The organism is Amycolatopsis sp. MtRt-6, from assembly GCF_017308975.1.
Classification (GTDB): domain Bacteria; phylum Actinomycetota; class Actinomycetes; order Mycobacteriales; family Pseudonocardiaceae; genus Amycolatopsis.
Genome location: NZ_JADWPD010000006.1, coordinates 112007 through 224401 on the forward strand (window position 1 = coordinate 112007; position 112395 = coordinate 224401).

Annotated in this window: 106 protein-coding genes and 1 pseudogene (1 of these 107 running past the window's edge); 65 read left to right on the top strand and 42 right to left on the bottom strand. The window is 71.6% G+C overall.

Translation table 11 applies throughout. The features are described 5' to 3' along the window. Positions 1–348 precede the first annotated feature (348 nt). Positions 349–642, top strand: a complete 294-nt coding sequence (gene groES / locus I4Q55_RS12990) for a co-chaperone GroES (RefSeq protein ID WP_004559922.1) — start codon at positions 349–351, stop codon at positions 640–642. Between the two features lie 89 nt (positions 643–731). Beyond that, positions 732–2345, top strand: a complete 1614-nt coding sequence (gene groL / locus I4Q55_RS12995; protein ID WP_206787760.1) for a chaperonin GroEL — start codon at positions 732–734, stop codon at positions 2343–2345. A 312-nt stretch (positions 2346–2657) separates the two neighbouring features. On the opposite strand, the gene I4Q55_RS13000 is transcribed toward groL, so the two are convergent. Then, positions 2658–2978 carry a WhiB family transcriptional regulator gene (locus tag I4Q55_RS13000; protein ID WP_277991888.1) on the bottom strand — a complete coding sequence of 107 codons (321 nt, stop codon included), beginning with the start codon at positions 2976–2978 and terminating at the stop codon, positions 2658–2660. A 230-nt stretch (positions 2979–3208) separates the two neighbouring features. On the opposite strand from I4Q55_RS13000, the gene I4Q55_RS13005 reads away from it, so the two are divergent. The 5 genes from I4Q55_RS13005 (at position 3209) to I4Q55_RS13025 (ending at position 7662) form a co-directional block, all read left to right on the top strand. Further along, a complete protein-coding gene (locus I4Q55_RS13005; RefSeq protein WP_206788098.1) occupies positions 3209–4114 on the top strand; it encodes a MerR family transcriptional regulator in 906 nt (301 codons plus the stop codon). A 43-nt stretch (positions 4115–4157) separates the two neighbouring features. Further along, positions 4158–5012: a hypothetical protein gene (locus I4Q55_RS49135; RefSeq protein WP_307793197.1), complete on the top strand. Its 855-nt coding sequence runs from the start codon at positions 4158–4160 to the stop codon at positions 5010–5012. A gap of 131 nt (positions 5013–5143) precedes the next feature. Then, entirely contained in the window at positions 5144–5740 is a 597-nt protein-coding gene (locus tag I4Q55_RS13015) for a response regulator transcription factor (RefSeq protein WP_003073605.1), read from the top strand. Positions 5741–6153: 413 nt separating this feature from the next. Further along, entirely contained in the window at positions 6154–6726 is a 573-nt protein-coding gene (locus I4Q55_RS13020) for a sigma-70 family RNA polymerase sigma factor (RefSeq protein WP_026468912.1), read from the top strand. Then, complete coding sequence (locus I4Q55_RS13025) at positions 6727–7662, top strand: anti-sigma-D factor RsdA (protein WP_206787762.1); 936 nt, start codon at positions 6727–6729, stop codon at positions 7660–7662. A 63-nt stretch (positions 7663–7725) separates the two neighbouring features. Here the strand turns inward: I4Q55_RS13025 and I4Q55_RS13030 are convergent, their stop codons facing one another. Further along, positions 7726–8121, bottom strand: coding sequence for a DUF5319 domain-containing protein (locus tag I4Q55_RS13030; protein ID WP_003073549.1), 396 nt, complete (start codon positions 8119–8121; stop codon positions 7726–7728). A gap of 129 nt (positions 8122–8250) precedes the next feature. Here I4Q55_RS13030 and guaB point away from each other — a divergent pair, with 129 nt between their 5' ends. The 4 genes from guaB to I4Q55_RS13050 all read left to right on the top strand — a co-directional run bounded on the left by guaB (position 8251) and on the right by I4Q55_RS13050 (position 12193). Then, positions 8251–9762 (top strand): IMP dehydrogenase, encoded by a 1512-nt coding sequence (guaB, locus tag I4Q55_RS13035; RefSeq protein WP_206787772.1) that lies wholly within the window; start codon positions 8251–8253, stop codon positions 9760–9762. A 76-nt stretch (positions 9763–9838) separates the two neighbouring features. Next, entirely contained in the window at positions 9839–10294 is a 456-nt protein-coding gene (locus tag I4Q55_RS13040; protein WP_206787774.1) for a DUF3574 domain-containing protein, read from the top strand. Positions 10295–10368: 74 nt separating this feature from the next. Further along, positions 10369–10881: a hypothetical protein gene (locus tag I4Q55_RS13045; RefSeq protein ID WP_206787776.1), complete on the top strand. Its 513-nt coding sequence runs from the start codon at positions 10369–10371 to the stop codon at positions 10879–10881. A 178-nt stretch (positions 10882–11059) separates the two neighbouring features. Further along, positions 11060–12193: a GuaB3 family IMP dehydrogenase-related protein gene (locus I4Q55_RS13050; protein WP_206787788.1), complete on the top strand. Its 1134-nt coding sequence runs from the start codon at positions 11060–11062 to the stop codon at positions 12191–12193. Here I4Q55_RS13050 and I4Q55_RS13055 read toward each other — a convergent pair. Beyond that, a complete protein-coding gene (locus tag I4Q55_RS13055) occupies positions 12177–12371 on the bottom strand; it encodes a DUF397 domain-containing protein (RefSeq protein ID WP_206787790.1) in 195 nt (64 codons plus the stop codon). The genes I4Q55_RS13050 and I4Q55_RS13055 overlap by 17 nt on opposite strands. 151 nt (positions 12372–12522) lie before the next feature. Here I4Q55_RS13055 and I4Q55_RS13060 point away from each other — a divergent pair, with 151 nt between their 5' ends. The 3 genes from I4Q55_RS13060 to I4Q55_RS13070 all read left to right on the top strand — a co-directional run bounded on the left by I4Q55_RS13060 (position 12523) and on the right by I4Q55_RS13070 (position 16528). After that, positions 12523–14232, top strand: a complete 1710-nt coding sequence (locus I4Q55_RS13060; RefSeq protein ID WP_206787792.1) for a GMC family oxidoreductase — start codon at positions 12523–12525, stop codon at positions 14230–14232. Positions 14233–14242: 10 nt separating this feature from the next. Then, positions 14243–14950, top strand: a complete 708-nt coding sequence (locus I4Q55_RS13065) for a maleylpyruvate isomerase N-terminal domain-containing protein (protein WP_206787794.1) — start codon at positions 14243–14245, stop codon at positions 14948–14950. Positions 14951–15022: 72 nt separating this feature from the next. Continuing rightward, positions 15023–16528 carry an FAD-binding oxidoreductase gene (locus tag I4Q55_RS13070; protein ID WP_206787796.1) on the top strand — a complete coding sequence of 502 codons (1506 nt, stop codon included), beginning with the start codon at positions 15023–15025 and terminating at the stop codon, positions 16526–16528. On the opposite strand, the gene I4Q55_RS13075 is transcribed toward I4Q55_RS13070, so the two are convergent. The 3 genes from I4Q55_RS13075 to I4Q55_RS13085 all read right to left on the bottom strand — a co-directional run bounded on the left by I4Q55_RS13075 (position 16525) and on the right by I4Q55_RS13085 (position 19681). Next, positions 16525–17970, bottom strand: a complete 1446-nt coding sequence (locus I4Q55_RS13075; protein WP_206787798.1) for an aldehyde dehydrogenase family protein — start codon at positions 17968–17970, stop codon at positions 16525–16527. The genes I4Q55_RS13070 and I4Q55_RS13075 overlap by 4 nt on opposite strands. Before the next feature lie 55 nt (positions 17971–18025). Next, entirely contained in the window at positions 18026–19060 is a 1035-nt protein-coding gene (locus tag I4Q55_RS13080) for a zinc-dependent alcohol dehydrogenase family protein (RefSeq protein WP_206787800.1), read from the bottom strand. A 66-nt stretch (positions 19061–19126) separates the two neighbouring features. Continuing rightward, on the bottom strand, positions 19127–19681 hold the full coding sequence (locus tag I4Q55_RS13085) for a DinB family protein (RefSeq protein WP_206787802.1): 555 nt from the start codon (positions 19679–19681) through the stop codon (positions 19127–19129). Positions 19682–19790: 109 nt separating this feature from the next. On the opposite strand from I4Q55_RS13085, the gene guaA reads away from it, so the two are divergent. After that, positions 19791–21347: a glutamine-hydrolyzing GMP synthase gene (gene guaA / locus I4Q55_RS13090; RefSeq protein ID WP_206787804.1), complete on the top strand. Its 1557-nt coding sequence runs from the start codon at positions 19791–19793 to the stop codon at positions 21345–21347. A 65-nt stretch (positions 21348–21412) separates the two neighbouring features. Here the strand turns inward: guaA and I4Q55_RS13095 are convergent, their stop codons facing one another. Together I4Q55_RS13095 and I4Q55_RS13100 are read right to left on the bottom strand one after the other, a co-directional pair. Next, positions 21413–21649 (bottom strand): hypothetical protein, encoded by a 237-nt coding sequence (locus I4Q55_RS13095; protein WP_206787806.1) that lies wholly within the window; start codon positions 21647–21649, stop codon positions 21413–21415. Further along, positions 21642–22910: a PspC domain-containing protein gene (locus I4Q55_RS13100; protein ID WP_206787808.1), complete on the bottom strand. Its 1269-nt coding sequence runs from the start codon at positions 22908–22910 to the stop codon at positions 21642–21644. Before I4Q55_RS13100 ends, I4Q55_RS13095 begins: the two co-directional genes overlap by 8 nt. A 109-nt stretch (positions 22911–23019) precedes the next feature. On the opposite strand from I4Q55_RS13100, the gene I4Q55_RS13105 reads away from it, so the two are divergent. Beyond that, positions 23020–24327 carry an ATP-binding protein gene (locus tag I4Q55_RS13105; RefSeq protein ID WP_206787810.1) on the top strand — a complete coding sequence of 436 codons (1308 nt, stop codon included), beginning with the start codon at positions 23020–23022 and terminating at the stop codon, positions 24325–24327. A gap of 7 nt (positions 24328–24334) precedes the next feature. Continuing rightward, the gene (locus I4Q55_RS13110; RefSeq protein WP_206787812.1) at positions 24335–25015 is read left to right on the top strand and encodes a response regulator transcription factor; all 681 of its coding nucleotides are present in this window, start codon (positions 24335–24337) and stop codon (positions 25013–25015) included. Between the two features lie 101 nt (positions 25016–25116). Here I4Q55_RS13110 and I4Q55_RS13115 read toward each other — a convergent pair whose 3' ends face one another. After that, complete coding sequence (locus tag I4Q55_RS13115) at positions 25117–26085, bottom strand: DMT family transporter (protein ID WP_307793198.1); 969 nt, start codon at positions 26083–26085, stop codon at positions 25117–25119. A gap of 107 nt (positions 26086–26192) precedes the next feature. On the opposite strand from I4Q55_RS13115, the gene I4Q55_RS13120 reads away from it, so the two are divergent. Beyond that, positions 26193–27095, top strand: a complete 903-nt coding sequence (locus tag I4Q55_RS13120; protein ID WP_206787814.1) for a LysR family transcriptional regulator — start codon at positions 26193–26195, stop codon at positions 27093–27095. On the opposite strand, the gene I4Q55_RS13125 is transcribed toward I4Q55_RS13120, so the two are convergent. The 7 genes from I4Q55_RS13125 to I4Q55_RS13155 all read right to left on the bottom strand — a co-directional run bounded on the left by I4Q55_RS13125 (position 27092) and on the right by I4Q55_RS13155 (position 34478). After that, positions 27092–28186 (bottom strand): serine/threonine-protein kinase, encoded by a 1095-nt coding sequence (locus tag I4Q55_RS13125; RefSeq protein ID WP_206787817.1) that lies wholly within the window; start codon positions 28184–28186, stop codon positions 27092–27094. The two genes, I4Q55_RS13120 and I4Q55_RS13125, sit on opposite strands and share 4 nt — an antisense overlap. A gap of 12 nt (positions 28187–28198) precedes the next feature. Further along, positions 28199–29833: a serine/threonine-protein kinase gene (locus I4Q55_RS13130; protein WP_206787819.1), complete on the bottom strand. Its 1635-nt coding sequence runs from the start codon at positions 29831–29833 to the stop codon at positions 28199–28201. Positions 29834–30048: 215 nt separating this feature from the next. Beyond that, entirely contained in the window at positions 30049–30906 is an 858-nt protein-coding gene (locus I4Q55_RS13135) for a hypothetical protein (protein ID WP_206787821.1), read from the bottom strand. A gap of 260 nt (positions 30907–31166) precedes the next feature. Then, the gene (locus I4Q55_RS13140; protein WP_242545880.1) at positions 31167–32855 is read right to left on the bottom strand and encodes a hypothetical protein; all 1689 of its coding nucleotides are present in this window, start codon (positions 32853–32855) and stop codon (positions 31167–31169) included. A gap of 358 nt (positions 32856–33213) precedes the next feature. Then, a complete protein-coding gene (locus I4Q55_RS13145; RefSeq protein ID WP_206787823.1) occupies positions 33214–33528 on the bottom strand; it encodes a hypothetical protein in 315 nt (104 codons plus the stop codon). Between the two features lie 65 nt (positions 33529–33593). Further along, positions 33594–33890 (bottom strand): chorismate mutase, encoded by a 297-nt coding sequence (locus tag I4Q55_RS13150; RefSeq protein ID WP_206787825.1) that lies wholly within the window; start codon positions 33888–33890, stop codon positions 33594–33596. Between the two features lie 162 nt (positions 33891–34052). Then, a complete protein-coding gene (locus I4Q55_RS13155; RefSeq protein ID WP_206787827.1) occupies positions 34053–34478 on the bottom strand; it encodes a DUF1707 domain-containing protein in 426 nt (141 codons plus the stop codon). Between the two features lie 348 nt (positions 34479–34826). On the opposite strand from I4Q55_RS13155, the gene pcrA reads away from it, so the two are divergent. Beyond that, on the top strand, positions 34827–37241 hold the full coding sequence (pcrA, locus tag I4Q55_RS13160; RefSeq protein ID WP_206787829.1) for a DNA helicase PcrA: 2415 nt from the start codon (positions 34827–34829) through the stop codon (positions 37239–37241). A 792-nt stretch (positions 37242–38033) separates the two neighbouring features. Here the strand turns inward: pcrA and I4Q55_RS13165 are convergent. Then, positions 38034–38714, bottom strand: coding sequence for a M23 family metallopeptidase (locus I4Q55_RS13165; RefSeq protein WP_206787831.1), 681 nt, complete (start codon positions 38712–38714; stop codon positions 38034–38036). A 556-nt stretch (positions 38715–39270) separates the two neighbouring features. Here I4Q55_RS13165 and I4Q55_RS13170 point away from each other — a divergent pair. From I4Q55_RS13170 to I4Q55_RS13210, 9 genes are all read left to right on the top strand, one after another. Next, complete coding sequence (locus tag I4Q55_RS13170; protein WP_242545882.1) at positions 39271–41715, top strand: hypothetical protein; 2445 nt, start codon at positions 39271–39273, stop codon at positions 41713–41715. Further along, on the top strand, positions 41705–42028 hold the full coding sequence (locus tag I4Q55_RS13175; RefSeq protein ID WP_206787833.1) for a hypothetical protein: 324 nt from the start codon (positions 41705–41707) through the stop codon (positions 42026–42028). The genes I4Q55_RS13170 and I4Q55_RS13175 overlap by 11 nt, the downstream gene beginning before the upstream one ends. A gap of 117 nt (positions 42029–42145) precedes the next feature. After that, on the top strand, positions 42146–43315 hold the full coding sequence (sucC, locus tag I4Q55_RS13180) for an ADP-forming succinate--CoA ligase subunit beta (RefSeq protein ID WP_206787835.1): 1170 nt from the start codon (positions 42146–42148) through the stop codon (positions 43313–43315). Between the two features lies 1 nt (position 43316). Beyond that, complete coding sequence (gene sucD / locus I4Q55_RS13185; RefSeq protein ID WP_206787837.1) at positions 43317–44207, top strand: succinate--CoA ligase subunit alpha; 891 nt, start codon at positions 43317–43319, stop codon at positions 44205–44207. Between the two features lie 209 nt (positions 44208–44416). After that, complete coding sequence (locus I4Q55_RS13190; RefSeq protein WP_206787839.1) at positions 44417–45235, top strand: DUF5336 domain-containing protein; 819 nt, start codon at positions 44417–44419, stop codon at positions 45233–45235. A 137-nt stretch (positions 45236–45372) separates the two neighbouring features. Continuing rightward, positions 45373–46830, top strand: coding sequence for a DUF6350 family protein (locus tag I4Q55_RS13195; protein WP_206787841.1), 1458 nt, complete (start codon positions 45373–45375; stop codon positions 46828–46830). Positions 46831–46907: 77 nt separating this feature from the next. Next, on the top strand, positions 46908–47525 hold the full coding sequence (purN, locus tag I4Q55_RS13200; RefSeq protein ID WP_206787843.1) for a phosphoribosylglycinamide formyltransferase: 618 nt from the start codon (positions 46908–46910) through the stop codon (positions 47523–47525). Continuing rightward, on the top strand, positions 47515–49083 hold the full coding sequence (purH, locus tag I4Q55_RS13205) for a bifunctional phosphoribosylaminoimidazolecarboxamide formyltransferase/IMP cyclohydrolase (RefSeq protein ID WP_206787845.1): 1569 nt from the start codon (positions 47515–47517) through the stop codon (positions 49081–49083). The genes purN and purH overlap by 11 nt, the downstream gene beginning before the upstream one ends. Positions 49084–49108: 25 nt before the next feature. Beyond that, on the top strand, positions 49109–49861 hold the full coding sequence (locus I4Q55_RS13210; protein ID WP_206787847.1) for a hypothetical protein: 753 nt from the start codon (positions 49109–49111) through the stop codon (positions 49859–49861). On the opposite strand, the gene I4Q55_RS13215 is transcribed toward I4Q55_RS13210, so the two are convergent. Next, the gene (locus tag I4Q55_RS13215; RefSeq protein ID WP_242545884.1) at positions 49858–50592 is read right to left on the bottom strand and encodes a hypothetical protein; all 735 of its coding nucleotides are present in this window, start codon (positions 50590–50592) and stop codon (positions 49858–49860) included. The genes I4Q55_RS13210 and I4Q55_RS13215 overlap by 4 nt on opposite strands. Positions 50593–50636: 44 nt before the next feature. Then, positions 50637–51125 (bottom strand): GNAT family N-acetyltransferase, encoded by a 489-nt coding sequence (locus I4Q55_RS13220; protein WP_206787849.1) that lies wholly within the window; start codon positions 51123–51125, stop codon positions 50637–50639. 60 nt (positions 51126–51185) lie between these two features. On the opposite strand from I4Q55_RS13220, the gene I4Q55_RS13225 reads away from it, so the two are divergent. From I4Q55_RS13225 to I4Q55_RS13245, 5 genes are all read left to right on the top strand, one after another. Further along, a complete protein-coding gene (locus I4Q55_RS13225; protein ID WP_242545885.1) occupies positions 51186–51404 on the top strand; it encodes a hypothetical protein in 219 nt (72 codons plus the stop codon). A gap of 153 nt (positions 51405–51557) precedes the next feature. Continuing rightward, on the top strand, positions 51558–52250 hold the full coding sequence (locus I4Q55_RS13230; RefSeq protein WP_206787851.1) for a hypothetical protein: 693 nt from the start codon (positions 51558–51560) through the stop codon (positions 52248–52250). 631 nt (positions 52251–52881) lie between these two features. After that, entirely contained in the window at positions 52882–54462 is a 1581-nt protein-coding gene (locus tag I4Q55_RS13235; RefSeq protein ID WP_206788101.1) for a DNA polymerase Y family protein, read from the top strand. 2 nt (positions 54463–54464) lie between these two features. Further along, positions 54465–54836 carry a hypothetical protein gene (locus I4Q55_RS13240; protein ID WP_206787854.1) on the top strand — a complete coding sequence of 124 codons (372 nt, stop codon included), beginning with the start codon at positions 54465–54467 and terminating at the stop codon, positions 54834–54836. Beyond that, positions 54837–58142: an error-prone DNA polymerase gene (locus I4Q55_RS13245; RefSeq protein ID WP_206787856.1), complete on the top strand. Its 3306-nt coding sequence runs from the start codon at positions 54837–54839 to the stop codon at positions 58140–58142. It begins immediately after the preceding gene. Here the strand turns inward: I4Q55_RS13245 and I4Q55_RS13250 are convergent. Continuing rightward, complete coding sequence (locus I4Q55_RS13250) at positions 58114–58863, bottom strand: class I SAM-dependent methyltransferase (RefSeq protein ID WP_206787858.1); 750 nt, start codon at positions 58861–58863, stop codon at positions 58114–58116. The two genes, I4Q55_RS13245 and I4Q55_RS13250, sit on opposite strands and share 29 nt — an antisense overlap. A gap of 82 nt (positions 58864–58945) precedes the next feature. Here I4Q55_RS13250 and I4Q55_RS13255 point away from each other — a divergent pair, with 82 nt between their 5' ends. Both I4Q55_RS13255 and I4Q55_RS13260 read left to right on the top strand, forming a co-directional pair. Beyond that, positions 58946–59428 carry a VOC family protein gene (locus tag I4Q55_RS13255; protein WP_206787860.1) on the top strand — a complete coding sequence of 161 codons (483 nt, stop codon included), beginning with the start codon at positions 58946–58948 and terminating at the stop codon, positions 59426–59428. Between the two features lie 44 nt (positions 59429–59472). Beyond that, positions 59473–60060 carry a pentapeptide repeat-containing protein gene (locus I4Q55_RS13260; RefSeq protein ID WP_206787861.1) on the top strand — a complete coding sequence of 196 codons (588 nt, stop codon included), beginning with the start codon at positions 59473–59475 and terminating at the stop codon, positions 60058–60060. 40 nt (positions 60061–60100) lie between these two features. Here the strand turns inward: I4Q55_RS13260 and I4Q55_RS13265 are convergent, their stop codons facing one another. Next, complete coding sequence (locus tag I4Q55_RS13265; RefSeq protein WP_206787863.1) at positions 60101–63178, bottom strand: glycohydrolase toxin TNT-related protein; 3078 nt, start codon at positions 63176–63178, stop codon at positions 60101–60103. A gap of 223 nt (positions 63179–63401) precedes the next feature. On the opposite strand from I4Q55_RS13265, the gene I4Q55_RS13270 reads away from it, so the two are divergent. Together I4Q55_RS13270 and I4Q55_RS13275 are read left to right on the top strand one after the other, a co-directional pair. Then, complete coding sequence (locus tag I4Q55_RS13270; RefSeq protein ID WP_206787865.1) at positions 63402–64256, top strand: bifunctional methylenetetrahydrofolate dehydrogenase/methenyltetrahydrofolate cyclohydrolase; 855 nt, start codon at positions 63402–63404, stop codon at positions 64254–64256. After that, positions 64256–64579 carry a DUF3017 domain-containing protein gene (locus I4Q55_RS13275; RefSeq protein WP_206787867.1) on the top strand — a complete coding sequence of 108 codons (324 nt, stop codon included), beginning with the start codon at positions 64256–64258 and terminating at the stop codon, positions 64577–64579. The genes I4Q55_RS13270 and I4Q55_RS13275 overlap by 1 nt, the downstream gene beginning before the upstream one ends. Positions 64580–64688: 109 nt before the next feature. Here I4Q55_RS13275 and I4Q55_RS13280 read toward each other — a convergent pair whose 3' ends face one another. Continuing rightward, positions 64689–65870 (bottom strand): MFS transporter, encoded by a 1182-nt coding sequence (locus I4Q55_RS13280; protein ID WP_206787869.1) that lies wholly within the window; start codon positions 65868–65870, stop codon positions 64689–64691. A gap of 183 nt (positions 65871–66053) precedes the next feature. After that, complete coding sequence (locus I4Q55_RS13285; RefSeq protein ID WP_206787871.1) at positions 66054–66377, bottom strand: helix-turn-helix transcriptional regulator; 324 nt, start codon at positions 66375–66377, stop codon at positions 66054–66056. A gap of 109 nt (positions 66378–66486) precedes the next feature. Here I4Q55_RS13285 and I4Q55_RS13290 point away from each other — a divergent pair, with 109 nt between their 5' ends. Then, the gene (locus I4Q55_RS13290; protein ID WP_206787873.1) at positions 66487–67665 is read left to right on the top strand and encodes an MFS transporter; all 1179 of its coding nucleotides are present in this window, start codon (positions 66487–66489) and stop codon (positions 67663–67665) included. Here I4Q55_RS13290 and I4Q55_RS13295 read toward each other — a convergent pair. Beyond that, positions 67662–67850, bottom strand: coding sequence for a DUF1918 domain-containing protein (locus I4Q55_RS13295; protein WP_206787875.1), 189 nt, complete (start codon positions 67848–67850; stop codon positions 67662–67664). The two genes, I4Q55_RS13290 and I4Q55_RS13295, sit on opposite strands and share 4 nt — an antisense overlap. Positions 67851–67932: 82 nt before the next feature. Between I4Q55_RS13295 and I4Q55_RS13300 the strand changes: the two genes are divergently transcribed. Then, positions 67933–68556, top strand: coding sequence for a hypothetical protein (locus tag I4Q55_RS13300; RefSeq protein ID WP_206787877.1), 624 nt, complete (start codon positions 67933–67935; stop codon positions 68554–68556). Then, positions 68546–69127 carry an HhH-GPD-type base excision DNA repair protein gene (locus tag I4Q55_RS13305; protein WP_206787879.1) on the top strand — a complete coding sequence of 194 codons (582 nt, stop codon included), beginning with the start codon at positions 68546–68548 and terminating at the stop codon, positions 69125–69127. The genes I4Q55_RS13300 and I4Q55_RS13305 overlap by 11 nt, the downstream gene beginning before the upstream one ends. Here the strand turns inward: I4Q55_RS13305 and I4Q55_RS13310 are convergent. Next, positions 69121–69897, bottom strand: coding sequence for an AraC family transcriptional regulator (locus I4Q55_RS13310; RefSeq protein WP_206787881.1), 777 nt, complete (start codon positions 69895–69897; stop codon positions 69121–69123). The two genes, I4Q55_RS13305 and I4Q55_RS13310, sit on opposite strands and share 7 nt — an antisense overlap. A gap of 50 nt (positions 69898–69947) precedes the next feature. Between I4Q55_RS13310 and I4Q55_RS13315 the strand changes: the two genes are divergently transcribed. Together I4Q55_RS13315 and I4Q55_RS13320 are read left to right on the top strand one after the other, a co-directional pair. Then, positions 69948–70361, top strand: coding sequence for a DUF2000 domain-containing protein (locus tag I4Q55_RS13315; protein ID WP_206787883.1), 414 nt, complete (start codon positions 69948–69950; stop codon positions 70359–70361). A 40-nt stretch (positions 70362–70401) separates the two neighbouring features. Further along, positions 70402–70935: a hypothetical protein gene (locus I4Q55_RS13320; RefSeq protein WP_242545888.1), complete on the top strand. Its 534-nt coding sequence runs from the start codon at positions 70402–70404 to the stop codon at positions 70933–70935. Between the two features lies 1 nt (position 70936). On the opposite strand, the gene I4Q55_RS13325 is transcribed toward I4Q55_RS13320, so the two are convergent. The 3 genes from I4Q55_RS13325 to I4Q55_RS13335 are packed head-to-tail and all read right to left on the bottom strand — an operon-like array spanning position 70937 to position 72485. Continuing rightward, positions 70937–71551, bottom strand: coding sequence for a class I SAM-dependent methyltransferase (locus I4Q55_RS13325; RefSeq protein ID WP_206787885.1), 615 nt, complete (start codon positions 71549–71551; stop codon positions 70937–70939). Between the two features lie 9 nt (positions 71552–71560). Then, entirely contained in the window at positions 71561–71941 is a 381-nt protein-coding gene (locus tag I4Q55_RS13330) for a DUF2203 domain-containing protein (RefSeq protein ID WP_206787887.1), read from the bottom strand. A 25-nt stretch (positions 71942–71966) separates the two neighbouring features. Beyond that, positions 71967–72485, bottom strand: coding sequence for a hypothetical protein (locus tag I4Q55_RS13335; protein ID WP_206787889.1), 519 nt, complete (start codon positions 72483–72485; stop codon positions 71967–71969). Positions 72486–72730: 245 nt separating this feature from the next. Between I4Q55_RS13335 and I4Q55_RS13340 the strand changes: the two genes are divergently transcribed. Then, positions 72731–73954 (top strand): NADP-dependent isocitrate dehydrogenase, encoded by a 1224-nt coding sequence (locus I4Q55_RS13340; protein ID WP_206787890.1) that lies wholly within the window; start codon positions 72731–72733, stop codon positions 73952–73954. A gap of 169 nt (positions 73955–74123) precedes the next feature. Continuing rightward, positions 74124–74420, top strand: coding sequence for an SH3 domain-containing protein (locus I4Q55_RS13345; protein ID WP_206787892.1), 297 nt, complete (start codon positions 74124–74126; stop codon positions 74418–74420). Positions 74421–75135: 715 nt separating this feature from the next. Here I4Q55_RS13345 and I4Q55_RS13350 read toward each other — a convergent pair. Next, positions 75136–75888 (bottom strand): MBL fold metallo-hydrolase, encoded by a 753-nt coding sequence (locus I4Q55_RS13350; protein ID WP_206787894.1) that lies wholly within the window; start codon positions 75886–75888, stop codon positions 75136–75138. A gap of 36 nt (positions 75889–75924) precedes the next feature. On the opposite strand from I4Q55_RS13350, the gene I4Q55_RS13355 reads away from it, so the two are divergent. The 5 genes and pseudogenes from I4Q55_RS13355 to yhjD all read left to right on the top strand — a co-directional run bounded on the left by I4Q55_RS13355 (position 75925) and on the right by yhjD (position 80121). Beyond that, a complete protein-coding gene (locus tag I4Q55_RS13355; RefSeq protein WP_206787895.1) occupies positions 75925–76737 on the top strand; it encodes an exodeoxyribonuclease III in 813 nt (270 codons plus the stop codon). 328 nt (positions 76738–77065) lie between these two features. Beyond that, positions 77066–77500, top strand: coding sequence for a hypothetical protein (locus tag I4Q55_RS13360; RefSeq protein ID WP_206787896.1), 435 nt, complete (start codon positions 77066–77068; stop codon positions 77498–77500). 46 nt (positions 77501–77546) lie between these two features. Next, positions 77547–78581 carry a tryptophan--tRNA ligase gene (trpS, locus tag I4Q55_RS13365; RefSeq protein WP_206787897.1) on the top strand — a complete coding sequence of 345 codons (1035 nt, stop codon included), beginning with the start codon at positions 77547–77549 and terminating at the stop codon, positions 78579–78581. Then, positions 78578–78899 (top strand): annotated as a pseudogene (locus tag I4Q55_RS13370) (AAA family ATPase); the annotation flags it as partial. The gene trpS and the pseudogene I4Q55_RS13370, both read left to right, overlap by 4 nt. A 211-nt stretch (positions 78900–79110) precedes the next feature. After that, complete coding sequence (gene yhjD / locus I4Q55_RS13375; RefSeq protein ID WP_206787898.1) at positions 79111–80121, top strand: inner membrane protein YhjD; 1011 nt, start codon at positions 79111–79113, stop codon at positions 80119–80121. Positions 80122–80188: 67 nt separating this feature from the next. Here the strand turns inward: yhjD and I4Q55_RS13380 are convergent, their stop codons facing one another. Continuing rightward, on the bottom strand, positions 80189–81433 hold the full coding sequence (locus tag I4Q55_RS13380) for a D-alanyl-D-alanine carboxypeptidase family protein (RefSeq protein WP_206787899.1): 1245 nt from the start codon (positions 81431–81433) through the stop codon (positions 80189–80191). A 41-nt stretch (positions 81434–81474) separates the two neighbouring features. Here I4Q55_RS13380 and I4Q55_RS13385 point away from each other — a divergent pair, with 41 nt between their 5' ends. Then, a complete protein-coding gene (locus I4Q55_RS13385) occupies positions 81475–81714 on the top strand; it encodes an SCO4848 family membrane protein (RefSeq protein ID WP_206787900.1) in 240 nt (79 codons plus the stop codon). A gap of 88 nt (positions 81715–81802) precedes the next feature. Beyond that, positions 81803–83182 (top strand): S8 family serine peptidase, encoded by a 1380-nt coding sequence (locus tag I4Q55_RS13390; RefSeq protein ID WP_242545889.1) that lies wholly within the window; start codon positions 81803–81805, stop codon positions 83180–83182. Positions 83183–83695: 513 nt separating this feature from the next. Here the strand turns inward: I4Q55_RS13390 and I4Q55_RS13395 are convergent. The 4 genes from I4Q55_RS13395 to sdhC are packed head-to-tail and all read right to left on the bottom strand — an operon-like array spanning position 83696 to position 87099. Next, a complete protein-coding gene (locus I4Q55_RS13395; protein ID WP_206787904.1) occupies positions 83696–84466 on the bottom strand; it encodes a succinate dehydrogenase iron-sulfur subunit in 771 nt (256 codons plus the stop codon). Next, the gene (sdhA, locus tag I4Q55_RS13400; protein WP_206787906.1) at positions 84466–86220 is read right to left on the bottom strand and encodes a succinate dehydrogenase flavoprotein subunit; all 1755 of its coding nucleotides are present in this window, start codon (positions 86218–86220) and stop codon (positions 84466–84468) included. Before sdhA ends, I4Q55_RS13395 begins: the two co-directional genes overlap by 1 nt. 20 nt (positions 86221–86240) lie before the next feature. Beyond that, complete coding sequence (locus I4Q55_RS13405) at positions 86241–86654, bottom strand: succinate dehydrogenase hydrophobic membrane anchor subunit (protein WP_206787907.1); 414 nt, start codon at positions 86652–86654, stop codon at positions 86241–86243. A 1-nt stretch (position 86655) separates the two neighbouring features. Beyond that, on the bottom strand, positions 86656–87099 hold the full coding sequence (gene sdhC / locus I4Q55_RS13410) for a succinate dehydrogenase, cytochrome b556 subunit (RefSeq protein WP_206787908.1): 444 nt from the start codon (positions 87097–87099) through the stop codon (positions 86656–86658). 646 nt (positions 87100–87745) lie between these two features. Here sdhC and I4Q55_RS13415 point away from each other — a divergent pair. From I4Q55_RS13415 to I4Q55_RS13440, 6 genes are all read left to right on the top strand, one after another. Further along, the gene (locus I4Q55_RS13415) at positions 87746–88885 is read left to right on the top strand and encodes a BMP family protein (protein WP_206787909.1); all 1140 of its coding nucleotides are present in this window, start codon (positions 87746–87748) and stop codon (positions 88883–88885) included. 80 nt (positions 88886–88965) lie between these two features. Then, a complete protein-coding gene (locus I4Q55_RS13420) occupies positions 88966–90537 on the top strand; it encodes an ABC transporter ATP-binding protein (RefSeq protein WP_206787910.1) in 1572 nt (523 codons plus the stop codon). Beyond that, a complete protein-coding gene (locus tag I4Q55_RS13425) occupies positions 90534–91625 on the top strand; it encodes an ABC transporter permease (protein ID WP_206787911.1) in 1092 nt (363 codons plus the stop codon). The genes I4Q55_RS13420 and I4Q55_RS13425 overlap by 4 nt, the downstream gene beginning before the upstream one ends. Positions 91626–91657: 32 nt before the next feature. After that, positions 91658–92887, top strand: coding sequence for an ABC transporter permease (locus tag I4Q55_RS13430; RefSeq protein ID WP_206788103.1), 1230 nt, complete (start codon positions 91658–91660; stop codon positions 92885–92887). After that, on the top strand, positions 92888–93277 hold the full coding sequence (locus I4Q55_RS13435) for a cytidine deaminase (protein WP_206787912.1): 390 nt from the start codon (positions 92888–92890) through the stop codon (positions 93275–93277). Further along, complete coding sequence (locus I4Q55_RS13440; RefSeq protein WP_206787913.1) at positions 93274–94557, top strand: thymidine phosphorylase; 1284 nt, start codon at positions 93274–93276, stop codon at positions 94555–94557. The genes I4Q55_RS13435 and I4Q55_RS13440 overlap by 4 nt, the downstream gene beginning before the upstream one ends. Positions 94558–94648: 91 nt before the next feature. Here I4Q55_RS13440 and I4Q55_RS13445 read toward each other — a convergent pair whose 3' ends face one another. Further along, complete coding sequence (locus tag I4Q55_RS13445; RefSeq protein ID WP_206787914.1) at positions 94649–95773, bottom strand: PA containing protein; 1125 nt, start codon at positions 95771–95773, stop codon at positions 94649–94651. Positions 95774–95986: 213 nt separating this feature from the next. On the opposite strand from I4Q55_RS13445, the gene I4Q55_RS13450 reads away from it, so the two are divergent. Both I4Q55_RS13450 and I4Q55_RS13455 read left to right on the top strand, forming a co-directional pair. Further along, positions 95987–97081: an adenosine deaminase gene (locus tag I4Q55_RS13450; RefSeq protein ID WP_206787915.1), complete on the top strand. Its 1095-nt coding sequence runs from the start codon at positions 95987–95989 to the stop codon at positions 97079–97081. Between the two features lie 101 nt (positions 97082–97182). Next, on the top strand, positions 97183–98376 hold the full coding sequence (locus I4Q55_RS13455; protein ID WP_206787917.1) for an MFS transporter: 1194 nt from the start codon (positions 97183–97185) through the stop codon (positions 98374–98376). Positions 98377–98731: 355 nt separating this feature from the next. On the opposite strand, the gene I4Q55_RS13460 is transcribed toward I4Q55_RS13455, so the two are convergent. Then, positions 98732–99982, bottom strand: coding sequence for a primosomal protein (locus I4Q55_RS13460; RefSeq protein ID WP_206787919.1), 1251 nt, complete (start codon positions 99980–99982; stop codon positions 98732–98734). 151 nt (positions 99983–100133) lie between these two features. Between I4Q55_RS13460 and I4Q55_RS13465 the strand changes: the two genes are divergently transcribed. Beyond that, a complete protein-coding gene (locus I4Q55_RS13465) occupies positions 100134–102638 on the top strand; it encodes an RNA helicase (protein ID WP_206787921.1) in 2505 nt (834 codons plus the stop codon). Between the two features lie 93 nt (positions 102639–102731). On the opposite strand, the gene I4Q55_RS13470 is transcribed toward I4Q55_RS13465, so the two are convergent. After that, positions 102732–103322, bottom strand: a complete 591-nt coding sequence (locus tag I4Q55_RS13470; protein WP_206787923.1) for an NADPH-dependent F420 reductase — start codon at positions 103320–103322, stop codon at positions 102732–102734. 68 nt (positions 103323–103390) lie between these two features. On the opposite strand from I4Q55_RS13470, the gene I4Q55_RS13475 reads away from it, so the two are divergent. Further along, positions 103391–103717, top strand: coding sequence for a helix-turn-helix domain-containing protein (locus tag I4Q55_RS13475; RefSeq protein WP_206787925.1), 327 nt, complete (start codon positions 103391–103393; stop codon positions 103715–103717). On the opposite strand, the gene I4Q55_RS13480 is transcribed toward I4Q55_RS13475, so the two are convergent. Continuing rightward, positions 103605–104288, bottom strand: a complete 684-nt coding sequence (locus tag I4Q55_RS13480) for a hypothetical protein (RefSeq protein WP_307793200.1) — start codon at positions 104286–104288, stop codon at positions 103605–103607. The genes I4Q55_RS13475 and I4Q55_RS13480 overlap by 113 nt on opposite strands. 217 nt (positions 104289–104505) lie before the next feature. Further along, positions 104506–105453, bottom strand: a complete 948-nt coding sequence (locus I4Q55_RS13485) for a sugar-binding transcriptional regulator (protein ID WP_206788104.1) — start codon at positions 105451–105453, stop codon at positions 104506–104508. Positions 105454–105620: 167 nt separating this feature from the next. Between I4Q55_RS13485 and I4Q55_RS13490 the strand changes: the two genes are divergently transcribed. From I4Q55_RS13490 to I4Q55_RS13505, 4 genes are read left to right on the top strand one after another with little or no spacing between them, the layout of a single operon-like run. Continuing rightward, positions 105621–106625, top strand: a complete 1005-nt coding sequence (locus I4Q55_RS13490) for a zinc-dependent alcohol dehydrogenase family protein (protein WP_206787929.1) — start codon at positions 105621–105623, stop codon at positions 106623–106625. Continuing rightward, positions 106612–107952 (top strand): sugar ABC transporter substrate-binding protein, encoded by a 1341-nt coding sequence (locus tag I4Q55_RS13495; RefSeq protein WP_206787930.1) that lies wholly within the window; start codon positions 106612–106614, stop codon positions 107950–107952. The genes I4Q55_RS13490 and I4Q55_RS13495 overlap by 14 nt, the downstream gene beginning before the upstream one ends. After that, the gene (locus I4Q55_RS13500) at positions 107952–108884 is read left to right on the top strand and encodes a carbohydrate ABC transporter permease (RefSeq protein ID WP_206787933.1); all 933 of its coding nucleotides are present in this window, start codon (positions 107952–107954) and stop codon (positions 108882–108884) included. Before I4Q55_RS13495 ends, I4Q55_RS13500 begins: the two co-directional genes overlap by 1 nt. After that, the gene (locus I4Q55_RS13505) at positions 108881–109714 is read left to right on the top strand and encodes a carbohydrate ABC transporter permease (protein ID WP_206787935.1); all 834 of its coding nucleotides are present in this window, start codon (positions 108881–108883) and stop codon (positions 109712–109714) included. The genes I4Q55_RS13500 and I4Q55_RS13505 overlap by 4 nt, the downstream gene beginning before the upstream one ends. 37 nt (positions 109715–109751) lie before the next feature. Here the strand turns inward: I4Q55_RS13505 and I4Q55_RS13510 are convergent, their stop codons facing one another. The 3 genes in view from I4Q55_RS13510 to I4Q55_RS13520 are tightly spaced (at most 36 nt apart) and all read right to left on the bottom strand, a layout consistent with a single transcriptional unit that may run on beyond the window. After that, entirely contained in the window at positions 109752–109946 is a 195-nt protein-coding gene (locus I4Q55_RS13510) for a ferredoxin (protein ID WP_206787937.1), read from the bottom strand. A 36-nt stretch (positions 109947–109982) separates the two neighbouring features. Continuing rightward, on the bottom strand, positions 109983–111173 hold the full coding sequence (locus I4Q55_RS13515; RefSeq protein WP_206787939.1) for a cytochrome P450: 1191 nt from the start codon (positions 111171–111173) through the stop codon (positions 109983–109985). A 10-nt stretch (positions 111174–111183) separates the two neighbouring features. Next, positions 111184–112395, bottom strand: the 3' portion of a protein-coding gene (locus I4Q55_RS13520) for a cytochrome P450 (RefSeq protein ID WP_206787941.1). Its footprint extends 12 nt past the window's final position; only the last 1212 of its 1224 coding nucleotides appear in the window; its start codon lies off the right edge, out of view; it ends in the stop codon at positions 111184–111186.

Consider the following 112395-nt stretch of genomic DNA (forward strand, 5'->3'; position numbering starts at 1 on the left):
GGGTCGCAGGCTGGCCGGCGTTGCAAGAGATCGTCACGTCAAGTGCCTCCCCCGGCCCTTGCGCGGCCACCAAGCCGCGGGCCTTTCGGTTCCGGGGAACCCACCAGACCTGACTACCTGTTGCTCCGCCAGTGTGGCGGAGCTGGGCGCCGCTCTCAAGGCGTTGGCGCAAAGGGGCCGGTCAGGGGCCCTGTCGCACGTCGGGTGGACCCTCCTTGCACGACTGGCACTCACCTGGCTAGAGTGCTAAATGCACGGCCCGAACAGCCCCGGCACCCGCGACGGCGGGGGTGGTAGAGCCGTAACCACATCCTGCCAACGCTTTCGACGACCGTGGAGGTCAACCCGGTGAGCGTGAACATCAAGCCGCTCGAGGACAAGATCGTTGTCCAGACGAGCGAGGCCGAGGAGACGACCGCTTCCGGCCTCGTCATCCCCGACACCGCCAAGGAGAAGCCCCAGGAGGGCAAGGTTCTGGCCGTGGGCCCGGGCCGGATCGACGACAAGGGCAACCGTGTCCCGCTCGACGTGAACGTCGGCGATGTCGTCATCTACTCGAAGTACGGTGGCACCGAGGTCAAGTACAACGGCGAGGACTACCTGATCCTGTCCGCCCGCGACGTGCTGGCCGTCATCAACTGACGTCCGCTCGCAGCGCATGACGCCCCGGGCCCCGCACGACCGGGGAGCGGGGCGTTCTTGCGTTCAACGAAAGGTAAGCGGAACACGCTATGCCCAAGCAGATCAGTTTCGACGAGGACGCTCGTCGCGCGCTGGAGCGCGGGGTGAACAAGCTCGCCGACGCGGTCAAGGTCACCCTCGGCCCGCGCGGTCGCCACGTCGTGCTCGACAAGAAGTTCGGCGGCCCGACCATCACCCTCGACGGTGTCACCGTCGCCCGTGAGGTCGAGCTCGACGACCCGTTCGAGAACCTCGGCGCGCAGCTCGCCAAGAGCGTCGCCACCAAGACCAACGACGTCGCCGGTGACGGCACCACCACCGCGACCGTGCTCGCGCAGTCGCTGGTGAAGGTCGGCCTGCGCAACGTCGCCGCCGGCGCCAACCCGACCTCGGTCGGCCGTGGCATCGAGGCCGCCGCGGAGAAGGTCATCGAGGTCCTCAAGGCCAAGGCCACCCCGGTCAAGGGCCGCGAGAACATCGCCCAGGTCGGCACCGTGACCTCCCGTGACGCCAACATCGGCGCCCTGCTCGGCGAAGCCGTCGAGAAGGTCGGCGAGGACGGCGTCATCACCATCGAGGAGTCGTCGACCCTGGCGACCGAGCTGGTGATCACCGAGGGTGTCCAGTTCGACAAGGGCTTCCTCTCGGCGCACTTCGCGACCAACCCGGAGGAGCAGAAGGCGATCCTCGAGGACGCCTACGTCCTGCTGCACCGCGAGAAGATCTCGGCGCTGGCCGACCTGCTGCCGGTGCTGGAGAAGGTCGTCGAGGCCAAGAAGCCGCTGCTGATCATCGCCGAGGACGTCGACGGTGAGGCGCTGTCCACCCTCGTGGTGAACTCGCTGCGCAAGACGATCACCGCCGTCGCGGTCAAGGCGCCGTTCTTCGGCGACCGCCGCAAGGCGTTCCTGGACGACCTCGCGGTCGTCACCGGCGGCGAGGTCATCTCCGCGGAGATCGGCCGCAAGCTGTCCGACGTCGACCTCGGCGCGCTCGGCAAGGCCCGCCGGATCGTCGTCACCAAGGACGACACCACGATCGTCGACGGCGCCGGCACCAAGGACGCCATCGCCGGGCGGGTCGCGCAGATCCGCAAGGAGATCGAGACCACCGACTCCGACTGGGACCGCGAGAAGCTGCAGGAGCGGCTCGCGAAGCTCGGCGGCGGCGTCGCGGTCATCAAGGTCGGCGCGGCCACCGAGACCGAGCTGAACGAGCGCAAGCACCGCATCGAGGACGCCGTGGCTTCGACCAAGGCGGCCGTCGAGGAGGGCATCCTGCCCGGCGGCGGTTCGGCGCTGGTCCACGCGGTCAAGGAGCTCGAGGGCGACCTCGGCCTCACCGGCGACGAGGCGACCGGTGTCCGCATCGTGCGCGACGCGCTGTCCGCCCCGCTGTTCTGGATCGCGACCAACGCGGGCCACGAGGGCGCGGTCATCGTCAACAAGGTGCAGGAGCAGGGCTGGGGCCAGGGCTTCAACGCCGCCACCGGCGAGCTGACCGACCTGCTGGCCGCCGGCATCGTCGACCCGGTCAAGGTGACCCGGTCCGCGGTGGCGAACGCCGCCTCGATCGCGCGTCTCGTGCTGACGACGGAGTCGTCGGTCGTCGAGAAGCCGGCCGAGGAAGAGCCCGCCGCGGCGGGCCACGGGCACTCGCACTGACGCAGTCCGCGAAACGGGGCGGTACTCCCTCGGGAGTGCCGCCCCGTTTTCGTCTGCCCGTCCATCTGCCACCCCGGCGGGCGAGCGTCCAGGTGCGGAAGGACACAAGCGCCCCAATGTGGCCTTGGTTGCGTTCAACGCACCGAAGGCCACATTGGGTGCGTTGGACGCACCGAAGGCCACATTGGGGCGGTTGGGGAGGGGAAGCTGCGGCGGAGCGGGCCGGCCCGCGCGCGTGCCGCCGAAACCGCCCCTGAACGGCACGGAGGGCGGCACCCCACCCGGTGCCGCCCTCCGATGTCTGTGGCCCGCTCAGCCGCCGGACATGCTGAGCGCGCGTTTGTCCGCTTTGATGATGTGCTCCCGCTCGGACTCCGAGAGCCCGCCCCAGATGCCGTACGGCTCGTGCACCGCCAGCGCGTGGCTGCGGCACATCTCCAAGACCGGGCAGCTCAGGCAGACGGCCTTCGCCCTGGCCTCCCGCCGTGCCCGCGCCGGGCCGCGCTCGCCGTCCGGGTGAAAGAAGGACGCGCTGTCCATCCCCCGGCACGACCCTTCGAGCTGCCAGTCCCACATGTCGGCGTTGGGTCCTGGGAGCCTGCGCGTGTCTGCCATCCTGACCGCCTCCGTCATTCGGTCGATGCCGCTAGCTGCTCTGCTGTGGTGCCGATACTCCATTCGGTGCAACGGCGGTAACGTTAGAAGCGCGCCAATAGTTGTTCAAGCGATTCGGTTCGATTCAGCCGTTAGGCATCCCCCGGATGTGTGAGCAGGGGTTTCGCCTCCGGTTGCCGACTGCGCTGGGTGCCTGGATATTGAGCCTCGTGGGAGCTGGGTCGGGCACCGAAGAACCCACCCTGCCGGTGGCCTCGGTCGCCCGCCGGCTCGGGGTCGCGCCGTCCACCCTCCGAACCTGGGACCGCCGCTACGGACTGGGCCCCAGCCGGCACACCGACGGCCGCCACCGCCGCTACGGCACCTCCGACATCGGCCGCCTCGAACTGATGCAGCGGGCCCTCCTCAGCGGCGCCTCGACGGCCGAGGCGGCGCGCTACGCCCTCGAACAGATGCCCCGCTCCGGGCCGCCGCAGTCCGAGGAGCCCGGCGAGCCGCCCGAGGCCGAAGCGGCCGACGACGGCCACGAGGTCCGGTCCCGGCTGGCCCGCCGCCTGAGCACGGCGGCGCTGGCCATGGACGTCGGCGCGGTCCAGCGGATGCTCGCGGACACCATCGCCGAGCTGGGCGTGCTCCCCGCGTGGACCGGCGTGATCGAGCCCGTGCTGTCGGCGCTCGGGGCACGCTGGCGCGGCGCGAGCGCGGGCGCCGAGGTCGAATACCTGCTGGCCGAGTGCGTGTTCGCGGCGCTGGTCCGGGCGACCCCGGTGCTCGACGAGCCCCGCAACACCCGCCCCGTCCTCCTCGGCTGCGTCCCCGACGAACGCGACTCGATGCCGATGTACGCCCTCGCCGCGTCACTGGCCGGCCGCCGGATCGGCGCGCAGCTGTTCGGCGTGCCGCTGCCGGCCGAGGTGCTGGCCGTCGCGGTGCGCCGCAGCGCGCCGGCCGCGGTGGTGCTGTGGGCCCACGGCCGCGGGGTGGCGGACACGCGGCTGTTCGCGCGGGTCTCGCGAGGACGTCAGCGCAGCCGGCTGTTCGCCTGCGGTCCGGGCTGGGACCCGGCGGCCCTGCCGGACAAGGTGGAGCTGCTGACCGACCTGCCGGGCGCGGCGGACCGCATCGAGCACGTCCTGGTGGGCGGGCGACGGTAGATCGATCATGTTTTTTGTCGGTCCCACCCACTAGAAAGGACGGGTGCACGAACCCGCCCTGAGAGCCGCCGCGTTCGGCGGCGGCCCGCTGCCCGATCCCGCCGTCACGCGCGGTGCCGGCAGCCCGCGGGAACGGCTGCTCGCCGCCGTCGTCCTCGGCGCACAGGGCCGGTACGCGGCCGCCGCGACCCTCCTCGACGCACTCCGGCGCGGGCGCGACCCGCTCCTGGCCTCCCTGGCCGCGAGCACCCTGGCGTCGCACCGGCGGCAGCTGGGCGGCCACCGCCGGGCCCGCCCGCTCGACGGCGAGGCCTTCGCCACCGCCGCCCGCCTCGAAACCGAGCCCGACCCCGACGGCCTCGACGCCGCCGGCGCGCGCGCCGACGCCCTGCTCGGCCTGGCCGCCGACAACCTCGCCCTGGGCAGGCTCACCGCCGCCCGCCGGCTCGCCGAGCGGGCCCGGGCCGAGCACGCCGGGTGGCGGGCCGAGGTCCGCGCGGGCTGGGTCGGCGCCGAAATCGAGCTCGCCGCAGGTCAGGGTGCCGACGCCGTGCCGCACGCCGAGCGCGCTTTCGAAACCGCGCTCGCGCGGGGTGCGCGGCGGCACGGCGTGAAATCCGGGATTGTGCTGGCCGTGGCCCTGCGGGCGGCCGGAGCGCCCGATCACCGGAAGATTTCGGACGACCTTGTCGGAAATGCAATGGCGACGGCGGATGAATGCGAACTCCTTTCACTTTCGTGGCCCGCGGCCCACGTCGCGGCCGACCTGCGCCCAGGACACGCCGAGGAGTATCGATTCAGAGTGGCGCAGGTGTTGCACGCAGTGTTACGAAGCGCAGATCCTTGCGGGAGGAGGGTTGCGGGGGAATCACCATGGGTCCCCGTCCCGGGTGGTTGAGCCGTCGGAATGGGGTGTTCCGGCATCCGGGCTAAGAAAGTTCAAAAAAAGCCACCGGATCGTGTCAAGGTTCGGGCTAAAGCGTCCGATAGGGGAAGTGGAATGTCACCCGGCTGCAGGAAGGAAACCCCGTGACGACGGTCTTGATCTGCGACGACCGACGCAGTGTCCGTGAAGGGCTCACCCGAGTGATGTCCGCGGTCCCTGGGGTCAGTCGCATCGACTGCGTAGCGCACGGTGACGAGCTGCTGGCCCGGTACTCCCGTCAGCCCGTCGACGTCGTGCTGGTCGGGACGCAGCGCGCGGTCCCGACGGGTGTCGAAGCCACCCGGCGGCTCGTCTCGGCCAACCCCCAGGCGAACGTCATCGTCTTCGGCGCCCCGGACGACGCGGGCAGCATCGCCGCCGCGATCGCCGGCGGTGCCCGCGGCTACCTCCGCTGGGACGCGTCCCGGCCGGAGCTGGTCGCCGCGCTGGCCCACACCCTCGCGAGCACGTCGGTGCCCGCGCCCCGGCAGCCGTCCGACCCGGGCGTCCAGCTGACCGAGCGCGAGCTCCAGGTGCTCCGCGGGATGAGCCAGGGCAAGAGCAACGGCCAGATCGGCCGCGAGCTCTACCTGTCCGAGGACACGGTCAAGACCCACGCCCGGCGGCTGTTCCGCAAGCTCGGCGTGCGCGACCGCGCGCAGGCCGTGGCCCACGGCTTCCGCCGCGGCCTGGTCAGCTGACCTGCCGCTCTCCCCGTTCCTGACACGGCCGGTTCCCAGGTGACGACGGGCCAGGGCGTTGCGCCCTGGCCCGCACCTGTGTGGTCCCCATCACGCTCCGGCGCTCGATGTGGCGATTCCCACCTCGCCACCCCGCCCCTCCGGCGGATCTCGTACCCGCAGCCGGGTTCGCTCGTTGAATCGGCGACCTCGACCGCTGTCTGCGGGATCACCCGCAACGTCCGGGGCTCCGCCACGGAACCCCCGGAAAACCGTATTTTCGCGGCTCCCGCCGCCGCGGCACGCCCGGGTGCACCGCGCGCGCCGGGCCGGAGTGAGCCGACGGTACGGTAGCGGTCACCGGTGCGCGGTGGAGGCGACCACGGGCCGGGTTCTTTGCACACCTACACGTAACACTGGGACTGTTGTCTGCGATGGCCAATGTGGGGGATGGACTGGATGAGCCGGTCGCCGCTGCTGTCGAGGGAGATCCCCAGGCAGTGGAGCGGCTGCTGGCTGCTATCCGTCCACTGGTAGTGCGGTATTGCCGCGCCCGGGTTGGCAGGCAGGAGCGATCGTTCGCTTCGGCGGACGACGTTGCGCAGGAGGTGTGTCTCGCGGTGCTAACGGCATTGCCCTCGTACCGCGATCAAGGCCGCCCATTTCTGGCCTTCGTCTACGGGATCGCCCAGCACAAGGTGGCCGACGCGCACCGCGCGGCGGCCCGCAACCGTGCCGAACCCGTGGCCGAGATCCCCGACGAGGTCGAGGGCGGGGTCGGCCCCGAGCAGCGGGCGCTGCAAGGTGAGCTGAACGAGCGGATGTCCCAGTTGTTGCAGGTGCTGCCGGACAAGCAGCGGGAGATCGTGGTGCTGCGCGTGGTCGTCGGCCTGTCGGCGGAGGAGACCGCGGACGCGGTCGGTTCCACCCCCGGCGCCGTCCGCGTCGCCCAGCACCGCGCCCTCGCGCGGCTGAGAAAGGTCCTGGCCGCGGAGGAGGTGATCTGAGTGACCGGTCACGAGAAGAGATTCGAGCCGGACGACGTCTTCGGCAGTGGCCTGACGGCTTCGGAGGCGGAGTTCGCCGCCGACCTGTCGGCGGTGCAGGCCGACGACGCGCTGCTCGACGCGCTCGGCGGGTCCGACCCGGCGCTGGCCGACGGTCTCGGCGACCAGGAGCTCAACGCGTTGCTGGTGGCGTGGCGAAGAGACATCGACAGCGAGCCGCTGGCCGAGCTCGTCGACGTCGACACCGCCGTGCGCACCGTCAGCACCGCCGCTCTCGCGAAGCGGCACGCTTCGAGCGGACGCCGCCGCAGGCTGCTCGTCCCGGTCGCCGTCGCCGCCGCCGTGCTGGCGATCGCGTTCACCGGCACCGGGCTGGCCGCGCGCTCCGCGCAGCCCGGCGACACCCTGTGGGGTCTCGCCAAGGTCCTCTACGCCGACCACACCCGTTCCGTCGAGGCGGCCGCGACCGCGAAGCTCGACCTCGAGAAGGCCAACCTCGCCATCGCCGGCGGCAACCTCGACGCCGCCCGCCAGGCCCTCCAGGACGCCCAGGCCGCCCTGTCGCAGGTCTCCGACGAGGAGAACCGCGACCAGCTGATGGAGCAGCACCGGCAGCTCGCCGCCCAGCTGCAGAACCCGGAAGCGCCGATCCAGGGCCCGATCCAGACCGCGCTCCCGTCGGCTTCGCCCGGCGCGCCGACGAGCCCGGCGCCGCCGGCCGGCTCGGCGTCGTCCCTGCCCGGCAGCGGCAGCGGCACCACCAGCCTGCCCGGCAGCAACACGCCGACCCCGACACCGCCGCCGCCGACCACCGAGACCCCGACCCCGACGCCCACCCCGCCGCCGACCACCACCGGCGCGACGGGGAACGAACCGGGCACGCCGCGCAGCGAGTCCGCCGGCGGTCAGTCGCAGGGCGTCGGCGAGACGCCGTAGCACGCATACGCAAAAGCCCTGGTGAGGAAACTCACCAGGGCTTTTCGCCGTCCGGGGGAGCGCTCAGTAGGCGCTTTCGTTGGCCGTCACGCCGTCGGCGAAGCCGCGGCAGTAGTCCCAGCTCACGTAGTCGCCGGGGTTCGGGTCGTAGGCCGGCTCGTGCGGGCGCATCCGGCCGTCGGCCAGCAGCTGCTCGAGGCTGGCCCGCAGCAGGTGCCAGTCGTGGTAGTGCGGTTCGTCGCACTCGCCGCAGTCGACGACGATCCCGCGGACGCCGCGGGGTTCGAGCAGAGCCTGGTAGACGGCCAGATCCGAGAGGTCGGCCAGGAGTTCGGTGCGTTCGGAGTCGCTGATCGGCTCGTCCAGCCGGTCCTCGGGGTCTCCGAAAGCGCGGGCCGGGTCGTCCGGGTCGTCCGCGAACGGGTCTGGAGGCAGGACATCATGCGCCACGGCCTGCACGGTACCGGGCGGTCCCGCCGGCCCGCCCACCGCCCGGGGCGGGCGGCGGGCGCCGGATATCATGAGGGGAAGGCTCCGAGTCGCCACAGCGACACGCTCATCCCGCGCCAGGAAGGCCCTTCACCCGCTATGACCAGCGACGGCATCACCGCCCCCGTTCCGGCCAAGTTCGCCATGCTCGGCCTGACCTTCGACGACGTGCTGCTGCTGCCGGCCGAATCGGACGTCGTTCCCAGCGCCGTCGACACGAGCTCCCGGCTGACCCGGAACATCACCCTGGGCGTCCCGCTGGTGTCCGCGGCGATGGACACCGTCACCGAGGCGCGGATGGCCATCGCCATGGCCCGCCAGGGCGGCATCGGCGTCCTCCAGCGCAACCTGCCGATCGACGAGCAGGCCGCCGCGGTCGAGGTCGTCAAGCGGTCCGAGGCCGGCATGGTCACCGACCCGGTCACCTGCTCGCCGGACGCGACGCTGGCCGAGGTCGACGCCCTGTGCGCGAAGTTCCGCATCTCCGGCGTGCCGGTGACCGACGCGGCCGGCGCGCTGGTGGGCATCATCACCAACCGCGACATGCGGTTCGAGGTCGACCACAGCCGCCCGGTGTCCGAGGTCATGACGAAGGCGCCGCTGGTCACCGCCCAGGTCGGCGTGTCGGCGGACGCCGCGCTCGGCCTCCTGCGCCGGCACAAGATCGAGAAGCTGCCGATCGTCGACGGCGCGGGCAAGCTCCGCGGCCTGATCACGGTCAAGGACTTCGTGAAGACCGAGCAGTACCCGAAGGCGACGAAGGACCCGGACGGCCGGCTCATCGTCGGTGCCGCGGTCGGCGTCGGCGTCGACGGGCACAAGCGCGCGATGACGCTCGCCGAAGCCGGCGTCGACGTGCTGATGGTCGACACCGCGCACGGGCACTCCCGCGCGGTCGTCGACACGGTCGCGCTGCTGAAGAAGGAGCTGGGCGAGTCGGTCGACATCGTCGGCGGCAACGTCGCGACGCGGGCCGGCGCGCAGGCGCTGGTCGACGCGGGCGCGGACGGCATCAAGGTCGGCGTCGGCCCGGGCTCCATCTGCACCACGCGGATCGTGGCCGGCGTCGGCGTGCCGCAGATCTCGGCGATCTACGAGGCCGACCAGGCGGCGCGCCCGGCGGGCATCCCGGTGATCGGCGACGGCGGCATCCAGTACTCGGGCGACATCGCGAAGGCCATCGCGGCCGGCGCGTCCACGGTGATGCTGGGCAGCCTGCTGGCCGGCACCGCCGAGTCTCCCGGCGACCTGATCCTGGTCAACGGCAAGCAGTTCAAGGTCTACCGCGGCATGGGCTCGCTGGGCGCGATGCAGTCCCGCGGCCAGGGCAAGTCGTACTCGAAGGACCGCTACGCCCAGGACGACGTGCTCAACGAGGACAAGCTGGTCCCCGAGGGCATCGAGGGCCGGATCCCGTTCCGCGGCCCGCTCGCCAACGTCGTGCACCAGCTGGTCGGCGGCCTGCGTGCCGGGATGGGCTACGCGGGCGCCGAGACGATCCCGCAGCTGCAGGAGGCGCAGCTGGTCCGGATCACCGCGGCCGGGCTCAAGGAGAGCCACCCGCACGACATCACCATGACGGTCGAGGCGCCGAACTACACCACCCGCTGAGTCTGCCCCTTGGGACATTCCGCCGCCCCTCCTTGATCGACAGACTGGGTTCCCAGCGATCGAGGAGGGAAGCGGAATGGCGGTTTCGCGACGGACGGCGGTGGCCGTGGCTGCGGCAGCGGTGCTCGGGCTCGGCGGCGGTGTGGTGGCTTCGTCCGCTTCGGCGGCTCCGGGCACGGTGACCACGGCGGCCCAGCCGTCGCCCGGCGAGATCTGGAAGCGCACCGAGTTGTTCTTCGGCACCGGCAAGCCGGACGGCACCGAGGTGACCGACCAGGAGTTCGCGGAGTTCTCCGAGCGGGAGATCACCCCGGCGTTCCCGGACGGCTTCACCCGGCTCGACGGCAGCGGCCAGTGGCGCGGTGGCTCCGGCGCGATCGTGCGGGAGCACACGCACGTCATCGTGCTGCTGTACCCGTTCGCCGACCGCGACGCCGAGCGGGAGATCGAAGAGCTCCGCGCCGACTACAAGAAGCAGTTCCAGCAGGAGTCGGTCCTGCGTGCGGATTCGGTGGAGAAGGTCTCCTTCTGAGTTCCCGTGACCTAGCGTGCTTACGGTGATCGGCCTATCGCCTGGCGTGGCCCTCGTGGTGTGCACTAGTACGCATGACGGTCCTGCGCAGGGTGTTCTTCACCGCCGTCGCCCTGGTGTCCCTGTTCCTCGGCGGCGTGGTGTGCCTGATGTGCCAGGTGCTGGCCGGCCGGGACGCGCCGGTGTACCGCGTCGAGGGCCAGGTGGTGTCCCACGAGCGCGGCGCGCTCCCGGTCGCCGGCGACGAGGACACGGAGAGCCACACGATCGAGGTGGCGGCAGCGGGCGGCCGCCACTACCGCGTGACGGCCGTCGGCCCCGGCCTGGACCTGCCGCCCGGCCAGCCGGTGACGCTCGACGTCTCGACGGCCGACGACGGCATCGCGTACCTGCGCGCGGGCGGCAGCGTGGTCGACCTGCGCCCGGGCGTGATCCGCCCGGTCCTGCTGATCGTCGCCAGCCTGCTGGCCCTGGGCGCGGTGTACTTCGGCGCGGTCCGGCTCAACGTGTACCCGCCGGTGGCGACGTGGCTGGCCCTCGCGCTGGGGGCGCTGCTGGCACCGATCGCGGTCTTCGTACGGGTGTGACCGGCCCCGAGCGCCCCAAGGCCACATTGGGTGCGTTGAACGCACCGAAGGCCACATTGGGTGCGTTGAACGCACCGAAGGCCACATTGGGGCGCTCGCCCGACCCCGTGCGCAGGTCACCCACGCGGCCTAGCGACAATGGGGCACGGCAGATTGTCGTCGGCGGAGGAGGCTTCACGTGCGGGACCTGGTCGAGATCGGGATGGGCCGCACCGCGCGGCGGGCGTATGACCTCGACGACGTCGAGATCGTGCCGTCGCGGCGGACTCGCTCGTCCTCGGTGGTGTCCACCGCCTGGCAGATCGACGCCTACCGGTTCGACCTGCCGCTCGTCACGCACCCGACCGACGCGATCGTCTCGCCCGGCACCGCGGTCGCCGTCGGCGAGCTCGGCGGGCTGGGCGTGCTCAACGCCGAAGGGCTCTGGGCGCGGCACGCCAACGTCGAGGACGCCATCTTCCAGCTGGTCCGCGCGGCCGAGGACCTCGAAGACCCGACCGCCGTGGGCCGCGTCCTCCAGGAGCTGCACGCCGCGCCGATCCGGCTCGACCTGCTGACCGAGGCCATCAAGACCGTCCGCGAATCCGGCGTCACGGTGGCCGCGCGCGTCAGCCCGCAGCACGCCGCCGAGCTGACCCCGGACCTGATCGCGGCCGGTGTCGAGATCCTCGTCGTCCAGGGCACGATCATCTCCGCCGAGCACGTGCAGCGCGACGCCGAGCCGCTGAACCTCAAGGAGTTCATCGGCCGCCTCGACGTCCCCGTCATCGCCGGCGGTGTCAGCGACTACCGGACCGCGATGCACCTCATGCGCACCGGCGCCGCCGGCGTCATCGTCGGCCACGGCTACACGCCGGGCGTGACGAGCACCGACCGCGTGCTCGGCATCGGCGTCCCGATGGCCACCGCGATCATCGACGCCGCGGCCGCCCGCCGCGACTACCTCGACGAGACCGGCGGCCGGTACGTGCACGTGCTCGCGGACGGCGGCATGACGGTGTCGGGTGACATCGCCAAGGCCATCGCGTGCGGCGCGGACGCCGTCATGCTCGGCTCACCGCTGGCCGCCGCGTCGGACGCGCCCGGCCAGGGCCTGTACTGGACGGCAGCGGCCGCCCACCCGTCACTGCCGCGCTCGCGCGTGGCCGCCGGCCCCGACTACGCCGTCGACCTCAAGACCCTGCTGTTCGGGCCGTCGTCCGACGCGGAAGGCGCGGTCAACCTCTTCGGGGCGCTTCGCCGCGCGATGGCGAAGACGGGTTACTCGGACCTCAAGGAGTTCCAGCGGGTGGGCCTCACCGTCCGGCGGTGAGGTGGTCGAGGAACGCGGCGAAAGCGGCCGCGGAGTAGACGAGGACGGGCCGGGGCGCCGCTTGCTTGGTGTCCCGGACCCCGACGACACCGGGGCCGGTGCCGACCTCCACGCAGGCGTTCTCTTCGAAGTGGCTGTGGCTCGACTTGCGCCAACCGGTGAGCGTTCGTGGGCTCATCGTGGTCTCCCGCGTTTGTGCCCCGATCGGCGGTGATTCGCCGACGTGGGCATCAAGCACCGTGGAGACTACCCACGATGTCGCCCGGTAAGCGCAACCCGCGGGTAACTTACCTCTGGTCAGAACGCGGTGCCGGAGTTACGCTCCGGGTGTGACTGCCAGTAACACCACCACCAGCGCGGGTGGCCCCGACTACGACGTCGTCGTGGTGGGGTCGGGGTTCGGTGGCAGCGTCGCGGCGCTGCGGCTCACCGAGAAGGGCTACCGGGTAGCCGTCGTCGAGGCCGGGCGGAGGTTCGCCGACGACGAGTTCGCGAAGACGTCGTGGGACCTCAAGCGCTACCTGTGGGCGCCGCAGGTCGGCTGCTACGGCATCCAGCGCATCCACATGCTCAACGACGTCATGGTGCTGGCGGGCGCCGGCGTCGGCGGCGGTTCGCTCGTCTACGCGAACACGCTGTACCGGCCGCTCAAGCCGTTCTACGCCGACAAGCAGTGGGCGCACATCACCGACTGGGAGGCCGAGCTCGCGCCGCACTACGACCAGGCGAGCCGGATGCTCGGCGTCGTCACGAACCCGACGATCACTCCGTCGGACGTCGTGATGCGCGAGGTCGCGAAGGACATGGGCGTCGCGGATTCGTTCCACCCGACGCCGGTGGGCGTCTACTTCGGCAAGCCGGGGGAGCGGGTGCCGGATCCGTACTTCGGCGGCGCCGGCCCGGAGCGCGTCGGCTGCACCGAGTGCGGCTCGTGCATGACCGGCTGCCGCGTCGGGGCGAAGAACACGCTGGTCAAGAACTACCTGTACCTGGCGGAGCAGGACGGCGCGCAAGTCATCCCGCTGACGACGGTGACGGCCGTGACGCCGATCGACGGCGGTTACGAAGTCAGCCTCAAGAAGACCGGCACGACGTCGAAGAGGTTCCGGACGACGATCACGGCCGAAAAGGTCGTCTTCGCGGCCGGCACGTGGGGCACCCAGAACCTGCTGCACCGGATGAAGGACACCGGCACGCTGCCGCGGCTTTCCCGCCGGCTCGGCGAGCTGACGCGCACGAACTCCGAGGCGATCATCGGCGCGGCCCGGACCGACGTCGACGAGAGCCGGAACTTCAGCCGCGGCGTCGCGATCACGTCGTCGATCCACCCGGACGAGAACACCCACATCGAGCCGGTCCGCTACGGCAAGGGCAGCAACGCGATGAGCCTGCTGCAGACGATCGCGACGGACGGCGCCTCGCCGGTGCCGCGCTGGCGGCAGGCCGTCACGTTCATGCTCAAGCACCCGGTCCAGGCGGCGAAGCTGCTCAACGGCTACCGCTGGAGCGAGCGCACGGTGATCCTGCTGGTGATGCAGAGCCTGGACAACTCGATCACGACGTACACGCGCCGAGGCCTCTTCGGGCGGCGCAAGTACACGTCCAAGCAGGGGCACGGCGAGCCGAACCCGAGTTTCATCCCGGCGGGCCACGAGGCCAACGAGCGCACGGCCGAACACATCGGCGGCCTGGCGGGCGGCACGTGGGGCGAGATCTTCGACATCCCGCTGACGGCCCACTTCATCGGCGGCGTCCCGATCGGGGCATCGGCGGAGGAGGGCGTGATCGACCCGTACCACCGAGTGTTCGGCTACCCGGGCCTGTCGGTGGTGGACGGCGCGGCGATCACGGCCAACCTGGGCGTGAACCCGTCGTTGACGATCACGGCCCAGGCGGAGCGCGCGTTCTCGTTCTGGCCGAACAAGGGCGAGGCGGACCAGCGGCCGGCCCAGGACGCGCCTTACGCGCGGCTGGAGCCGGTCGCGCCGAAGAACCCGGCGGTTCCCGCGGCCGCGCCGGCGGCCTTGCGGCGGTCCTAGACTCGGGGCCGTGACGGCATCCGAGAAGGCACACGCGCTGCTCGACGGCATCCGGAAACTCGACGACGAATGGGCGCGGGCCATCGGCGCCCTCGGCGAACCCGAACTGCGCGCCCCCAGTGCGTTGCCCGGCTGGTCGCGCGCGCACGTCCTCGCGCACGTCGCCCGGAATGCCGATGGCCTGCGCAACCTGCTGACCTGGGCGAACACCGGTGTCGAGACCCCGATGTACCCCAGCGCCGAGGCCCGCGACCGGGACATCGAAACCAGCTCGCAGCAAGCTGCCGCCGATCTGCTCGCCGACTTCGTCGCCTCCGCCGGGCGGTTCGAGCAGTACGCCGCCGCCATGCCGGACGACGCCTGGGCACGCGAAGTCCGCAACCGGCAGGGCGATCCGGTCATCGGGGCCGTCGTGGCGCGGATGCGGCTGTCCGAGCTCGCCATCCACCTCGCCGACCTCGACCGCGGCTACGACCTCGACCGCGTGCTCGGGCTGCTCGGCCCGCTCACCGAGGACGTCGTGCAGCACGCCGTCACCTCGCGCGGTGCCCACCTCCTGGCCCTGCGCCTGGCCGCCGACGGGTTCGAGTGGACGATGGGCGCCGCCCCGAAGACGACCGTGCGCGGGTCGGCCGGGGCGCTGCTCGCCTGGCTCAGCGGGCGCTCCGACGGCTCGGCCCTCGACGGCGACGTGCCCCGGCTCCCGGCCTGGGCGTGACCGGTTCGCTCCGCCCGGTGAACGCTTCGCGCCCGCTCTACACTGGGCGTTCCCGGCACCGAGGAGTCCGCTGTGGACAGTGAGCACGACCAGGGGCGGCCCGGCGTCCCGCGGCGGGCGTTCCTGCGGATCGCCGGCGTCTCGGCCGCCGGTGCCGTCGTCGCCGCGTGCGGGCCGGGCGACCCCGCCGCCCCGGTCGCCTCGACCGCGCCGGCGCCTGCCACGTCCACGCCGCCCGCCACCCGGCTGCCCACCGCGCCGCCGAACTGGGACGACCTGCGCTCCCAGCTGACCGGCAACCTGCTGCGCCCGGGCGCCGACGGCTACGAGACCGCCAAGCAGGGGTTCAACCAGCTCTTCGACGGCAACAACCCGGTCGCCGTCGCGACCGCCTCGACCGTGCAGGACGTCCAGGCCTGCGTGAAAGCCGCCGCCGGGCGCGTCACCATCGCCGCGCGCAGCGGCGGCCACAGCTACGCCGGCTACTCGGTGCCCCAGGGCGGGCTGGTCATCGACGTGGCCGCGCTCAACAAGGTCGACGTCCAGGGCGGCAAGGCCGTGATCGGCGCCGGCGCGAAGCTGAAGGACGTCTACGCCGCGCTGGCGCGGGCCGGGCGCGCGCTGCCCGCCGGGTCCTGCCCGACCGTCGGGATCGCCGGGCTGACCCTCGGCGGCGGCATCGGCGTGCTCGCCCGCAAGTACGGCCTGACCTGCGACCACCTGAGCTCCGCGCAGGTCGTCGCGGCCGACGGCCGGACGCTCACGGCCTCCGCCGGCTCCGAGCCGGACCTCTTCTGGGCCCTGCGCGGCGGGGGCGGCGGCAACTTCGGCATCGTCACCGAGTTCACCTTCGACACCGATCCGGCGCCGCCGGAGCTGACGGTGTTCTCGCTGCACTTCCCGGCCGGGTCGGGCGCCGGCGTGCTCGGCGCGTGGCAGCAGTGGATCGCCGCGATGCCACCGGAACTCTGGGCGAACCTGGTGCTCTCGGGCGGGTCGCCGGTGCAGTGCCGCGTCAGCGGCTGCTACGTCGGGGACACCGCCGGGCTGACCACGCTGCTCAACAACCTGACCACCAACGCCGGTGCCCGGCCGACGCAGCGCGTGGTGAAGCCCGTGGACTACCTCGGCGCGATGAAGTACTTCGAGGGCGGCTCGAACCGCCAGTCGTTCGTCGCGTCGTCGCGGATCATCACCACCCCGGTCGACGCCGCGAAGCTCGTCGCGGTCGCCGACGGCCGGCCGGGCATGGACCTGCTGATCGACGGTCTCGGCGGCGCGGTGGCCGGGCCGGCCAAGGACGCCACCGCGTTCTGGCACCGCGACGCGCTGGCCAGCGTGCAGGTCTACGCGACGGCGACGGCCAGAAACCGGGCGAAGGTCACGGAGTCGGTCGGCGACGTCGTCGCCGGGCTCGCCGCGGCCGGCGCGGGCGGCGGGTACGTCAACTACATCGACCCGGCCCTGCCCGACTGGAAGACCGCCTACTACGGCGACAACGCGAAGCGGCTGCAGGAGGTCGCGCAGAAGTACGACCCCCACAACGTCTTCCGGTTCGGGCAGGGCGTCATCAGCTAGAGGTCGATACCGGTGAAGACGGTGACGCGTTCCTCCGTCAGGTCGTGCATCGCGGCGAGCACGCCTTCGCGGCCGACGCCGGAGCCCTTGACGCCGCCGTAGGGCATCTGGTCGGCGCGGTAGGACGGGACGTCGCCGATGATCACGCCGCCGACCTCCAGCTCGGCCGACGCGTGGAACGCCAGCTGGACGTCGGTGGTGAAGACCCCGGCCTGCAGGCCGTACGCCGATTCGTTGACCGAGCGGAAAGCGGCGTCCACACCGTCCACAACGGACACCGCGAGGACCGGGCCGAAGATCTCCTCGTCCCAGGCTTTCGTGCCCGGCGGGACGTCGGTGAGCAGCGTCGGGGCGACGGTCGCGCCGTCACGGGTGCCGCCAGTGAGCACCTTCGCGCCCGCGGCCACGGCCTCGTCGACCCACGCGACGATCCGCTCGGCGGCGGCTTCGTCGACCACCGGGCCGACGTCGGTGTTGCGGTCGTACGGGTCGCCGGTGCGCTGCGCTTCGACGGCTTCCACCAGCGCGGGCACGAACTCCTCGGCCACCGCGGCGTCCACGATCACGCGCTGCACCGCGATGCAGGACTGGCCGGCCTGGTAGTTGCCGAAGGTGGCGATCCGGTGCGCGGCACCCTCGGGGTCGGGCCAGTCGCGCAGCACGACGGCCGCCGCGTTGCCGCCGAGCTCGAGCACGACGTGCTTGCGCGGCGCGGCGTCCTTGAGCGACCAGCCGACCGGGCCGGAGCCGGTGAACGACACGACGGGCAGCCGCGGGTCGGCCACGAGCGCCTGCGTCTCCTCGTTTCCCAGTGGCAGCACGGAAAACGCGCCTTCCGGCAGGTCGGTCTCGGCCAGGATCTCGCCGAGGATGAGCGCCGACAACGGCGTCCGCGGCGCGGGCTTGACGACGATCGGCGCGCCGATCGCCAGTGCCGGCGCGACCTTGTGCGCCACCAGGTTGAGCGGGAAGTTGAACGGCGCGATGCCGAGCACCGGGCCGCGCGGGACGCGGCGGGTCAGCGCCAGCCGGGCCTCGCCCGCGGGGTCGGTGTCGAGGCGCTGGACTTCGCCGGTGAAGCGGCGGGCTTCCTCGGCGGCGATGCGGAACACCGACACCGCGCGTTTCACCTCGGCTTCGGCCCACTTGAGCGGTTTGCCGTTTTCGGCGGTGATCACTTCGGCGATCTCCTCGGCGCGCGCGGCGAGCACGCGGGAGACGTGGTCGAGCGCCCCCGCGCGCAGGTGCGCGGGGCTGCGCCGGAACTCCTTGGCGACCGCCGCCGCGGCGGCCACCGCGCGTTCGACCTGGTCAGGCCCGGGCACGGCGACCGTGGCGACCTCGCTGCCGTCGTACGGGTGGTGCACGACGAGGGTGGTGGCGCCCGGTTCGGGGCGGCCGGCGATCCAGGCGGGGCGCGGCTCGGGGGTGATCATGTCCATGCGTACCAACGTAATCCGGGAGGGGGCGCGACCGGCGCACCCCCACCCGGACGGGTCACGGCTTGATGAGCACCTTCAGCGCTTCGCGGCCGGCCATCGCGCGGTAGCCGCCGGGGACGTCTTCGACGCCGATGGTGCGGTCGAAGACCTTGCCGGGCTGGTACTTGCCGTCGAGGACGTCCGGCAGCAGCTCGGGGATGTAGTGCCGCGCCGGGGCGACGCCGCCGGTGACGGTGATGTTGCGCCGGAACAGCGCCGGGCCGATCGGGCCCTCCTCGTACTGCGGGACGCCGACGCGGCTGACCGCACCGCCCCCGCGTACGGCCCCGACGGCCATCTCGAAGGCGGGCTTGGTCCCGACGCATTCGAGGACGGCGTGCGTGCCCTCGCCACCGGTCAGCTCACGTACCTTCGCGATGCCCTCTTCGCCTCGCTCGGCGACGACGTCGGTCGCACCGAACTCGCGGCCGAGGTCGGTCCGCGCCCGGTGGCGTCCCATGAGGACGATCCGCTCGGCACCGAGGCGCTTCGCGGCGAGCACGGCGGAGAGGCCGACCGCGCCGTCACCGATCACGGTGACGTTCTGCCCGGCGCGCACGCGTGCCTTCGTCGCGGCGTGGTGGCCGGTCGGGAAGACGTCCGACAGCGTCAGCAGCGACGCCAGCAGCCCGTCGTCCTCGGTGTGCGGCACCTTGACGAGGGTGCCGTCGGCCTGCGGCACGCGCACGGCCTCGCCCTGGCAGCCGTCGACGCCGTTCGCGCCCCAGAACCCGCCGTGCACGCAGGAGGTCTGGAGCCCTTCGCGGCAGAACTGGCAGGTGTTGTCGGAGTACACGAAGGGCGCGATGACGAGGTCGCCCTTGGCGACGGTGGTGACGTCCGCGCCGGTCTCGTCGACGATCCCGAGGAACTCGTGCCCGATCCGCCGCCCGTGTTCGCTGGGAGCCATGTCGGCGTACGGCCAGAGATCGCTGCCGCAGATGCAGGACCGCACGACCCGCAGGATGACGTCGGTCGGCTCCACCAGCTTCGGATCGGGGACGGTCTCCACCCGCACGTCGCCGGCGCCGTAGATGACAGTCGCTCGCATGCCAGTCCTTTCGTTAGCTTCCCTAAGTAAGACCGGCGGGGGACGGGCGGGCATTCCGCGGTGTGGTCACCGTGACACACGGCTGCGGTAGAGGTCGCGCAGGAGGAGTATCTCGGCGCAGTGGTGGATCAGCTCGCGGTTGATGTGCAGCACCAGCGTGGCCATCGGGTACTCCGCGTACGGCCCCTCCGCCGGTCCGCACGGCCTCGCCAGCGCCTCCTCGTCCAGCGACGACACCCCGGCCACCCACTGCGCGTGGAACCCGTCCAGCTGCGCCAGCGCCTCGGCGGCCGTCCCCGGGTACGGGTACGTGTGGTAAGCGGCCGGGGACCCGCCGAAGTGCGACGCGATCCGCGCGCCCAGCACGCCGACCAGGACGTGGTTGAGCCGCCAGGCGATCGTCGTCACCGGCGGGGGTGTCGGCTCGGGGTACGCCCAGTCGATCGTGAACGGCCCCGTGCCGGGCTCGTCGTCGGACTTGCGCGGCCGCACGGTCCAGCAGCCATCGACCGGCTCCCAGAAGTACTCCTCGTCGGTGAGCCCCTCCAGCTTCGGGCGCACCAGCGCCTGCCAGTGGAAGCCGAGCTGATCGGTCAGTTCCTTCGTCCAGTTCACAGCCATACGGACGACCGTAGGCGCGATCGAGGACAGCACCGGCCCTGAATCCGGGGTGACCCGGCCCACCTGGGACGATGGAGGCCGAATCCCACCGTTGCCAGGAGGTCGCCAGGTGCCCAACCCCACCGGTCCGGTTCTCGTCGTGGACTTCGGGGCGCAGTACGCGCAGCTGATCGCCCGGCGCGTCCGCGAGGCACAGATCTACTCGGAGGTCGTGCCGCACACGGCGACCACCGAGGAGATCCTCGCGAAGAACCCCGCGGCCATCATCCTTTCCGGTGGTCCTTCGAGCGTGTACGCCGAAGGCGCGCCGGGCATGGACCCGAAGCTCACCGAAGCGGGCGTGCCGATGTTCGGCATCTGCTACGGCCACCAGCTGCTGGCCAGCGCGCTCGGCGGGGTCGTCGAGCCGACCGGCGTCCGCGAGTTCGGCCGCACCGAGGTCCGCGTCACCGGCGACGGCGGTGTCCTGCACGCCGGCCTGCCCGCGCACCAGCCCGCCTGGATGAGCCACAACGACAGCGTCACCAAGGCCCCGGAGGGCGCGGTCGTCACCGCGTCGTCGGACGGCGCCGCGGTCGCCGGCTTCGAAGACGTCGAGCGCCGCTTCGCCGGCGTCCAGTACCACCCGGAGGTCGCGCACTCGCCGCACGGCCAGGAGGTGCTGCGCCGGTTCCTGCACGACATCGCGGGCATCAAGCCGCAGTGGACGACGTCGTCGATCGTCGAGGAGCAGGTCAAGCGGATCAGCGACCAGATCGGTGACGGCCGCGCGATCTGCGGCCTGTCCGGCGGTGTCGACTCCGCCGTGGCCGCGGCTTTGGTGCAGCGCGCCATCGGCGACCGGCTCACCTGCGTGTTCGTCGACCACGGCCTGCTGCGCGCGGGCGAGCGCACCCAGGTCGAGCGCGACTTCGTCGCCGCCACCGGCGTGAACCTGGTGACCGTCGACGCGCGCGAGCGGTTCCTCGACGCGCTCGCCGGCGTCACCGACCCGGAGCAGAAGCGCAAGATCATCGGCCGCGAGTTCATCCGCGTCTTCGAGCAAGCCGAGCGCGACCTCAAGGCCCAGGGCGACTACAAATTCCTGGTCCAGGGCACGCTCTACCCGGACGTCGTCGAGTCCGGCGGCGGCGAGGGCACGGCCAACATCAAGAGCCACCACAACGTCGGCGGCCTGCCGGACGACCTCGAGTTCGAGCTGGTCGAGCCGTTGCGGCTGCTGTTCAAGGACGAGGTCCGCCGGGTCGGCCTGGAGCTGGGCCTGCCCGAGACGATCGTGCAGCGCCAGCCGTTCCCCGGCCCCGGCCTGGGCATCCGGATCATCGGCGCGGTCGACCAGGAGCGCCTCGACACCTTGCGTGCCGCCGACCTGATCGCCCGCGAGGAGCTGACCGCGGCCGGGCTCGACCGCAGCATCTGGCAGTGCCCGGTGGTGCTGCTGGCCGACGTCCGCAGCGTCGGCGTCCAGGGCGACGGCCGGACGTACGGGCACCCGGTGGTGCTGCGGCCGGTGTCGTCCGAGGACGCGATGACCGCGGACTGGACGCGCCTGCCCTACGACGTCCTGGAGCGGATCTCCACGCGCATCACCAACGAGGTCGCGGAGGTCAACCGGGTCGTGCTGGATGTGACGTCCAAGCCGCCGGGCACCATCGAGTGGGAGTGAGCCTGCCGTAGAAAGGTCTCGAGGCCCCGGCGTGGGATCCGGGGCCTCGAGAGTTTTCGGTGGGTTCAGCGCCGGCGCTTGCCGCCGAACGAGGCCGCGAGGAGCAGCAGCCCCACGAACACCGCGCCGCCGGCGATCACCCAGCGGAAGTCGAACGACGGCAGCCAGCTCGCGCCGTCCGAGAGCACGTACGCCGACACCAGCAGCGTCGCGATCCCGACGATCAGCGTGAAGACGTCCACGCGTTTGGCGGGCGGGGTCTCGGCCGGGTTGTCGTAGGCGTAAGGGTTCTGCTCAGCCACGTCGCACCTCCACGCTGCCCACGCTGTTCGTGACCTTCAGGGTGATCTGCTGGCCGCCGGCCCCGTCGGCGCCGTTGTCCGTGCCGGTGAGCGCGTCCTGGTCGACGCCGTCGCTCGAGCGGCCGAAGCACGTCGCGTTGCCCGCGCCGGTGCTGCACTCGAAGGTGACGTCCGCGGTCTCCGGCACGATGACCGTGGTGTCGCCCGCGCCGTTGGACACGGTCGTCGAGTACGGCGCCCCGGCCGGCAGCTTGGTCAGGTCGAGCCGGATGTCGCCGGCCGCGTGCTGGTAGAGCGGCTTGAGCTCGGCCACCGACTGCGGGGTCGGGCTGAGGTCGCCGACGCCGCCGCGGACGTCGAAGTTCTTGAACGGCGACGTCGTCAGGACCATGCCGACGATGGCCAGCGGCACGGCGAGGCCGATCAGCCCGCGCCCGCCACCGGCGAAGGCGCCGGCGACCAGGCCGATCCCGGTCACGCCGAGCACCAGGCCCACGATGTGCTGCGCGTCGAACCAGGTGGCGCCGTTGAGGCCGGCGAGCACCGCGCCGCCGGCGGTCAGCACGGCGAGCGCGAAGGTGGCCGAGCCGATCTTCGACCGCGGCCGCCGCTGCGGCGCCGAGGACGGCGGCGGCGTGGGCCACGGGTCCTGGGCGGGCGGGGAGTCGGGGAGGTCCCAGCCCGCCGGGTCGGCGGCGAGCGGGTCCCAGCCGCGCACCGGCGGGGGTGCCTCGGCGGTGTCGGTCATGGTGAAGGCTCCGTTTCCGGTGAAGGCCGGGTACGACGTCGGCGCGGCGACCGGCACGGGGCGGTTCTCGTGGCCGCGGCTGCGGTGCAGCAGGTAGAGCGCGGTGGCGATGAGGGCGAAGCTGATGAGCCCGCCGCCGTCGAACCAGGAGCCGCTGATCGAGCCCCCGGTGCTGAGGACGACGAGGACCATGAGCACGACGGCGAACGCGGGCGACACCGAAGACCGGCCGCGCCCGATGAGGCCTTCGAAGCCGGAGACCTCGTCGCTCTCGCCGGGCAGGAACAGCCACCCCAGCAGGTAGAAGCAAACGCCGAAGCCGCCGAAGATCGTCGTGACGACGAAGGCGATCCGCACGACGACGGGGTCGATCCCGTACCGTCGTCCGATGGCGGCGGCCACCCCGGCCAGCTTCCGCCCGGAGTGCGGCCGCCGGGGCCGGCTGACCCAGAAGTCCTTGACGGTTTCCTCGAAGCCGTTCAGGACCCCCGGCTTCTCGCTCGCACCACTCATACGGAAAGCATGCGGCACTCGCGGCGGCGGGACATCCGGGATGGTCCCTGAGGTTTTCCCTGGCTCCCCGGATCAGGGGTTTCCCGGATGGAACCGCACCCCGGCGCGTGTGACCATGGACGGCGTGCAGGAGTCCCTCGACCACGTCACCGCCGAGCAGGCGGTCCCGGCCACCACGGACCCGGCCACACCGAAGATGTACCGGCGGCGGTCCGGGCGGGCCATCGCCGGTGTCGCCGGGGGGCTCGCCGACCACCTCGGCGTGCCGGTCGTCTGGGTGCGGACGGTCTTCGCGCTGCTCGCCGCGCTCAACGGCGCCGGGCTGCTCGCGTACGGCCTGCTCTGGGTCTTCGTCCAGCAGCAGTCCGAAGAAACCACGGAAGCGCCGACCCCGAAGGAACGGCAGCAGGCGTTCGGCCTGATCGCGCTGGGAGTCGGCCTCGCCGTCGCCAGCGGGACGCTCACCGGGTTCATCAGCGGCTGGGTCGCGGTGCCGCTGGCCGTCGCCATGATCGGTGCCGCGGTCGTCTGGCGGGAGGCCGACGAGTCGCAGCGGCGCCGCTGGAAGGTCGGCGCGAAGGACGGCTTCGCCGGGGCGTTCCTCGGCGGGGGCGGCTGGTCGGCCGCCATCCGGATCGTGGCCGGCGTCGCGCTGGTGATCACCGGCATCGGCGTCGTCGTGCTCCGCAGCGGCAGCCTCGACCAGGTCCAGTTCGCGCTGATCGCCGTCATCGCCACCCTGATCGGGGTCGCGGTGCTGACGGTGCCGTTCTGGCTGCGGCTGGTCCGCGACCTCTCCGACGAGCGCAAGGCCCGCATCCGCACCGACGAGCGCGCCGAGATCGCCGCTCACCTCCACGACTCCGTGCTGCAGACGCTCGCGCTGATCCAGAAGCAGAGCGAGTCGCCGCGCGAGGTCGCGCGGCTGGCCCGCAGCCAGGAACGCGAGCTGCGCGGCTGGCTCTACGGCGCGGGCGGCTACGGCAAGCCCGCCGAGCAGGTCGAGGAAGCGGCCGGCCAGCTGTCCGAAGCACTCGCGACGGCGTGCGGCGAGGTCGAGGACACCTTCGCGATCTCGGTCGGCCAGGTCGTCGTCGGCGACGCCGAGCTGGACGAATCGCTGGTCGCGCTGGTCCAGGCCGCGCGCGAGGCGATCGTCAACGCCGCCAAGCACGCGGGCGTGGAGGAGGTCAGCGTCTTCGCCGAGGTCGAGCCGACGTCGGTGACGGTGTTCGTCCGTGACCGCGGCAAGGGCTTCGACCCCGGCCTCGTCCCGGACGACCGCCACGGCCTCGCCGACTCGATCCGCGGCCGGATGACCCGCCACGGCGGCACGTGCAAGGTCCGGACGGCGCCGGGCGAGGGCACCGAGGTGCAGCTCGCCATGCCGGTGAAAGCGGGCAAGGGAGCGGCGTGAGGCGGCTATGCTCGAACTCGTGACGGACAACCAGCGCGAACCGGTGAAGGTGTTCCTCGTCGACGACCACGCGCTCTTCCGCGCGGGTGTCCGCACCGAGCTGGATTCGATCACCAGCGAAGTCCGCGTGGTCGGCGAGGCCGGCTCGGTGGCGGAGGCCGTCGCCGGCATCGCCCGCACGAAGCCCCAGGTGGTGCTCCTCGACGTCCACATGCCCGACGGCGGTGGCGCGGAGGTGCTGCGCCGGGTCCGCCCGGAGCTCCCGGACGTGGTGTTCCTGGCCCTGTCGGTCTCGGACGCGGCGGAGGACGTCATCGCGGTCATCCGCGCGGGCGCGCGGGGGTACGTGACGAAGACGATCTCGTCGAAGGAGCTGGTCCGGGCGGTGGTCCGGGTGGCCGACGGCGACGCGGTGTTCTCCCCGCGCCTGGCGGGGTTCGTCCTGGACGCGTTCGCCGACCGCCCGGGTTCGGCCCCGATCAACGACCCGGAGCTCGACCTGCTGACGCCCCGCGAGCGCGACGTCCTGCGCCTGCTGGCGCGCGGGTACGCGTACAAGGAGATCGCGTCGGAGCTGTTCATCTCGGTGAAGACGGTGGAGACGCACGTGTCGAGCGTGCTGCGGAAGACCCAGCTGTCGAACCGCTACGAGCTCTCCCGCTGGGCCTCCGACCGCCGCCTGGTCTGAGCACGGTCGTTAACGGACTGGATCGTTCATTGCCGCGGCGGCTGGCCCGCCTGGTTAACGAACCGGATCGTTCATTGCGCGCCCGGCCGCGCTCGGCCGCGTCAGTCGGCCAGAGGAGCGAGAGGCCGCGCCGCGCGCCCGGCGGTGTCGTCACCAAGCCCGTCGACCTGGTCACCAGGCTCGCGCCCGGCCTCTCGCTCCGGCTTCTGCAGGCGCGTCAGCGCCACCCCGCCGAGCACGACCACCATGCCCGCGATCACCCGCAGGTGCAGCTGCTCACCCAGGAACACCGCCCCCAGCAGCACCGACACCACCGGCAGCAGGTACCCGACCACCGACGCCGCCACCGCGCCCTCGCTCGCCAGCAGCTGGTAGTTCAACGCGAACGCGATCCCCGTCGACCCGATGCCCAGCACCAGCACCGCCAGCAACGGCCCCGTCGACACGTGCACCGGCGTCAACCCGCCCACCGGCAGCGCCAGCACCAGCATCCCGCTGGCCAGGATCATCTGCCCGGCCGAGATCGCGTACGGCGAAGACGTCGAAGGCGAGAGGTACTTGCCCTCGTAGACGAACGCGAAGCCGTAGCTCGCCGCCGCCGCGAGGCACGCCAGCGCCGCCCAGCTCAGCAGGCCCGACGCCTGCCACGGCGCGAAGATCAGCAGGATCCCGCCGAGACCCACGACCAGCCCGGCCAGCCGCGTCCCCGTCATCCGCGACGACGTCCCCATCAGCGGTGCCGCGAGCAGCACCCACAGCGGCGTCGTCGAGTTCAGCACGCCGGTGATCCCCGAATCGACCGTCGTCTCGCCGATCGCGAACAGCAGGAACGGCAGCGCGTTGTGGAAGAACGCCGCCACCGCCAGGTGTCCCCACGTCCGGCGGTCGCGCGGGAGCCGCGCCCGCTGCAGCCGGCACAGCACCAGCAGCATGGCGGCGCCGAGCACCAGCCGCGCCAGCACGAGCTGCGCCGGTGAGAACATCCCCAGCCCCAGCTTGATCCAGAAGAAGCTCGAGCCCCACATCAACGCCAGCGCGCCGATCCTGAGCAAGGTCTTCGTCTCGCCCACTCCCCAGTCCTCCTTCGCCGATCAAGCGCCAGCTTTGCCCGCGCCAGACGTAAGGACAAGCGAAAATAACTGCAGGGACACTTAAGCCGAGCTGTACGATCCGGAGCATGCTCGACGTCCGCCGCATGCAGGTTCTCCGCGCCGTCATCACCAGCGGGTCGATCACCGCCGCGGCCCGGAACCTCGGCTACACGCCGTCCGCGATCAGCCAGCAGCTGTCCGCCCTCGAACGCGAGGCCGGCACCGAGCTGCTCGAACGCGTCGGGCGCGGCGTCCGGCCGACCGCCGCGGGGTCGTTGCTGTCCGAGCACGCCGAGACGCTCAGCGCCGAGCTGGCCAGGGCCGAAGCCGCCCTGACCGAGCTCAAGGAAGGCCACATCGGCCGCGTCTCGATCCGCTACTTCGCCACGGCGGGCGCGTCGCTGGTCCCGCCCGCGATCGCCGCCGTCCGCCGCGAGCACCCCGGCGTGCGCCTCGACCTCAAGCTCGTCGAACCCGACGACCCGATGGTGGACGTCGAAGCGGGCAACGCCGACGTCGCGATCACCGTCTTCCCGCGCAGGACCCCGCCGGGCAAGGGGGTCGAGCTGGTGCACCTGCTGGACGACCCGTACCGCGCCGTGCTGCCGAAGACGCACCCGCTGGCGCGCAAGCGCGTCCTGGAGCTGTCGGAGTTCGCCGAGGAACCGTGGGTCGGCGTCGACGGCCTCCCCGGCGTCTGCCGCGACATCCTGGACAGCGCTTGCGCGTCCGCCGGCTTCACGCCCAACGTCGTCGTGCAGTCCGAGGACTACCAGACGGCGCAGGGGTTCGTCGCCGCCGGCATCGGCGTCGGCCTGATCCCCGAGCTCGGCCTCGGCGCGCCGCACCCCGGCGTGGTCGTCCGCAGGATCCGCCACCCGGAGCCGGTCCGCACGATCCACGCCGCGGTGGCGACGCGGGCGTGGGGCCACCCGGCCGTCCGCACGCTGCTGGAAGCCATGCGCGCGGCGACCGCCAAGGTGGCCTAGACGAAGAACAGCTCCGAAACGAGGATGCCGACCAGCACCGCCGCGAGGATCGCGGCCACGGTGATCAGCGTCTTCTTCGACACCGGCAGGTTCCACGCCTGAGCCGGCTGGGGAGCACCCGGCGCGGGCGGCGGCGCGTACTGCGTCGGCGGCGCCACCGGCTGCATCCGCTGCGTCTCCTCCGCTCCGGCGTACCCGGGCGCGGCGATCGGCATCACCTGCTGGAACTGCGGTCCCGACGGCGGCATCGGCGGCCCCGCGGGCGCCAGACCCGGGTTGAAGGGCGGCGGCGGGGGCGGCGGCATCCCGGGCGCGGTCGGCGGGATGAACGCCGTTTCGCGGCCTTCGGTGATCGCCTTCAGCGAGTGGACGGTGTCCGCCATCGTGGGCCGCGTGGCCGGATCGGCGCGCAGCATCTTGCGCAGCGCCTCGGTGAGGACACCCGAATTCTGCGGTGGGCGCTCGGACGACTGGCCGTCTTCGCCGAACGGCGGCACGCCCTCCACGGCGGTGTAGAGCGTCGCGCCGAGCGAGAAGACGTCCGCCGCCGGCGTGCCCGGCAGCCCGCGCGCCACCTCGGGCGCCACGTACGCCGCGTGCGGCCCGCCGCCGCTGATGCCGATGTCGGTGAGCTTGACGCCGCCGTCGTCGGCCAGCAGCACCGTGCCCGGCTCGAGCGTGCGGTGCACGAAGCCGGCCGCGTGGATGGCCGTCAGCGCGTTGCCGAGCTGGATGCCCAGCTGCGCCGCCTGGTCGGGGGTCAGCCTGCCGTGCTCGGCGAGGAACGTCGCCATGCTGCGCGACGGGATGTACTCCATCACCAGCCAGACGTCCTGGCCGTCCGGCAGCACGTCGAACACCTTGATCGCGCACGGGTGCTCGATCCGCGCCGCGTCCTTGCCCTCCTGCATGGCGCCCGCGCGGGCCTGCTCGGCGCGTTCACCCGCGCCGACCGGCAGGTACATCCGCTTCATCGCGACGGTGCGGAACAGCCGCGTGTCGAACGCCAGCCACACGATGCCGGCGCGGCCGCGGCCGATCGGCTGGTCCAGCCGGAACCGGCCGCCGACGATGGTGCCTTCAGAACTCAAGTCGGTCCTCGATCATCCACCGTTGGCAGCGCTGGTGGTCGCGCCGCCGGTCGTTGTCGTATCGGTCGGCGTCGGCGAGTCGGAAGTCGGCGTTGTCGTCCTCGGCGTCGTCGACCTCGGTGTGGAGGTCTGCGCCGGTTCGGTGTTCCGCGACGTGGTCGCCCGCTTCGACGACGACGTCGTCTCCGTCACCGGCGGCGGCACGTCGGCCGTGCTGACCGGGTCGTCCGTCGTGGACGGCGGCGTCTCCGACGTCGCGACGGGCGACGGCTTGGGGGTGGACACCGGCGCGGCCGGCGCCTCCGGGTTGTTCGGGCTGAGCAGCCAGACGACGAGCGCGACCAGGCCCACGACCACGATGCCGCCGATGATCGCCGGGCGCTTCCACGCGCCGGGCTTCTCGTCATCGTCGTCGACCGGGCTCATCTGCGGCCGCGACCGGGCCGGGGGCGGCGGCACGGGGTCGTCGTCGTAATCGTCGTAGTCGTCCTCGTACCCGCCGTGCTCGTGCGGCGGCACCGGCACCGCGCGGGTCGCGGCCAGCCCGGGCGGCACGCCCCCGGCCGCGTGGCGGTCGTCCTCGCGGTAGTGGTCGTACCCGTCGTAGTCGTCCTCCGGGTAGCCGGTGGCCTCCGGGTAGTCGTCCTCGTCGTAGTACGGCACGGCCTGCGTCGGGGCACCGCCGCCGAGCAGCGTGCCCGAGTGGCCCGCGGGGACCTCGTCGAACATCTGGGTGGCGTTCGGGTCGGCGACGGCGGCCGCGCCGAGGACGCCGGCGGACGGCGCCATCATGGTCTCGTCCGCCGGGCCGCCGAGCGGGGTTTCGCCGCGGGCGACGGCCGCCAGCAGCTCCTCGCACTCCTCGGCGGTCGGCCGGTGCTCGACGTCCGGGTGCAGCAGCACGGCCAGCACGCTGGCCAGCGGCCCGGACTGGCGCGGCGGGTTGATCTGCCCGGCGGCGACGGCGTGCAGCAGGCTCAGCGTGTTCTCGGACAGCCCGAACGGCGGCTGGCCCTCGCACGCCGCGTAGAGCGTCGAGCCGAGGGAGAAGACGTCGGACTCCGGCCCCGGCTCGCCGCCGATGGCGACCTCGGGGGCCAGGTAGGCGGGGGTACCGGCGATCATCCCGGTCTTGGTGACCGTGACGTCGTCCTTGGCCCGCGAGATGCCGAAGTCGGTGATCTTCACGACGCCGTTGCCGCCGAGCAGGATGTTGCCCGGCTTGATGTCGCGGTGCACGATCCCGACCGCGTGCGCCTCGCGCAGCGCCGCGGCGACCTGGGCGCCGATGCGCGCCACCTCGGTCGGCGGCAGCGTGCGGCGCTCCTGCAGCACGGCGGCCAGGCTGGTGGAGTTGAGGTACTCCATGATCAGGCAAGGCTGGCCGTTGTCGTCGGTGACGACGTCGAACACGGAGATCGCGTTGGGGTGGTGCAGCCGGGCCGCGATCCGGCCCTCGCGCATCGTCCGCTGGCGGGCGTCCTCGGCGTCGTGCTGGTCCAGGTGGGGCTGGAGCAGGAGCTGCTTGATGGCCACCGTGCGGCCCAGGACCTCGTCGTGCGCCTGCCAGACGGCCCCCATCGCGCCCGTGCCGATCCGGCCGACGATGCGGTATCGATCGGCGACCAGACGACCCTCGTCGCTCACGCGACCTCCCTTTGGGCTCCGACTTCACCAGGGCGTGCGGATCGGTGCCTGGTGACGCGGCCACGAACACGCCGCTTCGCTGGAGCGTATGCACATGTCGTGGGCTCTGAGCCGGTTTTTCCGAGACCGGCCCGTGACAAGGCTAGGCGCTCACTCTGCGCACACGAATCCGGCACGGGCACTTGAACCAGGGGTGAAGGGGTGATCGCGGTGGGCTACATGTACTGGGCCGAGACGAGCTCGGCTTCGGTGATCAACCCGCCGGTGTCGGCGACCCGGAACAGCTGGGTGACGCGCACCAGCGCGCCGTCCGGCCGGTGCAGCGTCGCGACCGCGAGGATCGAGCCGTCCGGCTTGATCTGCGTGTCGGCTTCCTGGACGTCGATGGCGTCCATCGTGCTCCAGGTGCGGACCAGCTCGCCGGCCGCGCCGTCGACCAGCGCCGGGCTCAGCAACGCCAGCGCGCCCGCGGAGTCACGGGCGATCTTGGCGTAGAAGTCCTTGACGGCCTGGATCTTGCGGCTCGCGCTGCGGGCGTCGGCGGCCTTGTCCGGGACCGGGGTGGCCGCGGCCTGCGGTGCCTGGGTGCGCGGGGTGCCGTCCGCCGGCCGGGCCGACGGCGTGTCCTCGGCGTGCGTGCCCGGCGTCACGGTGCTGTGCCGCTCCGGCGCGCTGCCACCGGCCTGGTGCTGCGGCACGGCGAGGCCGCCGAGCTCGGCGGCGCCGGTGAACCCGGCGGGCGTGGACTGTCCACCGGCGGGGACGGCGCGGTGGGAGCTGGTCAGCATCGGCGCGGCGATCACCGCGCCGGCGACGAGCGCGCCCGCGGCGACCAGCCCGGTCAGCTTCGCGCGGCGCGCGAACCGGCTTTCCGGCTCGCCGGCGTCCTCGGCCTGCTCCGGTTCGCGGACCGGCTCGGTCCGCGACGGCAGGAACCGCTGCGGGTCACGGAAGACCTGCTCGAGGTGATCGCGGTCGGCGTCGGCGACACCGTCCAGGATCTCCGCCGGGATGACGTCCTCGACGCGGACGGCGTGGGGTGACTCACGCCGTGTGCGCTGCCGATCAAGCACGAAAGTCCTCGCTCTGGGTTCCGGGGACGGCGGCTCGGCCGTTCGGCCGGGCTGCCGTTGGTCCGGTTGGCCGACTCGTGGCCGGTTTCCGGATTCGCTGTCGTCAGGTAACCCTGTGCGGACGGCGACCACCAGGCTCTGTCGCCGGAATGCCGTCGCAACACGACGAGCGGCAGCTTATGTCACCCACCCGGACCAGGCATAACCGCTCGGCGCACCGCACGTGCATCGGAACGGGCGAACCGCACGTGCAGAATTGGCTACTGACCGTCAGCCGTGATCTTGTCGCCGTCCCCGAATGTCAGGGTGCGTTCCTCGAGCGTCTTGCTGCCGTCGGTGTGGGTGACCTCGACGGTGTTCACCGTGACGCCGCGCTGCTGGTCGATGCTGACCTTCTTGACCTCGAAGTAGGCGATGCCGGCGTACCGCTGGGCGAGCGCCTGGGGCCCCTGGTCGTGCAGCTGCCCGGTGGTCACCGACGACGCCGCGGAGGGGTCGGTGGTGACGGTGTTGAAGAACTTCTCCGAGTTGTCCCCCATGGTCTGAGCATCCGGCGGGAAGGAGTACCACCACGGCGGCTTGACGGGGGTTTCGCGCTGGGCGGGCGTGACCGGCGGCTTCCGCGGCGGCGCGCTGGGCTTGGCGTGCCCGGTGGGCGCCGTCTCGGACGCGGCGGCGCTGTCGTCGCTGTCGTCGCGCGGGGGAGCGACGCCGTCGACCGGCCCGCCACCACCGCCGGCCCGCGTCGTCCCGGCGGCGTTGTCCGGCCGCGAAGCGGTTTCCGGCCCGGCCGCGGACCCGCCCTCGGTGGGCGGCGTCCGGTCATCGGTGGGGTCGGCGATCGTGGGGACGCCCTGGTAGCCGGGCCAGGCGCCCTGCACGGCCTGGTCCATCGGCGGCTTCCCGACGAGGAAGGACCCGGCGCACAGGAGCCCGACGACGACGGCGCCGGAGGCCCCGGTGGCGAACCAGGCGGCCTTCCGCCACGTCTTCGGCGGCGTCACCGAAGCGGGCACGGACCCGATGGCAAAGCCGCCCAGCCCGCCGAGCGCGTCGAGCGGAGGGGCGGAGTAGACGCGGACGTCGTCTTCATCGAGGTCGACCCGCCGCGGAACGGGGGCGGCCAGCGAGACGCGCGTGCGCCGGGCGGCCTGGTCGGCACGGCTTTCGGGCTCGTCGTCTTCGGCGTCGCGCGTGTCATCATCGAGGTCGTCGAGCGGCAGGCTGCCGTGCGAGGCGGGGAAGAGCGGCTGCGCGAGCCGCCGGTCACGCGGCTGGGGAAGCGACGGCTGGGGAAGCGACGGCTGGGGAAGCGGCAGGGACCCGGAAACCGGCGGATCGGCCGGCCCGGAATCGCCGGCGCAGTGCCGGAAAGGGCGGGTACCGACCTCCCCCGGGTCGTCGTACGGGTGGTGCGGCAGCGAAGCCGAGCCGGCCATCGCCGGCGTGGTGCCACCGGCGTGGTGCCAGGAGGGTGGGGAGCCGGTCACGGCCCAGCCGTTCGAGCCGGGTCCGGCGGCGTAGTGCAGCGAGGGGTCGGCGCCGGTCATGGCCGGGCTGTGCGCGGGGTCGGCGGCGTGTTGCCGCAACGGATGGGAGCCGTTCGGCCCCGGGTCGGCGTAGTACAGCGAGGCGTCGGCCATCCCCGCGCCGGTGGGCGCGGTGTAGTGCCAGGACTGCGGGGCCTGGTCGGCCGAGCCCGGCCCGGCGGCGTGGTGCCGCAAGCCCGGCTCCGGAGAGCCGCCCGGCGCGTGCTGCCACCGGGGCGGTGAACCGACCGCCGGCGAACCGGCCGCCGGCGGCTCGGCCGACGAGTCGCCGGCCGCGTGGTGCCGCACAGGCCGGTGCTGCGGCAGCGGCGGCGTCCAGCTCTCCGCGCCGCCGCGCCGGTGCCGTCCGGGATGCGCGGGCGCGGTGCCGCGTCCGTGGAACTCCGTGCCTTGGCTCATGTGAGCTCGACCACCCGGCCGCACGGTCCTGACGCCATCGGCGAGCGAGTCGACCCGATCGGAGCACCCGCACGCGCGGAATCCTGTTCGGAATCACGCGCGGAATCCTGTTCGGAATCCAGCGCAAATGCACGCGCACGCGACTGGGGGCGCGCGGGGCCAGTGCCCCCGCGCGTCCTGCGGGCATCGCCCGACCCAGACGCAAGGGTCCTCACAACGCCAACCCTAGGAGCATCCGGCGGAGAAAGTCGCCCCCAAACCTGCAAGTTGCACAGGTTTCACTCGGTCGGGCGCGACCGAACGGGCGATGGTGACGCTGCGAAGTTTCACGCAGCGCCATCGCCCCTGATCAGGAGTTTCAGCCTCCCGTGCGGTAACGGTCCCGCGTGGATTGCAGCGCCTTCGTCGCCACCACGCCGCTACCCGCGGCGACGATGATCGCGAAGACGTCCAGCGTCGGTCCCCCGGCCGTGAGCAACCAGGCGAACAGCGAGGCCGCGGTGGTACCGCCGGCAACGGCCCACCTGCTCCTGACGTACTGCGCGACCGGGGCGCCCCCGGCACGCTTACCCGCCGCGTTGTTCAGCAGCGCCAGATACCCCACATGGCCCAGCGCGGCCAGCACGCTCGCGAGCGCGACGATGACGGCGATGAGGTTCACGAGCCAGTCCATGAACCCAGTCTGCCCGCTCCCGGGCCGCGAACGCCTCGGGGAAGTCCCCGAATTCGCCGCAACCGTTACCGGCCGAGCCGCCCGCGTCCCAGGCTCAGCAGCGCCATGGCCAGCTGCCGGCCTTCCGGGCCGAGCTCCCGGTAGCGCGCGAGCACGTCCATCTCGCGGTTGTAGACGATGCGCGTGCCGCCGGCGGCCATCCGCGCGGCGCCGATCGTCTTGGACACCTCGACCCGGCGTTTCACCAGCCGCAGGATCTCCTTGTCCAGCCAGTCGATCTCCTCGCGGAGCGACGCGATGTCGTCGCCCGCGGGGGTGTGCTCGGCGGGCTGGCCGTCGGCGTTCGTCGCGTGTGCGTTCATCGGGACCTCTTCCTCGAAGCCCGGACCCGGCCCCAGGGACGGCGACAGCCCCGGGGTCCGCGGACTCCGGGGCTGGTGTGATGGCGGTTCGGGCACTACGCGATCACGGGAGCCGGAGTCCGGGTCCCGTAAAAAAATCGCTCCGTGTGGTGCCGCATGCGATCAGTATGGCACAGCGGCGCGGGGGCGCTCCCGGGCCGAGCGCACCCGAGCATGAACCAAGAGGCTCACCGCGAGCCAGAACACCGGGAACGCCGGCCAGAAGAACCCGGCACCCAGCACCGCCCAGCGGACGATCACCAGCACCGCGACCGCGACCACCACGGCGAGGTGGACGCGCAGGGCCGGATGGCGCCGCAGCACCGCCCGGCTGAGCGGGAAGCCGGCGGACGGCGGCGCGGGCCGCGGCAGGTCGGCGGTGAGCGCGCCGAGTTCGTCGGTGAACCGCGCGGCGTACACGCGGCCGAGGCGTTCTTCGACCTCTTCGAGGGTGAGCCGGCCTTCGGAGCCGGCGGTCTGGACGGCGGTGGCGACGCGTTCGCGATCGGCGTCGGCGGCCCGGATGCGGGCGGAGCGGGTGTCTTCCATGCCGATCGATGCTCCGCGCGGAGAGCCCGCGGCGCGTCGGACGCCAGGCGGCACCTTCCGCTACGCCCGGCGCCGTAGCCGCTCTCGCGCGAGCCACCGCGGCGGCCCACCCGCGGCGCCGTCCGTCCGCGGGCCGCGGTGGAACGCCACCCGCCCGCTGGCCCGCCCACCCCGCCCGTTGGCGCGCGCCCGCCCGCCGGCCGGCGCGCGAGCCGCCGCGGCGACAGCTCACCCGCGCGGCCGTCCGTCCGCGGGCCGCGGTGGAACCCCACCCCGCCCGACACCGCACCACCCGCGTCGACACGCTGTGCCGCACTCCCACCCACCCGGGGTAGCGTGGACGCCACGATGGACACCCTCTTCGATCTCCCCGCCGCGACCCCTGTGCGCAAGCCCGCCGCCGGCGGGCAGGCCGAGCTGCTCGACGACCTCAACCCCGCCCAGCGCGAAGCCGTCACCCACGCCGGTGGCCCGCTGCTGGTGGTGGCGGGCGCGGGATCGGGCAAGACCCGGGTGCTGACCCGCCGGATCGCCTACCTGCTCGGGCAGCGCCGCGTGCACCCCGGCGAAATCATGGCGATCACGTTCACCAACAAGGCCGCCGCCGAAATGCGCGAGCGCGTCGCCGCCCTCGTCGGGCGCCGCGCGAACGCCATGTGGGTCTCGACGTTCCACTCGATGTGCGTGCGGATCCTGCGCCGTGAAGCCAAAACGCTGGACATGTCGTCGAGCTTCTCCATCTACGACTCGGACGACACCAAGCGGCTGATCACCTTGGTGGCGCGGGATCTCGACATCGACCCGAAGCGCTACGCCGCCCGCACGCTCGCCGTGCACATCTCGAACCTGAAGAACGAGCTCACCGACCCCGAGACGGCGGCGGCGAACGCGGGCAACGACCTCGAGCGCCGCGTCGCCGAGGTCTACGGCGAGTACCAGCGGCGGCTCAACCAGGCCAACGCCTTCGACTTCGACGACCTCATCATGCGCACGGTTTCGCTGCTGCAGGCGTTCCCGGACGTCGCCGAGTACTACCGGCGGCGGTTCCGCCACGTGCTGGTCGACGAGTACCAGGACACGAACCACGCGCAGTACACCCTGGTCCGCGAGCTGGCCGGGACCGCGCCGAACGAGGCGGGTGTCGAGCCGGCCGAGCTGGTCGTCGTCGGCGACGCCGACCAGTCGATCTACGCCTTCCGCGGCGCGACGATCCGCAACATCGAGGAGTTCGAGCGGGACTTCCCGAACGCGCACACCATCCTGCTGGAGCAGAACTACCGGTCCACGCAGACGATCCTGTCCGCGGCCAACGCCGTCATCGAGCGGAACCCGAACCGCCGGGCGAAGCGGCTGTGGACGGATTCGGGCGACGGCGAGAAGATCGTCGGCTACGTCGCGGACAACGACCACGACGAAGCCGCGTTCGTCGCGGGCGAAATCGACGCGCTGGCGGAGAAGGGCGAAGCCGACTACTCCGACGTCGCCGTCTTCTACCGCACCAACAACCAGTCCCGCGTCTTCGAAGAGATCTTCATCCGGCTCGGCCTGCCGTACAAGGTCGTCGGCGGCGTGCGGTTCTACGAGCGCCGCGAGGTCCGCGACATGATCGCGTACCTGCGCGTGCTGGCGAACCCGGAGGACACGGTCAGCCTGCGGCGCGTCCTGAACGTGCCCAAGCGCGGCATCGGCGACCGCGCCGAGGCCGTCGTGGCGACGCACGCCGAGCGCGAGCGGATCTCGTTCGCGCAGGCGCTGCGGGACGCCGTCGAGGGCAGGGTGCCGCTGCTGAACCCGCGCTCGGTCAAGGCGATCGGCGGGTTCGTGGCGCTGCTCGACGAGCTGGGCACGCTGGTCGCCGACGGCGCGGAGGTGCACGACGTCCTGGCCGCCGTGCTGGACAAGACCGGCTACCGCGTCGAGCTCGAGGAGTCGGACGACCCGCAGGACCACACGCGGGTGGAAAACCTGGACGAGCTCGTGACCGTCGCCCGGGAGTTCACCGAGATCACCGCCGAGGTCGTCGCGGACGAGAACGCCGAGCTGGTCGTCGAGGAGGGCGTCCCGGCGCCCGGCTCGCTGCCGGCGTTCCTCGAGCGCGTGTCGCTGGTCGCGGACGCCGATTCGGTGCCCTCGCCCGACGGCGGCGAGGAAGGCGACGGCGGTGCCGGCGTGGTCACGCTGATGACCGTGCACACCGCGAAGGGCCTGGAGTACCCGGTGGTGTTCTGCACCGGTTGGGAGGACGGCGTTTTCCCGCACATGCGGGCGCTGGGCGACCCGACCGAGCTGGCCGAGGAACGGCGGCTCGCGTACGTCGCGATCACGCGCGCCAGGAAGCGGCTGTACGTCTCGCGCGCGATCACGCGCTCGGCGTGGGGCCAGCCGTCGATGAACCCGGCTTCGCGGTTCCTCGACGAGCTGCCGCCGGACCTCGTCGACTGGCGGCGGCTGGAGCCGTCGAGCAGCGGCTTCGGCTCGTTCGGCTCCGGTTCGCGCGGGACACCGCGGGCGGCGACCACCTGGGGCGGCCGCCGGTCTGCTTCGCCGTCTTCCTCGGGCACGCCGTCGTTCGGCAAGGGCTGGAAGGACACGGTGGCGCTGAAGCTGGACGTCGGCGACCGCGTCAGCCACGACAAGTACGGCCTCGGCACGGTGATCTCCTGCGACGGCGTCGGCCCGCGCGCGACGGCCACGATCGACTTCGGCGCGGCGGGCAAGGTCCGCCTGATGCTGATCGGCAGCGTCCCGATGGTGAAGCTCTAGCCGGCACACCACTCGTCCGAGTGAATCCGGCGGCGATCTCCCCGATCGCCGCCGGAATCGTCGTACCCACCCGGTACAACTGACCCTGCGATCGAACAAAGGTTCGACGAAGGGAGTAGTGTGGTGTGGACGCGGTGCTGTTTGGCCTGCTGGCCGAAGGGGTACAGAAATATCTGCGAGGAGTCCTGGGGACGACGGTTCCGGATCGGGGTCGGGAACCTGCGGGGACTTCGGGAACTCCTACGCGTGCGGGAGCGGAGGCGTGCCGGCTGGCCGCCGCCTGGCGAGCGCTGCTCAGGCAGCACGAGCTCGGCGCGGACGGGCGTTGTGTCACCTGCGGCCGGGGACGCCGCTGGACGACCAGGGCCCGGAGCGCCGCGCGTGTCCGCTCCGCGGGGGGCGCGGGGGGAGCCGTGCCCTGGGGCTGGCTGCCGGTGCGGCGGCCGGCGGAGCTCTGCACGGTGTGGCAGATCGCGGTGGCTTACTTCATCCGGCGGCTGCCGGGCGGGCAGCGGTAGGCGGTTGCGCGCGCTGAGGGGCCCGTGGCGCGGTTTTCCGGCGCTGGGGGTGGTTCCGGCCGCGCGGAGAGTCTTCGCTCGCTCTGGCGGCGATTCCGTGGCGGGTCGCCGCCGGTGGCCGTCCTGGTTGTTGTTCCGGGCGGCGGGTGTCCGCACACGCGTGGCCGAGGAGTGCCTTCGGTCTGCGGCGGCGGATCATGGTGCTACGACCGGGTTTCCGGTGTTTTCGCCCGCCTGGCGGTCGGTGCCGGCGGGCGGGTGGGGAACGAGCGGATCAGATGACGACGCCGCGCGCGGCCAGCCAGGGCCGGGGGTCGATCTTCTTGGTGCCGTTCAGCCACACCTCGAAGTGCAGGTGCGGGCCGGTGCTCTGGCCGCGGTTGCCGATCTCGGCGATCTGCTGGCCGCACTTGACCTTCTGTCCCGCCTTGACGGAGAAGCTGTTCATGTGGCCGTAGACCTGGATCGTGCCGTCGTCGAGCTGGATCTTGACCCAGAGGCCGAAGCCACTGGCCGGGCCGGCCTCGATCACGGTGCCGTCGGAGGCGGCGTAGATCGGGGTGCCGATCGAGTTGGCGATGTCGATGCCGAGGTGGCTCGTGCCCCACCGGGCACCGAAGCCCGAGGTGAAGGTGCCGTGCGCGGGCAGGCAGGTCTTGGGGCGAGCGGCTTCTTCGGCGGCCTTCTTGGCGGCGTCGGCTTCGCGCTGCTCACGGGCCTGGGTGATGGAGGCGCTGTCGGCGAGCTTGGCGGCCTCGGCGGAGGCGTCGACGGCGTGGCCGGTCGGCAGGAGCTCGGGGGCACCCCCGGAGCCCGCACCTCCCGCGGTCAGCGAAGCGCTGGCGTCCTGGCTGTTGGCCAGCGGCGTGACGGCGGTGTTGGAGTCGGTGACTGTCTTGAGGGTCGAACCCGCAGCAGCGGCGGCGAACGCACCAGCCGCAACAGCGGCAACCACGACACGGCCGCGAAGGGCCGAAGAGGGCGGGGCGATGCGGTGCGCACCCCGGACACGGACGACCGCGCCTTCGAGCGCGTCCTTCAGTGCCGGGGAAGGAGCTTGGCCGCCGGGGGAGCGGTGTGAAGCCAAGACAGGGCCTTCCATCGTCGGGGAGCCGGGTCGAGGACTGCGGGCGGGGGAACCCGGTGAGCCAACCTCGGGGGTGGTTTGCTCGGCGTCCTACTTCGTGACCTGACTGTAATGGGGACCCCGGGACAGTAACGAAGGGGTACCGCTGTCGGCAAGATGTGCCCCCGCTGTCGGCCGAACGGGTGGAGGCGGCAGAGCGTTCACCTGTGGAAATCACCCAAAGTTAGACCCTGTTTACGGCGTTCGGTGTGACTTGCCTTACAGGCTTGCGCGCCTTCCGAGAGCCTCGAAAGGCCGTCTCCCGGTCTTGGCGGCGCCCGGAGACCGGAATAAAGGTTTGCGAGAGGAGGTTGAAGCGCATTCGACGACTCGCGCCCCGGCGACGCTCCCCGGAGGTCCGGGCCTTGCTAGCGTCGCGGGCAATATGCCCCCACGCGCAGAGCCTCCCCCCGGAAGCACCCCCGAACCCCGCCTGGACCCCCAAGCGCGAGGATCGGCCAATCCGGCCCGGCCGGAAGCCGACGCCCCATCCCCGGCCACCACCCCCGAGGCGGCCGCGAGCCCCGCGGCGGGCTCGGCGGACACCGGTCGCTCTGCGGAGGGGCATGGTGAGCCCCTGACGGAGCCGTTCACCAGCCAGACGGGGCAGAAGCCGGGCGGGCCCTCGGAGCCCGAGACCACCCCGGGAGAGCGCGGCGGCGAAGCGGGCTCTGCGGGCCGGTCGGCCGAGCCGCCCACCGAGCCGTTCACGAGCAGCCGAGCCGGGCAGGAATCCGCCGAGCTCTCGCGGCCCGCCCCCGGCGCGCGCGGCGGTGAAGCCGGTTCTGCGGGCCGGCCGGCCGAGCCGCCCACCGAGCCGTTCCCCGGCAGCCGAGCCGGGCAGGAGACCGCCGCGCGAACCGCCGCCACCGGCTCGACCGAGCCCTCGAGCCCCGGCCGAGCCGCGCAAGCATCCCCAAAGCCCCCGCAGCCCACCACCCCCCGCGGCTCCGCGACCGGCAAGCAACCCGCCACCCCCCGCGGCTCCGCGACCGGCAAGCAACCCGCCACCCCCAGCGGCTCCGCGACCGGCAAGCAACCCGCCACCCCCAGCGCCTCCGCGACCGGCAAGCAACCCGCCACCCCGCGAAGCGCCGCGACCACCGAACCCCCCACCTGGGCCGACGACACCGCGAACCTCACCCCCGCCCTCACCCTCGCCGGACTGGGCGCCGTCGCCCTCGCCGCGGCCGCCTTCGTCCCCGTCTCTCCCGCCGCCGGTCCCGGGTTCACCAGCTGGCCCTGGCTGGCCCTGCTCGCGCTCGGCCCCGTCGCCGCCGCCGTGTGGTTTGCCGGCAAACGGCCCGCGCTCGGTGGGGGGCTGCTCCTCGGGCTCGCCGCCCTCGCTCCCGGGCGGCTGGTCCTCGACCTCCAGTTCGCCGTCAACGGCCCCCTCACCATCCGGCCCGAGCTCTACCTGCCGGACCGGTTCCTCGGCAGCTCGTCCGTCGGCGCCGGGTTCTGGCTGCTCGTCGCCGGGCACCTGCTCACCGGGGCCGCCGGGGTTGCCGCCTGGCGGGCCCTCCGGAGTCACGACGAACCCGAACGACGGCGCTGGCGGCTGCTCGTCCCGCTGCTCGCCGTCGTCGCCGGGGCCGGGCTGCTCACCGCTCCCGTCCACTCCGACACCGGCTTCCTGCTCGCCCGCGCCGCTTTCGAAGGGCCGTGGCCCGCCCTCGGCGGCTACCTCCTCCTCGCCGCCGCGCTGCCGCTGGCCGCCGCGCTCGCGCTCGCCGCTCCGGCCGAACACGTTGCGCGCGGTGCGCTCGGCGGGCTGGCCGCCGCGGCCTTCGGGGTGGCCGCGCCGCCCGTTCTCGCCGGGCTCTTCCGGGACGACCTGCACGTCACCTGGGGACCCGTCCTCACCCTCCTGGCGACGGCCGGCATCGCCGGACTCGCGGCCACCCGGCTGACCGAAGCCACCGAAAGCACCGAGAAGACCGACCTCGCCGGCACGGCGAAACTGCCCAGCCTCTTCTGGTGGCGGCTCACCACCGGCCTGCTCGGCCTCGCCACCACACTCGCCGCGCTCATCGGCGCCTTCGCCCCGCAGGTCGCCGTCACCGCGCTCAACCCGGGCGCCGTCACGCCGGTCAGCGCCGCCGCCGACAGCCCCGCCCGGTGGTTCCTCCTCGTCGCCGCCGTCGTGCTCGCCGTTCCCGCCGCCGGGGTGCTCGTCCCGCGGACCGCCGCCGTCGCGCGGCCGGTGCTCGGCGTCGCCTGGGCCGGGATCGTGCTCGCCGGCACCGCCGTCCTCAACACCGCGCTGACCGCCACCCAGGCCGGCAACCTCGCCGGCTTCGGGGGCACTGCCGCGCCCGTCTTCACCTACGACCTGGGCGCCGGTGCCGCCGGGACGTTCGTCGCGCTCGTGCTCGCCGTTCTCGCCGCGCTCGCCGCCGCCGGCACCGGGGTCGTCGAACGCGAGGACGCCGGGGAGGACGCCGGCCGCGGCAACGTCCTCGCTCCCGCCGTGGCCGGCGCGATCCTGGCCGTCGCCGCGTTCGGGCTGCCCGTCTTCGCCGTTCCCGGCTACGCCGCCGCCGGCCTCTGGTCGCGCTTCGACACCCCGTCGTGGGGCCTGCTGACCGCCGCCGCGGTCGTCGTCGGCGCGGCCGCGCTCGCGACGCGGTCCCGGCCGAAGCCGGCCGCCGCGCTGCTCGCCGGGGCCGCCCTGCTCACCGCGCTGCACGCCGCCGAACTGCCGCTCGTCGGCGGCTCGCTGGGCGGCGCGAGCCCGGCCACCGGGTTCTGGGTCGCGCTCGCCGCCACGGCCGCGCTGCTGGTCGCCGCCGGCCTGGCCGTCGCCGGGGGACGCCGTGCGCCGTGAGCGCCTCCGGGTGCTGCTCGTGGAATTCACCAAGCCCGACCCGGCCGCCGTCGCGCTGGCCCGCGTCCTGCGCGACGACGGCGTGGAAGTCGTCCACGCCGGCCTGCTGGACACGCTCGAGCAGCTCCGGAGCACCGCCGAACAGGAAGACCCGGACGCGGTCGGCGTGCTCGGCGCCGCGCCGCCCGGAGACCTCGAAGCCGTGCTCGGCGACGTCCCCGTCTTCACGGCCGCGACCGCCGGGGAGGTGGTGAAACGGCTTGCCGGTGGGCGGTCTCACACCGGTGAAGCACCGTCTGACCGCGCACGGTGACCGACTTCACCAGGTGCGGAGTCCCCTGCGTCTGCGCAGGTCGCTAACCTCGACTGGTCCGACAGCGCGGTCCGGAAACGGACCACCACAGTGGCGTGTCGTCAGGAGACTGGAGTAGTGGACCTCTACGAGTACCAGGCGAGGGATCTCTTCGCCGCCCACGGAGTACCGGTTCTGCCGGGTGCCGTGGCTAGCACCCCCGAAGAAGCCAAGACCGCCGCGGAGCAGATCGGCAACCAGGTCGTCGTCAAGGCGCAGGTGAAGGTCGGCGGCCGCGGGAAGGCGGGCGGCGTCAAGCTGGCCCAGACGCCGGACGAGGCGAAGGAGAAGGCGGAAGCCATCCTCGGCCTCGACATCAAGGGCCACATCACGCGTCGCGTGCTGGTGGCCGAAGCCTCGGACATCGCGTCCGAGTACTACTTCTCCTTCCTGCTGGACCGCGCGAACCGCACGTTCCTGGCGATGGCGTCCGCCGAGGGCGGCATGGAGATCGAGCAGCTCGCGGTCGAACGCCCCGACGCGCTCGCGAAGATCCCCGTCGACGCGATCGCCGGTGTCGACAAGGCGAAGGCGCTCGAGATCCTGAAGGCCGGCAACTTCCCGGCCGAGATCATCGACGAAGCCGCCGACGTCGTGGTGAAGCTCTGGGAGACCTTCGTCTCCGAGGACGCCACCCTGGTCGAGGTCAACCCGCTGGTCCGCGACCCGCAGGACAAGATCATCGCCCTCGACGGCAAGGTCACCCTCGACGAGAACGCGGACTTCCGCCAGCCGGGCCACGAGGCCCTGGTGGACAAGGACGCGGAGAACCCGCTCGAGGCGAAGGCCAAGGCCAAGAACCTCAACTACGTCAAGCTCGACGGCCAGGTCGGCATCATCGGCAACGGCGCGGGCCTCGTCATGTCCACTTTGGACGTCGTGGCGTACGCGGGCGAGAAGCACGGCGGCGTGAAGCCGGCGAACTTCCTCGACATCGGCGGCGGCGCGTCGGCGGAGGTCATGGCGGCCGGGCTGGACGTCATCCTCAACGACACCGACGTGAAGAGCGTCTTCGTCAACGTCTTCGGCGGCATCACCGCCTGCGACGCGGTGGCGAACGGCATCGTCGAGGCCCTGAAGATCCTGGGCGACGAGGCCACCAAGCCGCTGGTCGTCCGCCTGGACGGCAACAACGTCGTCGAGGGTCGCCAGATCCTGGCCGACGCGAACCACCCGCTGGTCACCGTGGTGGACACAATGGACAACGCGGCCGACAAGGCTGCCGAGCTCGCCGCGGCAGGTGCGTGAGATGTCGATCTTCCTGAACGAGAACAGCAAGGTCATCGTCCAGGGGCTCACCGGCTCCGAGGGCATGAAGCACGCCACCAAGATGCTGAAGTCCGGCACGAACATCGTGGGTGGCGTCAACGCCCGCAAGGCCGGCCAGACCGTCACCATCGAGGGCAAGGACCTCAAGGTCTTCGGCACCGTCGAAGAGGCGATCAAGGAGACCGGCGCCGACGTGTCGGTCATCTTCGTGCCGCCGAAGTTCGCCAAGGACGCGGTCATCGAGGCGATCGACGCCGAGATCCCGCTCGCCGTGGTGATCACCGAGGGCATCCCGGTGCACGACTCGGCCTACTTCTGGGCCCACGCCGTCGCCAAGGGCAACACGACCCGGATCATCGGCCCGAACTGCCCCGGCGTGATCAGCCCGGGCAAGTCGAACGCCGGCATCATCCCGGCCGACATCACCGGCCCCGGCTCGATCGGCCTCGTGTCGAAGTCCGGCACGCTGACCTACCAGATGATGTACGAGCTGCGGGACATCGGTTTCTCGACCGCGGTCGGCATCGGCGGTGACCCGATCATCGGCACCACGCACATCGACGCCCTCGAGGCGTTTGAGGCCGACCCCGAGACCAAGGTCATCGTGATGATCGGCGAGATCGGCGGCGACGCCGAAGAGCGCGCCGCGGCGTACATCAAGGAGAACGTGACGAAGCCGGTCGTCGGCTACGTCGCGGGCTTCACCGCGCCCGAGGGCAAGACCATGGGCCACGCCGGCGCCATCGTGTCGGGCTCCTCCGGCACGGCCGCCGCGAAGAAGGAGGCCCTCGAGGCCGCCGGCGTCAAGGTCGGCAAGACCCCGAGCGAGACCGCCGTCCTCGCGCGTGAGCTGTACAACAGCCTCGGCTGAGGTTGCGGCGTAACTCCTGGTGAGGCCGGGCACCCCGCGGGGGTGTCCGGCCTTTCCGCGTTCGGCACGAAACCGCGCGGGGTATTCACACGTCTGGTGGGCTGGTGGCCCCGGAGTGCGCTAGCGTTCTGCGCACACAAGCCGCCTCGTCTTCTTCCGGGCGCCCGCGCGCGCCCGGAGTGCCGGTCGAACCGACAGGAGTGCATCCGATGACCTTCCCCAGCGGTGGGCCCGGCTACCCCCAGCAGGGTGGCGGCCAGCAGCCCCCCGGACCGCCGTCCAGTGGCTTCCCGGCGCAGCAGCAGCCGCCGCACTCGCACCAGGCGTCGGCCGGCGGGCCGGGCCTGGCGCAGAACCTGCCGCTGCTGCTCGCCCTGGTCGTCGCCGGGCTCGGCGTCGTGCAGTACTTCCTCGGCTTCTCCGACACCGGCGACGTCGGCCTCGGCGGGGTGTTCCTGCTGGGCGGCGGCCTGCTCGCCGCGATGCAGCTGCTGCCGAAGGGCCCGAAGACGCTGCCGTTCGCGGCGCTGTTCAGCGTTCTCGGCGCGCTCGGTGTCCTCGACACGCTGATCGGGATGCAGACTTCGCCCGGCATCGTCACCGTCATCCTGATCCTGGGGATCCTGCAGATGCTCGTCGCGGTCGGCGCGCTGCTGATCGAGCAGGACGTCATCAAGCCGCCGGCGCCGAAGCCCGCCGCGCCGTCCTACAGCGGCCAGTACGGTCAGCCCGGCCAGCAGGGCCAGCAGCAGTTCGGCCAGCCGGGCCAGCCGGGCCAGCCGGGCCAGCCCGGTCAGCCGGGTCAGCAGTTCGGCCAGCCGGGCCACGGGCCGGGGCCGGTCGCTCCGACCGGGGAGCCGTCGGCGCCGTTCTCGCAGGGCCAGTACGGCTCGCCGAACCCGCCGTCGACCACGCCGCCGCCGGGGCAGCAGGCCACGACGTACGCCCCGCAGCAGGGCCAGTTCTTCCAGCAGCCGCCGCCGGAGAACCCGGGCACGCCGCCCGGCGGCTTCGGCAAGTCGAACTGACGTAGTCGTCGAACAGAACACCCGCTGTGACCCTCCGTGTCACAGCGGGTGTTCTGCGTCCGGGGTGACCCGGTCGGGTGAGCCGCGCCATCCGGCGGCGGCGTGGCTCACCCGGACGGAGCAGCGCGGATGTCAGGGTGCGGATCATGGAGCTGCTCACCGACGACCCCCACCCGCCGGGTGAAACGGTGGGCGACCCCGGCCCCGAACCGGCGGCGGCCTCCCGGGTGCGCGTGCTGCTCGCCTCAGCCTTCAGCCCGCTCGTCACCGGTTACGCCGCGGTCGCGACCGTGCTGGCCCTGGTCGCCCTCACCGCCGGCCGCACCGCCTTCTCCGGCACCGGCGTGCTGCTGGCCGCCGGGCCCGGCTGGCTCGCCGCGCACCAGGTGCGCCTCGGCATCGGCGGCCACCCGCTCGGCGTGCTGCCGCTGCTGCCGACGCTGGGCGTGCTCGCACTGGCCGCGCGGACGGCGTCCGGCGCCGCCCGCCGCCTCGGCTGCCGGTCGTTCGGCGACGCGGTGCCCGTGCTGATCGCGATCAGCGGCGCGCACGCCGTGTTCGGGCTGGTCATCGCCCTGTGCGCGCAGGGCTCACCGGTGACCGCGAACCCCTTGGTGGCTTTCGCCGTGCCCGGTCTGCTCGCCGCCGCGGCCGCCGGCGCGGGCATCACCCGGTCGTGTGGGCTGCCGGACGTCGTCGCCGACCGCCTCGACCCGCTCGCACTGCGCGGGCTGCGGGCCGGCGCGCTGGGCCTGGCCGTCCTGGCTGCCTGCGGGGCCGCCGTGTTCACCGTCGCCACCGGGCTGTCGTGGCCGGCGGTGGCCGGCACGTACGAACCCGGCCTGGGCACGAGCGCCGGGCTCTTCCTGCTCTCGCTGCTGTACCTGCCGAACGCCGTGACGGCCGCGATGTCCTTCGTCACCGGGCCCGGCTTTTCGATCGGGCCGCTGACCGTCGGCGTGTTCGGCTACCGCGGTGGCGCCGTGCCCGCCGTCCCGCTGCTCGGCGGCCTGCCGGAGCACCACGCGGCGTGGTGGCCGGCGCTGCTGGTCCTGCCCGCGGCGACCGGGGCGCTGGTCGGCTGGTCGCTGCGCAGGGTGGCCGCCGACCCGGCGCAGCGCATCCGCGCGGTGGCGGTGGCCGGCGCCGTCGTCGCGCTGGGCTGCGTCCTGCTGGGCACCCTGGCCGGCGGCCGGCTCGGCGACGGGCCGTTCGACCCGGTGAGCGTCCCCGTCGGCGTCGCCTCGGTCGTCGCGTTCTGCTGGATCGTCATCCCGGGATCGTTCGTCGCGTTCTTCGCGGGCGAGCACGAGCCGCCCGCGCCGCCGCCGGAAGCGCTCGAGGACAACGAAGCCTTCCAGGACGCCGAAGCCGTCGACGCCGAAGAAGCGTCCGAAGCCGTCGAGGAGCTCGAAGCGTCCGAAGCGTCCGAAGAGGACGAAGCAGAACCCGACGAGGACGCGGAGTTCGAAGCCGAGGCCGACGCCGAGCTCGGCCTCGAAGAACCCGCGGAAGAAGCCCCGGAACCGGACGAGGCTGTGACCGGAGGCACCGAGACCTGCGGCGACGTCGAGCCGGGCGAGGGCGACCGTTAGGGTTTACGTGACCTGGTGAAGCGCCGTGCGCCCGGCTGCGCACCGCCCGCGGCAAGGAGCCCGCTCTGTCTCAACGGTTGGAGCTGCCCACCCCGGTGAAGCTCGTCGTGCTCGCGTCGGGCTCCGGCACCCTCCTGCAGGCGGTGCTGGACGCCACCGGGCGGTCCGGATTCCCGGCCAAGGTCGTCGCCGTCGGCGCCGACCGCACCGGCATCGAAGCGCTCACCCGCGCCGAGCGGCTGAGCATCCCGTCGTTCACCGTCCGCGTCGCCGACCACCCCGACCGCGCGGCGTGGGACAAGGCGCTCACCGAGGCCGTCGCCGCGTACCGGCCCGACCTGGTCGTCTCCGCCGGGTTCATGAAGATCCTCGGCGAGCAGTTCCTCGGCCGGTTCACGGTGATCAACACGCACCCCGCGCTGCTCCCGTCCTTCCCCGGGATGCACGCGGTCCGCGACGCGCTCGAAGCCGGCGTCAAGGTCACCGGCTCGACCGTGCACTTCGCGGACGCCGGGGTCGACACCGGGCCGATCATCGCCCAGGAAGCCGTCGTCGTGGAGAGCGACGACACCGAAGACGTCCTGCACGAACGGATCAAAGCCGTCGAACGCAGGCTGCTGGTGGAAACGATCGAGCGACTCGGCCGCGGCGGCTGCGCCGTGGACGGACGAAAGGTGACATTTCGTGAGCACTGACCTGGGACGGCGCCCGGTCCGCCGGGCGCTGATCGGCGTCTCGGACAAGGCGGGCCTCCTGGACCTCGCGACCGGCCTGCACGCGGCCGGCGTCGAGATCGTCTCGACCGGCGGCACGGCGAAGGCCATCGCCGACGCCGGCGTCCCGGTCACGCCGGTCGAGCAGGTCACCGGGTTCCCGGAGTCGCTGGACGGCCGGGTGAAGACGCTGCACCCGCGCGTGCACGCCGGGCTGCTGGCCGACCAGGGCAACCCCGACCACGTCGAGCAGCTGCGCACGCTGGACATCGCGGCGTTCGACCTGCTGGTCGTGAACCTCTACCCGTTCGCGCGGACCGTCGCCTCCGGCGCGAGCTTCGAGGACTGCGTCGAGAACATCGACATCGGCGGCCCGGCCATGGTCCGCGCGGCGGCGAAGAACCACGGCAGCGTCGCGGTCGTCGTCGACCCGGCCCGCTACGGCTGGGTGCTCGAGCGCGTCGCCGGCGGCGGCTTCGAGTTCGAAGACCGCAAGCGCCTCGCCGCGCAGGCGTACGCGCACACGGCGGCGTACGACACGGCCGTCGCTTCGTGGTTCGCCAGCGCGTACGCCCCCGACCAGGACACTGTCGACGCCGGTTTCCCGGACTTCCTCGGCGCCACCTGGGAACGCGCCGACGTCCTGCGCTACGGCGAGAACCCGCACCAGAAGGCCGCGCTGTACAAGAGCCAGAACCCTGGCCTGGCGCACGCCGAGCAGCTGCACGGCAAGGCCATGTCCTACAACAACTACGTCGACACCGACGCCGCCCGCCGCGCCGCGTTCGACTTCACCGAGCCCGCCGTCGCGATCATCAAGCACGCCAACCCGTGCGGCATCGCGATCGGCGCCGACATCGCCGAGGCACACCGCAAGGCCCACGCGTGCGACCCGGTTTCGGCCTACGGCGGCGTCATCGCGACGAACCGGCCGGTCAGCCGCGAGGCCGCCGAGCAGATCGCCGAGGTCTTCACCGAGGTCGTGCTGGCCCCGGACTTCGACGCCGAAGCGCTGGAAATCCTGCAGCGCAAGAAGAACATCCGCCTGCTGAAGCTGCCCGCGGCCCCGGCGTTCCCGGTCGAATTCCGCCCGATCTCCGGTGGCGTCCTGCTGCAGACGGTCGACGCGATCGACGCCTCCGGTGACGACCCGGCGAACTGGACGCTCGCCACCGGCGCCGCGGCCGACGAGCAGACCCTGCGCGACCTCGAGTTCGCGTGGCGCTCGCTGCGCGCGGTCAAGTCCAACGCCATCCTGCTGGCCGCCGACGGCGCGACCGTCGGCGTCGGCATGGGCCAGGTCAACCGGGTCGACTCGTCGCGCCTCGCGGTCGCCCGGGCGGGTGACCGCGCCAAGGGCTCGGTCGGCGCGTCGGACGCGTTCTTCCCGTTCCCGGACGGCCTGGAAGTGCTGGTCGAGGCGGGTGTGCGCGCGATCGTGCAGCCCGGCGGCTCGGTCCGCGACGCCGAGGTCATCGCGGCCGCGGAGAAGGCGGGCGTCACCATGTACCTGACGGGGACGCGCCACTTCGCGCACTAAACCGCGCTTCGAGAGGGAGGGCTCGATGCAGCAACCGCCGTACGGCCAAGGTCAGCAGGGGTACCCGGGCTATCCGCAGCAGCAGCCCGGGTATCCGCCTGGGTATCCCCAGCAGCCGGGATATCCGCCGCCCGGATACCCGCCCGCCGGGTACGGGGCGCCGGTGCCACCGCCGAAGAAGAAGCGGACCGGGCTGATCCTCGGCATCGTCGGCGGCGTCGTCGTACTGCTCGGCGCGGGCATCCCGCTGGGCATCTTCGCGAGCGACTACTTCGCGAGCACCGGCGCGGCACCGTCGTCGTCGCCGGTGCCCGCCGAGTGCCAGGTCCCGGCGCCGGTGCTGGAGAAGGCGGGCTTCCCGAGCTTCGTCCAGGCCGGCCAGGGCACCCAGGACCTGCCGGGCCTCAAGCAGCAGGGCTGCAGCTGGAAGCCGGGGCCGGGCGAGAACGTCCGCGACGCCACCATGCACGTCCAGATCACCCGGTACTCCGGGGAAAGCGCGCGCCGGCAGGCGAACGACCTCTTCACGCCGAAGGCGCCGGAGATCCCGCCGACGGAGGTCCGCGGCATCGGTGACAAGGCGCTGCTGGTCCGGCTCGCCACGAAGAGCGCGTTCAGCGGGTCCGAGCTGCACGTCCTGAAGGGCACGACCGTCGTCATCCTCGACATCTCGGGCTGGGACAAGGGGTTCTTCTCGAACTCGCCGATGCCGCAGGAGGAGACCGACGCCGCCGTGCAGGCGGTCGGCGCGGAGATCGTCAAGAAGCTGCCGCGCTAGGCGGGCGCGGGCAGCGCCTTGCACAGCGCGACCGGGAACTTCGGCTCGGCCGCCCGGATGTCCGCGCACCCGGCGGACCGCGTCCGCGCGAACGACGTCCACCCCGCGTCGCTCCAGCGGAAAGCGGTGCGGGCCGGCGGGTCGGCCTGCTGCTGCGGGAAGTCGAGGACCAGCCAGCCCGGGTCGCAGGCGCGGGTGGTGCCCGGGCCCACGGCAGCGGCGGCGGACGCCGCGGCACCGATCCACGCGGGAGCGCAGTGGTCGGCGGGCGGGGCGCAGGTGCCCTGGTGGTCGCAGTGGCCCCAGCCCGCGCCGAGCTTGTGCCAGGCGTTGCCGATGTCGGCGTTGAGGATGACCGTGCGGTCCGCGATCGGGTCCGCCGTCGTCAGCCGTAGTTCCGCGGGCACCTTGTCCTGGCAGCCGCCCGCCGCGGACCGGGTCGAGTAGACGACGTCGGCGCGGATCTCGGTCTTCGCCTCCACGACCTGTTCGACCCGCGGTTCCCGGACGCAGCCGGGATCCTTGCCGGGCAGCGAGACCTGCACGAACAGGCTGTGGTCGTCCGCGCCGGGGCGGATGCCGGTGACGTCGGCGCGGAACGAGCGCCACTGCGCGCCGACGGTCGTCGGCGCCGGGGCCGCGGCGGTGGCGCCGGAAACCCCGCAGGCCGTCGCCGTGCCCACCGCCACGAGCACGACCCCCAGGATCAGCCGTCTCCGCGGTTCGGTCATCGCCACCCCCAAGTCCACGGGGGAATCTAGCCGACGCCGCAGCGTCAGGCGGCCGGACCGGGTTTTTCGCGCAGGGTGACGTCCTTCTCCAGGCAAACCGCGCCACGGATGTGGCCGCCGGCGGCGGGTGCGGCGGTGAGCCGGTAGCCGGCCCGCTGGTAGAGCGCGATGTTGCGGGCACTGCGCGCCCCGGTGAAGAGAGCGAACCGGCGGGCTTCGGCGGGAGCCTGCGCTTCGGCGTGGGCGAGCAGCAGCCGGCCGTACCCGCGCCCGGCGAGGTCCGGCGCGACCATCAGCCTGCCGAGCTCCCACCGGTCCCCGTCCAGCCGGGCACGCACGGCGCCGACGAGGCGGTGGTCCTGCCGCAGCACCCACACCGACCACGTCTTGGTCCAGTCGCGCACGTCTTCGAGGGTTTCGCGCAGGGCGGGGATGTCGAGGGTGTCGTTGAGGACGGCCTCCTGGACCCAGCAGCAGCGTTGCAGGACCAGCAGTTCCGGGACGTCTTCGGGGCGGGCGTCGGTGAGCTCCACGCGGTCTGTCTAGTGATCGGCTGCCGTGCGGGCAACTTCATTACCGTGGTGGTGTGCCGAGTGCCGCTCTCGACGCGCCCGGGTTCGCCGCACTGCCGTCCCGCGGCGGACAAGGTGTGGAAGGGAAAGCGGGTGCCCGAGCTGGAGCAGCGGGTCGCCGAGCGGCTCGGCGGGCCGCCGTGGGAGACGTTCCTGGCCCTCGACGACGAGCTCGAGCGCATCGCTTCCGGCGCCGACGCGCGGCTGGCTTTCCAGGCCGCGTACCCCACTAGTGGGTGACTTGACACCTTCTGCGGTTCACGGTTGACTGGACTACGTCGAACAGATGTTCGACGTGATACCGCCGCCTTCCCCGCGGCGGACCAGTGCCGTCGGTCGCGTTTTGGGAGAGGCCCGACCGCCGGCCCAGTCCGTGGTGGGGAGGTGCGTGCGGTGACCGCTGTGGTGGAGCCGCCGGTGGCCCTGCTGGCGGCCCTGCCCGGGGTCAGCACGGCGAGCCGGGTGGCGTCGCGAGCGTCGCAGGCCGGGCGGGCCCGGGTGCTTCCGGTCGTCCCGGCGCTGGCCGGGCTGCTGCCCGACACCGGGCTCCGGCGCGGGAGCACGGTGGCGGTCCACGGGGGAACCTCGGTGCTGCTCGCCCTCCTCGCCGCGGCCACGGCGGCGGGTTCCTGGGCGGCGGCGGTCGGCATGCCCTCCCTGGGCGTCGCGGCGGCGGCCGAGTACGGCGTGGACGTCACCCGCCTGGCCCTGGTCCCGCACCCGGGAGTCGAGCTCCCGGCGGTGGCGGCGGCGCTGCTGGACGGCGTGGACCTGGTGGCCCTCCAACCGGAGACGCTGCAGCCCGCGGTGGCGCGCCGGCTGTCGGCCCGGGCCCGGCACCGCGGCGCGGTGCTGCTGTCCGCGGGCGCTTGGCCCGGGGCGGACGTGGAGCTTTCGTGCCGTCGTGGGCCCTGGTCCGGCCCTGCCGACGGATACGGACACCTCGAGTCCCGCCAGGTCGAGATCCGAGCCCACGGCCGCGGCGCGGCGGCCCGCCCGGCCTCGGTTGCGCTGCACCTCCCGTCCGCGGACGGCACGGTGACCAGCGTGGTCCCGTCGCCCTCGCTGCGCGAGGCCACCGCATGAACACCCACCCCCGCCCACCCCACCCGCGCAACCCCACTAATCCCGCGTGTGGCCCCGCCAATCACGCGAGATGCCCCTCCAATCACGCGAGATGCCTCCCCAATCACGCGAGATGCCTCCCCAATCACGCGAGATGCCTCCCCAATCACGCGAGATGCCTCCCCAATCACGCGAGATGCCCCTCCAATCACGCGTGTGGCCTCGCCAATCACGCGAGATCCGCGCCCAATCACGCCAGTTACGGCTCCAATCACGCGAGTTCGGGTCCTGATCACGTGGGATCGGTCCTTGGCCACGCGAGCCGACCGGCCACGGACGCCGGCCGAGCCGCCGGGTGCGGGAGCCGACCGCTTGGGTGCGTTGGCCGACGCTTCGGATACGCGGGCCGACCGTTTGGGTGCGCGGGCCGACCGCTTGGGTGCGTTGGCCGACGCTTCGGGTACGCGAGCCGACCACTTGGGCACGCGGGCCGACCGCCTGGGCGCACCGGCCAACCCGCCGGGTACGCGAGCCAGGTACCCCGGCACGCGGGCCGACTCCACCACCTCCGCCCGCGTCGCCCGCGCGGCCGGGTCCGGGAGGCCTCATGACCGTCCCCACCCAACGCGGCACCCCCGCCACCCCCACCCGCATGCTGGTCCTCTGGTGCCCGGACTGGCCCGCCGTCTCCGCGGCTGCCGTCAACCACCTTGCCGCCGACCACCCCGTTGGTGTCTTCACCGCCAACCGGGTCGTGGCCTGCAATGCCGTCGCCCGGCGGGGTGGTGTCCGGCGGGGGATGCGGCGGCGGGACGCCCAGTCGAACTGTCCCGAACTCGCCGTCTTCGCGGCCGACGACGGGCGGGACGCCCGGCTGTTCGAAGACGTCGCGCGTGCCGTCGAAGGGCTTGTTGTCGGGGTCGAGGTCGTGCGGCCCGGGCTCGTCGCCGTTCCCGTCGATGGGGCCGCCCGGTACTTCGGCGGGGAACACGCGCTCGTCGAACGGCTCCTCGACCAGGTCTCCGCCGCGGCCGGGGTCGAATGCCAGGTCGGAATTGCCGACGGCCTCTTCGCCGCGACGCTCGCCGCGCGCCTTGGCACCTTCGTCGAACCCGGGCGGGCCGCCGACTTCCTCGCGCCGCTTCCGGTCACCGAGCTCGACCAGCCCGGTGCCGAGCGCGCGGAGCTCGTCGACCTGCTGCGCCGGCTCGGGCTGAAGACGCTCGGCGCCTTCGCCGCCCTGCCGGAACGCGACGTCGCCAACCGCTTCGGTGCCGCCGGGCTGCTCGCCCACCGGCTGGCGCGCGGCCACTCCGAACGGCCGCCGCTGCGCCGCCGTCCGCCTCCCGATCTTGCCCTCGCCGAGGAGTTCGACCCCGTCGTCGAACGCGTCGACGTCGCCGCCTTCCTGGCCAAGGACCTCGCGACGCGGTTCTGCGCGGCCCTCGCCGGGCACGGCCTCGCCTGCACCCGGCTCGGCATCTACGCCGTCACCGAAGAAGGCGAACACCTCGGCCGGGCGTGGCGGTGCGCGGAACCGCTGACGCCCGCCGGCGTCGCCGATCGCGTGCGCTGGCAGTTCGAGGGCTGGCTGCGGGCCGCGTCCGGGCAGCGGCCGACCTCCGGCGTCGTGCGGCTGCGGCTCGAACCCGAAGAGGTCGTCGAAGGGCGGTCACTGCAGCTCGACCTCTGGCGCAACGGCGGCAAAGGCGGCTCCGGCGGCTCCGGCGACGAAGACGAGCGCGCGGCCCGCGCGTTCGTGCGGGTCCAAGGACTGCTCGGGCCCGAAGGCGTGCTCACCCCGGTGCTCGACGGCGGCCGCGACCCCGCGGGCCGAGTCCGGCTGGTGCCGTGGGGTGACCCGCGCGAGCGGACGACGCCGCCGGACGCGACCTGGCCGGGGCGGCTGCCGTCCCCGTCGCCCGCGACGGTCCTCGCCCGGCCGGTGCCGGCGCAGGTCTTCGACGACGACGGCCGCGCCGTCGGGGTCACCGCCCGCGACCGGATGACGTCGCCCCCGCGCCGGCTGAGCATCGCGGGCGGCGCGGGCCGGGAGGTCGTCGCCTGGGCGGGCCCGTGGCCACTGGCGGGCGACCGCCGGCAGCCGGGGCCACGACGGGCGCGCCTGCAGCTGGTGCTGGCCGGCGAAGGCGACGAGCCGCCCGAAGCGGTGCTGGTGCACTGCGCGGGTACGGAAAATCCACTGTGGACGGTCGAGGGAGTGTACGACTGAGCATGGACGAGAACTACGCACGACGGCTGCGGAACTGGCTGCGCGCTGAACCCGGCGGCACGTCGGAAGAGCGCGAGTGGCTGCGCGGGATTCCCGAGCCGGCCTCGGACGAGCCGGCGGATACGCCCGACCGGTGGACGGTGCGGGGGCAGCTGCCGGAGGAACACGACTGGGTCTGCCCGGTGATCACGCTGCCGGTCCCGCGCCCGTCCCGGGAAAACGGCTGCCGCGTCAGCGGAATCGAACTCAGCTGGGAGGCAGCGAGCCCGATGACCGACGCCGAGGCCCGGTCCCGCTGGAACCACCCCACCAACTGGCACCGCCGCCGCGCCGCCGAGGAACAACGCCGGCGAGACGAGCCCGGGAGCCGCTGAATGGGCTGGAACAACCCACCCGTCCGCTGGAAGGACCTCGCCCGGACCCTCGCCGGCGGCGTCCCCCCGGGCGACCACGGTGACAGCCCCGCCTGGGCCCGGCGCCGCGAGGGCTACCAACGGCCCGGCGACCTCCCCACCCGGCGCAACGACGACGGCGCCGAAACCGTCCGCGTCCCCTACGCCGAGCTGCACTGCCACTCCAACTTCAGCTTCCTCGACGGCGCCAGCCACCCCGAAGAGCTCGTCGAAGAGGCCGCGCGCCTCCAGCTCGACGCCATCGCCCTCACCGACCACGACGGCATGTACGGCGTCGTCCGCTTCGCCGAGGCCGCCCGGGAACTCGGCGTCGACACCGTCTTCGGCACCGAACTCAGCTTCGGCCTCCAGGGGCCGCAAAACGGCGTTCCCGACCCGGAAGGCGAGCACCTCCTGCTGCTCGCCCGCGGCGACCAGGGCTACCGGGCCCTCTGCCGCGCCATCACCGCCGGCCAGATCCACCACCAGGCCGAAAAAGGACGGCCGATCTACGACCTCGGCGCGGTCGCCGAGGAGGTCGCCGGGCAGTGCGTGGTGCTGACGGGCTGCCGCAAAGGCGCGGTGCGCTCGGCCCTCGTCACGCACGGCCCGGCGGCCGCGGCGGAAAAACTCAAAGAACTGACCGACCGCTTCGGCCACGACAACGTCTACGTCGAGCTCACCGACCACCGCCAGCCCCTCGACAGCACCCACAACGATCTCCTGACGCAGCTCGCCGGCGAACTGAAGCTCCCGACCGTCGCCACCACCGCCGCCCACTACGCCCGGCCCGAACGCGCCTCGCTCGCCGACGCCCTCGCCGCGATCCGGGCGCGGCGGGGGATCGACGAGCTCGAGGGCTGGCTGCCCGCCGCCGGCACGGCCTTCCTGCGCAGCGGCGCCGAAATGGACGTCCTGTTCCGGCGCTACCCCGGCGCGGTCCGGCGCAGTGCCCTGCTGGGCATGGAATGCGCTTTCCCGCTGAAGCTGATCGCGCCCGAGCTGCCGCCCTTCGACGTCCCCGAGGGCTACACCGAGACGACCTACCTGCGGAAGCTCACCGAAGAAGGCGCGCAGGAGCGCTTCAAAGGCAAGCCGCACGAAGAAAAGGCGAATAAGCAGATCGAGCACGAGCTCGCCATCATCGAAGAGCTCGGCTTCCCCGGCTACTTCCTGATCGTCTGGGACATCGTCCGGTTCTGCAACGACAACAACATCCTCTGCCAGGGCCGCGGCTCGGCCGCCAACTCCGCCGTCTGCTACGCGCTCGGCATCACGAAGGTCGACTCCGTCGCCTACGAACTGCTCTTCGAGCGCTTCCTCGCCCCGGACCGCGACGGCTACCCCGACATCGACCTCGACATCGAGTCCGACCGCCGCGAGGAGGCCATCCAGTACGTCTTCCGGAAACACGGCAGGCTGCGGACCGCCCAGGTCGCGAACGTGATCACCTACCGCGCCCGCTCGGCCGTCCGCGACGCCGCGCGGGCACTGGGCTACTCGCCGGGCCAGCAGGACGCCTGGAGCAAGCAGATCGACCCCTGGGGTTCCTTGCAGAGCAACGAAAAGAACCACGACCACGACATCCCGGACGACGTCGTGCAGCTCGCCTTCGCGCTCGAGGACTTCCCGCGCCACCTGGGCATCCACTCCGGCGGCATGGTCATGTGCGCCGAGCCGGTGAGCCAGGTCGTCCCGGTCGAGTGGGCGCGGATGGCCGACCGCAGCGTGATCCAGTGGGAAAAGGAGGACTGCGCCGCCGCCGGGCTGGTCAAGTTCGACCTGCTCGGCCTCGGCATGCTCTCGGCGCTGCACTACATGATCGACCTCGTCGCCGAGCACAAGGGCAAGAAGGTCGACCTGGCCGAGCTCGACCTCGCCGACCAGAAGATCTACGACATGCTCTGCCGCGCCGACGCGATCGGCGTCTTCCAGGTGGAAAGCCGCGCCCAGCTGGCGACGCTGCCGCGGCTGCAACCGCGCGAGTTCTACGACCTCGCCGTCGAGGTCGCGCTCATCCGGCCCGGCCCGATCCAGGGCGGCTCGGTGCACCCGTACATCCGCCGCAAGCAGGGCCGCGAAGAGTGGAGCTACGACCACCCGCTGCTGGAAAAGGCGCTGCACAAGACCAAGGGCGTGCCGCTGTTCCAGGAGCAGATGATGCAGATCGCGCTGGACGTCGCCAGCTTCACGGCGGCGGAAGCCGACCAGTTGCGGCACGCGATGGGCTCGAAGCGCTCGGACCGGAAGATGGAGCGGCTGCGGCAGCGGTTCCTCGCGGGTGCCGCCGCGAACGGCGTCGACGACGAGCTCGCGCAGAAGATCTTCCTGAAGCTCAAGGCGTTCGCGAACTTCGGCTTCCCCGAGAGCCACGCGCTGAGCTTCGCGCACCTCGTCTTTTCGAGCGCCTACTTCAAGTTCTACCACCCGGACGCGTTCCTGGCGGGCCTGCTGCGCGCGCAGCCGATGGGCTTCTACTCCCCGCAGTCACTGGTCGCCGACGCGCGGCGCCACGGCGTCACCGTGCACGGCCCGGACATCAACCGCAGCCTGCCGCACGCCACGCTGGAGGCGGGCACCGGGGAGTTCCACGACGTGCGCACCGGGCTGAGCACTGTGCGCAAGATCGGTGAAGACCTCGCGAAGCGGATCGTGGCCGAGCGGGCGGACAACGGCGAGTACCGCGACACGGCCGACGTCGCCCGCCGCGTCCGGCTCACCACACCCCAGCTCGAAGCGCTCGCCACGGCCGGGGCGTTCGCCGGTTTCGGCGGGGATCGCCGTCAGGCGCTGTGGATCGCGGGCGCGGTCGCGGGCGAACGCCCGGAGAAGCTGCCCGGCCTGGTCGGCGCGCCGGCGCCGGTGCTGCCCGGGATGGACGGGCTCGACGTCGCGGCGGCGGACGTCTGGGCCACCGGGGTGTCGCCGGACAGCTACCCGACCCAGTTCATCCGCGACCGCCTCGACGAGCTCGGCGTCGTCCCGGCGAGCGGCCTGGCCGAACTCGACGACGGCGCGCGCGTGCTGATCGGCGGCGCGGTCACGCACCGGCAGCGCCCGGCGACCGCGGGCGGCGTCACCTTCCTCAACATCGAGGACGAAACGGGGATGGTCAACGTGATCTGCACGCTCGGCCTCTGGCAGCGCTACCACCGGGTCGCGCGCGGCAGCCCGGCGCTGCTGATCCGCGGGGTGGTGGAGAAGGCCGACGGCGTGGTCAGCGTCCTCGCCCACCGCGTCGAGCCGCTGCCGATGCGCATCAAGGCGAAGTCGCGGGACTTCCGGTGAGGGGCCGCCGGGCGATCGTGACGATCTCGGGGCTGGTGCCGGTCACCGGCGAGCGGTCCCAGTAGCCGTACTGCTCGTCGACGACCAGCCCGGTTTCTTCGACGAACGCGTTCAGCGACGGGACGTCGAGGAAGCGCAGGGTGCTCTCGCTGTAGCGCGGCGCGTCCCAGTCCGGGCTTTCGTACGTCGTCGTGAAGCTGACGTACCCGTTCTCGAACGGCCCGGCGTCGTTCCACGAGCGGATGTTCCCGGCTGTCCAGACGTGGTGCGGTGTCCAGCGCTCCCAGCCGCGGGCGGCGGGGTTGCGCGTCTCGAAGCCGAACCGGCCGCCGGGCCGCAGCGCGCGGTGCACGGCCGAGAACGCCGTGCGCAGCTCCTCGTCGGTCAGCAGCACCTGGAACGCGTGCCCGGTCATCACCGCGAGGTCGAACTCGCCGTCCCAGGACGCGGTCGACAGGTCGCCGCGCACCCACTCGATGTCGTCCCGGCGGCGGGCCTGGACGAGCATGCCCTCGGCCGGGTCGAGCCCGACGAGCCGTCCGGTGTGGCCGGACTCGCGCGCCCAGTGCAGCAGCGAGCCGGTGCCGCAGCCGACGTCCAGCACGGACTCCGCGGCCATGATCATCGGCAGGTAGAACTCGAAGTCCCCGGCGGTTTCGCGCGGGTTGAGGGCGTCGTACAGCGAGGCGAGGCCGGCGTCGGCGTAGTGCTCGTCGGGCATGGCGTCAGCCTAGTGATCGGCAACGGACAAATGCTGACCTATTTCGGTCGTAGGTTCGGGACAGCGAACCGAGGAGGAAAACATGGTCAACCCCGTTCCCGACGGCTACACGACGGTCACCCCGTGGATCATCGGCCGCGACACCGCCGGCCTGCTGGACTTCCTGAAGCGGGCCTTCGACGCCGTGGAGCTGTTCCGGGTCGTCGGCGAAGACGGGAAGATCGGGCACGCCGAAGCCCGCATCGGCGACGCCGTCGTGATGGCCTTCGACAGCCGTGACCACTGGGCCGACACCCCCGCCTACCTGCGGCTCTACGTACCGGACAGCGTGGAGACCCAGCGACGGGCGATCGAAGCGGGCGCCACCGAGGTGACGCGCCAGACCGTGCTGCCGTTCGGCGACAGCGTCGGGCGGGTGCGTGACCCGTTCGGCAACCTCTGGTGGATCCACACCCACCTGGAGGACCTCGACGCGGCCGAGGTGGAGCGCCGCTCGCAGCTGCCCGAGTACATCGAGGCGATGAACTACGTCCAGAGCGCGGAGCTGGTCAACGGCCGTCCATAGTGGACGGACGCGGCGCCCGGCGGGCCGTGTGGCACGCTGGGCCCGTGCTGGAGACCGGGGAGGACTACCGCGAAGCGGTGTTGTCCGGGCAGTGGTGGGAAAAGCGGCGGTTCACCGGCTGCGACTTCACCGGCGCGGACCTGAGCGGGCTGCGGACGCGCGGCTGCACCTTCGACGACTGCGTGTTCACGCGGGCCGACCTGGCGCGCTCGCGGCACGACGCGTCCGCGTTCCGCTCGTGCACCTTCGACCGCACGGTGCTCGTCGAAAGCCGCTGGACGGCGTGTTCGCTGCTCGGGTCTTCGTTCAGCGACAGCGGGTTCGGCGGGATCGCGCTCACCGAGTGCGATCTTTCCCTCGCGTCGCTGGCGAAGGCGCGCCTGCGCAAGCTCGGGCTGTCGGGCCTGCGGCTGCGGGAAGCCAACCTGACCGAAGCCGACCTCACCGGCGCCGACCTCCGCGGCAGCGACCTGACGGGTGCCCGCCTGCAGGGCGCGAAGCTCGAGGGCGCCGACCTGCGCGGGGCGCGCCTCGACGCGAACGCCCTGGTCCAGGCCGACCTGCGGGGTGCGGAGGTCGACGTCGAAACGGCGATCGCCTTCGCCGCCGCGCACGGGCTGGTCGTCCGCTGAAACGACGAAGGCCCCGGCAGCGCCGGGGCCTTCGCAGCACTCAGTCGATCGGGGGTTCGCCCGGGTCGAGCTCGATCAGGTCGCCTTCGGCCAGCAGCTCCTCGATCGACGCGGGCAGCAGGTACGCCGACCCGCCGCCCGGCTGGTTGAACCACGGGATCGCGACGCCGGCGAGCGTCTCCAGCGGCCGCTGCACCCGGTAGACGTGGTACGGCCGGTTGACCCACTCCGGCACCAGCGACCGCTCGGCGAACGGCGTGCCCGCCGCGTACGTGAGGTTGCCGTTCGGGCCGCCGAAGCGGTCCAGCTCGCTGCCCGCGGGCAGCTCGCGCAGCTCCTTGCCGCGGAACAGCGTCAGCGGCGGCTCACCGGCCATCGGGCCGATCGGCCACTGCTGCTGGCCACCGCCTCCGCCGCCGTTGACGGCCGGGCGGGCCGGTTCCTCCCGGCGCGGCGGCGCGGGCGGGACGACCGGGGGCGGCGGCACCGGCAGGGAACCCTGCGCCACCGGAGCCGCCAGGACGGTCGGCGCCGACGGCGGTTCACGCCGGGGCGGCGCGGGCGGCGGACCGGCCTGCTGCGCCACGGGCGGCGGACCGGCCGGCACCGGGGCGGGCTGGCGCGGGGGAGCCGGCGGTTCGTCGTCTTCGAGGTCGCCGAAGAGCTCCTCGGCGCTCGTGAACGCCGTCTGCTCCTGCGGCGGCACCGGCGGCTCGGGCTTGCGAACGGGGTACGAGCCGGTCGCGACCTCGGGCGAGAGCGTCGCGACGACCCGCTGCGGCGCCGGTTCCGGCTCGGGTTCGGGCTCCGGCTCCGGGGCGGGCGGCTCCTCGGCGGGCACGTGGCCCTCCGGGTTGAGCAGCACCTTGCCGAGCATGAACGCGGCCGCGTCCTCGGCGTCGCCGAAGACCGCGGGGTTGCTGAGCTTGCCGTCGTACCAGCCGACGCGCCAGCCGTCCTCGACCTCTTCGACGCTCCACCCGTGTTCGGCGGGTTCGCCCAGCTTGTAGCCGCTTTCGGGCACGTCGAGCTCGTCGAGCTTGGCCTGCAGGCCGGCGAGCACCGGGTGGTCCGGGGTCTCGCGCCGCAGCGCCCGCCGGCCCGGCCGGGGCGACGGCTGCGCCGGGGCGGCCGGCTCCGCCTGGGCAGCCGGCTGCGGAGCCGGCGGCTCCGGCACGGGCAACACGCCGGGCACCTCGGGCTGAGTGATCATGGTCGGCGGGCCCGGATCGAACGCGGGCTGCTCCGGCCGCCGCGGCGGCTGCCCCGGCGGCTGGAAAGCGTGCGGCGCTTCGTCCTCCTGCCGCGGGGGCTGGAAGCCGGCGTGGGCGGCCTCTTCGTCGTGGCGTGGCGGTTGGAAGCCCGGGTGTGCGGGCTCTTCGTCGTGCCGCGGCGCCTGGAAGGCGGCGTGTGCGGCTTCTTCGTCGTGGCGCGGCGGCTGGAACCCGGGGTGGGCGGGGTCGTCGTCGTGCCGTGGCGGCTGGAACCCGGCGTGTGCGGGGTCCTCGTCGTGCCGCGGAGCCTGGAACCCGGCGTGGGCGGCTTCTTCGTCGTGCCGCGGGGCCTGGAAGGCGGCGTGTGCGGCTTCTTCGTCGTGGCGTGGCGGTTGGAACCCGGCGTGGGCCGGCTCCTCGTCGTGGCGTGGCGGCTGGCCGGACTGCAGGGCGTGCGCCGGTTCGTCCGCCTGGCCGGTGTCGAAGGCGTGCCCCGGCTCGCCGTCCCGTCCGGCCGGACCGGACTCGAACGCGGCGTGCGGCTCCTCCCGGTGGTCCGCCGGTTCCTCCTCGTGCCGGGCCGGCTCGAACGTCGGGCCGGGCAACGCGGCGTGCTCGGCTTCGTCCCGGGGGAGGACCGCGCCGTCCCGCGGCGGCTGCTCCTGCCCGATCGGCTGGTCGGGGACGTACTCCGCGGTCTCCTCGATGTCGGGCACCCGGCCGGGCTCCGGCGCCGAACCGTTCGTCGCCGCCGCGTGGTCGGGCTGCTGGGCGTACTCCTCTTCGCCGTACTGGTGGTCCTCTTCGGCGAAGCGGTCGTCGAACTCCTGGTCGTCGTAGCGCTCTTCGGCCTCGGGGGCGTATTCGCGCTCTTCGGCCGGAGCCTCCGGCTCGGCCGGGGTGTGCACCGCGAGCGGCGCCTCCACCGGCGCGGGCGGTTCCTGGTGAGCGACCGGCGGGGGCGCGACCGGCGGCGGGGGTGCCACCGGCGGCGGGCCGGCGGGCGCCTGCTGCTGCACCGGCGGCGGTCCCTGCGGCGGCGGCCCGGCCGGGCGCTGCTGCTGCGGTGGCGGCTGGCTGCCCCGGGTCAGGTACGCGGCGGCGGCCTGCAGCGTCGGCTCGTCCACCGGCGGCAGTGTGAAGCCGACCGACCGGACGTGCTCGACGAGGTCCGGTTCGGGCGAAACGCCGTACTTGTGGAGGTAGAAGTTGACGGCGGCGGGCCAGATCCACTGGCCGTCGCTGTGGAAGGCGACCGGGACGGTCGCTTCCGGCGTCGCGGCCAGCCGGTCGATGTCGTAGCCGCGCTCGGGCACCACCAGCGGTGCGTGCTCCAGGTACTCCAGCAGCCGGTCCTGCTCGTCGACCTCGAGGTCGGGGCGGTTGATCACCGGGCGGCCCGCCGGGCCGACGGTGTCGAAGATCCGGGCGATCCGGAAGTGCGGCCCCGGCTGCTCCGGGCCGAGCCCGGACATCCGCCGGATCAGCCACTCGGGGACGTTGTCCTCGGTGCGCGGGAACATCCGCAGCTCGTCGGAGTAGGCCTGCGGCGGTGGCGCGAGGTTCCACACCGGTTCGTCGCGGTTGTACTCGAGGTTGTAACTGGACGGGTGGTCGAGCTGGTAGCGCGCGTTGAACCACGTTCCACGGCCGTCGCGGTACATGCCGCCGCGCAGCCTGCCGAACAGGGTCGCGATGTCGTGGGTGGCGAGCCACTCGTGCACCGTGCCGTCCTCGGTGACGATCTCGCCGGTCAGCTCGTGGTACCTGCCGACGGCTCGGTACTCCGCGGTGACCTTGCGCCAGTCGCGCGGGGCGGCACGGAGCAGGGCAAGTCCGATCTGCTTGACCAGGGTGTCCTGCTCGGTCGCGTTCAGCTGCGTCGTCGGTTGTGCCACCCGCACATTTTGACTGCTCGCGCGCGCGAGTGCACCCCGCATGTGGGTTTTGCCGCCCGGTCACCCGGTGGCACCGCGCCTGACCTCGGGCGATGCGACGTGCGGTAGATCACAGCTTGATCGCGGCCATCGTCGCGAGTGGACCGTGTGGGGTAACGGCCACTCTACGGGCTGCGACCACCCGCGCCTGGAAGCGACGCGCGGGGGTCGCTTTGCCAGAATGGGGCACGTGACGGCGAAGATTCTCGACGGCAAGGCCACCAAGAACGCCATTTTCGCGGAGCTCGAGCCCCGCGTCGCGGCCCTCGCCGCGAAGGGGGTGACGCCCGGCCTCGGCACCGTCCTGGTCGGCGACGACCCGGGGTCGCACTCGTACGTGCGGATGAAGCACGCCGACAGCGGCAAGATCGGGGTCAACTCGATCCGCCGCGACCTGCCGGCCGACATCACCCAGGAGAAGCTCGAAGCCGTCATCGACGAGCTGAACGCCGACCCGGCCTGCCACGGCTACATCGTGCAGCTGCCGCTCCCGAAGCACCTCGACGCGAACCGCGTGCTGGAGCGGATCGACCCGGAGAAGGACGCCGACGGCCTGGCGCCGGTCAGCCTCGGCCGCCTCGTGCTGGGGCAGCAGGGTGCGCTGCCGTGCACGCCGTACGGGATCATCGAGCTGCTCAAGCGCCACGGCGTCGAACTGAACGGCGCGCGCGTCACCGTCGTCGGCCGCGGCATCACGGTCGGCCGGACGCTCGGCCTGCTGCTGACCCGCCGCAGCGAGAACGCCACCGTGACGCTGTGCCACACCGGCACCCGCGACCTCGCCGCCGAGGTCCGCCGCGCCGACGTCGTGGTCGCCGCGGCCGGCGTGCCGGGGATCATCACGCCGGACATGGTGGCGCCGGGCGCCGCGGTGCTCGACGTCGGCGTGTCCCATGTGGACGGCAAGCTCACCGGCGACGTCCACCCGGGAGTCGCCGAGGTGGCCGGCTGGATCTCGCCGAACCCGGGCGGCGTGGGCCCGATGACCAGGGCGATGCTCGTCAGCAACGTCGTCGAGGCGGCGGAACGCTCGGTCCAGGGCTGATGACCATGACCGAGGACCGGCGGGACGTCCACGACCGCCGGAGCAGGCAGGGGCGGTTCACCCAGCTGCCGTTCGCGGCGGTGCTGCTGGTGGTGGCCGTCGCGGCACTGCGGATCTTCCAGTACCACTGGCGGGAGGGTGCGGCGCTGATCGGCGCCGCGCTCCTCCTCGCCGCGGTGTTGCGGGCGGTCCTCCCGACGGCCAGGGCCGGCCTGCTGGCCATCCGCGGAAAGCTCGTGGACGTCGTGACGTTCACGGCCCTCGCGGCGGCGGTGCTGTACGTGGCCCTGACGATCACCGGCGGCCCGTTCGGGTCCGCTTAGGACGTCCGGCCTCAAGCGCCCCAATGTGGCCTTGGTTGCGTTGGACGCACCCAAGGCGGCCTTCGGTGCGTTGGACGCACCGAAGGCCACATTGGGGCGCATGGGCCGGTCAGGACGCGAGGGCGAGTTCCCGCCGTTCGGCGCGGGCTTCGCGGCGGTCCAGGGTGCCCGAGACGATCGCGAGGGTGAGTCCGAAGACCGCGAGCAGCGCGCCGACCCAGTTGGGGGCGACGAGGCCGAGCCCGCCGGCGATGACCAATCCGCCGAGGTACGCCCCGATCGAGTTGGCGATGTTGAACGCGGACTGGACGGCGGCCGACACCAGGGACGGTGTGCCGCCCGCCTTCTCCATGATCCGCGCCTGCATCATCGGGCCGATCATGAACCCGGCGACGCCGACGAAGAAGATCGTGATCGCCGCGCCGATCTTGCCCTGCGCGGTGATCGTGAAGATGCCCAGCACCGACGCCAGCGCCAGCAGCGCGATGTACAGGCTCGGCATCAGCGCGCGGTCGGCCAGCCGGCCGCCGAGCAGGTTGCCGATCGTCATGCCGACGCCGGCCAGCGACAGCAGCAGCGTGACGTCCGACGGCGAGTAGCCGGCGACGTCGGTCAGCATCGGCGTGATGTACGACAGGCAGGCGAACACGCCGCCGAGCCCGAACGTGACGATCGCCAGCGCCAGGTGCACCTGCGGCCGCTTGAACGCGCCGAGCTCACCCCGCAGCGACGCGTCGGCCGGCTTGCCCTGGTGGGGGACGAGCTTCGCGATGGCCGCGATGGCGACCAGCCCGATCACGGCGACGACGCCGAACGTGGCGCGCCAGCCGACCTGCTGGCCCAGCAGCGTGCCCAGCGGCACGCCGATGACGTTGGCCAGGGTCAGGCCGAGGAACATCAGCGACACGGCCTTGGCGCGTTCGCCCTGGCCGACGAGGCTGGAGGCGACGACGGCCCCGGCGCCGAAGAACGCGCCGTGGGGCAGGCCGGCGAGGAACCGGAACGCGACGCCGAACTCCTGGTTCGGCGAGAGCGCGAAGAGGGCGTTGCCCAGCGTGAACAGGCCCATCATGGCCAGCAACATGGTCTTGCGCGGCAGCCGGACGGCGACCGCGGTGAGCAGGGGGGCGCCGACGACGACGCCGAGGGCGTAGGCGGAGATGAGGTGGCCGGCGGTCGGGATGTCGACGCCGAAGTCGGCGGCCGCCTGGGGCAGCACGCCCATCATGACGAACTCGGTGGTCCCGATGCCGAAAGCTCCGATGGCGAGCGCGAGCAGCGCGACGGGCACGGCACTCCTTCCAAGGTGGGTAAACGATTACCGAGCCAATCTCTGGATCGGTTCAGTACGGGGGCATAAAGAAAGACAGCCGATCGGCCCCAGCGCCGCGAGCTGCCTACGCCCAGTCCAACAAGCGAGGGGGCCCGTTGTCATCCCGATATCGGGTGACGATCCACACCGTAACGGCGGTGATCAGCGCGGGGCGGCCAGCACGCCGGCCAGCAGGCCCGGGAACAGCGCGTCGAGATCCTTGCGGCGCAACGAGTTGTACCGGGTGGTGCCTTCCTGGCGGCCGGCCACGACGCCGGCCTGGCGCAGGATGCTCAGGTGGTGGGTGAGTGTGGACTTCGTCACCGGCACGGTCAGCCCGCTGCACGAGATTTCCTCGTCGGTCGCCGCCAGCTGCCGCACGATGGCCAGCCGCACCGGGTCGGCGAGGGCGCGCAGCACGCCTTCGACGGTGATCTCCTCCTGCGTCGGGTAGTGGAGCGGCGGCAGGGTCCCGTGCTTGGCCATGCGGCCATTGTATGACGCCGGTCGAAATTGCGGCGCGAGTCGTAGTACGGTGACTGTCGAACTACGACGTTCGTCGAACCAATCCCTGCTTCGCTTGGGGGCCCCGCCCATGTCCGCACCTGCTCCGTCGAGGATCTCGGTCCTCGCCTTCGGCGCCTTCGGCGTCGGGACCAGCGGTTACATCGTCGCCGGGCTGCTGCCCGCGCTGACCGGCGAGCTGCACGTCTCGGCCACGGCCGCGGCGCAGCTCGTGACCGCCTTCGCCATCGCGTACGCGATCGGCTCGCCGCTGTTCGCCGCCGCCACCGGCACCTGGGAACGCCGCACGCTGCTGGTCGCCGCGCTCGCCGTCACCGGTGCCGGCAACCTGTTCGCCGCGCTCGCGCCCGGCTACGGCTCCCTCCTGGTCGCCCGGGTGGTGACCGCGGTCGGCGCCGCGGTGTTCACGCCCGCGGCCAGCGCCGTGGCGGCCGAGCTGACCGTGCCGGAACGCCGCGGCCGCGCCGTCGCGCTGGTGTTCGGCGGCCTGACGGTGGCGCTCATCTTCGGCGTCCCGCTCGGGAGCCTCATCTCGCAGCACCTCGGCTACCGGACGGCGTTCGCGCTGGTCGCCGCGTTCTCGCTGGCGAGCGCGCTGGCCGTGCGGCTCGCGCTGCCGGCGGTCGCCGCGCCGCCGCGGGTGAGCCTGGCCGAGCGGTTCGCCGCGGGCCGCGACCCGCGGGTGCTCGTCATGCTGGCCACGACGGTGCTCGCCTGCCTGGCGGCGTTCATGGTCTACACGTTCGTCTCGCCGCTGCTGGCCGCGACCGCGGGCGTGCACGGCACGACGGTGACGGTGCTGCTCTTCTGCTACGGCGTCGGCGGCGCGATCGGCAACTTCGCCGGCGGCCGCGCGACCGACCGCTGGGGCTCGCGCCGGCCCCTGATCGTGGTGACCGTGGCCATCACCGCCGTGATGGCGTTGCTGCCGCTGACGACGGTGACGCCGGTCGCGGCCGGGGTCTCGCTGTTCGTCTGGGGGCTCGCGACGTGGTCGTTCAACCCGCCCGTGCAGCACCGCCTGATCGAGCTGTCGCCGGGCCACGCCGGCCTGGTGCTCTCGCTCAACGCGTCCGCGATCTACCTCGGCGTCGGCCTGTCCGGCGTGGTCGGCGGCGCAGTGCTGTCGAGTGGCGGCCCGCTGTTGCTGCCCGAGGTCGCGGCCGCGCTGACCCTCGTGGCCCTGCTGCTGGTGGGCGCGGCGTGGGGGCGGGTCCGCGAGCCTCGGGAACAGGTCGCCGCCGGTTAGTCGGCGCGGGTCATGACCTCGCAGTCGGGCCCGGGGTACACGAGCCCCTCGTGCCCGTCGGCGAACCGCACCAGATACGGCGGCGCGCCGTCGGGGCCCCGGACTTCGAGGATCTCGCCACGCTGCTCGGCCGACCCGACCGTCCGGCCGTGCACCTGGATTTCGTCTCCTACTCCTGCGTGCATGGGCTTCACCTCCGTGTCCAGGGTAGGAGCGAGCCCGCGTGCCGGGTAGGCCTGCGAACGGGTGGCGTGGGAGTGTTCCGAAGTGGACGGTCGACGAGCCGCGGCGGCGGAGAACGCGGCGTGGTGCGCCCTGGTGAGCGGCGGCGGGAACTGGGGTTCGCGCGCTTGGACGAGCCGCTTCCGCACACCGGAGTACTACCCGGACGCGGTGACGCTCGACCCGGCCGCGACGGCGGCCGACGTGCTCCCGTACGTCGACCTGTCCGCGGGCTGCTCGGTGAAGGACAGCTTCGCCACGCTCGACCTCCCCGGCTTCGCGGTGCTGTTCGAGGCGACGTGGCTCGCGTGCGGCCCGGGCGTCCCGCAGCCGGGCTGGCGGCGCGTCACCGGGCACGCCTTCCCGGTCGACGCGCGAGTGGCGGTGCTCTCCCGCGGCGAGAACCTGGTGGTGGCCCACCGCGGCGACGACGTGGTGGGCCTGTCCAACTTCGCCGGCCCGGACGACGGCTGGCCGGGCGCGGTCGCGGCGGTGGCGGCGGCGTTCCCCGGCCTGCCGGTGGTCGGCTACGAGCACGGCGAGGCGCTGCGCGTCGCCCTCGGCCACGGCGCCGAGCCGTTGGGGCCGCTGCGCGTGTGGGTGTCTTCGGCACTCCCGGAGGTGCCCGGCGGCGGCGCGGCCTGCGAAGATGGCCGGCATGACGCGTGAACTGCACCTGACCGGCGAGGAAGCGGCCGACCGGCTGCTCAGCGAGGACCCGGTGGCGCTGCTCGTCGGCATGCTGCTCGACCAGCAGATGGCGATGGAGGTCGCCTTCATCGGGCCGCGGAAGATCGCCGACCGGATGGCCGGCTTCGACGTCCGCAAGATCGCCGAGGCGGACCTCGAGGAGTTCGTCGAGCTCTGCGTGACACCCCCGGCGATCCACCGCTACGGCGGCTCGATGGCCCGCCGGGTGCACGCGCTCTGCCAGCACATCGTGAAGCACTACGACGGCGACGCCGAGGCGATCTGGACGTCGGGTCGCCCCAAGCCGGACGGCCCGGAGGTCCTGAAGCGCCTCAAGGCGCTACCGGGCTACGGCGAGCAGAAGGCGAAGATCTTCCTGGCCCTGCTGGGCAAGCAGTACGGCGTCCACCCGAAGGGCTGGCGCGAGACGGCGGGCGCGTACGGCGACCGCGGGTCGCGCCGGTCGATCGCGGACGTCGTGAGCCCGAAGACGCTGCAGGAGGTCCGGGCGTTCAAGAGGGCGGAGAAGGCCGCGGCGAAGGCTCAGTAGCGGCTCGCGTAGCGGGACGGCGTCGTGCCGAGATACCGCTTGAAGTGCCGCGTCAGGTGGGCCTGGTCGGTGAAGCCCGCCGCGGCCGCGACCTGGGCCGCCGGGGTGCCGTCGAGCAGGAGGCGGCGGGCCCGGTCCACCCGGCGGCCGGTCAGGTAGCGGTGCGGCGGCAGGCCGAACCTCGCGCCGAAGCAGCGGACCAGGTACGCCGGGTGCGCGCCGAGCGTCTCGCCCGCTTCGGCGAGCGTCAGCGCGTCCGGCAGGCGCGCGTCCAGGAGATCCCGCAGATCGTCGGCGAGCCCTCGCTTCGGCTCGTGCGGCACCGGGCGGCCGAGGTGCGTGCGCAGCCGGTCGGCCACCAGCACGAGCCGGCTTTCGGCCTCGAACGCGTCACCCGGCTCGGCGAGGGACTCGTGCAGCTGGTGGATCCGGGTGCGCAGCAGCCCGTCGGCGAGGCTCGGGCGGTCGACCGCCGCGCCGATGAGGTCGTCGCCCAGCACCGAGGTGTCCAGGTAGAGCACGCGCTTGCGGAAGCCGTGGCTGGTCGCCGCCCGGCCGTCGTGGGCGACGTTCGGCGGCAGCAGCGTCACCGCCGGGCCGAGCGCGCCGTGGTGGTGGCGGTCGAGGTCGTAGCGGATGACGCCGTCGTCGACGATCAGCAGCGTCCACGTGTCGTGGGTGTGCGGCGGGTACGCGTGCGTGGTGAACCGCGCGTGGAAGACCTCGGCGATCCCCGGGACCGCCGGCCGCCACGCCGCCACCTGCGCCATGTCAAGAACGTACAAGACGGGCCGGTGGCCGCCGGGGGAGTCTTCCGCGCATGAGTTCCTTCGACACGAAGATCGCCGTCCTGCTCCGCGACGACCTGGCGTCCTGGCAGCGGCTCAACGTCACGGCGTTCCTGGTCAGCGGCCTCGCCCACGTGACGCCGGAGCTGATGGGCGAGCCGTACGCCGACGCCGACGGCACGGAGTACCTGCCGATGTTCGGCCAGCCGGTGCTGGTGTTCTCGGGCACCGCGGCCGTCCTGACCGCGGCCCACGCCCGCGCGCTCGGCCGCGGCCTCAAGTTTTCGATCTTCACCGACGAGCTGTTCCACACCGGCAACGACGCCGACAACCGGGCCGCGGTCCGCGCGGTGCCGGGCGAGAAGCTCGCGCTGGCCGGGATGGCGGTGCACGGGCCGAAGAACGCCGTGGACAAGATCCTCAAGGGCGCGTCGCTGCACCGTTGAGTAGAACTGCTCTGTCACCCGGTCGGGGGACCCTGCCAGCATGATCGGCAGTGCCGCGGAGGGCGGCTCGGACTGGGGAGGTTCCGTGAATTCACTTCGTCGTGCGTGCGTGGTCCTGACGGCGGCGGCCGGGCTGGGCGCGGCGCTCGCGCCGGTCGCCTCGGCGGACTCGCTGCAGACGGTCGCCTACACCTCGGAGGAAGGCGCCTGGCCGCTGCGGGGCAGCGCCCACTACGCGGCGCCGGGCGACGAGATCGCCGTCTGGGAGAACAACGGCGTGCTGAAGATCGACGTCCAGTCGGGGCTGAAGGACCTGCGCGTCGAGCTGAGCGCGCCGGCCGGGGAAACCCTGCACACCGGCACCTACACCGGCGCGCGGTTCCGCGGTCAGAGCGATCCGGCGCTGCCCACGCCGGGCATCTTCGTGGTCAGCGGCGGCTTCGGGTGCGGCGACGCCTACGCCGACTTCACGATCGACCGCCTCGACGCGTCGGGCGTGGACCTGACGTTCGTCCAGCGCTGCGGCGCCCCGGACGCCCCGGCCACCCGCGGCGAGGTGCACTTCACGCGCTGAGTCACGGAGCCGTCGCGTGCACCAGGAACACGCCGCGCACCCGCTCGCCGTCGTCGACGGTGAACGTCCGCGCTGAAGCGTCCACGAAGCCCGCCGACGAGGCCAAGGCCGCGGCCTCGGCCTCGTCGTGCGGGAACTCCAGGTCGCCCGGCACCAGCTGCGCGAACGGTCCCGAGGGCTTGAACCGCGCCCCGGAGACCACCGAGAACGCCAGCCGGCCGCCCGGACGCAGCACGCGCCGCCAGTCCGGGAACGCGGCGGCCCCGAGGAAGTGCAGCGAGGACGCGCACACGACGACGTCGGCCGAGCCGTCCTCGGCCGGCATCGGCACCGCGGGCGCGACCTGCCAGGTGATCCGCCGCTCGGGGTCGAGATCCGCCTTGGCCTCGGCGCGCGCGAGCATTTCCGGCGACAGGTCGACGGCCAGCACGCGAGCCGGCTTCAGCCGCAACGCCGCGTACGCCGCGAAGCCGGTTCCCGTGGCGACGTCGAGAACCAGCTCCGGGCCTTCCGGCAGGGGCTCGACCAGCGCGTCCGCCACGGCTCGGTGGAAGATGTCTTCGTCGTAGTGCTCGGCCGTGCCGTCGAAGACGGCGGCCCTCACGTCGTGGTCCACGGCCCCAACCTAACCGGCGCCACCAGCGATTTTCAGCGGACGACGACCCGCGAAACCGAGGTCGGCGCGGTGGTACCAGCCCAGGTCGCGGTCGCCTTCGAGCCAGCACAGCAGCACGTCGGTGCCGTCGAGCTCGGCCGGGAAGTCGACCAGCAGCGGCGCGAATCCCTTGAGCTCGGCGCCGGTGCGCTGCACCGTCGTCATCAGGTCGTCGAGGCGGGCCTGCGCGGCCTTCCACTCGGGCAGCCCGCCCAGCTCGGTGGCCCGCCCGCCCGGGCGCAGCGACGCCGCGAGCTCGGCGGCGTCGGCGCGGACGCGGACCAGTTCGTCGAGGACCGGCCGCAGGCGCATCAGTTCGTCGCGGGCCTCGGCCACGGTGAACAGTCCCATCCGCCGATGATGCCACCGGCGTGCGTCAGGCCTCGCGGCGCCGCCGGACGAGCGCGTTGGCCAGCCCGCTGCCGACCAGCAGGAAGCCCACACCGAGCAGGCCGCCGATGAAGAGGAAGTCCATGACGCCGTAGGCGATGTCGCTCTTCGGCATCAGGTTGACCAGCCGGAACCCCCATTCGGGCACGGACATCGCGGCGACGCCGGGCAGCACGCCGTAGATCAGCCCGCCGAGGATCGGGCCGACCGCCGACAGCGCGCCGAGGGCGGCGATGACCAGCAGGAGGATGGCGCCGCCGGCCAGCAGCGCGATGCCCAGCGGGTCGCGGTTGGTGCTCAGCGTGGCCTGGATCAGCTGCTGCTGGCGCAGGCCGCCCCAGCTCAGCAGGCCCAGCGCGACCGGTGTCAGCAGAAGGCCGCCGAGCGCGCTGACGACGTGCGCGGCACCCCGGCGGGGACGCTCTTCGAGCACGTCGGCGTCGCCGGAGTCCTGGTAGTCGTTCTCGTACTCGTCGTCGTAGTCGGCGTACCGATGGGTCGACATGCCCGTCACCTCCCGCATGATGGATTCACGGGTGGCATCGTGCCCCGGTTCATCCCGGAAAGCGACGGTTGCTCGGCGAGCGGTCGGATCGGCTCGTGCCCGGTGATCCGCGCCACAAAGGGCGGGGGGAGACTTGATGCCGACCACTACTGGAACCATCCAGCTCCGTCAAGCAGTACGCTTGTACCGCTACCGGCGAGACGTAGAGAAGAACGCGAAGATCCGCGGAAGGAGCACCGCTGCTCATGGCCAAGATCAAGGTCCAGGGCACCGTCGTCGAACTCGACGGCGATGAGATGACCCGCATTATCTGGCAGTTCATCAAGGACAAGCTGATCCACCCGTACCTGGACGTGAACCTGGACTACTACGACCTGGGCATCGAGGAGCGGGACCGCACCGACGACCAGGTCACCATCGACTCCGCGAACGCCATCAAGAAGCACGGCGTCGGCGTCAAGTGCGCCACGATCACCCCGGACGAGGCGCGGGTCGAGGAGTTCGGCCTCAAGAAGATGTGGCTGTCCCCGAACGGGACGATCCGCAACATCCTCGGCGGCGTGATCTTCCGCGAGCCGATCGTCATCCAGAACATCCCGCGGCTGGTGCCGACGTGGACGAAGCCGATCATCATCGGCCGCCACGCCCACGGCGACCAGTACAAGGCGACCAACTTCAAGGTGCCGGGCCCGGGCACGCTGACCATCAGCTTCACCCCGGAAGACGGGTCGGAGCCGATGGAGTTCCAGGTCGCGAAGTTCCCCGAGGGCGGCGGCGTCGCGATGGGGATGTACAACTACCGCAAGTCGATCGAGGACTTCGCGCGCGCGTCGCTGCAGTACGGCCTCGACCGCGGCCTGCCGGTCTACATGTCGACCAAGAACACGATCCTCAAGGCCTACGACGGCCAGTTCAAGGACGTGTTCCAGGAGATCTTCGACGCCGAGTTCAAGGCCGACTTCGACGCCAAGGGCATCTCCTACGAGCACCGCCTGATCGACGACATGGTCGCCGCGGCGATGAAGTGGGAGGGCGGCTACGTCTGGGCGTGCAAGAACTACGACGGTGACGTCCAGTCCGACACGGTCGCGCAGGGCTTCGGCTCGCTCGGCCTGATGACGTCGGTGCTGCGCACGCCGGACGGCCGGACGGTCGAGGCGGAGGCCGCGCACGGCACGGTCACCCGGCACTACCGCCAGCACCAGCAGGGCAAGCCGACGTCGACGAACCCGATCGCGTCGATCTACGCCTGGACCCGCGGCCTCGAGCACCGCGGCAAGCTGGACGGCAACCAGGAGCTGATCGGCTTCGCGAACAAGCTGGAGCAGGTCGTCGTCGAGACCGTCGAGAGCGGCCAGATGACGAAGGACCTCGCGCTGCTGATCAGCAAGGACCAGCCGTGGCAGACGACCGAGGAGTTCCTCGCGACGCTGGACGACAACCTGGCGAAGAAGATCGCCCAGGGCTGAGTTGTGTTGTGGACGCCCCCTTCCCGGTTCGCCGGGGAGGGGGCTTTCGCATGATCACGCTTGGTGACCTCCGCTGGCGCCTCCGGGTGGTTGCGACGTCCGGCGCTGCCGTCCGGGTAAAGGATTGCCTACCCTTGGCGGGGGATGGGCTCGCGGGTTGGAGGAAGGCATGTCGAAGAAGACTCTGCTCATCTTGGGCGCCATCGGCCTGGTCATCGTCGTGTACGCCATGAACACGGACAAGCAGGCATCGGGGGCGTCGGCCACGGGCTGCAAGGTGACGGTGACGGCGGACGTCCTGAACGCCCGCGAGGCGGCCGACGGAAACGCGAAGATCGTCGGCAAGTACCTGCGCGACGCCCAGTTCGACGCGATGCCGGGCGTGCAGAACGGCTTCCGCAAGGTGGCCGACGACAAGTGGGTGGCGGCGGAGTTCACCCAGCCGATGGCCGGCTCGACCTGCTGAGGTCTCTCGTTCTTGCTTCTTTGCGTCCTTTGGCGCGCCCGGTTTTTGTCGGTGGTCGGTGGTAGAAGTGACCAGGTCGAAAACCGCAGGTGGCGGCGTCGGGTCGCCGGGAAGGAGGGCACGTCCGGGGGCGGGCGACAACTGAATCGCGGTGTCTGTGAGGTCTCCAGGGGGAGTCTCACGGGCCGGATGGCAGACGGGGGCGAGCCTTGGCGCCGGGCGTTCGGACGGGGGTCGGAGCGCGGCTGGGGTCCGCTTGGCCGGGCCGGTGGTGGCTGTGGGGACAGCGCGCGCCGGAGTTCTGGCTGCGGGGTTGGTTCGCCTGGGTGTTGTCGACGGCGGTCGAGCTGGGTCGGGTTCGGGAGCCGGTTGGTTGTGCGAGCTTGCCGGCGGGGGCCTGCCGGCGGGTTCCAGGCCGCGCCGGCGGCGGGAGCTGGCTATGGGAGCTGGTTGTGGAGCGCCCGCGGTAGATCGCAGCACTCGAGCCGGGCTGCGATCGGAAGCCGGCTGCGATCGGAAGCGGGCTGGGGTTGCGAAGCCGGCTTGCGCGGCGCTCGCTGCGTCCGAGCCGAGCCGAGCCGAGCCGAGCCGAGCCGAGCCGAGCCGAGCCGAGCCGAGCCGAGCCGAGCCGAGCCGAGCCGAGCCGAGCCGAGCCGAGCCGAGCCGAGCCGAGCCGAGCCGAGCCGAGCCGAGCCGAGCCGAGCCGAGCCGAGCGTCAGAGCTCGATCGTGAGGTCCTCCTCCGCGACCAGCACCTCGCCACCGAACCGGGCGCGGGCCTCCTCGGCCGCCGCCGGGCGGTCGGTGCCGGGCCAAAAGTGCGTCAGCAGCAACCGGCGGGCGCCCGCCTGCGCTGCCCAGTGGCCCGCCTCCGCCGCCGTCATCAGGTAGCGGGGTTCCGGCGGCTGGGTGCGGAGGGTCGCGTCGCAGATGAACAGGTCCGCGTCGCGGCCGAGCTCGGCCAGCGTCGGCGACGGTCCCGTGTCGCCCGTGTACGCCACCGTCAGCCCGGGCGCCGTCAAGCGCACGCCGAAGTTCGGCTGGTGGTGCGGCAGCGGGTGCGGCGTCATGCGGAACGGCCCGATGTCGGCCGGCTCGGCCAGGTCGCGCACCTCGAACAGCGTCTCCGGGTGCGGCCGGGGCTCCATCGCCTCGAGCCGGCGGACGGTGCCCGGCGTGCAGTGCAGCGGCAGCCGTGCCGACGGCTCGCCGGCCTGGACCGTGTAGTGCCACGCCCGGCCCAGCGCGCTCACGTCCGCGCAGTGGTCCGGGTGCTCGTGCGTCACGATCACCGCGTCCGGCAGCCCGTCGCGGCAATGCGCGAACAAGCGCGGCGCCGCTCCGTACCCGAGGTCGAGTACGACGCGAAAACCGTTGTGCTCCAAGAGAAATCCGGCACACGCGCGACCGGCCTCCGGCCACGCCCCGCAACTGCCCAGCACGGTCAGCCGGCTCACCGCTCCACCCATGCCCGGCAGTCTCGCAGAGCGGCCCCGGCAGGTAGCGTGCAACGTGTGCTGACCGTCTCCACCGTGAACGTCAACGGCCTCCGCGCCGCCGCCAAAAAGGGCTTCGTCGAGTGGCTCGCCGCCACGAAGGCCGACGTCGTCGCCTGCCAGGAGGTGCGGGCCGACGCCAGTCAGCTGCCCGCCGAGGTCGTCGAGCCCGACGGGTGGTTCTCGGTGCACGCGCCGTCGGCCGTCAAGGGGCGCAACGGCGTCGCCGTCTACAGCCGCGTCGAACCCGAAGAGGTGCGCATCGGCTTCGGGGAGCCCGAGTTCGAGGACAGCGGTCGCTACCTCGAGGTGCACCTGCCGAACGTCGTGGTCGCGAGCCTCTACCTGCCCAGCGGGGACGTCGGCACCGAACGCCAGGACGAAAAGGAACGCTTCATGGCCGCGTTCCTGCCCTACCTCGTCGAGCTGCGGGCGAAGGCCGCCGCGGCCGGGCGAGAGGCCGTCGTCGTCGGGGACTGGAACATCGCCTACGACACCGTCGACCTCAAGAACTGGCGCGGCAACCGCAAGAACTCCGGCTTCCTGCCCGAGGAACGCGCCTGGCTCGGCCGCGTCTACACCGAGGCCGGCTACACCGACGTCCAGCGCCGGCTCGACCCGGACGGCCCCGGCCCGTACACCTGGTGGTCCTACCGCGGGCAGGCCTTCGACAACGACTCCGGCTGGCGCATCGACTGCCAGCTCGCGACCCCGGGGCTCGCCGAGAAGGTCGTCGAGGTCGTGGTCGAGCGGGCGGCCGCCTACGACCAGCGCTGGTCCGATCACGCGCCGGTCACCGCGACCTACGACATCGACTTCTAGCCACCACTATCCGGTGAACGGCCTGCCGAACAGCGGCAAAGCCCAGCGTGCACCGGCATTGCGAACGACGAGTGAGCCTGACCGGCCACGCTCTACTTCAGGTAGTAGTTCACGGCCGCAAAACCACCCACCCGGGTGGTCAGAGTGAACCCTGGGGGCGCCCGGACCGTATAACCGGATGAGCGCTACTCTCGCTCCCGAGTTGATCAGAACCGACAGGTCTTGACACGCTCGGTAGTTTTCTGACCAGTAGCACGCAACGTCTCACTCGGATGGGTGAGCGTTACTCGCGGGAGGCACTCCGGTGCGCAACCCAGGTCGAACCCTGTTGCGGTCCACCCTGCGCGGTTCCCGCGCGGCCGTGGTGGTCACGCTCGTCCCGGCGGGCCTGCTCCTGGCCGGCGCCGGCAGCGCGTTCGCCGCCGTCACGACGACCGCGCAGTCCGGCACCAACGCGGAGAGCTTCGGCGTGCTCGGCCCCGTCGGGCTGGTCGCCGTCGCGCTGGGCATCGTCGGCATGACGCTGGGTGTGCTGCGCCAGCGCCGCAAGACCCGGGCCGCCGCGGCGCTCGCCGAGGCCACCCCGGTCGTGCCGGACGGGCCGGTCACCGCGATGGCCGAAGCCGTGCTCGCCGAGCCCATGCTCCGCGAGCCCATGATCCCCGAGCCCATGCTCGCCCAGCCCATGCTCGCCCAGCCCGTGCTCGCCGAACCCGACGTCACGCCGACGCGCCCGTTCCTCGCGCCGCGGCCGAACGCCTGAGGGCCCTCCGCGTCCGCCGGTCGTCCCGGCCTGGAAGAATCCTGACGTGTCCGAAGAACAGACCGTCGCAGCAGAGCGCCGCCCGCGGGTCCTGTCCGGGATCCAGCCCACCGCCGACTCGTTCCACCTCGGCAACTACCTCGGCGCGCTGCGCCAGTGGGTGCGGATGCAGGACACGCACGAGACGTTCTACTGCGTCGTCGACCTGCACGCGATCACCGTCGAGCAGGACCCGAAGGTGCTGCGCCAGCGCACCCGCGTCTCGGCCGCCCAGCTGCTGGCCATCGGCATCGACCCGCAGCGCAGCGCCCTGTTCGTGCAGAGCCACGTCCCGGAGCACGCGCAGCTGAGCTGGGTGCTGGAGTGCCAGACCGGCTTCGGCGAGGCCGGCCGGATGACGCAGTTCAAGGACAAGTCCGCGAAGCAGGGCGCCGACCGCTCGAGCGTCGGCCTGTTCACGTACCCGATCCTGCAGGCCGCGGACATCCTGCTGTACCAGGCCGACGCCGTCCCGGTCGGTGAGGACCAGCGCCAGCACCTGGAGCTGACGCGCAACCTCGCGCAGCGCTTCAACAACCGGCTGGGCAAGACGTTCGTGGTGCCGGAGCCGTACATCATCAAGGACACGGCGAAGATCTACGACCTCCAGGACCCGACGAGCAAGATGAGCAAGTCGGCGTCCAGCGCGAACGGCCTCGTCGAACTCCTCGAAGACCCGAAGCGCTCGGCGAAGAAGATCCGGTCGGCGGTCACCGACACCGGCCGCGAGGTCAAGTTCGACGCCGAGAACAAGGCGGGCGTGTCGAACCTGCTGACGATCTATTCGGCGCTGACCGAGCGGACGATCACCGACCTCGAAGCCGCGTACGAAGGCAAGGGCTACGGCGACCTGAAGAAGGACCTCGGCGAGGTCTTCGTCGAGTGGGTGACGCCGATCCAAGACCGTGTGAAGTCCTATTTGGACGACGTCGCGGAGCTGGACAAGGTGCTGGCCGCCGGGGCGGAACGCGCGCGCGAAGTGGCGTCGAAGACCCTGGCGAAGACGTACCAGCGGATCGGGTTCCTGCCGCCGGTGCGGTGAAGCTGATCCTGCTCAACGGCCCGCCGGGCAGCGGCAAGTCGACGCTCGCCCGGCGCTACGCCGCCGACCACCCGCCGGCGTTGGCACTGGACGTGGACCACATCCGCGCAATGCTCGGCGGCTGGCGTTCGGCTCCGGGCGAGGCGGGGCCTGCTGGCGCGTGACATCGCGGTGGCGGCGGCACGCACGCACCTGACCGCGGGCCACGACGTGGGGGTGCCGCAGCTGGTGGCCCGGCCGGGGTTCCCCGAACGGCTCGACGCGCTGGCGAGCGAATGCGGGGCGAGCTTTCACGAGGTTGTGCTGCCAGGGGGCCAGGGGCACCGCCCCGAAACTTCCCCGCCCTCCCTGGGGGGCGTGCCCAAGTCCAGTCTATCGGTGCCTACCGACGAAACCGGGTTTCGCGGCCGGGAACAAGCATCCTGTCCACAACTGCCCCAGCCTGTGGACAGAAGCCCCGGTAGGGCGAACCTCCCTCACCTGAGCCGCTCGCGTTGCGGGGTTCACGGTGCGTGGTTAGCGTTTCACGGTGGCGACCGAAGAAAAGGAAAAGCTGCTGCCGCGGCTGCGGCGGAAGTACCCGTGGCTCGATCACCTCATCCGGGCCAACGACGCCTTCACCGAGCGGTACGGCAACCACTACGCCGCCGCCATCACCTACTTCAGCGTGCTCTCCGTCTTTCCGCTGTTCATGGTCGCCTTCGCCGTTGTCGGGCTCGTCGTCAACCACGACCAGACGATCATCGCGAAGATCACCGACGGCATCAACAACTCCGTGCCCGAAGGTCTCAAGGACCTCGTCAACGGCATCGTCAAGGGCGCGCTCGACTCCGGCGGCGGGATCGGGATCTTCGGCCTCCTCATCGCCCTTTACTCCGGCATCGGCTGGATGTCGAACCTGCGGGACGCCCTCACCGCGCAGTGGGGCCAGGAAAAACAACCGCAGCCGATCGTCAAGCAGACGCTCAAGGACCTCGTCGCGCTGATCGGGCTCGGCGTCGCCCTCGTCGTCTCCTTCGCGCTGACCGCCGTCGGGGGTGGCGTTGGGCAGTTCCTGCTCGAACTCGTCGGGCTCGAACAGGCCACCTGGGCCATCGTGCTGCTCCGCGGGGCGACCATCGTGCTCGGGCTCGCCGCGAACACCCTCGTCTTCGTCTGGGTGATCGCCCGCCTGCCGCGGGAACGCGTCGCGCTGCGCAGTGCCGTCAAGGGCGCCGTCGTCGCCGCCATCGGGTTCGTCATCCTGCAGCAAGTCGGGTCGATCTACCTGGCCAGCGTCACGAAGTCGCCGTCGGCCGCGCTGTTCGGGCCGGTCATCGGTCTTCTCGTCTTCGCGAACCTCGTCTCGCGGTTCCTCCTGCTCATCACGGCGTGGACCGCGACGGCCAAGGAGAACGAACGCAAGGTCATCGCGCCCCCGCCGCCCGTGCGGCTCGAGCAGCACGTCACCGTGCAGCGCGGACCCGGCCTCGGCGCCGTCGCCGGGGCCTTCAGCGCCGGCGCGCTGCTCGCGTGGCTCGGCGGCCGACGGCGGTCCTGACCGAGGGATGCCCGCACGCCGGCTGGCTCTTCGCGGACGGACCAGCTGTGACGGGCCCCGGTTTCCGCTAGCCCGCGGCCCTCTTGCGCTGGTGCCCGACCACGAACCCGCCGACGATGATCAGGAACACCACCAGCGTGATGATCCAGCCGGTGACGCCGAACGGGTCCTCCTTCGCCGCCGAGGCGGCCGAGGACGTGCTGCCGTTGCCGGTGCCGCCGTCGGCGAGCTCCGCGGGGTCGCCGTCCGGTGCCGTCACGGTCGGCGCCTGGTAGGTGATCTGGCCGACCGGCACGGCCCGGTCGGCTTCCAGCGCGAAGCCGTAGTCGAGCAGCTTCGCCGCCTGGTCGACCACCTTGGTCGGCTTCTGCTCGGCGCGCAGCATGACGACCGCGAGCCGCTTCCCCTTGCGCTGCGCCGCGCCGACGTAGGTGTGGCGGGCGTCGTCGGTGAAACCGGTCTTGCCGCCGAGGAAGCCGGGGTAGACGCCGAGCAGCTTGTTGTCGTTGTAGATCGGGATCGCCGGCTTGCCGCCGGTCGGCGGGATCTCGAAGCTCTTCGTCGCGACGACCTTCGCGAACTCCGGCTGCTTCATCGCGTAGTGGAAGATCAGGCTGATGTCGTACGCCGAGGTCGACATGCCCGGCCCGTCCAGGCCCGACGGCGTCGCGGCACGCGTGTCGAGCGCGCCGATCTTCGCGGCCAGCGCGTTCATCTTCGCCACCGTGGCGTCGACCCCGCCGAGCGCCGTGGCGAACGCGTGCGCGACGTCGTTGCCCGAGTGCATCAGCAGGCCGTGCAGCAGCTGGTCGACGGTGTACCGGCCGCCGGCGACGAGGCCCATGCAGGTGCACTCCTGCTCGGCGTCCTCCTTCGTCGCGACGATCGGCTGCTGCGGGTCGAGCTGGGTGACGACGACCAGCGCGAGCAGCGTCTTGATCAGCGACGCGGGCCGCTGCCGGGCGTGCGGGTCCTTCGCCGCGATGACCGCGCCGGTGTCGAGGTCCTGCACCAGCCACGACGCCGCGGTGTTGCCGTCCGGCGGGTTGAGCGCGCCGTCCGGGGTGATGAGGCCGCACTCGGCCATCCGGTCGCCACCGGCCGGGACCGCGGGCACGGCCAGCGGAGCCGGTGACGGCTGGCCCGGCGCGGGCCTTTCCGACGTGTCGACCGGCGGCGGGGGTGCCTGGCGGTTCGCGCACTGGCCCTGCTGCGGCGCGGCGGCGGCCATGGCCGGCGTGCTCAGGGCCAGGAGGGCGGCGGCGAGCGTCGTCGTGAAGACCTTGAGCGACCGGGAGACAACGGAGTGCACCCACGCAATCTAGCGCCGCGACCGCCGCCGCATACTGGGGCATGCGCATTTCACGCGGCACCTCGCTGTTCCTGCTGGCCTTCGGTGTGTGGTCGTGGATCATCTGGATCACCTTCGCCAAGAACCTCTGGGACAGCGACCGGGCCTGGACCCCCGACGGCTCGCCCACCGCCTACTTCGTCGTGCACGCCGTGCTGACCGTCGTCTCGTTCGTGCTCGGCACGATCATCGGCGTGCTCGGCTGGCGCGGCGTGCGCGCGAATTCACGCGTCGACGCCTGAATCCCCTCCTTGGTCGGTGGCGCGGCCCGGCGGCCCGGTTTAGGTTGGCGCCACCGAACCTGGAGGTGGAATGTCCCGTTTACGTCGAATGGCGGCCCCGCTCGTGCTGGCCGTCGGAGGCGGCCTGTTCGCGGCGGCCCCGGCCGCGGAGGCCGCGCCGGTCGCCTGCGACACGACGAGCACGCCGTACACCTACGTCGTGACGTACCAGCCGGGCACCCGCGAGCCGGCCGTCGACAAGGAACTGGCGGCCAAGTGCGGCACGAAGGTCGCCTACTACGCCGAAATCGGTGTCGCGATCGCGAGCTCGCGCAACGCGGACTTCCAGCAGAAGATCGGCGTCTACCGGGCCTATTCGGGCGCCAAGGACGTGGCTTCCCAGGGCGCCGCGGCTTCCGCCCGCTCGCTGGGCGCGGTGCGGACGCTGGAGGACACGCGGTCCGTGGCCGCCGCCGGTGACCTGTCCGCGCAGCAGTGGGACATGAAGGCGATCCACGCGCCCGAAGCGAACAAGATCTACCAGGGCAGCCGCGCGGTGACGGTCGGCGTGCTCGACTCGGGCATCGAGGCGACGCACCCGGCGCTGAAGGCGGCCGTCGACCCGGCCGCTTCGGCGGGCTGCGTCACCGGGGCACCGGATTCGACGCCGGCCTCCTGGGCACCGACGACGTCGGACCACGGCACGCACGTGGCGGGCACGATCGCGGGCAAGGACCCGGCGGCGGGCTTCACGGGCGTCGCCCCGGGCGTGCGGCTGGCCGCGGTGAAGGTCGTCAACGACTCGGGCTACATCTTCCCGGAGTCGGCGGTCTGCGGGTTCGTGTGGGCGGCCCGGCACGGGTTCGCGGTGACGAACAACAGCTACTACATCGACCCGGGCCTGTTCTACTGCCCGAAGCAGCCGGGCGACGCGGCGGCGTTCGAGGCGGTCCGCCGGGCGGTGGAGTTCTCGACACGCCGCGGCGTGCTGAACGTGGCGGCGGCGGGCAACGACAGCCTCGACACGACGAAGCCGGAGACGGACCCCAACCGCCCCCACCCGGTGGACTCGACGTGCGGCATCCTCCCGAAGGCGATCGACGGCGTCGTGAACGTGTCGTCGGTCGGCTACGCGGGCACGAAGTCGGGCTTCAGCAACTACGGCGACATCGACGTGACGGCACCCGGCGGCGACTTCGCCCAGACGCCACCGGAGGGCGCCGGCCCGGCATGCCCGCTGTCAACGGTGGTCGGCGGCAAGTACGGCTCGAAGTGCGGCACGTCAATGGCCTCCCCGCACGCAGCGGGCGTGGCGGCGCTGATCGCATCCCGCCACCGCGGAATCCCCCCGCAGCTGCTGGCCAAGGTCCTGGAGAGCGAAGCGGACGCGGTGAAGTGCGCGGCCACGGACACGGCCTGCACGGGCCCGGCGAAGAACAACTCGTACTACGGCCACGGCCTGGTGGACGCCCTGGACGCAGTGCGCTGACCGGATGACGGGAGCACCCCGGACCCAGCAAAGGAGCAGGGTGGTCATCCCGTCGCCTGAGGCCGTGAAATCACTTTGAGCCGGGCCCGCAACACACAGCGCAACGCGAGGGGACAGCGCAAGCTTGCGGGCCCGGCTCAAAGTGATAGGCCTCGTTCAGGCGACGGGATGACCACCCAGCGGCCCACCTCTCAAACGTGAGGGGACAGCGCTCCCCGTGGTCATCCCAGAGCCTGCCCGTCCGGCGAGGACAATCTTTTTTGCCACGGCAGGCTTCTGCCGCGGCTGGGCTGCGGGTCCGACCTCCCCCGCCCCTCCGTTCGGATTGTCAGTCGCCGCCCGGGTTTGTCAAGGCGGGAAAGCGTGCCTTGACAAACCCGGTCGTCGACTGAAGAGAAGGCTGGGATGAGGGGCGGGGGAGGCCTGGTGACGTCGTTGGTCGGCTCGCGTTGCCGGCCGCCGGTTCGCCTTCTTTCTCTCTCCCCCCCCCGGCCCTCCCCGTGCCTCTAGAACTCAAACGCGCTTGAACAGCAGGGCGCGCTTCACTTCCTGGATCGCCTTGGTCACCTGGATGCCGCGGGGGCAGGCGTCCGTGCAGTTGAACGTCGTGCGGCAGCGCCAGACGCCTTCGCCGTCGTTCAGGATGTCCAGGCGCTCCTCCGACCCCTCGTCGCGGGAGTCGAAGATGAAGCGGTGGGCGTTGACGATCGCCGCCGGGCCGAAGTACGAGCCGTCGTTCCAGTACACCGGGCAGGACGATGTGCAGCACGCGCAGAGGATGCACTTCGTCGTGTCGTCGAAACGATCCCGGTCGGCCTGGGACTGGATGCGCTCGCGCGTCGGCTCGTTGCCGTAGGTGATCAGGTACGGCTTGATCGCGCGGTACGCCTCGAAGAACGGGTCCATGTCGACGTAGAGGTCCTTCAACGTCGTCAGGCCCTTGATCGGGGCGATCGTGATCGTGGTCTTCTTGCCGCTCTTCTCCAGCAGGTCCTTCATCAGGACCTTGCAGGCGAGCCGGTTGATGCCGTTGATCTGCATCGCGTCGGACCCGCACACGCCGTGGGCGCACGAACGGCGGAACGAGAACGTGCCGTCGATGTAGTCCTTGACGTAGAACAGCAGGTTGAGCAGCCGGTCGGTGCGCTGCGCCGGGACGTCGTAGGACTCCCAGTGCGGCTCCGAATCCACCTCCGGGTTGAACCGCAGGATCTTCAGCGTGACCGTGATCGGGGTGTGCTCGTCCGCAGCAGCAGGAGCGTCCTCAGTGGTGGCCGCAGTCATCAGTACTTCCGCTCCATCGGCTCGTAGCGGGTGAAGGTGACCGGCTTGTAGTCCAGCCGGATGTCGGACGACAGACCGGAGCCCTGCTTGTAGGCCATGGTGTGCCGCATGAAGTTCGTGTCGTCGCGGTTCGGGTAGTCCTCGCGGGCGTGGCCGCCGCGGGACTCCTTGCGCGCCAGCGCGCCCACGATCAGGACCTCGGCCAGCTCCAGCAGGAAGCCCAGCTCGACGGCTTCGAGCAGGTCGGTGTTGTACCGCTTGCCCTTGTCCGCCACGGTGATCCGCTGGTACCGCTCCTTCAGCGCCTGGACGTCGGTCAGCGCCTGCTTCAGCGTGTCCTCGGTCCGGTACACCGACGCGTGCGAGTCCATCGTCTGCTGCATTTCCTTGCGGATGTCGGCGACGCGCTCGTCGCCGTGCTCCGACAGCAGGCCCGCCAGCTGCTCCTCGACCAGCGCGGTCGGGTTTTCCGGGAGTTCGACGTGCTCGTGCGCCAGCGCGTACTCCGCGGCGGCGATGCCGGCGCGGCGGCCGAACACGTTGATGTCCAGCAGCGAGTTCGTGCCGAGCCGGTTGGAACCGTGCACGGACACGCACGCGACCTCGCCCGCGGCGTACAGGCCGGGTATGACGTTCTCGTTGTCCCGCAACGCTTCGCCGTGGATGTTGGTCGGGATGCCGCCCATGACGTAGTGGCACGTCGGGAACACCGGCACCGGCTCCTTGACCGGGTCGACGCCCAGGTAGGTCCGGGAGAACTCCATGATGTCCGGGAGCTTCGCGTTCAGCGTCTCCTCGGGGATGTGCGTGACGTCGAGGACGACGTAGTCCTTGTTCGGGCCACAACCCCGGCCCTGCAGCACTTCCTGCACCATGGAGCGCGCCACGATGTCGCGCGGCGCGAGGTCCTTGATGGTGGGGGCGTAGCGCTCCATGAACCGCTCGCCGGAGGCGTTGCGCAGGATCCCGCCCTCGCCGCGGACGGCTTCGGAAATGAGAATCCCCAGGCCCGCGAGGCCGGTCGGGTGGAACTGGAAGAACTCCATGTCCTCCAGGGGCAGGCCCTTGCGGAAGATGATGCCGAGACCGTCACCGGTGAGGGTGTGCGCGTTCGACGTCGTCTTGAAGATCTTGCCCGCGCCGCCGGTGGCGAACACGATCGACTTCGCCTGGAAGACGTGCAGCTCGCCGGTGGCCAGCTCGTAGGCGACGACGCCGGAGGCGACCGGGTTGCCGTTCTCGTCCGGGGTGGTGACGAGGTCGAGCACGTAGAACTCGTTGAAGAACTCCGTGCCGTACTTGACGCAGTTCTGGTACAGCGTCTGCAGGATCATGTGGCCGGTGCGGTCCGCGGCGTAGCAGGCGCGGCGGACCGCGGCCTTGCCGTGGTCACGCGTGTGCCCGCCGAACCGGCGCTGGTCGATCTTGCCTTCGGGCGTGCGGTTGAACGGCAGGCCCATCTTCTCGAGGTCGAGGACGGCGTCGATGGCCTCCTTCGCCATGATCTCGGCGGCGTCCTGGTCGACCAGGTAGTCGCCGCCCTTGATCGTGTCGAAGGTGTGCCACTCCCAGTTGTCCTCTTCGACGTTCGCCAGCGCGGCGCACATGCCGCCCTGGGCCGCGCCGGTGTGGGACCGGGTCGGGTAGAGCTTGGTGAGGACCGCGGTGCGGGCGCGCTGGCCGGACTCGATGGCCGCGCGCATGCCGGCGCCGCCGGCACCGACGATCACCACGTCGTACTTGTGGAACTGCATGGCAGGAGGTCTCCGGGGCTTCAGTTCGCGGGCATGTTCGGGTCGAAGGTGAAGATCACCATCGTGCCGACGGCCAGGATCAGCACCATCGAGACGTAGAGCAGGATCTTCAGCCAGAACCGCGTGCTGTCCTTGCGGGCGTAGTCGTCGATGATCGTGCGCAGCCCGTTGCCGCCGTGGATCTCGGCGAGCCACAGCATCGACAGGTCCCAGAACTGCCAGAACGGCGAGGCCCAGCGGCCGGCGACGAAGCCCCAGTTGATCCGGTGCACGCCGCCGTCGAGGATGTTCATGATCAGCAGGTGGCCGAGCACCAGGACGACCAGCGCGAGGCCGGAGATCCGCATGAACAGCCAGCTGTAGAGCTCGAAGTTGCTGCGGCGCGCGGCGGGGCGCTTCGGCGAACGGGGGCTGGCGAGAGCGAGGTCGGCCATGTCAGTTACCCCCGAAGAGCATTTCGGCGGTGCGCTTCAGCATGAAGAACGCACCGGGAACCATCACGACGACCCAGACGACGCCGATGACCCACGTCATGGCCTTCTGCAGCTGCGGGCCCTTCGACCAGAAGTCGACCAGCATGACGCGGATGCCGTTGAGCGCGTGGAACAGCACCGCGCCGACCAGCCCGACCTCCAGGAGGTTCACGAGCGGCGTCTTGTAGGTCTCGATGACCTGGTCGTAGGTGTTCGGCGACACGCGCACCAGCGCGGTGTCGAGCACGTGCACGAACAGGAAGAAGAATGTGAGCACGCCGGTGATGCGGTGCAGGACCCAGGACCACATGCCGGGGTCGCCCCGGTAGAAGGTCCCCTGCCGGCGTGAGGCACCCGCCCGATCGCTCGCCGCCGCCTCTGGGGCGGTGCTCGCCGTGGTGGACATCGGTGAACGGCCTCCAACGTCTGACTGTGCGCCCGGTGGCCGTGAGGTCCGCTGTCGCCGCGGGAACGGCGGCTATGCCGAGATCAACGTCATCGAGCCTGGATGAATCGGATGCTAGACCCGCCCCCGGAAGGCGGCTCACCTCCGGGTTCCCCTCTGTGATGGACCAGACACCCGGACGCGCGCCGAGTGTGGGCGCCGTCACAGCGCCGGGGTCCACTATGGACACGTCGCGGCCGTGCGGGGCCTGTTCGCCCACCCGGCTGACCCACGATCGAGTGGTGATCGTCCGGAGCGGCCTGGAACGATTCGGAAGAGCGGCTGGCCAGTGTCGTCTCACAGAGTGATCGGAGTGGTCCAGCCCTCGGTCGGCCTGGCACGCTGAGTGACAGCAAACGGGCTTTCGGTCGTCCCAGGGAACTCTGGTACCGCCGAAAGCCGCGCTGGGCGGCCGGGATGATCACGGTCGGTGTCCAGTTCGTCGCGCGTGCGACTCGTGAGTAAACGTTTGTGTTACGTAGCGTGCCTTTCCTATGGCGCATTCCTGTCCGGCGGGTACGGTCTGGCGGTCGACCCGGCAGTAGGGCCGGGTCGTGCCCTTGACCATCCGCTGGATCAGCGGGGAGGGAGAATCACGTTGCGTCGCATGCGTGGAACCGCGCTGGCCGCCGCGGCCATGGCCGGGGTGCTCACCCTGGCCGGGTGCGCCAAGGACTCGGGCGGTGGCAGCACCAACAACACCGCGGCTTCGTCGGGTGGTTCCGACTGCATCACCGCGCCGAAGCCGCCCGCGGCGCCCGCCGCCGCCAGCAGCTCGGCGGCAGCCGGTGAGAAGGTCGACGGCAGCAAGCTCAAGATCGGCCTGGCCTACGACGTCGGCGGCCGGGGTGACGCGTCCTTCAACGACGCCGCCGCCGCGGGCACCGACAAGGCGAAGGCCGAGCTCGGCGTGACGACGGTCAGCGAGAGCACCGCCGGCTCCAGCGAGGCCGAGTCGGCCAAGCAGCAGCGCCTCGACCAGATGGCCGCCACTGGCCTGAACCCGATCATCGCGGTCGGCTTCGCCTACGCGCCGGCGGTCAAGGTCGTCGCGGCCAAGTACCCGAACACCAAGTTCGCCATCGTCGACGACGACTCGATCACGCTGCCGAACGTGACGTCGCTGGTCTTCGCCGAGGAGCAGGGCTCGTTCCTGGCCGGCGTCGCCGCCGCGTACAAGAGCAAGAACTGCCACATCGGCTTCGTCGGCGGTGTCAACACCCCGCTGATCCAGAAGTTCGAGGCCGGCTTCCTGCAGGGCGCGAAGACCGTTTCGTCCAAGATCAAGATCGAGGACGAGTACCTCACCCCGGCCGGTGACTTCTCCGGGTTCCAGGACCCGCCGAAGGGCAACGCGAAGGCCGCGGCCGAGATCGCCAAGGGCGCGGACGTGATCTACCACGCCGCCGGCGCCTCGGGTAAGGGCGTGTTCGACGCCGCGAAGGCGGGCAACGCGCTGGCCATCGGTGTCGACTCCGACCAGTACAACCAGAAGACCGTCGAGGCCGACAAGGACATCATCATCACGTCGATGCTCAAGCGCGTCGACGTCGCGGTGTTCGACTACGTGCGGGCCGTCGCCAAGGGCGACCTGACGACCCTGCCGAAGCGGTTCGACCTCAAGGTCGACGGCGTCGGCTACGCCACCTCCGGTGGCAAGATCGACGACATCAAGGACGTCCTGGACGGCTACAAGGCCCAGATCATCGCGGGCCAGATCACCGTTTCGGACAAGCCGCAGAAGTAACTCAGTGCGCGCCGGGGCTCGGAGGATTTTCTCCTCCGGGCCCCTCACGCGTTTACACGAGATATGGAATTCTCCCGCCCATGAGCACAGCCGAGGCCCCGGCCGAGGCCGTCCCCGACCGGGGCGCCCCCGCCGTCCAGCTGACCGGGATCACCAAGCGCTTTCCCGGCGTGGTGGCCAACTCCGACGTCAACCTCACCGTCGCCGCGGGCGAGGTGCACGCCATCTGTGGCGAGAACGGCGCCGGCAAGTCCACCCTGATGAAGATCCTGTACGGCATGCAGCCGCCGGACGAGGGCACCATCGCGATCAACGGCGAAGAGGTGAAGCTGCGCAACCCGCAGGACGCCATCCGCGCCGGCATCGGCATGGTGCACCAGCACTTCATGCTCGCCGACAACCTGACCGTCGGCGAGAACGTCTTCCTCGGCGCCGAGGGCCTGCACGGCATCGGCCGCGCCGCCCGGGCCAGGCTGGCCGAGCTCGCCGAGCGGACCGGCCTGCACGCCAAGCCGGAGACGCTGCTGGAGGAGCTCGGGGTCGCCGACCGCCAGCGCGTCGAGATCGTCAAGGTGCTCTACCGCGGGGCGAAGATCATCATCCTCGACGAGCCGACCGCGGTGCTGGTCCCGCAGGAGGTCGACGCGCTCTTCGACACCGTGCGGGAGATGAAGGACGGCGGCTACACCTTCCTCTTCATCTCGCACAAGCTCGACGAGGTCCGCGCGATCGCCGACACCGTCACGGTGATCCGGCGCGGCACGACCGTCGGCACCGCCGACCCGAAGACCATCACCTCCCGCCAGCTCGCGGAGATGATGGTCGGGTCCGAGCTGCCCAGCCCGGAGACCCGCGAGTCCACGGTCACCGACCGGGACGTGCTGCGGCTGACCGGGCTGACGCTGGGCGCCGAGGGGTCGGACCGCAACGCGCTCGACGACGTCTCCTTCACCGTGCACGCGGGCGAGGTGCTCGGCATCGCCGGTGTCGAGGGCAACGGCCAGACCGAGCTGGTCGAGACGATCATGGGCATGCGCAAGCCGTCGGGCGGCACGATCGAGCTGGTCGATGCCGATGGCAAGGCGCGGGACATCACCAAGGCGGGCACGCTGGCGCGGCGCGAGGCGGGCATCGGCTACATCGCCGAGGACCGCACCCGGCACAGCCTGCTGCTCACGCAACCGTTGTGGGTCAACCGGATCCTCGGCTACCAGACCCGTGAACCGGTCTCGAAGGGCCAGTTGCTCGACATCGCGGGCGCCCGCGCCGACACCGAGCGGATCGTCCGCGACTACGACGTCCGCACGCCGGGCATCGACGTCCCGGCCGCGGCGCTCTCCGGCGGCAACCAGCAGAAGCTGATCGTCGGGCGCGAGCTGTCCGGCAACCCGGTGCTGCTCATCGCGTCGCACCCCACGCGGGGTGTCGACGTCGGCGCGCAGGCGCTGATCTGGGAGAACATCCGCCAGGCCCGCGCCGACGGCCTCGCGGTGCTGCTGATCTCCGCCGACCTCGACGAGCTGATCGGCCTGTCCGACACGATCCGGGTCATGCTGCGCGGCCGCCTCGTGAGCGAGGCCGACCCCGCCACCGTGACCCCGCAGGAACTGGGCTCCGCGATGACCGGCGCGGGAGAGGGTGACGAAGAATGACCTCCTGGCGCACGAAACTGCTGCCACCGCTGCTGGCGATCGTCTTCGCCGTGCTGCTGTCGGCGATCGCGCTGATCATCTCCGGGGCCGACCCGCTGCAGGCGTACGGCACGATGATCGGCCAGATGTTCAAGGGCTCGACCGCGGTCGACACGGTGAACCTGGCGACCGTCTACTACCTGTCCGGGCTCGCGGTGGCCATCGGCTTCCAGATGAACCTGTTCAACATCGGCGTCGAGGGCCAGTACCGGTTCGCCGCCGTCGTCGCGGCCATCGCCGGCGGCGCCATGAAGCTGCCGCCGGTGATCCACGTCGTCGCGATCCTGGTGGTCGCGGTCGTCGCGGGCATGGCGTACGCGGCGATCCCGGCGATCCTCAAGGTCACCCGCGGGGTCAGCGAGGTCATCTCGACGATCATGCTCAACGCGATCGTCGCCGGCATCATCGCGTTCCTCATCAACGCCGACCAGTTCGGCGTGCAGACCGGCAACAACATCGGCACCCGCGTGATCGAGCCGTCCGGCCGGATCCCCGGCATCCCGCTTGGCTCGGGCACGCTCTTCGGGTTCGTCTTCATCGCCGCGATCGTCGGCGGTGCCTACTGGTTCATGCTCAACCGCACGCGGTTCGGCTTCGAGCTGAAGGCGTCCGGCGAGTCCACCACCGCGGCCGCCGCGGGTGGTGTCAACGCCAAGAAGATGACGCTGATCGCGATGCTGCTCTCCGGTGGCGTCGCCGGCCTGGTCGCCATGCCGGAGCTGCTCGGCCGCGACTACAGCTACGGCATCACCGCGACCCAGATGTACGGCTTCACCGGCATCGCGGTCGCGCTGCTCGGCCGCAACCACCCCGGCGGCATCGCGCTCGGCGCGCTGCTGTGGGCGTTCCTCGACACCTCCGCGGTGTCGCTGGAGCAGATCAACGTGTCCAAGGAGATCGCGACGATCATGCAGGGCATCATCGTGCTGTCGGTCGTCGTGGCGTACGAGATCGTGCGCCGGGCCGACCTCGCGGCGGAACAACGCCGGGTCGGGCGCGCGCTCGCCGGCCGCAAGGGTTCCTCGGTCAGCGAAGGGGGTGCGGTGTGATCACCGACGTCGCTCCCGAATCCGGCTCGACCATGCCGGTGCAGCGCAAGCGGGGCCGGATCCCCGGCTGGCTGCGCGGGGTGATCTGGGCCGTGGTCGCCATCGTCGTCATCTCGGCGGCGTCGTACTCCACCGGCGTCGCCGCGCTGACGTCGTCGAACACCGCGCAGACGGCGTTGCGCCTGGCGCTGCCGATCCTGCTCTGCGCGCTGGGTGGCCTCTGGGCCGAACGCGCGGGCGTGGTGAACATCGGCCTCGAGGGCATGATGATCCTCGGCACCTGGGGCGCCGCCTGGGGTTCCTACAACGGTGGCGTGTGGGCCGGCCTGATCGCCGCGATCGTGTTCGGCGCGCTCGGCGGGCTGCTGCACGCGGTGGCGACGGTGACGTTCAACGTCAACCACATCGTCTCCGGTGTCGCGATCAACCTGCTCGGCCTGGGCATCACGAAGTACCTGGCGAACCTGATCTTCGCGCCGATCTCCGGCAACCCGCGGCAGTCGCCGGTGGTGCCGAAGTTCGACACCTACTCGGCGACGTTCCTCTCGGACTGGCTCGGCGACCTGGAGAAGGAGCAGCGCGTCGGCATCTCCGACGTCGCCGGCATCCTGCGCGGGCTCGTCACCGAGGTGGCGCCGCTGACGATGCTGGCGATCATCCTGGTGCCGGTGAGCTTCTGGGTGCTCTGGCGCACCCGGTTCGGCCTGCGGCTGCGCTCCTGTGGCGAGAACCCGGTGGCGGCCGAGTCCCTCGGCGTCAACGTCTACCTGCACAAGTACGTGGCCGTGGTCATTTCGGGCGCGTTCGCCGGCATGGGTGGCGCTTCGCTGGTGCTGCTGCGCGGCGGCGCGGACTACCTGGAGAACCAGACGAACGGCCGCGGGTACATCGGCCTCGCGGCGATGATCTTCGGCAACTGGCGGCCGGGCGGCCTGCTCGGCGGCGCGGCCCTGTTCGGCTACGCGGACGGCCTCCAGCTCGCCGGCGGCGGCGAAGCGGTGCTCGCGCTGCTGTACGGCGCGGTGATCCTGGTCGGCGTGATCGTCGTGGTGCAGTTGTTCCGCCGCCAGTGGATCGCGGCCGGGCTCGGCGTCATCGGCGCCGGTGTGCTGTACGCGATTTACTGGTCGAACGACACGCTGCCGTCCGACCTGATCCCGTACACCGCGCACTTCGTGACGCTGATCGTGCTGGCGGTGGCCTCGCAGCGGCTGCGGCCGCCGAAGGCCGACGGGCAGCCGTACCGACGGGGTGAGGACTGAGTGTCTACTGTGGATTGGGACGCGCTGCGTTCCCAGGCGATCGAGGCTGCTTCCCATGCGTACGCGCCTTATTCGGGGCTGCACGTGGGGGTCGCCGGGATCGTCGACGACGGCCGGGTCGTGACCGGGTGCAACGTCGAGAACGCTTCCTACGGCCTCGGGCTGTGCGCTGAGTGCACGATGGCCGGCCAGCTGCGGCTGTCCGGCGGCGGCCGCCTGGTCGCGGTCGCTTGCCGGTCCGGTGCCGGTGACCTGCTGATGCCGTGCGGGCGCTGCCGGCAGGTCCTGTTCGAGCTGGGCGGGTCCACGTGCCTGGTGGACACGCCGCGTGGCGTGCTGCCGATGTCCGACGTGCTGCCGGACGCGTTCGGCCCGGACGACCTGCCGTGAGCGCGTTCGCGGCGGTCGATGTCATCCGGACGAAACGGGACGGCGGCACGCTTTCCGACGAGCAGATCGACTGGGTCGTCGACGCCTACACCCGTGGTGACGTCGCCGAAGAGCAGATGTCGGCGCTGGCCATGGCGATCTTCCTGCGCGGGATGACGTCGGCCGAGATCTCCCGGTGGACGCACGCGATGATCGCGTCGGGGGAGCGGCTGTCGCTGCCGGTCTCCCGGCCCACGGTCGACAAGCACTCGACGGGCGGCGTCGGCGACAAGATCACGCTGCCGCTGGCGCCCCTGGTGGCGGCGTGCGGCGCGGCGGTGCCGCAGCTGTCGGGCCGCGGGCTCGGCCACACGGGCGGGACGCTGGACAAGCTGGAGTCGATCCCGGGCTGGCGGGCGGCACTGTCCACTTCGGAGATCCAGGCGCAGCTGGAGGACGTCGGCGCGGTGGTCTGCGCGGCGACGTCCGGGCTGGCGCCGGCGGACAAGAAGCTGTACGCGCTGCGGGACGTCACCTCGACGGTGGAGTCGATCCCGCTGATCGCCAGCTCGATCATGAGCAAGAAGATCGCGGAGGGCGCGTCGGGGCTGGTCCTGGACGTGAAGTTCGGGTCGGGCGCGTTCATGAAGACCCTCGACCAGGCGCGTTCGCTGGCTGCCGCGTTGACCTCGATCGGCGCTGATCACGGCGTCCCGACGACGGCGTTGCTGACGGACATGAACGTCCCGCTGGGGCGGGCGGTCGGCAACGCGGTGGAGGTCGCGGAGTCGGTCGAGGTGCTCCAGGGCGGCGGTCCCGCCGACGTCGTCGAACTGACGGTGGCGTTGGCCAGGGAGATGCTGGCGTTGGCCGGTGTTTCCGCGGACCCGGCCGCCGTGCTGGCTTCCGGTGCGGCGTACGAGGTCTGGTGCCGGATGATCTCGGCCCAGGGCGGGGACCCTGCCGCGCCGCTGCCGGCGCCTTCGCACGTCCACGTCGTCGAGGCGCCTTCGTCGGGCGTGCTGGCTTCGCTGGACGCGTACGCGGTGGGCGTCGCGGCCTGGCGGCTGGGTGCCGGCCGGGCCCGCAAGGAGGACCCGGTCCAGGCCGCGGCGGGCGTGCTGTGCCTGGCCAAGCCGGGCGACCGGGTCTCGGCCGGTGACCCGCTCCTGGAGCTGCACACGGACACACCCGACGCGGTCCCCGCGGCCCTGGCCGCCCTCGAAGGCGGCTTTACGATCGCCGACTCGGCACCTGAGCCGGGCCCGATCGTCGTGGAGACGATCCGCGCAGAGGTGTGACGATCGTCGCGAAGATGATCACCCGTCCGAGTGAGATCTGAAGCATGAGAAAGGCCCCCACCGGATCCCGGTGGGGGCCTTCTTCAGATGCCTACTCCGTGGCTTCTTCCGAGCTTTCGCCCGCCTTGGCCTTGGCGTCGGCCGGCTTCGGTGCGCGGCCGTTGCGGCTGCTGCGGCGCGGCTGGCGCGGGGCCGGCGGGGGCGGGGCGATCTGCTGGACCGCCGGGCCGCCGCCGAGCATCAGCTCCGCGAACGTCGCCATCGCCTCGTCGAGCTGGCCGCCGATGCGGCGGACGCTCTCGTCGTTGCTCTTGCGGACCAGCGAGTCGACCGAGTCGGTGTCCGGCTGCTTCGACAGCGTGCCCTCGACCTTGGCCAGGCCGCTCTTCACCGTGCCGTCGAGGTCGCCGAGGCTCGCCATGAAGCCGTCCTCGACCTTGTCGAGGCGGGAGGCCAGGTCGTCGAGGCGGGTGGTGACCGTTTCGAGCCGGTTGCCCAGGTTCTCCAGCCGGTCGGACGCGTCGATCATCTCGCCCGTCTCGGTCAGCGCGACCTTGAGCGCCTCGGTGTTCGCGTCGATCCGCTCGTGCGTGGTGCGGCCCAGCTCGCCGACGCGCTCCTGCGTGACGCGGCTGAGCTCGTCGACCTTGTTCCGCAGCTCGTGGTCCGTGGTGTCGACGCGCTCGCGCAGCGTCGACTCGGCCTGCTCGATCCGCTCGCGGACCGGGCCGTGCACCGACTGCGGCAGCGACTCGAGCTTCGCGTCCTGCTTGTCCAGGTGCCCGCCCAGCTCGTCGAGCCGCCGGTGGATGTTCTGGAGCTTGTCCTCGAGCCCGTCCATCCGGCCGGCGACACCCTCGAAGCGGGCGGCGACGCCGTCGAGACGGCCGTCGAGCTGCGCGAAGGGCTTGGCGAGCTTGTCGACGATGCTCTCGACGGCCCGGGTCAGCGCGGCGATCGCGGTGTCCTGGGCCTCGAGGCGGGACATCGTCTCGTCGAGGCGCTCGGCCAGGACGCTGACCTCGGTGCGGTCGGGCATTTCGGACAGCCGCTTGCGGACCGCGCCCAGCGAGTCCACCGGCGCGAGGCGGGCGTAGATGTCGTCGAGCGCGTCGAAGATCTGCTGCTGCTCGCTCTCACGCACTTCGGCCGCGCGCACCAGCATGTTGCGCATCCGGTCGAAGGACGGGGCGGCAATGTGGTTGTCAGTGGTCACTGCTGTGTGTCCTTCGTCGGCGGGGAAATGGAGGGACGTGCCACGAAGCTTATCGATTGCAAAAATTGCTGTCTGTATGGCCCCCGTGAAGAGGCTATTGCGGAGGCAGCCCCCGGATGGCCGATTCGGGACATGATCCTCAACGCTGAGGGTTAGCCCGAGCCTGAGAGTTACGGCCATGTAGGGGAATGACAACGAGGTTACCGTTGGGGGATGCCTGACGAAAGCCCTGTTCTGCCCACCGAGACACTCCGCCGCGCACCCAAGGTGCTGCTGCACGACCACCTCGACGGCGGCCTGCGCCCGGCGACCGTCGCCGAGCTCGCCGACGCGACCGGTTATGCCGGTTTGCCCACCACCGACCCGGCCGAGCTGGGCAGCTGGTTCCGCCGAGCGGCCGACTCCGGCTCACTCGTTTCCTACCTCGAGACCTTCGCGCACACCTGCGGGGTGATGCAGACGGAGGAAGCGCTGGTCAGGGTTGCCGCGGAGGCGGTGGAGGACCTGGCCGCCGACGGCGTCGTCTACGCCGAGGTGCGCTACGCCCCGGAGTTGTTCGTCGAACGCGGTCTGTCACTCGATGCGGTGGTTGAGGCCGTCCAGGCGGGGTTCACGGAGGGCACACGGCGGGTGGCCGCGAACGGAGGCACGATCCGCGTCGGGACGTTGCTCTGCGCGATGCGCCAGCACGCCCGCGCGCTCGAGATCGCGAACCTGGCCGTCCGCTACCGTGACGCCGGCGTGGCCGGGTTCGACATCGCCGGGCCCGAGGACGGATTCCCGCCCACCCGCAATCTCGACGCGTTCGAATATCTGCGTCAGAACAATGCGCACTTCACCATTCACGCGGGTGAAGCATTCGGTTTGCCGTCCATTTGGGAAGCGATTCAGCACTGCGGCGCCGAGCGGCTCGGGCACGGCGTGCGCATCGCCGAGGACATCAAGACCGACGCCGACGGCACGGTCCACCTTGGACGGTTGGCCGCCTACGTCAGGGACCGCCGCATCCCCCTGGAGATCTGCCCGACGTCGAACGTCCAAACAGGCACGGTCGGCTCGATCGCCGAGCACCCCATCGGCCTGCTCGCCAAGCTGCGCTTCCGGGTGACGGTGAACACGGACAACCGGCTGATGAGCGGATGCACGATGACCAGCGAATTCGCGGCGCTGCACGAGACGTTCGGCTATGGTCTCGACGACTTCCGCTGGTTCACGATCAACGCGATGAAATCCGCGTTCATCGATTTCGACGCCCGGCTCGCGCTCATCGACGACGTCATCAAGCCCGGGTACGCCGCGCTCGCCTGACCTTCCCCGCCAAGGACCGCAACTCGTTTGCGGTCCTTAGCCATGCCAACTATCGTTCACTATGTAGGAACAGCTTCTCAATATTTGAGACGGTGGCGAAGATGGCGCAGGTCGTGGAGTTTTCGACGAGTCGGCGGCGATGGCTCGTCCTCGCGCTCGGCCTCGCCGCACAGACCGCGAGCTGTTCGTTCCTCTACGGCATCCCGTTCCTGGTCCCGGCGATGCGCGCCGCCGAGGGGCTGACGCTGGCGGAGGCCGGCACGGTCGTCGCGGCGCCGAGCATCGGGCTGTTGTTCACCCTGATCGTGTGGGGTGCGGCTGCGGACCGTTACGGAGAGCGCCTCATCATGGCCCTTGGCCTGGGCGTCTCGGGGTTACTCCTGGTGTACGCCGGGACAGGAAGTCACCCGGTCGGGCTCCTCTTTGGGGTGTTTTTGGCGGCGGGTGCCTGTACGGCTTCGGTGAACGCGGCGAGCGGTCGCGTGGTGATGGGCTGGTTCGCGAAGTCCGAGCGGGGCGTGGCGATGGGGATCCGCCAGACGGCCCAGCCGCTCGGCGTCGGCGTCGCGGCGCTGGGCCTGCCCCCGCTGGCCGCGCACTTCGGCTTCCGGGCGGCGGTCCTGCTGCCGGCCGGGCTGGCGATCGTGGTGGCGCTGCTGGTGGCGTGGCTGGTGACGGACCCGCCGCGCCCGCCGCGTGCGGCTTCCGGGGAGAGGCCGCCGTCGCCGTACCGGCACGCGGCGCTGTGGCGGGTGCACGGGGCGAGCGCGCTGCTGGTGGTGCCGCAGTTCGCGGTGTCGGCGTTCGCGCCGGTCTACCTGGTGGCGGTGCAGCACTGGAGCCCGTTGAGCGCGGGCTGGTACCTGGCGGTGGTCCAGGTGCTGGGGGCCTTCGGACGGCTGGGGTCGGGCTGGTGGTCGGACCGGGTGGGCAGCCGCCTGCGCCCGATGCGGCAGCTGGCGGTGTCGAGCTGCCTGGTGATGCTGCTGGTGGCGCTGGGGGACGCGGCTTGGCCGTGGCTGGTGCTGCTGGCGCTGGCGCTGGCGGGGGTGATCACGGTGGCGGACAACGGCCTGGGCTTCACGGCGTCGGCCGAGCTGGCGGGCCTGGCATGGTCCGGCCGCGCGATGGGCACGCAGAACACGGCCCAGAACGTCGCGGCCTCCCTGACACCGCCGCTGCTGGGCCTGGTGATCGGCGACAGCAGGTACGCACTCGCCTTCTGCGTGGCGGCGGTGTTCCCGGCCCTGGCGGTGCTGCTGGTCCCGATCCGCGCGGAACACCCGGAGCCGTGATGCCCCTCCAATCACGCGAGATGCCCGCTGGGGCACGTGAGATGCCCCTCCAATCACGCGAGATGCCCGCTGGGACACGTGAGATGCCCCTCCAGTCACGCGAGATGCCCCACCGGACCGGCCACGCGAGACGCGCGAGCTGCCCGGGCATGTGCCCCGAAACGGCGCCCAGCCCGCGGGGGCGCCCCCCGGGTCCAGCGTATCGGCCGCTCCTGACGGAAAGCTGCTCTCCGGGGCATGCTCGGCTGAGTTGTCCACATCCGGCTGCGCCTGTGGATGGGGCCGCGGCGAACGCGCCGACACGACGAAGGCCGCCTCCCCAACCTGCGGGAGGCGGCCCTCGGCCAAGTACAGATCAAGCCACCGTCAGGCGGTTCTCGAACGTCTCCACGAGCTTCCGCCAAGCGCCCTGCTCGGCGTCGAACGGCGCCGACGGCTCCAGCCGCGACGGGTCCGGGCGCAGCACGAACGACACCAGCCAGCCCAGGCTTTCGTTGCCCGCCAGTGCCGTCTCGGCCGAGTCGTCGCCCGCCCACTCCGCCGCGTCCGTGATCAGCTCGACCGCCAGCTCCAGCTGCGTCGGGTCGATCGCCTCCGGGCCCTCCGCGATGTCCGCGTCCAGGCCCGTCAACACGTACGTGTTCTCCGGGTCGACCTCGATCTCGAGCTCGCCCGCCGTGGCCTTGGCCAGGACCTCGTCCCACGTGGACACGTCCGCGAGGTCCGTGTCGGCCAGGTCCTTGCCGTCCGCGAGGGCCCTGGCGAGCGCGCCGGTCGACGTGAACACGTCGATCTCGCCCTCGCTGCCCAGGAACACCGGGGCGTCGTCGAGGTAACAGCGCAGCGTGTAGTACTCCGCGCCGGACGTGATGATCTTGATCGGGTCGATGCCGACCTCGGCCCAGAAGCCGACCGGGCCCTCTTCTTCTTCCTCGTCGTCTTCCGAGGACAGAGCCTCGAGGTCCTCTTCACCCTCCGCGCCGGCCTCGGCCTCGGCGGACTCCTCGTGGAACGCGGCCAGCTCCTCGGCCGTCTGCTCCAGCACCTTCTCGTCGACCTCCGGCTGGGTCACCAGGCCGTCGATCGCGTCGAGCACGGTGTCCCACTTCTGCGACACCGTCTCGGACAGGTCGTTCCACACCTGGACGCCGACGCTCCCGGTGAACGGCAGCGTGCCCTGGTCGAGCAGCGAGAAGCCCTCGGTCGAGTCGAGGATCTCGTGGACCTCCTCGAGGTCGCACACGTCGGCGAGCGACCGCACGATGCCGACGATCTCCGCCAGCTCGGCGATGTGCCAGACGTCCGGCTCCTCGGCGACCAGCTCCGGCACGCCGACGAGGTCGTACGTGTGGTCCTCGTCCGGGATCAGCTCGGGCACGTTCAGCGACGGCACCGCGTCCCACGCCGGGTGGTCCAGCAGGTCGTGCCGCTCGGAGGTCCTGACGAAGGCGGCCAGGTGAGCTGCGTCGGCGAAGGCGTACAGGTCGTCCTCGTCGCCGAGGAACGCTTCCCACTCCTCGCCGTCTTCCCGCCAGCGCGGCGCCCACAGGGTGACGACGTCGCCCTGCGGCAGGCCGAGTTCGATCGGGATGATGTCCTGTGCCATTCCTTAGCCCTCCGGAGTACCGCCCGTGTGCGCGCGGGACCGGAAGGATCACCCAGTCGACGCGCGGTACCGCGAAGCCTACGGGTTTCCCACTCGCGATGCGATCGCCCCTGCCGACTTTGCGACGAGCGGATGGCACGATGGACGCCTGATGACTCTCACAGACCTCCTGCCTGCGGATCCCGACCCCGACGCCCTCTTCGAAGCCTTCACCACCTGGACGGCCGAACGGGGCATCGAGCTGTACCCGGCGCAGGAGGAGGCGGTGATGGAGGTCGTCTCCGGATCGAACGTCATCCTGTCGACGCCGACCGGCTCCGGGAAGAGCCTCGTCGCCGTCGGCGCGCACTTCACCGCGCTCGCCCAGGGCCGCCGCAGCTACTACACCGCGCCCATCAAGGCCCTCGTCTCGGAGAAGTTCTTCCAGCTCATCGACATCTTCGGCGCCGACAACGTCGGGATGATGACCGGCGACTCCAGCGTCAACCCGGACGCCCCGATCATCTGCTGCACGGCCGAAATCCTGGCGAACATCGCGTTGCGGTTCGGTGCCGGCGCGCCCGTCGGGCAGGTCGTGGCCGACGAGTTCCACTTCTACTCCGAGCCCGACCGCGGCTGGGCCTGGCAGGTGCCGCTGCTGGAGCTCCCGAACGCCCAGTTCGTCCTGATGTCGGCCACCCTGGGCGACGTCTCCTTCTTCGAAAAGGACCTCACCCGCCGCACCGGCCGCCCGACGGCGGTGGTGACGTCGGCGCAGCGCCCGGTCCCGCTGACCTTCCGGTACGCGCTGACGCCGCTGCACGAGACCATGTCCGAGCTGCTCAACGGCGGTCAGGCGCCCGTCTACGTCGTGCACTTCTCGCAGGCCGCGGCCATCGAGCGGGCGCAGACGCTGATGAGCATCAACGTGACGTCGAAGGCCGAGAAGGAGGCCATCGCCGAGCTGATCGGCGACTTCCGGTTCGCCGCCGGCTTCGGCAAGACGCTCTCGCGGCTGGTCCGCCACGGCATCGGCGTCCACCACGCCGGCATGCTGCCCAAGTACCGCCGGCTGGTCGAGACCCTCGCCCAGTCCGGGCTGCTCAAGGTGATCTGCGGGACCGACACCCTCGGCGTCGGCATCAACGTGCCGATCCGGACCGTCGTGTTCTCCGCGCTCACCAAGTACGACGGCGTCCGCCAGCGGCACCTCAAGGCCCGCGAGTTCCACCAGATCGCCGGCCGCGCCGGGCGGGCGGGCTACGACACCGACGGCTACGTCGTCGTCCAGGCGCCCGACCACGTCGTCGAGAACGCCAAGGCCCTCGAGAAGGCGGGCGACGACCCGAAGAAGAAAAAGAAGATCGTCCGGAAGAAGGCCCCGGAGGGGTTCGTCAACTGGACCGAGAGCACGTTCGACCGGCTCATCGCGGCCGACCCCGAGCCGCTGACGTCCAGCTTCAAGGTCTCGCACTCGATGCTGCTGAACGTGATCTCGCGGCCGGGCAACGCGTTCGACTCGATGCGCCACCTCCTCGAGGACAACCACGAGGACCGGGCGTCCCAGCGCAAGCTGATCCTGCGCGCCATCGCGATCTACCGGGCGCTGCTCGCCGCCGGCGTCGTCGAGCGACTGTCCGAACCGGACGAACAGGGCCGGATCATCCGGCTCACCGTCGACCTGCAGTTCGACTTCGCGCTCAACCAGCCGCTTTCGCCGTTCGCGCTGGCCGCGATCGAGCTGTTCGACCTGGATTCGCCGAGCTACGCGCTCGACGTCGTGTCCGTTGTGGAATCCACAGTGGACAACCCGCGGCCGGTGCTGTCGCAGCAGCAGTTCAAGGCGCGTGGCGAGGCCGTGCAGGCGATGAAGGCCGAGGGCATCGAGTACGACGAGCGGATGGAGCTGCTCGAGAACGTCAGCTACCCGAAGCCGCTGGAGGAGCTGCTCCAGGGCGCGTTCCACAGCTACCGGCAGGGCCACCCGTGGGTCGCCGACTACGAGCTGTCGCCGAAGTCGGTCGTGCGCGACATGTACGAGCGCGCGATGAACTTCGTCGAGTACATCGGCTTCTACCAGCTCGCCCGGTCCGAGGGCCTCGTGCTGCGCTACCTCGCCGACGTCTACGACGCGCTGCGCCACACGGTCCCGGACGAAGCGAAGACGGAGGCACTGCAGGACCTGATCGAGTGGCTCGGCGAGCTCGTCCGCCAGGTCGACTCGAGTCTCCTGGACGAGTGGGAGGCGCTGCGGCACCCGACGGAGGAAGGCCCGGTGTCGCACCGGCCGCCGGAGCCGCCGCCGGCCGTCACGCGCAACGAGCGCGCGTTCCGCGTCCTGGTCCGCAACGAGCTGTTCCGCCGGGTCGAGCTGTTCGCGCGGCGGGCGTGGTTCCCGCTCGGCGAGCTGGACGCGGCTTCGGGCTGGGACGCGGATGCGTGGCAGGAAGCGATCGAGGACTACTTCGAGGAGTACGAGACGCTCGGCACCGGCCCGGACGCGCGCGGCCCGCAGCTGCTGATGATCGAACAGCTGCCGGACGTCTGGAAGGTGCGCCAGATCTTCGACGACCCGGCGGGCGACCACGACTGGGGCATCAGCGCCGAGGTCGACCTGGCCGCGTCGGACGAGGCCGGGATGGCGGTCGTCCGGGTGACCGAGGTGGGCGCGCACTAGCCGGGTTGCGCTCAACGGCGCAACCCGGCGGCCCGGTTTCGCGTTAGCGTGGAGGCTTCGCGACCCAGGAGGGGACCATGGTGGAATACATCATCATCCTGTAGGGGCGATCGGGGTCAGGATCGCCTGGGCGTCCTCCCCGGCGAACCAGAGCCCGATGGCGAACGCCGCCGTGGCCTCCAGCAGGGCCGCGCGGTCCAGGCCGCCCGCGGGAACCGGCTTGGCGCCGACGTCCCGGACCAGCGTGCTCACCGTGTCGAGCGCCGCCGGGTCGTCACCGCACAGCGGGACCGAGAGGGGACGGCCGCCGAAGACGGGCGGGGTCATCCGCCAGACGTCGACGTGGGCCAGATTGAACGCCTTCACGACGTGGGCGTCCGTGGCGATTCGCGACGCCACCGGGGCGCCCGTCAGTGCCGGGTCGTTGGTGCAGTCCACCAGCACCTTCCCCGGCAGCGGCCCCGCCTCGGCGAGCACCTCGCCGATCGCGGCCGCGGGGACGGCCAGAAGCAGCACGCCGGCGAAGGCGGCCGTCTCGCGCCACGATCCGGTCGCGGCGCCGAGCCGCGCGGCCAGCGGGCCGGGGTCCGACCGGCCGCTCACCATCAGGTCGTGGCCCGCCCGTGCCCACCGCGTGCCGAGCGCGTCCGCCATCCCGCCCGTGCCGAAGATCCCGATCCGCATGCGTCCTCCTTGTGCTTGGCTGGTACCAGCACGACGGTAGGAACCCGGGAAGGAACCGAACGGTAACCATGGACTTCCTCGCGGATTGCCGGACGCGGCTCGCGTTCGACCTGGTCGCCAACACCTGGAACCCGGTGGTGCTGTGGGCGCTGCGCGACGGGCCGCGGCGGCACGTCGACCTGCGGCGGGCCATCGGCGGCGTCAGCGCGAAGGTGCTCACGGAAACCCTGCGGCGTCTGGAGTTCGACGGCCTCGTCGAGCGGCGCGAAGGCGCGTACGCGCTTACGCCGTTGGGTGAGACGCTGCTGGGGCCGATCGAGGGCTTCGGGCGCTGGGCCGCTGAGCACGGCGACGACGTCGTCGCCGCTCAAACGCGAGCAACACGATCAGCATGATCAGCTCGAACGCGGGCATCGGGAAGCCGAGCAGGATTCCGGCGGTGACGTCCGCGGCGGCCGCGCCGATGCCGGCGACGAACACCCACGTCGGCGCCGTGAGTGGCTTCGCCGCCGGAGACCACGGGGTCTTCTTCCACGGCTTGGTCACCGAAAGCCACGCCTGGAACGCGAGCGCGCTCGCCATCAGCGCGGTGCCGGCGACCTGGGACCAGGTCACGGTGGCGGCGCCGGCGGCGACGTCGTGCAGCCGGGGGGAGAGCAGGAAGATCCCGCCGTAGAACTGCACCACCGTCAGGACGAACTTGGTCAGCACCCACCAGTGCCGGAAATAGCCCCAGGCCGTGGCGCCCGCGAGCAGCAGGCCGGTGAAGATCGCGACGTTCGCCATCGGCGCGAGCACGACGGAGTCGAGCACTTCGGCCATGGACGTCGCGGCCGGAGCCCGGCCGGGGCTGGTCAGGGCGACCACCATCAGCACCATCAGCCCGGCGGCCTGGCTCATCCAGGTCACCGAGGACACGATGTGCAGCCAGACGACGGCCTGGCGCCAGCGAGGAGAAGTTTTCACGTCCTCCAGGCTCGCCGAGCGACGTCGCGCGCACATCGGGCCGGACCCGGGTTTCGCCCCGGACTCGCCGGGATCGGGTTTGCGTCCGCCGGAGTACGTCGCGGAGGCGGCCGTACGTCCGGGGGAGTAGGGCCGCAACCCGGATCTCGCGTGATGGGGCGCGGATCTCGCGTGATTGGAGGGGTATCTCGCGTGATTGGGCGGGCATCATGCGTGATCAGCGGGGCATCACCGGGTTCTTCGCCGCGAGAGCCAGCAGGGGGACCGCGGCCGCGGCGTCGGTGATGAGCGTCGAGACCATGCCCGAGCGCAACACCGCGTCCACCGCCGCCGCTTTCGGGCGGCTGTAGCCCAGGGCGATGACCTCCGGGACCGCCATCAGCTCCTCGTGGCTGATCGCCAGGACGTGGTGGGCCAAGCCGGTCGAGAGAGCGTTTCCCGACGCGTCGAAGAGGCGGGCCGCGACCTCCGCCGTCGCGCCGCGGGCCGCGATCGCCGCCCGCTCGGCCTCGTCCAAGGCGTCGTAGACCGTCGACTCGCCCGGCTGCCACGCGCCGATGCTGACCACCGCCTTGGTCAGGTTCCGGAACTGGCCGAAGGTCTCCGCGATCCCCGGCTGACGCCGCAACGTCTCGGTCGTGCGGCGGTCCGGCAGCACCAGCGGCCCGAAGATCGGGTACGCGTCGCCGCCGGACACCGACGTCACGCGGCTGACCGTCTCCACCGAGCGGCCGCGCATGTCCATCCCGGCCTGCACCCCGCAGAGCTGGACGATCGGGCACCGCGGCAGCGACCGGACCGCCTCCGTCATCGCGTTCACCGACCGCGCCCACGACAGCCCGATCACGTCCGACGGGACCGCGATCTCCTCCAGCAACCGGGCCGCCAGCGCGCCGATCTTCGCCCGGACGACCCCCTTCGGCTCCCGCTCGGTTGAGCGTTCGAGCACCAGCGCCCGTTCCAGGCCGTACGCCGAGCGCACCTCGTCCGACAGCGCCAGGTCCACCGGCGCCGGCAGCGAGAACTCCACCCTGACCAGCCCGGACTCCATGGCCGTGTCGAGCATCCGCGCCACCTTGAACCGGCTGACGCCGAACTCGTCGGCGATCTCCAGTTTTGAGCGTCCCTGCACGTAGAAGCGCCGGGCGACGGTGGCGAGCAGCATCGCTTCGGTGAGCGAAGCGCCCTTACGAGAAGCGCTCACCTGAGCATAATAGCGCGAAATCCAGCCGAAAGGTTGACGTAATGCCGACGTCAGACCTGTAATGCCTTCACGTGTTCTCGACGCCATAGGTCAATGTTGCTCGTTTGAGCGCGAGGAAGGGGCAAGGCATGCGCGCCGCCATCGTCGACCGGCCCGGTGAGATCAGGGTCGGCGAGGTGCCCGATCCGAAACCCGGGGAACACGAGGTCGTCGTCAAGGTCGGAGCGTGCGGCATCTGCGGCACCGACCTGCACATCGCGGACGGGCACTTCCCGCCCACGCCGTACCCGATCGTCCCCGGGCACGAGTTCGCCGGGGAGATCGTCGAGCTCGGCGCGGACGTGCCGGGCGAGTGGAAGGTCGGCGACCGGGTGGCCGTCGACCCGTCGCTGTTCTGCGGCTACTGCGGCCCGTGCCGCGCCGGCCACGGCAACCTCTGCGCGAACTGGGGCGCCACCGGCGACACCGTCAACGGCGCCTTCGCCGAGTACGTCGCCGTCCCGTCGGCCACCTGCTACCGGATGCCCGACGCGATGACCTGGGAACAGGGCGCGCTGGTCGAGCCGGTTTCCTGCGCGGTGCACGGCGTCCGCCGCGTCGGCGTCGAGGCCGGCGAACGCTTCCTCGTCGTCGGCGCCGGGACCATGGGGCTGATCATGCAGCAGCTGCTGCAGCGTTCGGGCGCGCAGGTGACGGTGGTCGATCGCAACGAAGCCCGCCTGCCCCGCGCGAAGAGCCTCGGCGCCGTCGCCACCGCGGCCGATACGAAAGACCTGAACGGCGAGAAGTTCGACGTCGCCGTCGACTGCACCGGCGCCGCGCCCGCCATCGAAGCCGCCTTCGACGCGATCCGGCGCGGGGGACGGCTGCTCGTCTTCGGCGTCGCCCCGGCCGAAGCCCGCGTCGCGCTCTCGCCGTTCCGCATCTACAACGACGAAATCACCGTCGTCGGCTCGATGGCCGTGCTGCACAGCTTCGGCGCCGCGCTCGACCTCGTCGCGAACGGCGCGATCGACACCGGCGCGCTGCTCACCGACACCCTGCCACTGGAGCAGTACCCCGAGGCGCTCGCCAAGATGCGCAGCGGCGCTGGCCTCAAGGTGCAAGTCCTCCCCGGAGGTGGCCGTGCGTAAGCTCCTCACCCTCTTCGCGGCGACGTCGCTGCTGGCCACCGGCTGCGCGGGCGCCGGCTCGCTCGGTACCGGCAGCAGCACGCTCGTCATCGCGATCGTGTCCAACCCGCAGATGAAGGACGCGATCGCGCTCGCACCCGAGTTCGAGAAGGCCACCGGCATCGGCCTGAAGTTCGTGTCGCTGCCGGAAAACCAGGCCCGCGCGAAGATCACCGCGTCGACCGCCACCGAGGGCGGCGAGTTCGACGTCGTCATGATCAGCAACTACGAAGCCCCGCAGTGGGCGGCCAACGGCTGGCTCGAGAACCTCGAACCGCACATCGCGGCCACCCCCGGCTACGACGAAGGCGACTTCATCCCCAGCATCAAGCAGTCACTGTCGTACGAGAACCAGCTGTACGCGGTGCCGTTCTACGGCGAGTCGTCGTTCCTGGCCTACCGCAAGGACCTCTTCGAGAAGGCCGGGCTCACCATGCCGGCCAAGCCGACGTGGCAGCAGATCGCCGACTTCGCCGCGAAGCTCGACGACAAGGCGAACGGCGTCGCGGGCATCTGCCTGCGTGGCAAGCCTGGCTGGGGCGAAAGCCTCGCGCCCTTCACCACCGTGGCCAACACCTTCGGCGCCCAGTGGTTCGACCAGAACTGGAACGCCAAGCTGACGTCGCCGGAGTTCACCGCGGCCGCGAACTTCTACGTCAACCTCATCCGCGAGCACGGCGAAGTCGGCGCCTCCAGCGCCGGGTTCTCCGAGTGCGGCACGCGCTACACCCAGGGCAACGCCGCGATGTGGTACGACGCGACGGTCATGGCGGGCACCAACGAGGACCCGGCGAGCAGCAAGATCGTCGGCAAGTCCGGCTACGCGCCCGCGCCGGTCGTCAAGACCCAGGCCAGCGGCTGGCTCTACACCTGGGCCCTGGGCATCCCGAAGGTGGCCAAGGACAAGGACGCGGCCTGGAAGTTCATGGCCTGGATGACCGACAAGGCGTACGTGCAGAAGGTCGGCCAGACCTACGGCTGGAACCGCGTGCCGCCGGGCGTGCGGAAGTCCACCTACGACATCCCCGAGTACGCCGACGCGGCGAAGGCCTACGCGAAGCCCACGCTGGACGGCATCGCGGACGCGAACCAGCAGAAAGTCATGGCGAACCCGGTGCCCTACCCCGGCATCCAGTTCGTCGGCATCCCCGAGTTCCAGGACCTGGGCACCCGGGTGAGCCAGCAGCTGTCGGCGGCGATCGCCGGCCGCGAATCCGTCGAAGACGCGCTGAAGCAGTCCCAGGACTACGCGCAAACCGTGGGCGACTCGTACAAGGCGGTGCAGTGATGTCCACGCTCTCCGTTTCCACACCGAAGTCCACCTCGCACGCGAAGGTCGAAGAGAAGCGCGGCCTGAGCACCGCGGCCAAGCGGCGGCTCCCGCTACTGCCCGCGCTGCTCTTCGTCGTCGCGGTGACGCAGCTGCCGTTCCTGCTCACGGTGTTCTACTCGTTCCAGTCGTGGAACCTGGTCCGGCCGGGCTCGCGGCACTTCGTCGGCCTGCAGAACTACGTCGACGTCTTCAGCGACACGACGTTCCTGGTCGCGCTGCTCAACACGGTGCTGCTGACCGTCGTGTGCGTGTTCGTCGCGCTGCTGCTCGGCCTCGGCCTGGCGATCCTGCTCGACCGCAAGTTCCTCGGCCGCGGCGTCGTCCGGACGCTGCTGATCACGCCGTTCCTGATCCTGCCGGCGGCCGGCGCGCTGCTGTGGAAGACGACGATGTTCGACCCGACCTACGGGCTGCTGCACTTCGTCTTCGGCACCGATGTCGACTGGCTCTCGGAGTTCCCGCTGGCGTCGGTGATGGCCCAGATCGTGTGGCAGTGGACGCCGTTCATGATGCTGCTGATTCTCGCGGGCCTGCAGAGCCAGGCCAAGGACGTCCTCGAAGCGGCCAATGTGGACGGTGCCGGGCGGTGGCGGACGTTCGTCTCCATCACCCTGCCGCACCTGTCCCGGTTCCTGCAGCTGGCGACGCTGCTGGGCGCGATCTACATCGTGAACAGCTTCGACGCCATCTTCCTGATGACCCAGGGTGGCCCGGGCACGGCGAGCACGAACCTGCCGTACTACATCTACCAGCGCGCGTTCGAAGGCTTCGACGTCGGCCAGTCGTCGGCGATGGGCGTGGTCGTGGTCATCCTGACGATGATCGTCGCGACCTTCGCCCTGCGCCTGATGTTCCGGACGTTCTCGGTGAGCGGAGGGATCAAATGACCACGGTTGCTCCCCGCAAGCGGGCTTACGGCAAGGGTTCGCTGACCGTCGCGACCTGGATCATCGCGATCCTGTTCGTCTTCCCGCTGCTGTGGATGATCCTCACGGCGTTCAAGCAGGAGGCCGACGCCTACACCGACCCGCCGAAGCTGTTCTTCACCCCGACGTTCGACCAGATCGGCAACGTCCTGGGCGGCGGGTTCCTGCCGTACCTGTCGAACTCGGCGTTCGTCACGATCCTCTCGACGCTGCTGGTGCTGCTCCTCGGCGTCCCGGCGGCGTACGCGCTGTCGCTGGCGCCGGTGAAGGGCACGTCGAACGCGCTCGGCTTCTTCCTGTCGACGAAGATGCTGCCGATCGTGGCGGCGATCATCCCGCTGTACGTGATCTCGCAGAACACCGAGCTGCTCGACACGGTGTGGGCGCTGGTCATCCTCTACACGTCGATGAACCTGCCGCTGGCCATCTGGATGATGCGGTCGTTCTTCCTCGAGGTGCCGCACGAGATGATCGAGGCGGGCCGGATCGACGGCGCCAACCTGCCGACACTCCTGCGCAAGATCATCATGCCGGTGGTCGCGCCCGGGATCGCGGCGACGGCGCTGATCTGCGTGATCTTCTCGTGGACGGAGTTCTTCTACGCGGTCAACCTGACGGCGGCCCGCGCCGGAACTGTGCCGGTGTTCCTGGTCGGGTTCATCACCAGCGAGGGCCTGTACTGGGCACAGCTGTCCGCGGCCGCGCTGCTGGCTTCGCTGCCGGTGATGATCGTGGGGTGGATCGCGCAGAACCACCTGGTCCGCGGCCTGTCGATGGGCGCGGTCAAGTAACGCGTGAGGGCCACCTCGCGGTGGCCCTCACGGCGTGTCACTCCTGCAGGGAGAGGGCCTGGCTCGGGCAGACGTGCACCGCTTCCCGGGCCTTCTCGACCAGCTCGCCTTCGGGCTGGTCGTCGAGCACGATGACCGTGCCGTCCTCCTCGCTCTGGTCGAACAGCGAGGGCTCGGTGAGTACGCACTGACCGGCGCCGACGCACTTGCCGGTGTCCGCGATGATCTTCATGGTCCTCTTCTCCTGTGGTGGTGTGGCAGTTCGTCTCTACCAGGTCACCGGCAACCGGTACAGGCCGTAGATGTTCGCGTCGTCCTTGAACGGCAGGTCGTCGACCGGCGTGGCCAGCTTCAACCCGGGGATGCGGCGGAACAGCGTGTCGAAGACGATCTGCAGTTCCATCCGGGCCAGGTTCTGGCCGAGGCACTGGTGCGGGCCGAACCCGAAGGCGACGTGGTGGCGGGCGCCGCGCTCGATGTCCAGTTCGTCGGGGTTTTCGAACGCGCTTCCGTCGCGGTTGGCCGCGTAGCCCAGCGCCAGCACGCCCTCGCCGGCCCGGATCAGCTGCCCGCCGACCTCGACGTCCTCGACGCAGAGCCGCGCGGTGGCGGCGTCGACGATGGTGAAGTACCGCAGCAGCTCCTCGACGGCGTCGAGTGTCTTGCCCGGGTCGGCCTTGACCAGGGCCAGCTGGTCCGGGTTCTCCAGCAGCCCGACGGTGCCCAGCGAGATCATGTTCGCCGTCGTCTCGTGCCCGGCGACGAGCAGCAGGAACCCGGTCGCGGCCAGCGACGCCCGCCGGTAGGTGCCCTCCTCGCGCAGCTTGACGATCTGCCTGCCGAGCAGGTCGTCCGGCGGGTTGTCCTCCTTCCCGGCGATGAGGTCGCTCATGTACTCGCGCACGGCCTCGACCGCGGCCCGCCGTTCCTGCGGGGGCGTGTCGCGGTTGATCAGCTTCGCCGTGTGGGTCTGGAAGAAGTCGTGGTCGGCGTACGGCACGCCGAGCATCTCGCAGATGACCAGCGACGGCACCGGCAGCGACAGCGTCTCGACCAGGTCGCCCGGCTTCGGGCCGGCCAGCAGCGCGTCGATCCGCTCGTCGACGATCTCCTGGATCCGCGGCCGCAGCTCCTCCATCCGGCGCACGGTGAACTCGCCGAGCACGGCCTTGCGGGCCGGCCCGTGCTCGGGCGCGTCCATGGTGATCATCGTGCGCTCGTCGTCCGGCCGCCGGAACCCGGGCACCAGCTGCGGGAAGTCCGGGTGCTGGCGGTCGGCGCTGAACCGCCGGTCGTTCAGCACGGTCCGGACGTCCTCGTGCCTGCTGACCACCCAGGCCTGCTTGCCCTCGGGCAGCCGCACGCGGGTGACCGGCTCTTCCTCGCGGATCTCGGTGTACGCCGGTGGCGGGGCGAACGGGCACGTGCGCGTCATCGGGAATTCGTGGACTGCGGTCATGGCGTTCCCCTCACCAGGTCACGGGCAGGCAGTAGAGACCGAAGATCGACGAGTCGTGCTTGAACGGCAGCTGGTCCACCGGTGCGGCCAGCTTGAGTTCCGGGATGCGGCGGAAGAGCGTGTCGAACACGATCTGCAGCTCCATCCGGGCGAGGTTCTGGCCCAGGCACTGGTGCGGCCCGAAGCCGAAGGCGACGTGGTGGCGCGCGCCGCGCTCGAGGTCGAGGTCGTCGGCGTTTTCGAACGCGGTTTCGTCGCGGTTGCCGGAGTAGCTCAGCCCGAGAACGCCCTCGCCTTCGCGGATCAGCTGCCCGCCGAGCTCGACGTCCTCGGTGGCGACGCGCGAGGTCGCGAACTCGGCGATGGTGAAGTACCGCAGCAGCTCCTCGACGGCATCGAGCGTCTTGCCAGGGTCGTTCTTGATGATCTCGAGCTGGTCCGGGTTCTCCAGGAGCGCGACGGTGCCGAGGGAGATCATGTTCGCCGTCGTCTCGTGGCCGGCGATGAGCAGCAGGAAGGCCATCGAGACGAGCGAGTCGTGGTCGACGTCGCCGTGCTCTTCGCGCTGCTTGAGGATCTGGCGGCCGAGCAGGTCGTCGGTCGGGGCGGCCTCCTTCGCCGTGACGAGCCGGTCGAGGTACTCCTGCAGCTCGTCGACGGCCTTCATCCGGGTGTCCTGGTCGACCTCCCGGTTGAGCAGCGTCGAGCTGCGCACCTGGAAGAAGTCGTGGTCGGCGTAGGGGACGCCGAGCAGCTCGCAGATGACCAGTGACGGCACCGGCAGGGACAGCGCCGAGACCAGGTCAGCCGGTTTCGGGCCGGCCAGGATCGCGTCGATGTGCTCGTCGACGATCTGCTGGATCCGCGGCTGCAGGGCCTTCATCCGCTTGACGGTGAACTCGCCGACGACCTCGCGCCGGGCCGCGCCGTGCTCCGGGGGGTCCATGTTGATCAGCGACGGCGTGAACCCGGGCCGCCGGACCTGGCGGCCGTCCTTCGTGAGGATCGGGAAGCCGGGGTTGAACCGGTCGGAGCTGAACCGCGGGTCGGTCAGCATCTGCCGGACGTCCTCGAGCCGCGTCACCGCCCACGCCTCCTGGCCGGACTGCAGCGTGACGCGGTGGACCGGGCCGGCCTCGCGCAGCTTCTCGTAGGCCGGCGGCGGGGCGAACGGACAGGTGCGGGGCAGCGGGAAGGTGTCGTCCCGCGTCGCGGGCTCGGC

What these genes read in the sequence shown, in the direction of transcription:
- I4Q55_RS13250 (WP_206787858.1), bottom strand. Translation starts at nt 58,863, where the DNA reads ATGCCCGACGAGCACTACGCCGACGCCGGCCTCGCCTCGCTGTACGAC.
- I4Q55_RS13255 (WP_206787860.1), top strand. Translation starts at nt 58,946, where the DNA reads ATGGTCAACCCCGTTCCCGACGGCTACACGACGGTCACCCCGTGGATC.
- I4Q55_RS13170 (WP_242545882.1), top strand. Translation starts at nt 39,271, where the DNA reads ATGCCCCCACGCGCAGAGCCTCCCCCCGGAAGCACCCCCGAACCCCGC.
- groL (WP_206787760.1), top strand. Translation starts at nt 732, where the DNA reads ATGCCCAAGCAGATCAGTTTCGACGAGGACGCTCGTCGCGCGCTGGAG.
- I4Q55_RS13330 (WP_206787887.1), bottom strand. Translation starts at nt 71,941, where the DNA reads ATGGGACTGTTCACCGTGGCCGAGGCCCGCGACGAACTGATGCGCCTG.
- I4Q55_RS13290 (WP_206787873.1), top strand. Translation starts at nt 66,487, where the DNA reads ATGTCCGCACCTGCTCCGTCGAGGATCTCGGTCCTCGCCTTCGGCGCC.
- I4Q55_RS13455 (WP_206787917.1), top strand. Translation starts at nt 97,183, where the DNA reads ATGGCGCAGGTCGTGGAGTTTTCGACGAGTCGGCGGCGATGGCTCGTC.
- I4Q55_RS13120 (WP_206787814.1), top strand. Translation starts at nt 26,193, where the DNA reads ATGCTCGACGTCCGCCGCATGCAGGTTCTCCGCGCCGTCATCACCAGC.
- I4Q55_RS13500 (WP_206787933.1), top strand. Translation starts at nt 107,952, where the DNA reads ATGTCCACGCTCTCCGTTTCCACACCGAAGTCCACCTCGCACGCGAAG.
- I4Q55_RS13210 (WP_206787847.1), top strand. Translation starts at nt 49,109, where the DNA reads ATGCAGCAACCGCCGTACGGCCAAGGTCAGCAGGGGTACCCGGGCTAT.
- I4Q55_RS13100 (WP_206787808.1), bottom strand. Translation starts at nt 22,910, where the DNA reads ATGAGTGGTGCGAGCGAGAAGCCGGGGGTCCTGAACGGCTTCGAGGAA.
- I4Q55_RS13190 (WP_206787839.1), top strand. Translation starts at nt 44,417, where the DNA reads ATGACCTTCCCCAGCGGTGGGCCCGGCTACCCCCAGCAGGGTGGCGGC.
- I4Q55_RS13385 (WP_206787900.1), top strand. Translation starts at nt 81,475, where the DNA reads ATGCGCATTTCACGCGGCACCTCGCTGTTCCTGCTGGCCTTCGGTGTG.
- I4Q55_RS13045 (WP_206787776.1), top strand. Translation starts at nt 10,369, where the DNA reads ATGACGGTCCTGCGCAGGGTGTTCTTCACCGCCGTCGCCCTGGTGTCC.
- I4Q55_RS13000 (WP_277991888.1), bottom strand. Translation starts at nt 2,978, where the DNA reads ATGACGGAGGCGGTCAGGATGGCAGACACGCGCAGGCTCCCAGGACCC.
- I4Q55_RS13155 (WP_206787827.1), bottom strand. Translation starts at nt 34,478, where the DNA reads ATGGAAGACACCCGCTCCGCCCGCATCCGGGCCGCCGACGCCGATCGC.
- I4Q55_RS13140 (WP_242545880.1), bottom strand. Translation starts at nt 32,855, where the DNA reads ATGAGCCAAGGCACGGAGTTCCACGGACGCGGCACCGCGCCCGCGCAT.
- I4Q55_RS13515 (WP_206787939.1), bottom strand. Translation starts at nt 111,173, where the DNA reads ATGACCGCAGTCCACGAATTCCCGATGACGCGCACGTGCCCGTTCGCC.
- sdhC (WP_206787908.1), bottom strand. Translation starts at nt 87,099, where the DNA reads ATGTCCACCACGGCGAGCACCGCCCCAGAGGCGGCGGCGAGCGATCGG.
- I4Q55_RS13275 (WP_206787867.1), top strand. Translation starts at nt 64,256, where the DNA reads ATGACCATGACCGAGGACCGGCGGGACGTCCACGACCGCCGGAGCAGG.
- I4Q55_RS13430 (WP_206788103.1), top strand. Translation starts at nt 91,658, where the DNA reads ATGCCGGTGCAGCGCAAGCGGGGCCGGATCCCCGGCTGGCTGCGCGGG.
- I4Q55_RS13405 (WP_206787907.1), bottom strand. Translation starts at nt 86,654, where the DNA reads ATGGCCGACCTCGCTCTCGCCAGCCCCCGTTCGCCGAAGCGCCCCGCC.
- I4Q55_RS13490 (WP_206787929.1), top strand. Translation starts at nt 105,621, where the DNA reads ATGCGCGCCGCCATCGTCGACCGGCCCGGTGAGATCAGGGTCGGCGAG.
- guaB (WP_206787772.1), top strand. Translation starts at nt 8,251, where the DNA reads ATGACCAGCGACGGCATCACCGCCCCCGTTCCGGCCAAGTTCGCCATG.
- I4Q55_RS13245 (WP_206787856.1), top strand. Translation starts at nt 54,837, where the DNA reads ATGGGCTGGAACAACCCACCCGTCCGCTGGAAGGACCTCGCCCGGACC.
- I4Q55_RS13390 (WP_242545889.1), top strand. Translation starts at nt 81,803, where the DNA reads ATGGCGGCCCCGCTCGTGCTGGCCGTCGGAGGCGGCCTGTTCGCGGCG.
- I4Q55_RS13150 (WP_206787825.1), bottom strand. Translation starts at nt 33,890, where the DNA reads ATGAACGCACACGCGACGAACGCCGACGGCCAGCCCGCCGAGCACACC.
- I4Q55_RS13395 (WP_206787904.1), bottom strand. Translation starts at nt 84,466, where the DNA reads ATGACTGCGGCCACCACTGAGGACGCTCCTGCTGCTGCGGACGAGCAC.
- I4Q55_RS13350 (WP_206787894.1), bottom strand. Translation starts at nt 75,888, where the DNA reads ATGGGTGGAGCGGTGAGCCGGCTGACCGTGCTGGGCAGTTGCGGGGCG.
- I4Q55_RS13450 (WP_206787915.1), top strand. Translation starts at nt 95,987, where the DNA reads ATGCCTGACGAAAGCCCTGTTCTGCCCACCGAGACACTCCGCCGCGCA.
- I4Q55_RS13305 (WP_206787879.1), top strand. Translation starts at nt 68,546, where the DNA reads ATGACGCGTGAACTGCACCTGACCGGCGAGGAAGCGGCCGACCGGCTG.
- I4Q55_RS13055 (WP_206787790.1), bottom strand. Translation starts at nt 12,371, where the DNA reads ATGAGCCCACGAACGCTCACCGGTTGGCGCAAGTCGAGCCACAGCCAC.
- I4Q55_RS13425 (WP_206787911.1), top strand. Translation starts at nt 90,534, where the DNA reads ATGACCTCCTGGCGCACGAAACTGCTGCCACCGCTGCTGGCGATCGTC.
- I4Q55_RS13485 (WP_206788104.1), bottom strand. Translation starts at nt 105,453, where the DNA reads ATGCTGCTCGCCACCGTCGCCCGGCGCTTCTACGTGCAGGGACGCTCA.
- I4Q55_RS13340 (WP_206787890.1), top strand. Translation starts at nt 72,731, where the DNA reads ATGGCCAAGATCAAGGTCCAGGGCACCGTCGTCGAACTCGACGGCGAT.
- sdhA (WP_206787906.1), bottom strand. Translation starts at nt 86,220, where the DNA reads ATGCAGTTCCACAAGTACGACGTGGTGATCGTCGGTGCCGGCGGCGCC.
- I4Q55_RS13415 (WP_206787909.1), top strand. Translation starts at nt 87,746, where the DNA reads ATGCGTGGAACCGCGCTGGCCGCCGCGGCCATGGCCGGGGTGCTCACC.
- I4Q55_RS13085 (WP_206787802.1), bottom strand. Translation starts at nt 19,681, where the DNA reads ATGGCTGTGAACTGGACGAAGGAACTGACCGATCAGCTCGGCTTCCAC.
- I4Q55_RS13335 (WP_206787889.1), bottom strand. Translation starts at nt 72,485, where the DNA reads ATGTCGACCCATCGGTACGCCGACTACGACGACGAGTACGAGAACGAC.
- I4Q55_RS13080 (WP_206787800.1), bottom strand. Translation starts at nt 19,060, where the DNA reads ATGCGAGCGACTGTCATCTACGGCGCCGGCGACGTGCGGGTGGAGACC.
- I4Q55_RS13075 (WP_206787798.1), bottom strand. Translation starts at nt 17,970, where the DNA reads ATGGACATGATCACCCCCGAGCCGCGCCCCGCCTGGATCGCCGGCCGC.
- I4Q55_RS13285 (WP_206787871.1), bottom strand. Translation starts at nt 66,377, where the DNA reads ATGGCCAAGCACGGGACCCTGCCGCCGCTCCACTACCCGACGCAGGAG.
- I4Q55_RS13310 (WP_206787881.1), bottom strand. Translation starts at nt 69,897, where the DNA reads ATGGCGCAGGTGGCGGCGTGGCGGCCGGCGGTCCCGGGGATCGCCGAG.
- I4Q55_RS13460 (WP_206787919.1), bottom strand. Translation starts at nt 99,982, where the DNA reads ATGGCACAGGACATCATCCCGATCGAACTCGGCCTGCCGCAGGGCGAC.
- I4Q55_RS13470 (WP_206787923.1), bottom strand. Translation starts at nt 103,322, where the DNA reads ATGCGGATCGGGATCTTCGGCACGGGCGGGATGGCGGACGCGCTCGGC.
- pcrA (WP_206787829.1), top strand. Translation starts at nt 34,827, where the DNA reads ATGGACACCCTCTTCGATCTCCCCGCCGCGACCCCTGTGCGCAAGCCC.
- sucD (WP_206787837.1), top strand. Translation starts at nt 43,317, where the DNA reads ATGTCGATCTTCCTGAACGAGAACAGCAAGGTCATCGTCCAGGGGCTC.
- I4Q55_RS13345 (WP_206787892.1), top strand. Translation starts at nt 74,124, where the DNA reads ATGTCGAAGAAGACTCTGCTCATCTTGGGCGCCATCGGCCTGGTCATC.
- I4Q55_RS13465 (WP_206787921.1), top strand. Translation starts at nt 100,134, where the DNA reads ATGACTCTCACAGACCTCCTGCCTGCGGATCCCGACCCCGACGCCCTC.
- I4Q55_RS13145 (WP_206787823.1), bottom strand. Translation starts at nt 33,528, where the DNA reads ATGGACTGGCTCGTGAACCTCATCGCCGTCATCGTCGCGCTCGCGAGC.
- I4Q55_RS13235 (WP_206788101.1), top strand. Translation starts at nt 52,882, where the DNA reads ATGCTGGTCCTCTGGTGCCCGGACTGGCCCGCCGTCTCCGCGGCTGCC.
- I4Q55_RS13505 (WP_206787935.1), top strand. Translation starts at nt 108,881, where the DNA reads ATGACCACGGTTGCTCCCCGCAAGCGGGCTTACGGCAAGGGTTCGCTG.
- I4Q55_RS13110 (WP_206787812.1), top strand. Translation starts at nt 24,335, where the DNA reads ATGCTCGAACTCGTGACGGACAACCAGCGCGAACCGGTGAAGGTGTTC.
- I4Q55_RS13240 (WP_206787854.1), top strand. Translation starts at nt 54,465, where the DNA reads ATGGACGAGAACTACGCACGACGGCTGCGGAACTGGCTGCGCGCTGAA.
- I4Q55_RS13475 (WP_206787925.1), top strand. Translation starts at nt 103,391, where the DNA reads ATGGACTTCCTCGCGGATTGCCGGACGCGGCTCGCGTTCGACCTGGTC.
- I4Q55_RS13295 (WP_206787875.1), bottom strand. Translation starts at nt 67,850, where the DNA reads ATGCACGCAGGAGTAGGAGACGAAATCCAGGTGCACGGCCGGACGGTC.
- I4Q55_RS13315 (WP_206787883.1), top strand. Translation starts at nt 69,948, where the DNA reads ATGAGTTCCTTCGACACGAAGATCGCCGTCCTGCTCCGCGACGACCTG.
- I4Q55_RS13510 (WP_206787937.1), bottom strand. Translation starts at nt 109,946, where the DNA reads ATGAAGATCATCGCGGACACCGGCAAGTGCGTCGGCGCCGGTCAGTGC.
- I4Q55_RS13020 (WP_026468912.1), top strand. Translation starts at nt 6,154, where the DNA reads ATGGCCAATGTGGGGGATGGACTGGATGAGCCGGTCGCCGCTGCTGTC.
- I4Q55_RS13320 (WP_242545888.1), top strand. Translation starts at nt 70,402, where the DNA reads ATGATCGGCAGTGCCGCGGAGGGCGGCTCGGACTGGGGAGGTTCCGTG.
- I4Q55_RS13215 (WP_242545884.1), bottom strand. Translation starts at nt 50,592, where the DNA reads ATGACCGAACCGCGGAGACGGCTGATCCTGGGGGTCGTGCTCGTGGCG.
- I4Q55_RS13420 (WP_206787910.1), top strand. Translation starts at nt 88,966, where the DNA reads ATGAGCACAGCCGAGGCCCCGGCCGAGGCCGTCCCCGACCGGGGCGCC.
- I4Q55_RS13040 (WP_206787774.1), top strand. Translation starts at nt 9,839, where the DNA reads ATGGCGGTTTCGCGACGGACGGCGGTGGCCGTGGCTGCGGCAGCGGTG.